This window comes from Afipia felis ATCC 53690 (assembly GCF_000314735.2).
Classification (GTDB): Bacteria; Pseudomonadota; Alphaproteobacteria; order Rhizobiales; family Xanthobacteraceae; genus Afipia; species Afipia felis.
Genome location: NZ_KB375270.1, coordinates 1065124 through 1178106 on the forward strand (window position 1 = coordinate 1065124; position 112983 = coordinate 1178106).

Sequence of the window (112983 nt, forward strand, 5' to 3'; positions counted from 1 at the left end):
TCGAGGTCATTGGAACCGCCGCGCTGCAGGCATCCGAGCAGTTTACCAGGCCGAAGCCGCTGATTCTGACCGCGCTCGGCTATATGACGGCGTTCTATTTCCTGTCACTCGTGCTTCGCACGATGCCGGTCGGCATAGCCTACGCCATCTGGTCGGGTCTTGGTGTGGTGCTGATTACCCTCGTCGGGCTGGTCTGGTTCGGCCAGCGACTGGATATTCCCGCCATCCTCGGGTTGGGCCTCATCATCGCCGGCGTTACCGTCATCAATCTGTTTTCGAAGACCGTCGCCCATTAGGAAGGAAAGATATGCCCAACCGCAACATTCTGGTGCTCATCATCGCGGTGCTGGTCGGTGGCATCGCCATCCTCGGCTACAATCTGTACGAGGCCAAGAAGGAGCCGAAGGGCCTGCAGATCAATGTCGGGCCGGATGGCCTGAAGGTGCAGAGCAAGTAGCGCGGGAGATTGCGATGCGAGCCGGACTGATCATCTCGACACTAGCATTCATGACATGGGTGGTGCCCGCCTCCGCGCAGATCGTTTCGCGCGAAAGCGACATCACGAGCATCCGGCTTGGGCAGCGTATTCTGGTCGACGACGGAAGCTGCAAGACCGGTGAGATCAAGCAGATCACCGGCACCAAGCTGACGCCGCAGGGCGTCAGCACCGTCAAGCAATGTGTTTCCCGCCGCGGCGCACGCCCCAACTAGACAGCGCTTACTTCGAAAGGAAGTCTCCGCACTTCTGAATCGTATCCGAACTGCCCCAGGGCATGATCGGCACCGACGAGGTCGAGTTGTTCGGCGAGCCTTCGATCAGCCTGTCCGAATAAACCATGTAGACGAGCACGTTGCGCTTTACGTCACAGCCACGCACGATCTGCATCTTCTTGAAAAACATCGAACGGCGCTGGCGGAACATATCCTCGCCCTGCTCGAACTTCGCCTTGATCCGGATCGGCCCGATCTGGCGGCATGACAGCGAGATGTCCGACACCTGCTCGGCCAATCCGAGCCAGCCCTTGTAACCGCCCTTCTCCGGCACCGTGAAATGACAAGCAACGCCCTCAACGTCGGGATCATCGAGACCGTACGTCGCGAGCTTGTCATCGGGGCTTAGGAATTTGAATACGGTCGAGCGGCGGAAGATCAAATCTGGCTCATCGGCCGCCTGGGCAGTCGAAACAAGGCTCAGGAACAAAGCGGCCGCACACGCGAGACCACACCAGCGGGAACTTGATTTGAACATCTTGGCCTTTCGGACTGGACACCCCCGCACGACCGCAGGGTAGCTGGATCGGAGGTAAGCTGATTTTCTCGGAAAGGAACGCCATTGTGACCCAAAATCCGGGTTTATTAATCGGATGTCAGGCTCAGCCGGGTAGCCTCCCGCCTATCCGGCCCAATCTATGAACCTGTCGGGCCATTCGAGACACTGAATTCAGGCACCAGGCAGCCAACAGCGGGAATGGGCGTGAATAACCAATTACCTCTCCTGAACACCAAACGAACCCTGCAGACACTCGGCCCGATGATCGCGATGCGGCGGATCGCGCTGGCTTCGACGATGGCGCTGGTTGCTTTGCCCTCGGCCGCGAACGCGCAATTCTTCTGGGACAATGCCGGATTCGATACCGATCAGGTTATTCAGGCGCCGATGCAGCCCGAACAGCCGCGCGTAAAGCACGTGCGCAAGGCGCAGAAGCCCGCCGTCATCAAGGAAACGACGAAGCCGAAAGGCCCGGTTTTTATCTCGATCTCGATCGAGGAGCAGCGGCTCAAGGTTTACGATTCAAATGGCCTCTACGCGGAAACGCCGATTTCTACCGGCATGCGCGGCCATTCCACGCCGATGGGCGTGTTCAGCGTGATCGGCAAGGAAAAGTTTCACCGCTCCAACATCTACAGCGGCGCCCCGATGCCCTACATGCAGCGCATCACATGGTCGGGCATCGCCCTGCATGCCGGCGTGCTGCCGGGCTATCCCGCCTCGCACGGCTGCATCCGCATGCCGACGAATTTCGCGACCCGGATGTATGGCTGGACGCGGATGGGCGCGCGCGTCGTCATCGCGCCGGGCGAATTGTCGCCGGTCGATTTCTCTCACCCGCTCCTGTTCACCCGCAGGCCCGAGGTGACTGCGTCGGTCGACAAGACAACCACCGGCAACGCCCTGCCGGACCTGAAACCGATCCTCAATCTGGAGAGCAGCCTGCAGCCGACCGGCGCGGTACCGATCCGTACGGCGGATGCGAGCGGCACCGTCCCGCTCTCAACCTCCGGGACTGCAGTCGAGCCCGCCAAGGAGCAGGAAGCCAAGTCTCAATCAGCTACACCCTCCGCAGACGCCAAGCCGGTCAAGCGCACCGGCCATATCGCCGCATTCATCAGCCGCAAGGAAGGCAAGATCTTCGTGCGGCAAAATTTCGCGCCGCTGTTCGAGGCACCGGTGACGATCGCCGATGGCGGCCCTCTCGGCACGCATGTTTTCACCGTCCGTGCGGCAAACGACGATCCCAAGGCCTTCCAGTGGTCGGTGGTATCGCTGCCGCCGCGCCAGCTTTCCGCCGCCGCTCCTCAGGCGCGCAAGCATCCGCACGGTGAACGCGCCACGGTCGAGGTGGCGTTGCCCTCACCTTCGGCGGCGCTGGACCGCATCACCATTCCCGGCGATGCCATGCAAAAAATCGCGGAAGCCGCGATGCCTGGCGATTCCCTGATCGTGTCCGATCTCGGTCTGGGCGGCGAAACCGGCCTCGGCACCGACTTCATCGTGCCGCTGCGTTAACTGCTATCCCCAGCCGCGATTTCTCGCATGGCGCAATTGCGGCTAGACCGCTAGGCTCCCCTCAGAATGCGGCCAAGGCCGCGTATCCGGGAGTGTGCCATGCGTCTTAAATCCGGCGTTGCGGCCGTAACTGCCGCGCTCTCCATGTTAGCGGTCGGCACCGCATGGTCGCAGACCGCTCCACCTCGCCGGACCGCTCCGGCTCCATCAGCAACCGCAGCGCCTCCTCCACCTTCGGCGAAACCCGCCTGCGCCAATCCCAATGCGCTCGGCGTCAGCCGTGTCGTCGCCATCGACACCACCGGCGGCCCCGGTTTCGGTTTCGAGCATTTCAAACAGCTCGATTTTCTGCGCGAAAAGGAAGTGGTGCTGACCTTCGATGACGGCCCGTGGCCGGTGAACACGCCGGCCGTCATCAAGGCGCTCGACGATGAATGCACCAAAGCGATCTTCTTTCCGATCGGCAAGCATGCGACCTGGCATCCCGAAATCCTGAAGTCGGTCGCAGCGCACGGTCACACCATCGGCTCACACACCTGGTCGCATGCCAACCTCAACAACAAGAAACTGACCGACGACCAACGCAAGGCCGAAATCGAGAAAGGCATCAGCGCCGTGAAATGGGCGCTCGGCGAACCTCCTGCACCTTTCATCCGTTTCCCTGCCCTTCAGCATCCGCCTTCGATGGTGGCCTATATGGGCGAACGCAACATCGCAATGTGGTCGTGCGACGCCGACTCCTTCGACTTCAAGGCGAGTAATCCAAAGAAGATCATCGACACCGTGATGGGCAAGCTCGACAAGCTCGGCAAGGGCATCATCCTGATGCACGATTTCCAGAAGCACACGGCTGAAGCCCTGCCGGAACTGCTCAAGCGCCTGAAGGAAGGCGGGTACAAAGTCGTGCAGGTCAAGGCCAAGACCAAGTTGCAGTCGATTGCGCAATATGACGAGGAAGTCGTAAAAGGCCTCAAGCAACCCACGGTCAATTCGCGGCCAGTGTCGAGCGTCGTCGAAACCATTTCCGAATAGCGAGTCTGTCTTGCCGATCGAAGCCTACGTCATTGTCTCCGCCGACGGCATGCTGGCGGACTCCACCGGCGTCATGCCGGACACGTTGAAATTCCCGGCGGATCAAACTTTCTTCGAGAACGCACTCGACGATGCCGACCTGATCGTCCACGGCCGCCATTCGCATGAGGAACAAAAGCGTTCGAACGAGCGGACACGGCTCATTCTGACCAACGCCATTCCTGCTCTCGCACCTGACCCCGCGCATCCGCATTCGACGCTGTGGAATCCGAAAGGCGCTACGTTCGAGGAAGCCTGCGCGGCGGCCGGCGTCGCATCATCCGCGAAGATCGCCATCATCGGCGGCCCGCACGTCTATGCCTTCTTTCTCGATCGCTACGATGCGTTCTGGCTATCGCAAGCGCATAACGTCCGTCTGCCGAACGGGCTCGGCGTGTTGCCGGGCGTACCGGCCCGAACGCCGCAGGATATCCTCGCTGCTGCGGGCCTGCATGCGGCGGAGACACGCGTTCTCGATGCGGACAAGCACGTCGACCTGACGGCTTGGCGGCGCTAAAGGGGCTTCAGATGTCCGTGTAGGACAACGGAGGCTGCTGCGCGATGAGTTCGCGCGGCCGGCCTGCGATCATCAGCAGTGCGCCGATCAGGGAGAGATTCTGAAGTGCCTCGAACAGGCTCGCCGCCCGCTCGTTGGCAGCCGCATTCCAGAAATCGTTGAAGTAGCAAATCGTGACCGCAAGAAGCAGAGCAAGCAGCACCGCAAAGACACGCGCGCCCAGATTTGTTGCAATCGCCAGCGCGCCCACGATCTCGATGACCCCGCCGAAAATGACAATCACCTGCGCGATCGGCATCCCCGTGAAAGCTTCAACCTGCGAGGTATAGTCCGTCAACTGCGCGGGGACGGCAAAGTGTGTGCTCACCGCCTGCGCCGCAGTCTGGAGATCGAGAAACTTGTTGATGCCCGAAGCCAGAAACAGGGCCGCAAACAGAATTCGTCCGATGACGTAAAGCGCCGGCATGACTGAACCCCATAGTCCGAGCGAACAGTTCAACACACGAAGTCACAACGCCGTCATACAAGATGGCCCCGAGGGCCATCCTCATCATGTCAGCCGATGCCGGGCCAGCATACCGGATGGCGCGAACAGCGCCATCCCTTGCCGCCCGCCTGCAATATCTTAAAGCAGGTTCGGCTGGTTCATGCGCTCCTGCGCCTCCACCACCGCCACGGCGGTCATGTTCAAGATGCCGCGCGCCGTTACGGACGGCGTCAGGATATGCGCAGGCTTCGCAGGACCGATCAGGATTGGCCCGACCGGCAGCGCACCGGAGAGTACCTTGATCATCTGGAAGGCGATGTTCGCCGCATCCAGGTTCGGCATGATCATGATGTTGGCCGAGCCTTCGACGCGTGAATGCGGAAGCACCAGCTTGCGGGTCACTTCCGACAGCGCGCTGTCGCCTTGCATTTCGCCATCCGCCTCGATCTCGGGATGCGAGTTCGCCAACAGTTCGGTGGCACGACGCATCTTGCGCGCCGATTCCGAGTCATGGCTGCCGAAATCGGAGTGCGACAGGAACGCGACACGCGGCTTGATGCCGAAGCGCTGCACATGCACTGCTGCAAGCGCGGCGATCTCCGCCAGTTCTTCCGCCGTGGGGTTCGGACGAATCTGCGTATCGGCGATGAAGTACGAGCCTTGATTGGTGATCAACAACGCCAGCGCCGAATAATCCGTCAGTTCGGGGCGGATGCCGATGATTTCGCGAACCCGGCGCAGATGGCTCAGATAGCGGCCATCGACGCCGCACAGCATCGCGTCCGCCTCGCCGCGCTGAACCGCCAACGCTGCGATCACGGTGGAGTTGGTGCGCACCAGCGTGCGCGCCGCGTCTGGCGTGATGCCGTGACGGCCGGCGATGTCGACGTAGCTCTGGACGTAGGAGCGATAGCGCGGATCGTCTTCCGGATTGATGAGTTCGAAATCCTCACCCGGCTTGATCGAGAATCCAGCGCGCTTCAAACGCGTCGTCACCACAGTGGGACGCCCGACGAGGATCGGACGCGCGATCTTTTCCTCGATTACGGCCTGCGCGGCGCGCAGCACGCGTTCGTCCTCGCCTTCGGCGTAGATCACGCGCATCGGCTCCTTGCGGGCCTTGGCGAACACGGGCTTCATGATGAGGCCGGAGCGGAACGCAAAGCGGCCGAGCTGCTCCGCATAGGCGTCGAAGTCGGTGATCGGCCGCGTCGCCACGCCAGACTCCATTGCCGCCTTGGCGACAGCCGGTGCGACGCGCAGAATGATGCGAGGATCGAACGCGCCCGGGATCAGCGAGCCCGGTCCAAAACCGGTGGACTCCGAACCATCGAAGCCGCGCGTCACCACATCCGACGGCGGATCACGGGCAAGCTGCGCCAGTGCATCGACCGCCGCGCGCTTCATCTCTTCGTTGATCGCGGTCGCGCCGACATCGAGCGCGCCGCGGAAGATGAAGGGGAAGCACAGGACGTTGTTGACCTGGTTCGGGAAGTCCGAACGGCCGGTGCAGATCATGGCATCGGGGCGCGCCTCGCGGGCCACATCCGGCATGATTTCCGGCGTCGGGTTTGCAAGCGCCATGATGAGCGGGCCTTCCGCCATCGTCTTCAGCATTTCCGGCGTCAGCACATTCGGGCCGGACAGACCGAGGAACACGTCCGCGCCGACAATCGACTCGCCCAGCGTGCGCTTGTCCGTCTTCTGCGCGTAGATGGACTTCCATTTGTCCATCAGCGTATTGCGGCCCTCATAGACGAGGCCGTCGATGTCGTTGACCCAGATGTTCTCGCGCTTGGCGCCCATCGAGACGAGCAGGTTGAGACAGGCGAGCGCCGCCGCGCCCGCGCCCGCGGTCACGATCTTGATGTCTTCGAGCCTCTTGCCATTCAGCACCAGCGCGTTGCGGATGGCGGCGCAGACGATGATCGCGGTGCCATGCTGATCGTCATGGAAAACCGGGATCTTCATCTTGGCCTTGAGTTGCTCCTCGATCTCGAAGCACTCGGGAGCCTTGATGTCCTCGAGATTAATGCCGCCGAAGGTCGGCTCCAATGCGGCCACCGTGTCCACGACGTGCGGGACCGTGTGCGCATCGATCTCGATGTCGAACACGTCGATGCCGGCGAACTTCTTGAACAGAACCGCCTTGCCTTCCATCACCGGCTTGGACGCCAGCGGGCCGATGTTGCCAAGGCCGAGGACCGCGGTGCCGTTGGTGACGACGGCGACGAGATTGGAGCGAATCGTGAGCGACGCCGCCTGCGCGGGATCGGCGGCGATCGTCTCGCAAGCCGCCGCAACGCCGGGCGTGTAGGCCAGAGCCAGGTCGCGCTGGTTGCCGAGTGGCTTGGTCGCCTGAATTTCAAACTTACCGGGACGCGGCAGGCGATGGTAGGCCAACGCTGCATTACGCAATTCGTCCGACGAATTTCCCATTTCTGAAGCCAATGCTTTCCGCCGATGTGGTCTCGGCGCTCCCTCGATCAGTTTTGTGGAAGGTTGAGCCTGATGTGCAGTTCGCGCAACTGTTTGGTGGTGACGTCCGACGGCGCGCCCATCAGCAAGTCTTCTGCGCGCTGGTTCATCGGGAACAGCGAGATTTCGCGCAGGTTGTTGGTGCCGCACAACAGCATGACGATACGATCCACGCCGGCGGCCATACCGCCGTGCGGGGGAGCACCATACTGGAAGGCGCGGTACATGCCGCCGAAGCGCTCGACGACGGTCTCTTCGCCATAGCCCGCGATCTCGAACGCCTTCACCATCGCCTGGGGCTTGTGGTTACGGATGCCACCCGAGGCGATCTCGTATCCGTTGCAGGCGATGTCGTACTGGAATGCCTTGATGGTGAGCGGGTCTTGCGTCTGCAAGGCTTCAAGGCCGCCCTGCGGCATCGAGAACGGATTGTGAGAGAAGTCGACTTTCTTCTCTTCCTCATTGTACTCGTACATCGGGAAGTCGACGATCCAGGCCAGCTCGAACCGGTCTTTGTCGATCAGATTCAATTCCTCGCCGAGCCTGGTGCGGGCGAGACCTGCGAACTTCCAGAACTTCTGCGGATCACCGGCAACGAAGAAGGCCGCATCGCCCTCCTTCAAACCGAGTTGCTCGCGGATCGCAGCGGTCCGTTCGGGGCCGATGTTGTTGGCGAGCGGGCCCGCGCCTTCGCCGCCCTCGCGCCACATAATGTAGCCGAGACCCGGCTGGCCCTCGCCCTGTGCCCACGAGTTCATGCGGTCGCAAAACGCGCGGCTGCCGCCTGCGGGACCGGGGATCGCCCAGACCTCATTGCCTGCCTGCTCCAGCATGCGGGCGAACACTTTGAAGCCGGAGCCGCGGAAGTGCTCCGACACGTCCTGCATGATGAGCGGATTGCGCAGGTCCGGCTTGTCGGTGCCGTATTTGCGCAAGCTTTCGGCGAACGGAATACGCGGCCAGTTCTTCGTCACCGGCTTGCCGTTGGCAAAGTCCTCGAACACGCCGGTGATGACCGGCTCCATCGCAGCAAAAACATCCTCTTGCGTGACGAAGCTCATCTCGAGATCGAGCTGATAGAATTCGCCCGGCAGGCGGTCGGCTCGCGGGTCCTCGTCGCGGAAGCAAGGCGCGATCTGAAAGTAACGATCGAAGCCCGACATCATCAGGAGCTGCTTATACTGCTGCGGCGCCTGCGGGAGCGCGTAGAACTTCCCGGCATGGATGCGGGACGGCACCAGGAAGTCGCGCGCACCTTCCGGCGAGGATGCAGTCAGGATCGGCGTCTGGAATTCGAAGAAGCCCTCCTTCTTCATCCGTGCCCGCATGGAATCAATGATTTGACCGCGGGTCATGATGTTCTGGTGGAGCTTCTCGCGGCGCAGATCGAGGAAGCGATATTTCAGCCTGACCTCTTCCGGGTATTCCAGATCGCCGAACACCGGCAGCGGCAACTCAGCGGCTTCGCCCAGCACTTCGATGTCGGCGATGAATACCTCAACGCTGCCGGTCGGCAGGTCGGGATTGTCGGTGCCCTCGGGGCGACGGCGAACCTTGCCTTCGATCTTCACCACCCACTCGGAACGCAACTTTTCCGCCTGCTTGAACGCCTTGGAATCCGGATCGATGACGCATTGCGTCATGCCGTAATGGTCGCGCAGGTCGATAAACAGCAGACCGCCGTGATCGCGGATGCGATGGCACCAGCCCGACAGGCGAACGTTGGAGTCGATGTCGCTCTCGCGGAGCGCGCCGCAGGTATGGGACCGGTAGCGATGCATGGAAATCCTGAAAAAGGCTTCTGACGGAGAATCGGAAAAGCGCGGGCGAGCCGCGTGTGGCAGGGTTTACCCGAGCCGGGTTCACCGGGCAACCGACGGATCACCGAAAGCGGGGGCAAATCGGCCTAAAAGGCCAGTAAAAACAACACAAAATATCACCACCTGAAAACCCGGCCAAGCTCCAGCCCCGAACGCCTGCCGGTACCTCGCGGGGGCAGACCGGCCCCTCCCAGCGGGCAGCGGATGCCGGAAACAGCACGCCGCCTTGGCCAGCCCGCCCCGAAGCGCCACGCGACGCCCCAGCCGAGCCGTTGCGGGGGGCACGATGTCCGGCTGGCGCCGATCGTCCTGCCGCGGCAGTTTCAGGAATGATCGTACGATGAGTTTCGAAACTTTCCGCCATCGCCTGCTGCGTGCACCGCAGAATTGAATGTGGAGACGCTGCTTGATCCCTCGCAGAACAACATCTCGACGCACATGCAACATTCACGCCCGGTTGACGAGGCCGTCTCAGATTGCTTGAAAAACAGATCAAAATTCGGCCGGCCGCCCAAACCGGGCGCGACATCCGGCCCGGGAACGTTTATGCAGCACACATGGAATTAATTACCACCACCGAGCAACTGGCCGCTGCCTGTACGCGGCTCGCCAAACATCCGTTCGTCACCGTCGACACCGAGTTTCTTCGCGAGACGACATACTACCCCCTGCTCTGCGTCGTGCAGCTCGCCAGTTCCGACGAAGGCGTGGTGGTGGACGCGCTCGCCGAGGGCATCGACCTGAAACCTTTCTTCGACCTCATGGCCGACGAGAAGGTTTTGAAGGTTTTCCATGCCGCGCGGCAGGACATCGAGATCATCTGGCATTTGGCCGGGATCGTCCCGCATCCGGTGTTCGATACGCAAATCGCCGCGATGGTGCTCGGTTATGGCGACAGCATCGCCTACGACCAACTCGTCAGCCGCATCACCGGCCACAAGATCGACAAGACCCACCGCTTCACCGATTGGTCGCGTCGCCCACTGACGAAGGAACAGAGTGCCTACGCGCTCGCCGACGTCACTCATCTGCGCGACGTCTTCATCGCGCTCGATGCCGACCTCAAGAAGCGCAAGCGAGCCGACTGGGTCAGCGAGGAGATGGAAGTCCTCACCTCACCCTCCACCTACAACGCGCCGCCAGAGCGCGCGTGGGAGCGCCTCAAGACCCGCGTACGCAAGCCGCGCGAACTGGCCGTGCTGATCGAGGTCGCCGCGTGGCGCGAACGCGAGGCGCAGACCCGCGATGTGCCGCGTTCACGCGTGCTCAAAGACGACGCCATTGGCGATATCGCCACCCATGCGCCGACGACGCTGGAAAAGCTCGCGCACCTGCGCTCGCTGCCGAAGGGCTTTGACCGCTCGCGCTGGGGGCAGGACATTGTCGAAGCGATCAGGCGCGGCGTCGACCGCGATCCCGCGACGCTGCCCAAGCTCGACAAGCCACGTGGTAACAATAATGGTGCGGCCACCGTCGAACTTTTAAAAGTGCTGCTGCGGATGACTTCCGAGAAGCATGCCGTGGCAAGCAAGGTGATCGCGACGGTGGACGATCTCGAACAGATCGCCGCAGACGACGAAGCTGATGTTGCCGCCCTGCACGGCTGGCGGCGGGAATTGTTCGGCGAATCCGCGCTCGCGCTCAAGCACGGCAAGCTTGCGCTCGCGATCGAAAAAGGCCGGGTGATCAGCGCCGAGCGCAAATAGTCCCGTATTATAGACTCGCGTTAAAGATACGACGCCAGCGTGTTCTGCACCGACTGCTGGGTCTTGTAGCTTGCCAGCACGCGGTTGGTGACGGTGTCCGAGACACCCAGCACGGTTTTCTCCTCTGCGCTCATGTTGTTGTAGGTCTGCATCAGGCCCAGCGCACCGGTCGAGCTTGAATTATTGCTGCTGTTCGCGCTCGGAAACAGCGCGTTGTACATCGACGTTCGCGTGCGCTGATTGAGTTCCTGCTTCGCCGCATAGATTTCATCGCTGGAGAAAGACGAATCCGGATTGAGCACGATGGTCGCAAGCGTCCGGTTGTCGAAATTGGTGAAATCGACGTGCTGCCCAGACTGCGCCGAATTGAACACAAGCGTGCTGCCGCTATCCCTGGCCTTGCCGATCTGATCGTCGAGCATTGCGCGGGCATTGGCCGCCACCTGCGAAGTCGTCGCATCGGAGCCGAGTTGGGTGATGCCGCTGCTCGGCGCATTGAGCAACGCCGCGACCGGATCGTTCGTATCGCCTGTATTAGGCGCCTTTCCGAAACTGGCCTTGGCCGCCGCCAGTCCGTTCGTCACGGCGAGCTTCTGCGCTTTCCACGTCGTGCTCGCCTTCTCGCCGTCGCTGGCCTGATCGAGATAATCGGACGCTGCCTGATAGAGGCTCGCATAGTCCCCGGTGTGACGGGCAACAACAACGCGGGGCGCCATCGCGTTGTTGAAACGGGCCTGTAACTCACTCGTCGCGGCGCTGCTTTCGTCCGACGTGAAAAGACCGCTGGTGTTGGAGGCTACCGCAGACAGCGTTGCACGGCTTTGCGAGCTGAGATCAACGGCAACCTTGCCATCGAGCATCGCCGACGAAATGCCGAGCGATTTATACTGGGAATCGAACCAGGCGCGCGCATTCGTAGCCAGCGTGGCTGGCGTCACATCCGCCGCGGTGTCGCCCGTTGCAGCGGCCGTATCCTGCATGCTGGCAAGATAATTCTTCGCGGCATCCGACAAGGTCACGTTCGTCGAGGCGAATGGCGACGAATCAGATGCCTGCTCATCCAGAACCTGCGCGAGGCTCGGTTGCGTCGCCGTCGCATATCCCTGCGATGCGGAGTTGAGCAGCGATGGCGAATAGGCACCGATGGTGGTCATGGCAGGCTCCGGGAAGCCGTTGTGGCTCACGGAAAGCGGTGCAGGAGTCGTGCCACGTCCACGACTGGAGATTCAGGAGAATTTCGGAGATATTGAGTGCGCACAGGTGCAGAAGCGACCGGGTCCGGCAAAATCTGCCGGTCCTTTTCAGCGCACTTCGAGCGTTCCGCTGCGCCCCACAAGCCGCGCGAGCTGCTTGAAACGGTTCGCGATGCGATCCCCGGCCAGGCTGGCCAGCCGCCGATCGAACGACAGAACGAGTTTGCGCTCCCGGGCCCTGAAATGCGTCGCGGGCAATACGCCCGGATGCGCCGCCGAAACCAGATGCCCGACGCGCAACATCTGCCCGACGACCCGCGCCCGCTCGATCATCGCCGGGGACAGAAGTACGCTTAGTCCGGTACGCGGCTGGTTCTTTTCACCAATGCCCGCATAGCGGAAATAAACCGCAAGCGCGAGGAACACGCGCTCCTCGTGGCTCGCCGCACCGAAATTGCCGTTGGCGATGACATGCAGCGTCTCGTCGCCACGATAATCGGGATGCGCGCGCCAGCCGAGATCGGACAGAAAACACGCGGCATGACGAAGCCGCCTCTCCTCTGGGCTTTCCTTGACCTTCGCGATCCTGACAAAACGGTCGGTCCAGTCGATCAGATCGTCGGCATGGCGCGGCGCACGTGAACGCAGATTGTTCATATGCCGCGCGGTCGAAAGCAGGCCGTCGTCCCGGCGGACGTGCTCGGGCAGCATCTCGAACAAAAGGCCTTCGCGGACGCCGAAGCTTGAGAACGTGATCGTCGAGGGCTGCGCCGTCAGGATGATGTATTCGAGCACGAGCGCCGCATAAGCGAGCAGCGGGCGACGGGCTTCCGTCACCGTCTCGACGTCGGCGAGCATGTTGTTCGATACAAGCTTGCGCAGGCGGCGGGCGAAATCGAGCGCGCTCGCAGCCGTCAGCGTGTAACCGTGCATCACCCGCAGCGGATAACCGCTCTGGAGAATGTGGATACGCGCGAGCGCGCGCCATGTGCCGCCGACTGCATAGAAGGTGCGTCCCTTGCCTTCCAGCAACTGCGGCACGTCGGCAAGTTTGGTGCGTACGATCCGCACAGCCTTTTTGATCGATTTTTGCGAAGAGTCCTGCAGCGCAAGCCCGCCGAGCGGCAGCGTCACACCCGCACTCACGCGATGGCCGCGTACGTCGATCAGTTCCAGCGAACCGCCGCCGAGGTCGCCGACGATGCCGTCCGGCTTGTGCACGCCCGACACCACGCCGAGCGCGGACAGCTTGGCCTCGCGACCACCCGAGAGAACTTCGATCTCGACGCCGCAGATGCGTTCCGCCTTGGCGATGAAATCCGGGCCGTTGGTTGCATCGCGACAGGCGGCAGTGGCGATGGCATAAACGCGCCCCACCTTCATCAGCTTGATGAGAGCATGAAACCGCCGCAGTGCGACCAGCGCCTTCGCAACTTCGCTTTCGCCGAGCAGGCCCGTCGTCTGCACAGCGCGCCCGAGCCCGCAGAGAACCTTCTCGTTGAAGATCGGCGCGAGGCTGCGCGTCAATTCCTCATAGACGACGAGACGCACCGAGTTCGAGCCGATGTCGATGACGCCGACCGTTTTCTCTTTCGACCTGCGATGCTTCGACAAGTGCGGCCGCAACGCGTGCGACCGCACGGCAGAGCCAGCCGTATCAGCGCTTCGAGCGGCGCGTGAGCCTGCGCGGCGATGATTCTTTGAGGGATTTTCCACGGCCGGACAGACTCGGATTCGTCATGAAGTATTTATGCACGTTGAAAGGTTCCTCACCCTTCCCGGCCTTCATACGCGTTGACGATCCATCCGGCAACAACTGCCAGCTCTGCTCATTGTCCTCCAGGTTCGCCACCATGATCTGGTCGAGAACCTGCGAATGGACGGTAGGATTCTGCAGCGGGCACAACACTTCCACACGGCGATCGAGATTGCGCGGCATCATATCGGCGGACGAAATATACACAGCCGCCTTCACGCTGGGCAGGCCGTGACCCATTCCGAAACAATAGATGCGGCCGTGTTCCAGGAAGCGACCGATGATCGACTTGACCCGGATGTTCTCCGACAACCCCGGCATACCCGGGCGCAGGCAGCAAATGCCTCGCACCACGAGGTCAATCGAAACGCCTGCCTGGGAGGCTGCATAAAGCGCATCGATAATGTCGGGATCGACCAGCGCATTCATCTTCATCCAGATCGCCGCAGGCTTGCCGTGGCGCGCGAAGTTCGCCTCCGCCTCGATATGTTCGAGAATCCGCTTGCGCAGCGTCAGCGGCGACACCGCCATCTTCTCGATATCGACAGGTTCGGCATAGCCGGTGATGAAATTGAAAACCCGCGCGGCGTCGCGCGCGATCACCGGATCGGACGTGAAGTACGACAGGTCGGTATAGATGCGCGCCGTCACGGGGTGATAGTTGCCAGTGCCGGTGTGGACATAGGTGGTGAGCCCACCGCCCTCGCGTCGCACGACGAAGGACAGTTTCGCGTGGGTCTTGAGTTCAAGGAAGCCGTAGACGACCTGCACGCCCGCGCGCTCGAGATTGCGCGCCCAGCGAATGTTGGCCTCCTCATCGAAGCGCGCCTTCAGTTCAACCAGCGCGGTGACGGACTTGCCCGCCTCCGCCGCTTCCGCGAGCGCCCGCACGATCGGTGAATCGCGCGAGGTACGATAAAGCGTCTGCTTGATCGCCACGACGTCCGGGTCGCGCGCCGCCTGCTGCAGGAACTGCACGACGATGTCGAACGACTCGTAAGGATGATGGACGATCAGATCCTTCTGCCGGATCGCCGCGAAAATATCGCCACCATGGTCACGGACGCGCTCGGGATGACGCGGCACATAGGGCGTGAATTCGAGGTCGGGCCGGTCGACGCGCGTGAGCTGCGATAGCTCGTTCATCGCCAGCACGCCGTCCACCAGCAGCACGTCGTCGTCGGGCGTGGACAGCGCGCGCTGCACGAAGGCGCGCAGGTCTTCCGGCATCGCCGCTTCCATCTCAAGGCGGATCACCGAGCCGCGGCGGCGGCGTTTCAGAGCCGTCTCGAACAGGCGGACAAGGTCCTCGGCCTCTTCCTCGATTTCGAGTTCGGAGTCGCGGATGATGCGGAACGCGCCTCGGCCGCTGACGGTGTAGCCCGGGAACAAGCGGCCAATGAACAGGCTCGTCACCTGCTCGATCGTGATCATGCGCACCACGCCATCGTCACCGGACGGCAGGCGGATGAAACGGTCGATCTTCACTGGCAGGCGGATCAGTGCGTTCATCGCCTTGCCGTCCGACTTGCGGACAAGGTGCAGCGCGATGGTGAAGCCGAGGTTGGAAAGAAACGGAAACGGATGCGCCGGATCGATCGCGAGCGGCGTCAGCAGCGGGAAGATGTGATGGAGGAAATGCTCCTCGATCCACTTGGTCTCTGATTTGGTGACATCGCGCCCTTCCACCAGCACGATTCCGGCATCCACCAATATCTTGTGCAGGTCGCGCCAGATCGCCTGCTGATCGGTGGCGAGCGTGGAGACAGTCTTGTTGATGAGGTGCAGTTGTTCCGTCGGCGTGAGGCCATCGGGGCTGCGCTCGGCGACGCCTTCCCGGATCTGCGCTTTCAGGCCCGCGACGCGGACCATGAAGAACTCGTCCAGATTGTTGGCGGAAATCGACAGAAACCGAACCCGCTCCAGTACCGGATGATCGGTATTGACCGCCTCTTCCAGCACCCGGCGATTGAAGTGAAGCCAGGACAATTCCCGGTTGATGAAACGCTCGGGGCTCTCGGCAACATCCGAACGCACAGGCTCAATCGTATTTTCGCTTTTAATTACAGATGCTTCAACCGCGTCCATGATCTAACCTGTTAAGACTCAGAGCGACTCTCGTCCATCATCGGCAAAGCACATGACCATTCAATGACAGGATCGTTCCGCCCGTCAATTGGACGCAGCAACCGGTCGATACCCTTGAAAATCAGGGTATTTGACGTTTGTCAGCGAAGACTTAAGGCGCTGGCAGCAGCTTCAAAACGGCAATGAGCCCTGCCCGCGAAACAGCGCCGACGCGAGCGCGCGGGTGACAGGACGGCGCTGCCGCAGCGCCTCCGCATCGAGCATTTCGACAGCCTGACGGGCAGCCACGAACGACCGCTCGATATGGGTGGCGAGATAGCCCACCACCCCCTCGTCGACCGTCATCTGCCGGTCGGCACAGAACTTCACCAGCAAAGCCCGCAGCAACTGATCGTCCGGGGGTTCGACGCTTACCACCGGAATGGCCCGTAACCGCGATCCCGCATCGCGCAATTCGACCTCGAACGACGCCGGCGCCGTCCGCGCCGTCATCAGCACGAACGCATTGGTCTCCCGCGCGAGATTGAGGAGATGGAAAATCGCGCGCTCATCGAAGCTGCCCGGCTCCAGATGCTCCACCACCAGCGCGCCGGTCGCGAGCGAGGCCGGAACCTCCCCCGGTGTCAGCGCATGCGCTGCGATGATCCGCGCGCCGGAGATCGACGCCCAGATCGCCGCGAGATGGCTCTTGCCGCAGCCTTCCGGCCCGACCAGCATCATCACGCGGTTCGACCAGTCCGGCCAACGCTCCACCAGCGCAAGCGCCTGCGCGTTGCTCGGCCCTTCGAGATAATCGTCGCGCGACAGACTTTCCGCATGCGGCAGTTCGAGCGCAAGTTGGCGAGGTGGCGTGCGGGCCATCGGCGTACTCACATTGCCTCCGGCGTGACATGATGAACCCAGGCGATGAAATAAAGCGCGACAGACCATAGCGTCAGCACGGTCACCGCCGCCATCAGGATCGCGTCATAGGGCGAGGCATTGAACCCGAACCCGAGCGAGGCCAGCACCAGCGCCGCGAAGCCCACCTGCGCCACCGTGTTCAGCTTCGAAGCCATCAGCGGTTTCACCGGCATCGGGTTGTCCATTATCCACGACACGATCATCGCACCCACGATCATGAAATCCCGCGAGACCACCAGAATGACGATCCAGCGCGGGATCGCTCCTGTAATCCCCAGCGCGACATAAATCGAGACCAGAAGTGCCTTGTCGGCGATCGGATCGAGCAGCGCGCCGAGTTCGGTCGTCATGTTAAAGCGCTTGGCGAGAAACCCGTCCACGGCATCGCTCAGGCCGGCCACCGCGAACAGGACGAAGGCCACCGTCATCTGCGAGGACGCGATCGCCCACACCACCAGCGGAACGAGGATGATACGGCCGAGCGTAATGAAATTGGGGATATTCAAGCCATAAATCCCGTTTGGCGGCTTCAGTTGTGCGGAGCCAGGCCAGCGGTGATGCGCTTCGGCTCCCATCCCTCTAATAATCTACCCTTGCTGCGGATGCGAGCCATTGCACGGCTTGGGAATCCGACGTAACCACCGCCCAGGTTTCGGGAAAATGGCATGAGCGACAAACAATCCAGCCTCACTTATTCGTCCTCCGGCGTGGATATCGACGCCGGTAACCGGCTGGTCGACCTCATCAAGCCGATGGTGCGCGCGACTGCCCGCTCCGGCGCTGATGCCGAGATCGGCGGCTTCGGTGGCCTCTTTGACCTCAAGGGCGCGGGTTTCCGCGACCCGGTGCTGGTCGCAGCCACCGACGGGGTCGGAACCAAGCTGAAGATCGCGATCGAGACCGGTATCCACGACGGTATCGGGATCGACCTTGTCGCCATGTCGGTCAACGACCTCGTGGTCCAGGGTGCAGAGCCCTTGTTCTTTCTGGACTATTTCGCCTGCGGCAAGCTCGACCCCAACTCAGCCGCCACCATCGTGGCAGGTATCGCAGAAGGTTGCCGGGAGTCCGGCTGCGCCCTGATCGGCGGCGAGACCGCCGAAATGCCCGGCCTCTACCAGAAGGACGATTACGATCTCGCGGGTTTTGCCGTCGGTGCGGCCGAGCGCGGCACGTTGCTGCCGCGCAAAGACATCGCAGCGGGCGATGCCCTGATTGGGTTGGCGTCCTCCGGCGTCCACTCCAACGGCTTCTCGCTGGTCCGCAAGGTGGTGGAACGCGCAGGCCTTGGCTTCAACGATCCGGCCCCATTCGCACCGGTCATGAAACTCGGCGGCGCGCTGCTCACACCCACCAAGCTCTATGTCAAATCCTGCCTGAAGGCGATCCGCGAGACCGGCGGCATCAAGGCGCTGGCCCATATCACCGGCGGCGGATTCACCGACAACATCCCGCGCGTGTTGCCGAAGGCCCTTGGCGTCCGCGTCGACCTCGCCGCCGTTCCGGTCCTGCCGGTGTTCAAATGGCTCGCCACGGAAGGCAACATCGCGGAACTCGAGATGCTGCGCACCTTCAACTGCGGCATCGGCATGGTTGTGGTGGTCGAGCGCGACAAAGCCGTCGACGTCATGAAGGTGCTGTCCGACAATGGCGAGCGGGCCGTGATGCTCGGCGAAGTCACCGAGGCCGGTCCCGAGCGTGTCGTCTATGACGGCCACCTCGACCTCGCTCCGTGACGAACACCATGACCAAGCGCCGCGTCGCCATTCTGATTTCCGGCCGGGGCTCCAACATGGCGGCCCTGATCCAGGCGGCCAATGCTCCCGACTTTCCCGCCGAGATCGTGCTGGTGATGTCGAACATTGCAGGCGCGGGCGGGCTGGAAAGTGCGCGCGCAGCCGGCATCGAGACGGCAACTATCGAGAGCAAACCATTCGGGCGTGATCGCGAGGCCTTCGAGCGCGCGATGCAGGACGAACTGCTCAAACACAAGATCGATCTTGTCTGCCTCGCGGGATTCCTGCGCCTGCTGACGCCATGGTTCGTCCAGCAATGGGACGGACGGATGATCAACATCCACCCTGCTCTGCTGCCGTCCTATCGCGGCCTTCACACCCATGAGCGCGCACTCGCGGACGGTGTGAAAATCCACGGCGCGACCGTGCATTTCGTCATCCCCGATGTCGATGCCGGGCCGATCATCGTGCAGGGCGCGGTTACTGTTCACGACAACGACACCGCGGAGACGCTCGGCGCGCGCGTGCTGCAGGTCGAGCATCGCATCTATCCGCAGGCGCTGCGGATGGTCGCGAGTGGACAGGCGTCGATTCACGGCGGGGTCTGCAAGAGCACTACCGCGACGGCCAGCGAGAAAACGCTGATTTCGCCCTCGTTCTAACGGCAGTTGCACTGTGGCGCGTCGACCACAAGCCGGGTCAATAGATTCCGGCCGATAGGCGGCGCGTTGAGGCCGTGCCCGGTTCCATGCGATCATCATTGCGATATATCGCATCCTGGTCCCGGCAGCCGCATGATCGCACCGCCCCTCGCAGCAAAACGCACCGCTTCCGCATCGACGTTGTCCCGTGCCGCCGCGATCGGCGCATTTACGGCCGCAACGTTTCCCTGCGCCGCTTACGCGCAGTTCGCGCCACCCACACCTCTCTACACGACCAGTTCGGCCGGCGCGGCGCAGCTCGATCTCGGCAGTAACTTCCTGCAACGGCTCGGGCGCGCAGCCGCGACCGGCTATGCCGCGCGCGACAACAGCGCAGGCGGCGGCGCATCGACTGATTTCGCGGCGCCCGTCTATCGAAGCTGGTTCGAGGGTTACGGCACATCCGCGCGCACCGACGCGCAACCGGGTTTTGTCGGCGACAAGCGCTCGACCGCAGGCGGGGTCGCCGGCATCGGCATGACCGTGGCGCCGGGCTTCAACCTCGGCATCGCGGTCGATCAGAGCCACACCAACGTCGACGTGCCGCTCGCCTTGCAATCGGCAAAGCTCGACCTCACCCAGCTCGGCGTCAACGGCTCTTATGTCAGTGGGCCGTGGACGGTCGCCTTCGCCGTGGTTCACGGGTTTGCGTCGATCGATGCGAAGCGCGCGACATTCAGCGGACCTGCACTTTCAAGCTATCGCGGTGCCATCGACGGCGCGCTTGGCGAGCTGAGCTACTATCAGGCACTCGGCCAAAGCCGCATCGTGCCGAAAGTCGCGATCGAATACGTCGTCGCCCGTACCAACGCCTTCAGCGAAACCGGCGGCTTCGAGCCGGTGAGCGTCGCGGAGTCCAACGCGCAACGCGCACGCTTTATGCTCGGCGCTGAAGCGGGCCATTACTGGATTGTCGGAAGTCAGATCATCGACGTGTCGGGCTACGGCAAATTCGTCGACAACTTCTCGCAGTCGATGCCGCCGTATCTCGTCAGCCTCGGCGCCAACAGCATCCTCATGCAGGGCGTTCGTGAAAGCCAGTATGGCGCAGACGCCGGCGCCGGCCTGTCATGGAGCATGAACAGGACGGCGCGGCTTTATGCCAATTACGACGGAAAATTCCGCGACGGCTTCCACTCCCACCAGGGCACGGTGGGCCTCGAGTTTAAGTGGTAGCAGCCTCCGCCGGCACGCCGTGCTCTTTCATCGCACGGCTGCGCCACATCGATCCAACGACCAGAACGATCGCGACACCGAGAAGACCAAGGACGAGCTCGCCAAGGTTAGTGGCGGCCTGCATATGGCTCGGCAGACTGAAAATCGTAGAGGTCGGATCGATATTGAGGGAGATCTGACCGTCGAGCACGCGCTGGAGGAACGGGTGCACGCCCGGATCCGTTGCGATAACTTCGCCAGCCACCCAGCCGAGTAGCGCCGCACCAAGCCAGACGAGCGCAGGAACGCGATCGAGCAGCGCCATGATCAGCGCCGCGCCGGCGATGATCATTGGAATGCTGATCAGAAGGCCTAGCACCAGAAGGACCACGCTGCCGTTCGCAGCAGCAGCCACCGCGATCACGTTGTCGAGGCTCATGATGATGTCGGCAACGGCGACGATCTTGACGGCGGCCCACAGATGCTGTGCCGCCTGCACGTTGTCCTCGTCAGCCTTCTCAGGCACCAGCAGCTTTGCCGCGATCACGAGGAGCGCAATGCCGCCGACAAGCTTGAGATAAGGCAGCGCCAGCAGCGACGCGACGATGAAGGTGAAGATGATGCGCAGGAAGACCGCGACGCCCGCGCCGAGGACCATGCCCCACATGCGCTGACGCGGTTCCAGGCTGCGGCAGGCCAGCGCAATGACAAGCGCGTTGTCGCCGGAGAGCAGGATGTTGATCCAGATAATCTTGGTCAGCGCGACCCAGAACTGCGGATGCTGTAGTTCCGAATAAAAGCTGTTGAAGAAATTGCCGATCGTCGCCGTATCAAAAATATCCAACATCGTCTCTTAACTTCGCCTCCCCGTGCGTACCACCCCTCGGTACCGCAAATGGTGAGTCTTGTCTGGGAGGCGATTTGTCGCAAACTTTTGTGACGATTTGTCGCAAAGCCGGGCTGGTCAGCCCGGCTTTGAACATAATGCAGCAATCAAACTAAGCGTCGAGGATTTGAGGAACTACCGCTCTCCGATCGGAAGCGGCACGCCGCTCAGATCGTCGCAGGCGCTCCTTCGGTCTGCGCTTCCGAAGCCATCTCCTGCAGCTTGCGACGACGCCAGATCGTGCCAAGCGTGAGCACGACGATCACACCGAGACCCGCGAAGATCAGTTCATCGACCTCGCCATCAAAGCGCAGGTGCTCGACGAAGCCGAACAGCGGCGACGTCGTATCGATGTTGAGGCTGATGTCGCCGTTGAGCATCGCGTGCAGACGCGGCGCGACCGCCGGATCTGTTGCGATCACCGCTCCACCGATCCAGCCGAGCAAAACCGCACCGAGCCAGACGAGAATCGGCAGACGATCAAGGATGGCCATGATGAGGGCCGCGCCGGCGATAATCATCGGAATGCTGACGGCAAGACCGACGATCAGCAGTGCAAGCTGACCATTCGCAGCGGCGGCCACCGCGATGACGTTGTCGAGACTCATGATGATGTCGGCGATCACGACGATGCGCACGGCGTGCCAGAGGTTGGCGCCCTCCGCGACATGCCCCTCGCCGTCATCCGGAACCAGAAGCTTGGCCGCGATTATGACAAGCGCCAGTCCGCCCACCAGCTTGAGGAACGGAAGCGTCATCAACTGCGCGACGATGCCGGTGAACAGGATGAGCAGAACGACCGCGATACCCGCGCCGATCACCATGCCCAGACGGCGTTCCTTCGGCGGCAAGCCACGGCAAGCCAGGGCGATAACGAGCGCGTTGTCGCCTGACAGCAGGATGTTGATCCAGATGATCTTGCTCAGGCCGACCCAGAACTGAGGTTGGACAACCTCAGTCTTCATCTGGGCAAGCGTATCGACAATAGAAAACGCGCCGACTGCTTGAATTATGCTCACCGTGCTTCCCCCAACTGGTTATTATGCCGCAGGCTATTTTGCCGCAGGTGGCATATTCGATACCAGTATTTTCGTAGGGGCGCACCGTACCGCGTCAAATTGACGCGTGATAACTCCGATTCTTAGCCGACGATTTCGTTGCCGGAGAAAAACTGAGCAATCTCAATGGCTGCTGTCTCCGCAGCATCCGATCCGTGGACCGAGTTTTCGCCGATCGACTTGGCATGGACCTTGCGGATCGTGCCGTCAGCCGCCTTCGACGGATCAGTCGCGCCCATGACGTCGCGGTATTTGGCGATGGCGCCCTCGCCTTCCAGAACCTGCACCACGACCGGGCCGGAGGTCATGAAATCGACGAGCTCGCCGAAGAATGGGCGGGCCTTGTGGACGGCATAGAACGTTTCGGCCTGGGCGCGGGTCATGAGAATCCGCTTCTGGGCAATGATGCGCAGACCGGCCTTTTCGATGATGGCGTTCACGGCGCCCGTCAGGTTGCGCTCGGTCGCGTCGGGCTTGATGATCGAAAACGTACGCTCGGTCGCCATGAGACTTAATCCTTGATGGATGGAATGGAAATTGTGCGGGGCTTATAGCGGCGCCCCTGCAACGCGGCAAGCATCGGTATCGTAGGACCAGAGCCTTTCCGATGAGCGGGATTCCAACCTTAACATTACGCCGATTTCATCAAAATGAACCCATTCTGAAGGGGCTATCCGCACGCCATTCACGTTGAGTGACATAGAGTTTTGACTGACCTGAAGGTGCGTTCCCCGCGTCAGAGCATCAAGACTTCAGTGACGCGCGGCATCCGCGCCATGGCAAGGAGAAACGATCATGTTACGCAAATTCGGCCTCGGACTGGTTGCCGCTTCTGCACTCATCATCGGCATGGCCGGTATGGCATCCGAAGCATCCGCGCGCGGTGGACATGGCGGCGGCGGACATGGTGGTGGTGGCCACTGGCATGGCGGTGGCGGAGGCCATTGGCATGGCGGTGGCGGCTGGCACGGTGGCGGCTGGGGTTATCGCGGATGGGGCGGCCCGCGCTTCTATGGCGGCCCCTATTATTACGGCGGTTATGGCGGCTGCTACGTCCGTCGCCTCGTTCCCACTCCGTGGGGTCCACGCTGGCGGCTTATCAATCGCTGCTATTAACAAACGCAACTGATTTTCGAAAAAGCCCGGCTTTGCCGGGCTTTTTTGTGCGCCCGTGCCCGAGAGGCCTGGGTTCCTTTCGATTCGTTCCCTCCAAATTGATTCAATATTTACCGAATACTCACCATCACTTTCGAACGCCTGAAACATTTCTTGGCTCTCACCATTGGTGAGATACGATCAATTTGAATGAAATGGTGGCGATGGTGAGCGTCATGGCAAACCTTTCGGCAAGACCTTCTCCTCATGGGAGCGTCGAAATCGATCACCGCACCAGCCTCGCGGTTTGCGAAGGCATCGGCGAGCGGTTGCGCGATCAGATGAAGCCGGCCGCGACGCTGCCCCACCATCTTCAGGAGCTCATGAACCGCTTCCGGGAGGTCGAGGATGCCCCCTCGATCATCCCTGATGCGGGCATGGCTCGGCAGCGCTAGCCCTTTCTCGTTTTCTGCCTTCTGACGGCTTGCGCTCGCATCTCATTCCGGGGAGAACCCCGGCATGCTTTCCATCTACGACATCTCGATCCGCATCGCCGGACGTGTGCTCATTGAAGACAGTACGGTGCAGATCGTGCCGGGCGCGCGCGTCGGCTTCGTCGGCCGCAACGGCGTCGGCAAATCCACCCTGTTCCGCGCAATTCGCGGCGACCTCGCGCTGGAAAGCGGGTCGATTTCGATCCCGCCGCGCTGGCGGATCGGCAGCCTCGCGCAGGAAGCGCCCGACGGCCCCGAAAGCCTGATCAACGTGGTGTTGAAAGCTGACGTCGAACGCCACGCCTTGTTGGAGGAAGCCGAGACCGCGCTGGATCCGGCACGCATCGCCGACATCCAGACCCGCCTCGTCGATATCGACGCCCATTCCGCGCCCGCCCGTGCGGCGGCGATCCTGAGCGGCCTCGGCTTTTCCGCAGCCGATCAGCTGCGCCCCTGTCAGGAATTTTCCGGCGGTTGGCGGATGCGCGTTGCGCTCGCGGCCACGCTGTTCGCCGCGCCCGACCTGCTGCTGCTCGACGAGCCGACCAACTATCTCGATCTCGAAGGCACGCTCTGGCTCGAGGATCATCTCGCGCACTATCCGCGCACGGTCATCGTCATCAGCCACGACCGCGATCTGCTCGACACCTCCGTCGATCAGATCCTGCATCTCGATCACGGCAGGCTCACGCTCTACAAAGGCAGCTATTCATCGTTCGAGGAGCAACGCGCCACGCGCGAGATGCTCGACGCCAAGCACGCCAAGCGGCAGGCCGACGAACGCAAGCGCCTGCAGGATTTCGTCGACCGCTTCAAGGCGAAGGCCTCGAAAGCGAAACAGGCGCAGTCGCGCGTCAAGATGCTGGAGCGGATGAAGCCTGTCACTGCGCTGGTGACGCAGGATGTGCGCGAGATCAAGTTTCCCGAACCGGAGAAGCTGTTGTCGCCGCCGATCATCGCGGTCGACGATGTCAGCGTCGGCTACGAGCCCAGCAAGCCGGTCCTGCGGCGCGTCACGTTACGCATCGACAATGACGACCGTATTGCCCTGCTCGGCGCCAACGGCAACGGCAAATCCACGCTGGTGAAACTGCTCGCGGGCAAGCTGCCGCCGTTCTCTGGCGAGATCGTCAGCGCCGCCAATCTCTCGGTCGGCTATTTTGCCCAGCACCAGACCGATGAACTTGATCTCGAAGGCTCGCCCTACGACCATCTGCGGCGGCTAATGCCGGATGCGACGGAGACGAAGGTGCGCGCCCGCGTCGGCGCGATCGGCTTTTCCGGCAAGGCCGGCGACACCACGGTGAGGAACCTCTCCGGTGGAGAGAAGGCGCGCCTGCTGCTCGGACTTGCGACCTTCGCCGCGCCGAACATGATCATCCTCGACGAGCCGACCAACCATCTCGACATCGACAGCCGCGCGGCGCTCGCGGAGGCAATCAACGAATTTCCCGGTGCGATCATCATGGTCTCCCATGATCGGTATCTGATCGAGGCCTGCGCCGATCAATTGTGGGTGGTCGCGGACCGCACCGTGAAACCCTATGACGGCGATCTCGACGAATATCGCCGTTCCGTCCTCAGCGCGCGCGACACCAGCGCTCCGGCGCAGCCCCGCATCTCCCGCGAGACCGAGAAGCCGGCACGGAACAGAGTGGAAAAGAATTCCCTGAGACAGAAAATCGCGGGCGCGGAAGCCGAAATCGAACGCATCGGCGGCATCATCGCCAAGATCGACGCGGCGCTCGCGTTGCCCGACATCTTCCAGCGCGATCCGAAACAGGCCACTCAACTCACCAAGGCGCGCGCGGCTGCCGAAGCCGCGCTCCAGAAAGCCGAGGAAGAATGGCTCGAGGCCAGCGCTTCCTTTGAAAGCGCTGACTGATTCACGCGCACATCAGTGCTTGCGTTTGGAATGCTTGGCCGGTTTTTTCGATGGTGGCGGGGCCTGAACGGCGTCGATGGCCGTGAGGCGGCCCGAGGTGAACGTGTAAATTCCGGGCCGCGGACCTTGCGTATAGGTCAGCACCGTCTGACGCTCGCCACGCTCGTTCGTCGCGATGTTGACGTTGTTCGGTGTGCCAGCGGCACGGGCCACGTCGCATTCGGTATGGCCGAGCGCAACCGTACCGACGGGCTGCTGCGGCGGAGCAGATGCATCAGGCGGCGCGCCAGCCTGCTGCGCGTTAGCGTCAGCTGGAAGACCAGCCGGCGCCATGCCAGGGCATGCACCTTCCGCGGTGATGAGGTCATCCGGAGAAACCGGCTTGTCGGTATGCAACGGTGGCGTCTCAAGCGACAGCGATTTGGTGCCGAAGATTCGGCCGGGCCGCTGAAACCATTCCTGGTCTTTAAGTGAGTAGTCACTCAGCGTTCCACCACAACCGCTCATCATCGGCGCGATGATGAGTGCAGCCAGCGCTGCTTTCATCACGGATCGAGACACAGAACTCTTCAATTCAATCAATCGCAAAACTGGAACCCCCGCGTTCCGTTTCATTTCGATGACAGCAGATCATCTGTGACGGCAAACACCCGTCCCCTCGGGCGCTTGCATCATCACTTTGCGGCACGATGGTGGCTAACCGCAAGCATCAAAAAGGAAAGATCGCTCTATCCTTAACCGCCGCCGCGTAAATCCTTGCGCTGCCAGCGGCCTCGCTCGTCTGCCTGCCAGTAGGTCTGTTCGAATCCCCTCGCCTTGCAATCCATCCACGCCGTGCGCGCCGCAGCAAGCGCTTCATCGTCATCGCCGTTGAAGATGAGAACGATGCGCTGATACGCGGAACAGTCCGCAGGCACCGATGCGCCATCGACGAGAAAGCAAACCGATGCGCCGTTGGGATTGGCGTCGTTCACCGTCAGCACCACCGGCTGGTTGCCGGCATCCGCTTCGCGCCATGTAGCGTGCGGCAGGAACGAATCGTCGCGGTACGTCCACAGATGCGAGTCGAGCATTTCGGCGCGCTCTTCGGAGCCTGCCTGCACGACGACGCGCCAGCCGCGCTCGAGCGATTTCTCGAGCAGCGGCGGAAGCACGTTTTCCAGCCTCATATCCTGCAGGTGATAGAACAGGACTTCCGTCATCGTCACCGGACTCCGGCGCTGGATCGCAAACGTTAGCGCTTGGCCTCGTAATGTTCGGCGACGAGGTGATCGAGCAGCCGCACACCATAACCCGAGCCCCAGCTCGTGTTGATGTCGCTCGACGGCGCGCCCATGCCGGTGCCCGCGATATCGAGATGCGCCCACGGCACATCATCGACAAACCGCTGCAGCAGTTGGGCCGCGGTGATCGAGCCGCCCCAGCGTCCGGCCGCGTTCTTCATGTCGGCGAACTTGGAATCGATCTGCTTGTCGTATTCGGGACCGAGCGGCATGCGCCAGACGCGCTCGCCGGTGGCATCGCCGGATTTCGACAGGCGCTCCGACAACTGATCGTTGTTGGAGAACAGGCCCGCATATTCGGTGCCGAGCGCAACCATGATCGCACCGGTCAGCGTCGCGAGATCGACCATGAACTTCGGCTTGTACTTCTGCGCGACGTACCAGAGCACGTCGGCGAGCACGAGGCGGCCTTCCGCGTCAGTGTTGATGATCTCGATGGTCTGCCCCGACATTGTCTTGACGATGTCGCCAGGGCGCTGCGCGTTGCCGTCCGGCATGTTCTCGACAAGACCGATCGCGCCGACGACATTGACCTTCGCCTTGCGCGCGGCGAGCGCATGCATCAGGCCGACCACGCAGGCCGCGCCCGCCATGTCACCCTTCATGTCTTCCATGCTGCCGGCCGGCTTTATCGAGATGCCGCCAGTATCGAAGCACACGCCCTTACCCACGAACGCGACGGGCTTGTCGGATTTATTGGCCGCGCCGTTCCAGCGCATCACCACCATGCGACCTTCATGGTACGAGCCCTGCGAGACGCCGAGCAGCGCCCCCATGCCGAGCTTGGTCATCGCCTTGACGTCAAGAATATCGACCTGAACACCGAGCTTGCGCAACTGCGCGGCGCGGCGCGCGAATTCGGCGGGAAACAGCACGTTCGGCGGCTCGTTGACGAGTTCGCGCGCGAGCAGAACGCCGTCGACGATGTTGGCGTCGCGCGTAAACGCCTTGCGCGCAGCCGCAACGTCCGCGACCGCAACAGATACCTGTGCGGCGAGCGCCTTGTCCTTGTCCTTTGTCTTGGTCTTGTAGCGATCGAATTTGTAGCCGCGCAGACGTGCGCCCGCAGCAATGCTCGCAGCCTGATGCGGCTTCATCGGACCGCCCGGCAGTTCGGCAACAATCATGACCGCGGTCACGCTCGATCCGAGCTTGCCGGTCACAGCGCCGCCGAGCTTGATGAAGTCCTCTTCCTTCACCGAACCGGCCTTGCCGGTACCGGAGACGATCAAGCGCGCGGCCTTCAGGCCCTGCGGCGCGAGGATGTCGAGCGCCGAGCCGCTTTTGCCCTTGAAATCGGACGCCGCCGCGGCGCGCTTGATGGTCTCCTCCGCGCCCGCAAGCAATTTGCGGCTCGCCGGACCGAACTTCATCGATTCATCGGTGAATACGACGAGGACGCCCTTCGGCGCGGTAGAAAACGGGACAAAGCCGACCTTGACGGCGTCGGTCATGGGGAATCCTCCAAACTTGAACGTGCGGCTGGATGCTGCGGCGGGAGCGCTCACTATATGCGCCTCCGCCCCGGCCCTGCAAAGTGCCGGGCGAGAGCCGCTTCATCACGATTGCGGACGCAGATACCCCGAATCGTGACGCGAAAGTCACGCAAACAGGTTTTGTTAACCACTCTGCCTGCGCTGCCTTAGGTCAGCCATTTTATCGGCAGATCAACAGGATAGTTGAGTTATAATAAACTTCGAACGATACCGGCCCGAGGGGGATTTCGGCCTCACGGCCAGATCCGGACCGGCATCGTGCGGAGACACTGGGGATACTGCTGTTCGATGGCGTCGATTGTTATCGCCTGCGCAGGGCCGGCCACCACGCCGGACCCGGCCTTTGGTCGTCGCGCAATCCTCGCGCGACAGGCCTGCGTGCTGACGCAGCGCTGCGCAAATGAGCGATCAGCCACATGCTGACCACCACCCTCGCCCGCTATTTCGCCAAGCGTTTCATCATCGCCTCGCTCGCGGTGTTCCTCGGCATTTTCCTGCTGCTGGTTCTGGTCGACTACATCGAAATGGTGCGCCGGACCTCAAGCATCGCGACCGCGTCCGCCTTTATGGTCGCGGAAACTTCGCTGTTTCGCGTGCCGCAATTGCTGGAGCGGCTGATGCCGTTCTGCATTCTGATCGGCGCGATGTCCTGCTATCTCGCGCTATCGCGAAGCCTCGAACTGGTGGTGGCACGCGCCGCCGGGATTTCGGCGTGGCAGTTCATTACCCCTGCCCTGGTCGCCGCCCTCGTGATGGGCGTGCTGGCGACAGTTGTTTACAATCCGATTTCGGCCGCGATGCAGGAACGCAGCAAGGAGATGGAGGCGCAGCTCTTCTCCAACGGCGGCGTTCAGGACGTCGCTCAGTCCTGGGTCAATCAGGTCACCTCGGAAGGCCAGTCCATCATCAGCGCGGCGCTGAGCCAGAATCAGGGCACCCGTCTGTCGGGCGTGACGGTCTTCCGCTTCAACCCGGACGGCAGCTTCCGGGACCGAATCGAAGCCCGTGAAGCCAATCTTGAGCCCGGTGAATGGCGGCTTGGCGGTGCTCGAATCTATTCCATGACGGCCGCGCCGGCGTCTCAGGAGAATCTTCCGCTGAAGACCAATCTGACGCCCGCCCAGGTGCGGAACAGTTTCGCCACCCCCGAAACTGTGTCATTTTGGCAACTTCCCGAGTACATCCGGTCTTCGGCAAGCTCCGGTCTGGCCACAGCGGGTTACCGCTTGCAGTACCAGAAGCTGCTCGCAAGGCCGTTTTTGCTGGCCTCGATGGTGCTCGTCGCGGCCGCTGTCAGCCTGCGGTTCTTCCGCTTCGGCGGCGTGCAAAAGATGGTTTTAAGTGGCGTGGCAGCGGGCTTTCTGCTCTATGTCCTGTCGAAAGTAACCGAGGATTTAAGCAAGGCCGAGTTGATGCATCCGCTCGCTGCCGCATGGCTCCCTGTCTGTGTGGGCGGCCTGACCGGCTTTTTGGCCTTGCTGCATCAGGAGGACGGGTAGTGGCTGGTTTTGCCGCCCTCCATCGACGGACGCCTGAGTTCAGGCGGCGCATGAGGCTGCGCCGCTATCGCTTCGCTATGTCCGCCGTTCTGATGCTCGGCGCGGGCTCGCTTGCCCTGCCCGGTTCCGCCACGGCCGCCACCAACAATTTCGTCTACAACAAGCGTCCCCCGGTGCCGAAACCGCCGAAGGACAAGAATGCCAATAACGGGCAGATGCTCGTGAAGGCGCTCGAGATCAATTACGACTACAACAACAACCGCGTCGCCGCCGTCGGCAACGTGCAGATCTACTACAACGGCTCGACCCTCGAGGCCGACAAGGTCATCTACGATCAGAAGACCAAACGCCTTCACGCCGAAGGCAACGTCCGTCTCACCGAGGCCGACGGCAAGGTGGTGAACGCCAACCTGCTCGACCTTTCCGACGACTATCGCGACGGCTTCGTCGATTCGCTGCGTCTCAATACGCCGGACGAAACGCGCATGTCGGCGGCGCGCGCTGACCGCAGCAACGGCGATATCACCATCTTCCAGAGTGGCACCTATACCGCCTGCGCCGCCTGCCGCGATCATCCCGAACGTCCACCGCTATGGCAGGTGAAGGCCGCGCGCATCATCCACAACAAGACCGAGCAGATGCTCTACTTCGAAGATGCGAAGGTGGAGTTCTTCGGTCAGCCGCTCGCCTATCTGCCGTATTTCTCGACGCCCGACCCGACCGTGAAGCGCAAAACCGGCTTCCTGATGCCGTGGGCAGGCTACAACTCGTTCACCGGCTACGGCGCCGAGATTCCGTTCTACTGGGCGATCGCGCCGAACTACGACATGACCATTTCGCCACGCATCATGTCGCGGCAGGGCGTGCTCGGTCAGATCGATTTCCGCCAGCGTCTCGTCAACGGTGCGTATGAAATCCGCGCCTATGGCATCCATCAGCAAGATCCGGACGCCTATGCCGGGCAGGTTGGCGACCGCAACTGGCGCGCTGGCCTCGATTCGAACGGTCAGTTCGCGCTGAACGACAAATGGGTCGCGGGCTGGACCGCGGTGATGGCGACCGACAATCGCTTCTTCAGCGATTACAAGCTCGGCCCCTACAAGAACCCGCTGGGCTCGTTCCTGCTGACGCCGACCGAAGGCGTCTCGCAGGTGTACCTCACCGGCGTCGGCAACCGCAGCTACTTCGATATCCGCTCGCTCTATTATTACGGCTTCAACGCAGCCGACGTGCAGAAGCAGATTCCGATCGTCGCGCCGGTCATCGACTACAACAACGTCCTGAACCAGAACGTGCTGGGCGGCGAATTCAGCTACAAGGGCAATTTCGTCAACCTAACGCGCGGTCAGGCGAACTTTGATGCGATCTCTGCGACTTCGCAGGCTGTCGGCAATACAACCTGCCTCAGCGCCGATCCGTCTGCAAAAACGCCTGCGAACTGTCTGCTGCGCGGCGTACCTGGCGACTACACCCGCTTGTCGGGTGAGGCACAGTGGCGTCGGTCCTTTACCGACTCGTGGGGTCAGATTTTCACGCCGTTCGTGTCGCTGCGCGGCGATTTGATCCACGCCAATGTGGCCAACGATCCCACAAACAGCGTTGGAAACTTCATCACTCCGGGCGATCATCAAGAAGCCCGCCTGATGCCGGCGATCGGCCTCGAATATCGCTACCCGTTCATCAACGTGCAGCCGTGGGGTACCACGACGATCGAACCGATCGCGCAGGTCATCCTCCGCCCGAACGAGCAGAAGGCTGGTCAGCTGCCGAACGAAGACGCACAGAGCCTGACTTTCGACGACACCAATCTGTTCAGCGTCAACAAATTCTCCGGCTGGGACCGCGTCGAAGGCGGCGGCCGTGCCAACGTCGGCGTACAGGCGACGACGCAGTTCGACCGCGGCGGCACCATCAACGTGTTGTTCGGCCAGTCCTACCAGCTCTACGGCCTGAATTCGTACGCGGTACAGAGCCTGACGAACACCGGCCTCGATTCCGGCCTCGACAAAGCTGCCTCGGACTACGTCGGCCGTGTCGCCTACGCGCCCAACAAGATCTTCAGCCTGACGACACGCTTCCGGCTCGACGAAGCGACCATGGACGTGAAGCGGTTCGAAGCCGAGGGACGCGCCAATTTCGATCGCTGGTCGGTGAGCCTGCTGTACGGCAAGTACGCGGCGCAGCCCGAACTCGGCTTCCTGACCGAGCGTCAGGGCTTGCTCGGCACCGGCTCATTCAAGCTCGCCGCCAACTGGCAGGTCTCGGGCGGACTGCGCTACGACATCGCCAACGACAAGGTGAACCAGTACATCGTCGGCGCCGGATACGTGGACGATTGCTTCCTGCTCGCCGTCAATTACGTGACCGACTACAATTACACCACGATCGGCAGCCTCACCCCTGTTACCGATCACCGGGTCATGTTCCAGCTCAGCCTGCGCACCATCGGCGGAACTTCGATTTCGCAGAATGTCTCCTCGTACACCCAGTGACATAATTGTGGTCGATTGCACCTCTACGGTGCATTTTTCGACCCGTGGTGAAACCGACAGCAATGTGATGATGAACGCGACATTCCTCTCTGTTTTTACCCGCCGCCTCGTTCTCCCGATCGTAACCTTGCTGACGCTTTTCGCGGCGATGCCCTCCGCACGCGCGCAGGCTGTGGTCGTGATGGTCAATGGCGCACCAATCACGACCTACGATATCGAGCAGCGCTCCAAGCTCGTCGCCCTGACCACGCACAAGACGGCCCCCCGTCAGGAAGTCATCCAGCAGCTGATCGATGATCGTCTCAAGATCATCGAAGCGAAGAAGTTCGGCATCAACCTGACCTCGTCGGACATCGATTCCTCTTTCGCCTCCATGGGGCAGCGGATGGGAATGTCCCCGGATCAACTGGCCAAGGTTCTCACTGCGCAGGGCGTGCGGCCCGAAACCATGAAGCTGCGCCTACAGGCCGACATGGCCTGGGGTGCGCTCGTGCGTGGCCGCTACAAGCAGAGCCTGATGGTCGGCGAGCGTGACGTGCGCGCGGCGGCCGGCGGTGATACCTCCCCGCAGGAAACCGAAAGCTACGAATATCATTTGCGCCCGGTCGTAATCTTCGTGCCGCGCGGATCGTCCCCAGCGGTCGTCGAGCAGCGCAAGAAGGAAGCCGAACTCATTCGCTCCCGCGTGCAGAGCTGTGCGGAAGCCTCCACCACATTCAAATCGCTGCGTCAGGCCACCATCCGCGACACCATCGTCAAGACCTCGGCTGACCTGCCTGCGAATTTGCGCCAGCTTCTCGACAAGACTCCCGTCGGCCAGATGACCCCGCCGGAAGTGACCCGTCAGGGCATCGAGATGGTTGCGTTGTGCGACCGCAAGGTGACCACGGCGGACACGCCTGCCAAGCGCGAAGCGCGTGACAAGCTATTCGCTCAGAAATATGAAGCGAAGTCGAAGTCCTATCTGGCCGACCTTCGCAAGGGTGCGATGATCGAGTACAAGCAGAAATAAGGCAGATGCATCACGCCCCGCTCGCTCTCACGATCGGTGAACCCTCCGGGATCGGGCCTGACATCACGATTGCCGCGTGGCTGAAGCGCAGCGCTGAAAATCTTCCTCCGTTCTATCTGATCGGCGATGCCGACCTGATCCGCCGCCGGGCCGCCTTGCTTGGGGAGCAGATCGAAATTGCCGAAACATCGCCGCAGGACGCCGCCGGGATTTTCGCGCGAGCCCTGCCCGTCGCGCCAACCGGCCACACCGCGACCGGCACGCCGGGTAGGCCCGACGCCACCAGCGCATGGGCTGCGATTGCCTCGATCGAACAGGCCGTCGCAGACGTGAAGGCGGGCGTCGCTTCCGCCGTCGTCACCAATCCCATTGCCAAGAGCGTCCTCTATGAGGCGGGCTTCAAGCATCCCGGCCACACCGAATTCCTGGCGGAGCTTGCCACGGCGCATGGCAAGACGCCCAAGCCCGTGATGATGATCTGGTCAGAGACGCTCGCGGTCGTGCCCGTCACGATCCATCTGCCACTGCGCGAGGCGATTGCGGGCCTCACGACTGATTTGATTCTCGAAACCGCGCGTATCGTCGCCGCTGACATGAAGTACCGGCTCGGACTGCACGCCCCCCGCCTCGCCATTGCCGGACTCAATCCGCACGCGGGCGAAGGCGGCTCGCTCGGCAAGGAAGACGACGCCATCGTCGCGCCTGCCGTCACGCAATTACAGCGCGAAGGCATCGACGCACGCGGCCCGCTGCCCGCCGACACCATGTTCCATGAAGCCGCGCGCAAGACCTACGACTGCGCGATCTGCATGTATCATGATCAGGCGCTGATCCCGGTGAAGACGTTGGCCTTCGACAGCGGCGTCAACGTCACGCTCGGGCTGCCGTTCATTCGCACCTCGCCGGACCACGGCACCGCGTTCGACATCGCGGGCAGCGGGCGCGCCAACCCGTCGAGCCTGATCGCCGCGCTGCGCCTCGCCGCCCGCATGGCGCGCACGAACGCCGCATCATGAGCCAGATCGACGATCTGCCTCCGCTGCGCGAGGTCATCCGCAAATACGATCTCGCCCCGCGCAAGTCGCTCGGCCAGAATTTCCTGTTCGACCTCAACCTCACCGCGCGGATCGCGCGTGCCGCGGGGCCGCTCGACGACGCTACCGTTATCGAGATCGGTCCCGGCCCCGGCGGGCTGACACGGGCATTGCTCGCGACCGGCGCGAAGCGCGTGATCGCGGTCGAGCGCGACGACCGTGCCATTCCGGCGCTGGAGGAAATCGCGCAGCATTACCCTAGCCGTCTCGAGATTGTGCATGACGACGCCATCGATTTTGACCCGACTGCGGTTCTCAATGGAGAGCGCGCCAAAATCGTCGCCAACCTGCCCTACAACATCGCGACCCTGTTGCTGACCGGCTGGCTCACCACTGAGCCCTGGCCGCCGTGGTTCGATATGATGGTGCTAATGTTCCAGCGCGAAGTGGCCGAACGTATTGTCGCGCAAGAGGACGACGACGCCTATGGCCGCCTCGGCGTGCTCGCCAACTGGCGCGCCGAAACGAAAATCCTGTTCGACATCGCGCCTGGCGCATTCGTGCCGCCACCGAAGGTGACATCGTCCGTCGTGCGTCTTGTGCCGCGACAGGCTCCTGCCCCATGCCCGCGTCGCGCATTGGAACAGGTCGCCGCCGCCGCTTTCAATCAGCGCCGCAAGATGCTGCGCCAGAGCTTGAAGCCGCTCGGCGTCGATCCGGCGCTGCTCACCGAAGCCGCCGGCGTCGATCCGACACGGCGCGCGGAGACGGTGCCGATCTCCGGATTCGTGGCGATGGCCAATCGCCTGTCCGAACTCAAGCAGTCTGGCTGAAGACGCATCATGGCTTTGATGCATCGCCAATCGCTTGTTCAATTCGCAGCGCCGGTCTGCGAGACGGTTGCAGACGTGCCCACACCGCAAGGCGGCGAGGTGCTGCTACGCGTGGCGAAATGCGGCCTCTGTCATTCCGACCTGCATTTGCAGGACGGCTTCTTCGACGCGGGCGACAATCAGCGGATCGACATCACGCGTGGCATCAAGCTGCCCTTCACGCTCGGCCATGAAATCGTCGGCACCGTCGAGACGACCGGCCCCGATGCTCCGCGCGATATCGTTGGACAACAATGCGTCGTCTTTCCATGGATCGGCTGCGGCACCTGTCGCGACTGCATCAACGGCGACGAAAATCTCTGCGCTCGCAACCGCTATCTCGGCGTGGCGATCGACGGCGGCTTTGCAAGCCATGTCCTCGTGCCCGACAGCCGTTACCTTCTCCCTTATGAGCCGCTGCCGGCAGGCTTTGCTGCCGCGTTGATGTGTTCCGGTCTCACCGCCTATGGCGCGTTGAAGCGCGCTCTTGCGCATCCACGCCGTCGCAATCTCCTGCTGGTCGGCATGGGCGGCGTCGGGCTGATGGGACTCGCAATCGCACGCCCGATGGCTATCGACACTGTCGCCGTCGCTGATCTCAGCGAGGCCGCACGCGCCGCTGCGCTCGATGCAGGCGCCGCGACGGCTTACGATCCTGCGGCGCGGGAGACGGCCCGCCGCATGCTGAAAGACAGCGGTGGCGGTTTCGACGTCATCATCGACTTCGCGGGCAGCGAATCCTCGATGGCATTCGCGATGGGCGCGCTCGCGCGCGGCGGCAAGATCATCGTGTCTGGCCTGATGGGTGGTGCCTTCAACATGCCTGTGGTGAGCTGGGTTCACAGGCGCATGAGCATCGAAGGCTTCATGACCGGCACGCTCAACGAAGCGCGCGAACTGCTCGACCTCGCCCGCACGAGCCGCATCGCGCCGGTACCGATGCATGAAGCGCCGATGCGCGACGCGGCGCACTGGATGGAGCAATTGCGCAAGGGCGGCGTGACCGGACGGATCATCCTTACCAACGACGCGTGAAGCGGACGTCACGCATCTACAGTAAAACGCACGTCCCGCATCTCGCATGAACGGCTCAGCTGTGATCCGCCCGAGAAGCATGATCGAGAGCGTTCTGCGCAGGTTCCCAGCGCCCCAATTTCGTCCCGGGCGGTTCGCATTTGCGGCCCATTGCGGCCCTTCTCGTTGACGACGATCCCTTTAACGCATCTGCGCACGACGCCACGATCCGACGTGGGGGGAACCATGACAAACCGGACTTTCAAGCTCGCGGCAGCCGCCCTGAGCGTTTTCATCGGCGGCCTGACGCCGTCTCTCGCACAACAACCGCCGGCGGCTTCCACACCGCAGGCCGCTGCTACAGCCGACGCCTGTCAGGCGTCACCCAAAGGCGTCGCGCCGCAAGGCAAGCATTGGTACTACCACACGGACCGCAGCGCTGGCCGCAAGTGCTGGTATCTCGGCGAGGTTGGAATGAAGACGACGACATCGGCCGCGGCAAAACACAAACCTGCACCGCCTGCCGAGGCCGACGCCGCGCCGTCGCCACAACAGAACGCCTCTGACACGCCGACCAGAACTGAACCGGCCGCAAAGGGTACGCCTCTGGCCGCGTCCGCTACGGAGACCGCAACTGATCCGGGAGCGGAGAGCAACACGACAGCACAGCCGGCACCCGACGCCATCGCCGCTGTGCCTGCCGCAACGCCGCTGCTCACTGAACGCTGGCCTGCCGCCGATGCCTTCCGTCCGAGCCAGACAACCACAGGTCAGTCGACGCCGCTTGCGAACGCACAGCCTGCGACGTCCGAAACGCCAGCAGCCGCACCCACACCGTCGGAAGCAACTCCGGGAGCAGCGACGCCAGCAAACACCCCGGCGGCCAGCCAGCCAGCTGACCTCACGCCTTGGCGCGTGATCTTCGGCGTCTCGTTTCTCGTCCTGGCGCTGATCGCGATCCTTGCGCTCGTCACCTTCCGATATTTCTGGCGCACAGACGACAAAGCCCGCAATGTCCCCGGGCGGCTTCGCAACATCTGGGGCGATGACAAAGACGAGACGGCAGCCGCGCCGTCCTACGCAGAAATGATAGCGCCATCCCGTCGAACACCTGCGCGCACACCACAGGATCTCGACGAAATCGAACAACTCCTGCGTCGCGCCGCGCGCGAGCCAAATCCGGAAAACGTTATTTCTCTAGCTGATCCTGCAACCCGCGCACGAACGCCGATAGCCCCGTCTGCCGCTCGCGCTTCAGCCGTTCGGCACGCAGGATCGTTTCGACCTCGCTGAATGCCTGATCAAGTTCGTTGTTGAGCACGACGTAGTCGTATTCGGCCCAATGACTGAGCTCGTGAGCCGCGCGGTCCATGCGGCCACGGATTACCTCGTGAGTATCCTGCGCACGGGTGTGGAGTCGTTTTTCCAGATCCTGCGCCGACGGCGGCAGGATAAACACGCTGACCACGTCCGCCCGCGCCTTCTCGCGCAATTGCTGCGTACCTTGCCAGTCAATGTCGAACAGCACATCCTCACCGGCGGCCAGCGCCTTCTCCACCGCATGGCGCGGCGTGCCGTAATGATTGTCGAACACAGGCGCATGTTCGAGCAATTCGTCGGCACGCACCATCTGATCGAAGCGCGCCTTGTCGATGAAATAATAATGCTCGCCCTCGACCTCGCCCGGCCGCTTCGCGCGCGTGGTCACTGACACCGACATCCGCAGGCCCGGCGTCTTTTCAATCAGCATGCGCGACAGCGTGGACTTGCCCGCACCGGACGGTGACGACAACACGAACATCAGGCCACGCCGCTCTCCGGCGAGCGCATTGCGAACCATCGCCTTCACTCCAGATTCTGAACCTGTTCGCGGAACTGCTCGACGATGTTCTTCATCTCGAGGCCGATATTGGTCAATTCAATATCGTTCGACTTCGAACAGGTGGTGTTCACTTCCCGGTTGAACTCCTGCGACAGGAAATCGAGTCGCCGACCGACCGGGCCGCCCTTCGACAACAGTTCGCGCGCCTGCGCGACATGAGATCCGATCCTGTCGAGTTCTTCGCGGATGTCGGCCTTGGTCGCGATCAGCAGCGCCTCCTGAGAAAGCCGGTCGGAATCGAAACGATCCGATGCATCGAGCAGCGTTGCGATTTGCTCGGCGAGGCGCGCCTTGATCGCTTCGGGCTTGCGACCCGGCGCGGCTTCGGCTTTTGCCGCAAGAATCTCAATGTCATTGACGCGCTGGGAGAGAATTTCGCCGAGCGAGGCGCCTTCGCGCACGCGCATTTCGACAAGACCCTGCAACGCCGTTTCGAACGCAGCTCCCGCGGCAGCCTTCGCGGCGGCAATTTCGCTCTCGTCGCTTTCCGGCTCGACGATATCGATCACACCCTTCACCGCGAGCAGGCCATCAACAGTCGGCGGCATCGCGCCCGCTTTCAGCGCGAGTTCGCGGGCGACCTCGAGCACCGAAGCGAGAATGTCCTCGTTGATCCGCGCGACCGATGCAGATCCTGCACGCTTGACGGAGAGATTGGCGTAGACTGTGCCGCGCGACAAAGCCTCTCCGGCCCGCTTGCGCACGATGCTTTCCAGATCGTCCCACCCCTGCGGCAAGCGCACCCGCAGATCCAGACCCTTGGCGTTGACCGACTTCAATTCCCATTCGAACGTATAAAGTCCGCTGGTGCCGTGGCTTCGCGAAAAGCCGGTCATGCTCGACAACGCCATTGTCGAAAAACTCCGTTCAGATCAGGTGGATTCGTTGGGCGTGAACCGCCGCGACCATACCCTGAATTGGGTCATGGTGCAGACCGTTTTGACGCCCATCCCTTGAGATTTTTCGGGAATTTAGCGCGTGGCGGAAGGCGCGTCCGCCGCGGCGTGGGCTGACGGCGGAGCCGGCTTGGTATGAGATGCAGGCTTGCGGCCCTGCGGCATCGCCGAGATCACACCCGCCCATGCATCGTTCGCCTTGGGCGCAGCCGACTGCTTGCCGTGAGACGCTTTCGGTGAGGCCTTCGGCGTAGCACGCTTGGCGGGCGCCGCCGGCTGCGCGGCAGGAGGCTCAGCGGTTGCGCCTGACGGGACCGCGACCGGAGGCGGTACGTCGTCCGGTTCAGCCGCGTCGTTCTGCTGCCGCTCGATCGAGCGCAGTTTCGCAACCGCCTTCTGATGCTCGTTGTAGCTCTCGGTGAACGTATGCCCGCCGGTACCGTCAGCGACGAAATAGAGATCACGCGTGCGTGCGGGGTTCGCGGTCGCCTCCAGCGAGGCGCGGCCCGGATTGGCGATCGGTCCCGGCGGCAGTCCTTCGATGACGTAGGTGTTGTACGGCGTCGGCTGCTGGATTTCGCTGCGCTTGATCGGTCGTCCGAGCGTGCCCTTGCCACCGACAAGGCCGTAGATGATCGTCGGGTCGGACTGCAGCTTGATCTTCTGGCGCAGCCGGTTGACGAATACTGAGGCGACGCGACTGCGCTCGTCGGCGCGGCCGGTTTCCTTCTCAACGATAGAAGCCAGCGTCACGAGTTGTTCCGGCGAGCGCAGCGGCAGATCGGGATTGCGATGCTCCCATACCTCCCCGAGCAGCCGCTTCTGCGCCTGCTGCATGCGCTGGATCACCTGCTCGCGCTGCGTGCCGCGCGGAAACTTGTAGGTGTCCGGCAGCAACGTACCTTCGCGCGGCACCTCGCGCAGCGAGCCCGTGAAGATGTCGTTGTCCTGCAGCCGCTGAACGATCTGCTCCGACGTCAGCCCTTCCGGAATGGTGAAGGCATGCTGCACCACCTTGCCCTCGACAATGGTGTCGATGACGTCGGACAGACTCGCGTTTTTCCGAAACAGGAATTCACCCGACTTCAGCGAGGTGCGCGCGTTGAGTGCCAGCACACCGCCGATGAAGCTCCACCGGTCCGCCTTGGTGACGCCCTCGCGCAGCAGAAGATCGCCGATATCGGTCATACCCGCGCGCGGCGGAATATTGACGACCTTGTCCTCGGTCAACGGCCCTTTCGCCGACAGCATCTGCTTGCCGTAGACGTAGAGCCCGCCTGCGCCGAGAATCAGCACCAGTAGGATTGTGATGATGGCGTTGCCTGCGACCACGAGCGGATTGCGCGCACTGTCGGAGCGCTTCGGAGGCGGAACCTGCTGCGGCTCAAGTGCCGCACGCGGACTGCGCGGTTCGATGGGTGGCCTTTGACTCATGTCCGAAATCCGAATCCGTTCTGGCCCGATCTCTCGCACAGACTTGGGCTCGCAATATGACCGAAACTTCCCCGGCGGTGAAGCCGAGGGATCAGTTCACGACCCGTTTCATGATCAACGATGCATTGGTACCGCCAAAGCCGAACGAGTTCGACAAGACGACATTGATCTCGCGCGACTTGGCCTTGTGCGGCACAAGATCGATGGCCGTCTCGATCGACGGATTGTCCAGATTCAGCGTCGGAGGCGCGATACTGTCGCGCAGCGCCAGCACGCAGAAGATCGCCTCCACCGCTCCCGCGGCCCCGAGCAGATGACCGATCGAGGATTTGGTCGACGACATCGACACCTTCGAAGCCGTATTGCCGAGCAACTTCTGCACCGCCCCCAGTTCGATCTCGTCCCCGAGCGGCGTCGAGGTGCCGTGGGAGTTGATGTAGTCGATATCGGAGGCCAGGAGGCCCGCGCGCTTCATCGCCGCACTCATGCAGCGATAGGCGCCGTCGCCGTCGGAAGCCGGTGCGGTGATATGATAGGCATCGCCGGACAGACCATAGCCGACGATTTCGGCGTAGATTTTCGCGCCGCGCTTCTTGGCGTGCTCGTATTCCTCGAGCACGACAATGCCCGCGCCCTCGCCCATCACGAACCCGTCGCGATCGACATCATAGGGGCGCGACGCGGCGGTCGGCTTGTCGTTGAATTTCGTAGACATCGCGCGCAGCGCGCAGAAGCCCGCCATCGCCAGACGATTGACCGGCGATTCCGCACCGCCCGCGACCATTACATCGGCATCGCCGAGCGCGATCAGGCGTGACGCATCGCCGATCGCGTGCGCGCCGGTCGAACAAGCAGTGACGACCGAATGGTTCGGTCCCTTGAGGCCGTGCTGGATTGAGACGTAACCGGACGCCAGATTGATAAGGCGTCCCGGAATGAAGAAGGGCGAGACCTTACGCGGGCCGCGCTCGTGCAGCAGCACTGCCGTCTCGCCGATACCCTCGATGCCGCCGATGCCGGAGCCGATCAGCGTGCCGGTCGCGCAGCGTTCTTCTTCGGTGGACGGATGCCAGCCGGCATCGTTGAGTGCCTCGGATGCGGCCGCCATCGCGAAGACGATGAAGTCGTCGACCTTGCGCTGCTCCTTCGGCTCCATCCACAGATCGGGATTGAAGGTGCCGTTGGTGCCGTCGCCGCGCGGCACGATGCAGGCAATCTGACTAGTCAGGTCGGACACATCGAAATGCTCGATCTTCCGTGCGCCGCTTTCGCCGTTGAGGATACGTTTCCAGGTCGGCTCCACGCCGCCGCCCAGCGGCGAAACCATGCCGAGGCCGGTGACGACCACTCGCCTCATGTCAGATGCTCCGATGTGCCAAACAGAAAGACGGCGGGCCGTTGCGCACAACAACCCGCCGACATCAGCTACCGCAGAAGGAGCTTAGCTCTTCGCGTTCTTTTCAAGGAACTTGGTGGCGTCGCCAACCGTGAGGATGGTCTCCGCCGCGTCGTCCGGAATCTCGCAACCGAATTCTTCTTCGAAAGCCATCACCAGTTCGACCGTGTCGAGGCTGTCGGCGCCGAGATCGTCGATGAAGCTCGCCGAGTCCACCACTTTCTCCGGTTCGACACCGAGGTGCTCCACAACGATCTTCTTCACGCGCTCGCCAATCTCACTCATCGTTTTCAACCTCGTGTTTGCTTCGTTTAACCCGATCGTAAAACGATACGAGCCGGTGTTGACCTTCTAAAACTCTATGCCGTCCGCCCAGTTCGATCCACGTACCCGCAGACCGTCAGTCCCCTGCGAACCTCAACAGATGGCGCTCCGGGAATATACAGGGTTTTGATTTCCTGCAACGACGTTCTTCCCTTGCGCGCCCGCTCCAAAACAGTAAGCCGTTTTGCAGCGAATCCCCGCCCCGATCCTGAAGTCTGCCCGGTCGAAAATTTTCCCCCATGCGACCGGAAATCGCGCAACGAGATGACCTTCGAATAGCACAGGTCGGGGGTCTTGGCCAAGCCGGGAGCTCGCGCCAAACCGTCACAAAACGGCTTTAAGCACTCCCTAAGGCACTCAAATCATTGCCATTCCACCATTGACGTGGATAGTCTGGCCGGTGACGTAGGCCGCCTCGTTGGAGGCCAGATAGACGGCTGCGGCCGCGATGTCGTCGGGCGAACCGAGCCGTCCCGCCGGAACCTTGGCGAGGATGCCTTCCTTCTGCTTGTCGTTGAGCGCATCCGTCATCGCAGTCGCAATAAAACCGGGTGCGATGCAGTTCGCCGTCACGTTGCGCCGTGCATATTCCTGGGCAATCGACTTCATCATGCCGATCAAGCCAGCTTTCGATGACACGTAATTGACCTGCCCCGCATTGCCGGTGACACCGACCACGGAGGTGATGCCGATGATGCGGCCGAAGCGCTTGCGCATCATCAATTTGGTCGCCGCACGCGCCAGACGAAACGTCGCAGTGAGATTGACGTCGATCACCTGATCCCAGTCCTCATCGCGTAACTGCACGAACAGGTTGTCCTTGGTGATGCCCGCGTTGGCGACCAGGATATCGAGTTGCCCCATAGCTTTCTCGGACGCAGGCACCAGTGCCTCGACCTCATCCTTGTCGGACAGATTGCACGGCAGGACGTGAACACGCTCCTTCAATTCACCGGCAAGCGCATCGAGCACTTCGCGCCGGGTACCCGAGATCGCGACCGTTGCACCCTGCTTGTGCAGCGCCTTGGCAATTGCGTTTCCGATGCCGCCGGTCGCGCCGGTGACGAGCGCGGTCTTGCCTGTCAAATCGAACATTCGAATTCTCCCTGAAATCACCCTCGCGCAGCGGCGATCGCATCCTTCGCGGCAGCAATGTCGCCGGGACCGCCGACCGCCACGCCGACGGCACCGTCTGCAATGCGCTTCACGAGGCCCGTAAGCACCTTGCCGGAACCGATCTCGAGAAAATGCGTGACGCCATGAGCAGCCATATAAGCCACGCTTTCGCGCCAGCGCACCGTGCCGGTGACCTGCTCCACCAGCCGCTTCCGGATTTCATCCGGATCGGTGATCGGCGCGGCCAGCACGTTGGAGACGACCGGCACCACCGGCTTGTTGACCGTAACCTTCGCAAGCGCTTCGGCCATCGCGTCGGCCGCCGGCTGCATCAGGCGGCAATGGAACGGCGCGGACACCTGCAACAGCATGGCGCGCTTGGCACCCTTCGCCTTAGCGATTTCCACCGCGCGCTCGACCGCAGCCTTATCGCCCGACACCACGACCTGACCGCCGCCATTGTCGTTGGCGGCCTGACAGACCTGCCCCTGCGCGGCTTCGTTCGCCACCGCCACAGCGGTCTCGTAATCAAGCCCGAGCAACGCCGCCATCGCGCCGACGCCGACCGGCGTCGCCTTCTGCATCGCGGTGCCGCGAATCCGCAACAGCCGCGCCGTATCCGCAATCGAGAGGCTCCCCGCCGCCGCCAGCGCCGAATACTCGCCCAGCGAATGGCCAGCAACGAACGCAGCATCACGCGCGAGATCGATGCCTGCCTCCGTCTCCAGCACCCGCAGGGTCGCCAGCGACATCGCCATCAACGCGGGCTGGGTGTTCTCGGTGAGCTGGAGCGCCTCCGCGGGGCCCTCCCAGATGACGGTGCTGAGTTTTTCGCCAAGTGCCGAATCGACCTCGTCGAACACCGCGCGCGCGGCCGGGAAAGCTTCGGCGAGCGCTTTGCCCATGCCGACGGCCTGTGAACCCTGTCCCGGAAATGTAAATGCTGCCGTCATGAATGGCCTCCCCAAGTCGGGTGGTAAGACACCGCCAAGCCATAAGATGTCAAGCTGACGACACGGAACGGCTGACAAATCCCCGTTTTTGGGGTCCGTTTCTGTCAAAGAAGCCCTTAAATGCCTCGATTTTCGAGCCAAAACCGGCTCAAATCACCTTGCCAATGGCCGCAAATCGCCTATAAAGCGCGCATCCGTGGATCCCGGCCGGGAGCTGAACGGACGGTCTCAGCAATCTTCATTTCTGAAAACGAAATTGGGTTGATGCGACAGGGCCAGTTGGTCCGTCGTCCCGTGCTTCCGCCTTCTGAGCAATATCGAGGTCCTTTCCGAAGGTCTCGAAGGGCTTGCCGCCAGGAACCGCGCTAACACTGGAAAGGACTCCCATGCCTCTTTACGAGCATGTTTTCCTCGCGCGCCAAGACGCGAGCGCCCAACAGGTCGAAGAATTCACCACCCAGATCACCGGCGTGATCGAAGGTCTCGGCGGCAAGGTTGCCAAGACCGAAAACTGGGGCGTGCGTTCGCTCACCTACCGCATGAACAAGAACCGCAAGGCTCACTTCGTGCTGCTGAACATCGATGGCCCGGCTGCGATCGTTTCCGAGATCGAGCGTCAGGAGCGCATCAACGAAGACATCATCCGTTATCTGACCGTGCGTGTCGACGAGCTCGAGGAAGGCCCTTCCGCAATGATGCGCAAGGCCGACCGCGATCGCGAACGCGACGACCGTGGCGGCGGCTTTGGCGGCCGTGGTGGCGACCGCGATGGCGGTTTCCGCTCCGAGCGCGGCCCGCGCCGTTCGCGTGACGACGAAGCAACCGCATCGGTAGAGGAGTAAGACACATGGCTGACGCTGGTGCACGCCGCCCGTTCTTCCGCCGTCGCAAGACCTGCCCGTTCACGGGTCCGAACGCGCCGAAGATCGACTTCAAGGATTCCAAGCTGCTGATGCGTTACGTGTCCGAGCGCGGCAAGATCGTGCCGAGCCGCATCACTGCCGTGTCGGCAAAGAAGCAGCGTGAACTCGCCCGCGCCATCAAGCGCTCGCGGTTCCTGGGCCTGCTGCCTTACGTGATCCGCTAAGGCGAACGATTCCGCTCCTCATCCCACGGGATGAGGAGCAAACTCCGCGCTTCACAAGAAGCGATTTTTCATAACACGGCAGCGACAGCGGTCGTGGATGGTTGGGGCAAACGGCCTCTAACCGCTCGAAGGGGGCGGGACAGCTGATGATGGCAACGATTTTCATTGCACTGGCGGCCGCGCTTGCGTCGGCCACGATGTTCGCCTCGATTGCGTCGGGCGCGGTGCTGTCGCTTGCGCTGTTCTATCTCGCACCACTGCCGTTGATGGTGGTCGCGCTCGGCTGGGGATCGCGGATCGCGGCCATCGGCGGCGTGGCCGCGGTGCTCGGCCTCGGTGCCATCTTCGGGCCGATGTACATGCTGGCCTATGGCGTCATGGTCGCCCTGCCCGCACTTTGGCTCGGCCATCTCGCGCTGCTCGCACGTGCTTCCGATAACGACGCATCTCCGTCCACACTCGACTGGTACCCAGTCGGCCGCATCCTCGTCTGGACCGCAGGTTTCGCGAGTCTCACCACCGCCGGCGCGCTTCTTACTCTTGGTACCGACGTCGATACGATCACCGCGGTGATGCGCAAAAGCCTGACGCATCTGTCCACCGTCGCAAACCAGAGCGGGACCGCCAATAATGCGACCCCCGACCCCGTCATCGAGGCGCTGGTGTCGATCGCACCTGGCGCGGCGGCACTGGTGGCGATGCTGACCCTGACGCTCAATCTGTGGCTCGCCGCCAAGATCGCGCAGACTTCCCAGCTTCTGAAGCGTCCATGGCCGGATCTGCGCACCACCGAGATGCCGCAGCCGGTGCTCGCTGCGCTCGCCATCGCGCTCGTATTCAGCTTCTTCGGCGGGCTGACCGCGCTGGTCGCCAAGATCGTCAGCGCCTCGCTGCTGCTCGCCTATGGCATGACCGGCTTTGCGGTCCTGCACACCGTGACCCAGGCCATGGCCGGGCGCTCCTTCATGCTGAGCGGGATCTACGCCCTTACCCTCTTCATCGGCTGGCCGCTTGCGGGCGCCGTCGTACTCGGCCTCGCCGACGCGGCCTTCGGCATCCGCCGACGCTACTGGCGAAAGCAGGACGGCCTGCCCGACCCCAACTGAACTTCAACCTTCACCTCAAGAGATTCCTCTATCAGCCTTTCCAAGGAGAACATCATGGAAGTCATTCTGCTCGAACGCGTCGCCAAGCTTGGCCAAATGGGCGACATCGTGAACGTCAAAAACGGCTACGCCCGCAACTTCCTGCTCAAGCGCCACAAGGCGCTGCGCGCGACCGCGGACAACCGCGCAAAGTATGAAGGCATGAAGGCTGACCTCGAGGCGAAGAACATCGCCGCCAAGGGTGAAGCCTCCAAGGTCGCCGAGAAGATCGAGGGCCGCAACGTCATCGTCATCCGCCAGGCGTCCGAGAGCGGCCAGCTCTTTGGTTCGGTTTCGGTGCGCGACATCATGGCGGCGCTGGCAGCCGACGGCGTTTCGCTCAGCCGCCAGCAGGTTCTGCTCGAGCATCCGATCAAGACTATCGGCCAGCACAAGATCACGATCGCCGTTCACCCCGAGGTCGAGATTCATGTGACCGCCACCGTGGCCCGCAGCGAGGCGGAAGCCGAGCGTATCAACCGTGGCGAAGACATCAGCACCCGTCAGGAAGATCAGGATGCGGCAGCGGAAGCGATCGCTGCGGCCGGCGAGTTCTTCGATCCGGAAGCGCAGGACCACGGCGAGGAAGCGGCTCCGAACGAGCAGTAAGCTTCATTCCACCGCAATCGCGATCAATCCGGCCCGGAAACGGGCCGGATTTTTTATGTGGTTTGAAAAAGGACCGGCGTGTAGCACGCCAAAAAAAGGGCTGCGGATGCAGCATCCACAGCCCTTCTGATGCAAACGGCTTTCGCCTGAAGCGTTTATTGCGGTGCCTTGTCCGGCGCAGGCGCGGCCGGAGCCTCCGCAGGCTTCGAGTCCGGCTTTGCTTCCGTTTTGGGCTCGATGTTGAAGACCGGCATGTTGGAGGACGCAGGCTTGTCCTCCTCCGGCTTCTTCACGGGCGCGTTGTCGGACGCGGCAGGTTTGGCGTCGGGCTGCGCTACCGGCTCGGCCGGTTTCTCCGGTGCGGCGGCAGGCTTACTGCTCTCGGCGGGTGCCTCCGGCTTCGGCTCGTCGGACTTCGGCCTGGACGTATCTTTCGGCTCATCCTTTGCCGGAGCATTCTTCGGCTTGCGCTTGTCAATCTTTGGTTTTTTGACGTCGGCCTCGGACGCGCCTTCTTCCTTCGGCTTGGCCACATGACCGCGCACGGGCCTCTCGGCTCCGATATGCCGCTCCTGCCTGTCCTCCGGCTCGCGACGCTTCGGCAACGTCCGGGATTCTCGTCCCTCGCGCGTGAGGTCGTCGCCCGCCCGCCTGTTCGCCGCACCGTTCGACAGGACGTAGGCGCTCATCGCGCCCGCCATGTCGACGCTGGTCGTATAATGCTGGCGCAGGAAGCCCGGGAGCGATCCGGGAGCGACGCTCTTCAGCAGCCCGTGCGGGCTCTTGTGACAGACGGCACACGTCGCGGCGAAGATTTGGGCCGGGGTCTTACCGGCCTCCAGATTCTGCGCCGCTGCCGGACCGGCAGCGCTCATCCAAAGCACCGCCGCCGCCAGACTAAGCGTTCGCCTCGACATCGTGATCTCCAGAAACTGCTCGACCGGCAACGGCCCTGCCGGGAGTTCAAATGATCGTAAGACAAGTCCTTAGCGGATAATCCGCGGAATGGAAACGCTGAGAATGCAACACTCTAAGTAAGATTGCAGCGACAGGGCATAGCCTCTCCTGCCCGCTATTCGGGCTTGAAGGCGAGGCCAAGAGGAGTGAAACTTCGGACCGTGGGGCTCGTTTAACAGGAATAGCACATTACCTCAGGCCGCCGCCCATGAGCTTTTTGCTGAAATCCGTTCTCCGCCGGTTTTTCCGCTACGGTTCAATCACTTTCATCACCGCGGACGGACAGTCTTTTACCTGTGGCGACGGGACCGGCACCCCGGTCACGGTCCGTTTTACCACCCCCTCGGCTCAACGCCGGTTGCTGCTCGACCCCGAGATGGCCTTCGGCGAAATCTACATGGATGGCGAACTCGTGATCGAACAGGGTTCGATCACCGACGTCCTCGCCGTGGCTCTCGCCCAGCCCTATGACCTGCCCGGCTGGGCCAAACTCCATCATCTGCAACGCTTTCTGGTCCGCCGCTGGCACCAGTTCAATCCGATGGGGCTGGCGAAGCGTCGCATCCAGAGCCACTACGATCTCGACAGCCGGATCTACTCGCTCTTCCTCGACTCCGACCGCCAATATAGTTGCGCCTATTTCGAGCGGCCGGACATGTCGCTCGAGGAAGCCCAACTCGCGAAGCGACGGCACGTCACCGCCAAACTGCTGGTGAAGCCCGACCAGCGTGTGCTCGACATCGGCTCCGGCTGGGGCGGGCTTGGCCTTTACATCGCGGAGATCGCGGGCGGTCTCGTCACCGGCGTCACGCTTTCGAACGAGCAGTTCGAGATGTCGAACCAGCGCGCCAAGGCGAAGGGACTGTCGCAACGCGCGAAATTCCTGCTTGAAGACTACCGCAAGGTGCCCGGCCCGTTCGACCGGATCGTGTCAGTAGGCATGTTCGAGCATGTCGGCATCGATCACTACCAGACCTACTTCAACCGCTGCGCCGAGCTGCTCAAGGACGATGGTGTGATGGTGCTGCATGCCATCGGCCGTTCCGAGGGACCCGACATTACCAACCCCTGGATCGCGAAGTATATTTTCCCCGGCGGCTATATTCCTGCTCTATCGGAAGTGCTGCCGACGATCGAGCGGGCCGGTCTTCTGGTCGACGACATCGAAATCCTCCGCCTGCACTATGCCGAGACGCTGAAGGCCTGGCATGAACGGTTTCTCGCTCGGGCGGAGGAAGCCGCCAGAATTTATGATGAGCGTTTCGTACGGATGTGGCGCTTCTACCTCGCCTGCTCGGAGATGAGTTTCCGCAAGCAGAACATGATGGTGTTCCAGATTCAGCTCAGCAAACGGCAGGGCGTGGTTCCCATCACACGCGACTACATCGCGCGAGAGGAACAGCGGCTGCGAGAATTGGAAACCGCACACACGCAGCCCCTGCAACAGGCCGGGGAATAACAAAAGATCAACACGAATCGTTGTCTTTATGCTGCGTGACGATCAGGTTGTGGGTGGCGTGTGTATAAGCTGACATCCTGCTTTGAACACTGACAGCCGGGGTGCTTGATGAGCGCCCGCCTTTTCCGATTTGAAAGCGCATCTGAACGTCATGGCCGTTTCCGACTCGAACATCGTCAAGCTCGCGCCCGAAGCCGGCGCACAGGCCTACCGTACCGCGCCCCACAACATCGAGGCGGAACAGAGTCTGCTCGGCGCGATCCTCGTGAACAACGATGCGTTCTACCGCGTCTCGGACTTTCTCGAACCGAAACACTTCTTCGAACCGATCCATCAGGAGATTTTCGAGACGGCGGCAAGCCTGATCCGCGCGGGCAAGGTCGCGACACCGGTGACGCTGAAAACCTTCCTGCCCGCCGATATCGATCTCGGCGGTATCACGGTCAGCCAGTATCTCGCCCGCCTCGCTGCGGAAGCCACCACCATCATCAACGCCCAGGATTATGGGCGGACGATCTACGACCTCTCGCAGCGCCGCGACCTGATCCGCATCGGCGAGGACATGGTCAATGTCGCCTACGACGCGCCGGTCGATTTCGCCCCGCGCGCGCAGATCGAGGATGCCGAGCGACGCCTCTACGAACTTGCGGAGCAAGGCCAGTATGACGGAGGCTTCCAGAAATTCGGACAGGCGCTGACAGTCGCCATCGACATGGCCGCGGCAGCCTATGCGCGCGATGGCAATCTCTCCGGTCTTGCCTCCGGCCTGCGCGACATGGACAGCAAGATGGGCGGGCTGCAACCCTCCGACCTCATCATTCTTGCCGGACGTCCGGCGATGGGAAAGACCGCGCTCGCCACCAACATCGCTTACAACGTCGCACGTTCTTACCAGGGCGAACTACAGCCTGACGGCACAACGAAAACCGTCAATGGCGGCGTGATCGGCTTCTTCTCGCTGGAAATGTCGGCCGAGCAGCTCGCCACCCGTATTCTGTCCGAACGCACCGGCATCTCGTCGAGTTTGATCCGCCGCGGCGGCATCACTGAAAGAGATTTCGAGAAAATCCGCGATCATGCCATCGAAATGCAGCACCTGCCCTTCCATGTCGACGACACCGGCGGCCTGTCGATCGCGCAATTGATGGCGCGCGCGCGGCGGCTGAAGCGGCAGAAGGGTCTCGACCTTCTCATCATCGACTACATCCAGCTCCTGTCGGGTTCGGGCAAGCGCTCCGACAACCGCGTGCAGGAAATCACCGAGATCACCACCAGCCTGAAGGCGCTGGCGAAGGAACTGAACGTCCCGATCATCGCGCTGTCGCAGTTGTCGCGTCAGGTCGAAGCCCGCGACGACAAGCGCCCGCAACTCGCCGACCTTCGCGAATCCGGCTCGATCGAGCAGGACGCCGACGTGGTGCTGTTCGTGTTCCGCGAGGAATACTACCTGCAAAGCAAGGAGCCGAAGGTCGGCACGCCGGAACATGAAAAGTGGCAACTGGACATGTCGCTGGTCCACGGCAAGGCCGAGGTCATCATCGGCAAGCAGCGTCACGGACCTACCGGCACCATCAAGCTGGCGTTCGAATCCAACGTGACCCGTTTCGCAGATCTCGCCGAAGACGATCACCTGCCGGCGCACATTTGATCTTTGGCACGGGAAGCGTGATATGAGAGGCTGATCTCAGCCTCCAGCCGCGTCCTTTCATGACACCTTTTCCCGATACCTCGGTCCAGATCGATTCCCACACGCTGCAGGGAGCAACCGGCGTGCTGACCGTCGATCTCGACGCGCTCGCCACCAACTGGAAGGCATTGGAAAGCCGTGCCGTGCCTGCGGAGTGCTCCGCCGTGGTCAAGGCCGACGCGTATGGCTGCGGGATCGTGCCCGTGACGCGCAAGCTCGCCAGCATCGGCTGCAAGACGTTCTTCGTCGCAACTCTCGACGAGGCGAAGCTCGCGCGCGAGGCTGCGCCGAAGGCCGCAATCTACGTGCTGGACGGATTCTTCGCCAATTGCGGAGACGATTTTGCGAAGATCGATTGTCGGCCGGTGATCGGTGATCTCAATGAGCTTGCGGAATGGGATGCATTCCGCCGCACCCGCGGCTGGACCGGCCTTGCCGCGCTCCATGTCGACACCGGCATGAACCGCCTCGGTCTGACCGTGGACGAGGCGCGCGGACTAACGCCGCGCATCCGGCAGGCCGATCACGGCATCGCACTGGTGATGAGCCATCTCGCCTGCGCCGAAGACATGACCAACGCGATGAACGGGCGACAACTCGCAGCCTTCCGGTCCGTCGCGTCCGAATTCAGCGGCGTCACCGCCTCGCTAACGAATTCGTCCGGCATCTTTCTCGGCTCCCATTTCCACATGGACATGGTGAGACCAGGTGCGGCGCTGTATGGCGTCAACCCAACACCGGAAGCCGACAACCCGATGCAGCCGGTGGTGGGCCTCAAGGTCCGCATCGCCCAGATTCGCAACGTGCCCAAAGGCGAGACAGTCGGCTACGGCGCGTTGTGGCACGCCAAGCGCCCGACAAGGCTCGCCATCGTCAGCACCGGATACGCCGACGGCTATTTCCGTGCTGCAAGCGGCATCGAAGGCACTCGCAGCGCACAGGCCGTCGTGGCGGGACAGCGTTGCCCGATCGTGGGACGTATCTCGATGGACCTGATGGCGATCGACATCACCGACCTGCCGCACGGCACGGTCCGCCGCGGCCACTTCATCACTCTGATCGGTGACGGAGTGACCGTCGACGAACTCGGGCACCATTTCGGTACCATCGGCTATGAGGTGCTGACCAGCCTCGGCCGCCGCTACGCGCGCGACTATCGGGGCAATGTCATCCCCGACTCCAAGACGACCCCAGAGAGGGCGGCTTCGGAAAATACAATTTCGGAAAAGTCCCCTACCTAAGGCAAACGCGGCCGGCGACGGGTTGACTTTTTAACCCGAATAAGAACAAAGATAGAACATATTTGTTCGCGGGTGCCCGATGGCCAAACACGCCCCCTCTTTCGTCTGCCAAAACTGCGGCTCGGCCTACAACAAATGGCAGGGTAAATGCGAAGGCTGCGGCGAGTGGAACACGCTCTCCGAAGAGGATTCGATTGCGGCCACCGCGATGCCCGCGAGCAGCCGCCCCAAGCGCAAGGGCCGCCTGTTCACATTGGAATCGCTGACGGGTGAGTCCCAACAAGCCCCGCGCTTGCCTTCCGGAATGGCGGAACTCGATCGCGTCACTGGCGGCGGTTTCGTGCGCGGCTCGGTCCTCTTGGTCGGCGGCGATCCCGGCATCGGCAAATCGACGCTGCTCACGCAGGCCACCAGCCTGCTCGCGCGCGCCGGCCATCGCGCCGTCTACATCTCCGGCGAGGAAGCCGTCGCACAGGTTCGGTTGCGCGCCGCGCGACTCGGTCTGGCTGACGCGGCGGTTCAACTCGCGGCAGAGACTTCGGTTGAAGATATCATTGCAACCCTTTCGGAAGGCACACCTCCCCGACTCGTCGTCATCGACTCCATCCAGACGATGTGGACCGACACGGTGGAATCCGCACCCGGCACGGTGACGCAGGTCCGCGCGTCCGCGCAGGCCCTCATTCGCTTCGCCAAGAAATCCGGTGCGGCCCTCATTCTTGTTGGCCACGTCACCAAGGACGGCCAGATCGCGGGACCGCGCGTCGTCGAGCACATGGTCGATGCCGTGCTGTCGTTCGAGGGCGAAGGCTCCCAGCAGTTTCGCATCCTGCGCTCCGTGAAGAACCGTTTCGGTCCGACCGACGAGATCGGCGTCTTCGAGATGACCGGGCTTGGTCTGCGCGAGGTCACGAACCCATCCGAACTGTTTCTCTCCGAACGCGATCTCGGCAGCCCGGGAACGGCCGTGTTCGCCGGCATCGAGGGCACACGCCCGGTGCTGGTGGAATTGCAGGCGCTTGTCGCGCCGACCTCGCTCGGCACGCCCCGCCGCGCCGTCGTCGGCTGGGACCCGAGCAGGCTGTCGATGGTGCTGGCCGTGCTGGAAGCCCATTGCGGCATCAAGCTTTCGGGGCACGACGTCTACCTCAACGTCGCCGGCGGTTTGCGCATTCAGGAACCCGCCGCTGACCTTGCCGCCGCCGCCGCGCTCGTCTCCTCGCTTGCGAATGCCCCGCTGCCGGTCGACGCCGTCTATTTCGGAGAAATCTCGCTGTCCGGCGCGGTACGGCCAGTCGCGCAATCTTCCGCGCGGCTGAAGGAAGCAGCCAAGCTCGGTTTCGCTCGTGCGGTGCTGCCGGACACCGCGCGTGGCGATGCAGGCACGGGCGATGTCGGGCTGAGCCTGAACAGCGTCAATTCTCTGACCTCGCTGGTGGCGGAAATCGCGGCGCGCAGCGAGAAGCGTTTACGGCCCGCCGCTCAGGGATAGACCAACAGGTAAAATTTGAAATATCGACCGCCGAACGGCGCCACACAGATGGTTTGAAAAGCCACAGGCGGGGAAAAATTCACCTCAAGTTCCCGATTTGACACCTCTACGGGTCCGCATCGCGTGACGCCTGAAAATTGGCTGGTTATACAACGCCCGCATGGCTTGCGGGCCACGCCGCTACGCCGTCTGCTGAAATCCGGCGAGCCCTACGATTCGGGGTCGCCGCCATAACCGGAACAGCCTTTCCGATGCCGATTACACTGCTCGATATCATCGTCCTCGCCGTCCTTCTGCTCTCCGGCCTGCTTGCGATGATCCGCGGTTTCGTGCGCGAGGTGCTGTCGATCACGGCCTGGGGCGCGGCAGCGCTTACGACCCTTTATGCCTATCAAAAGCTGCTTCCGACCGCGAAGACCTACATCGCCAGCGACACGCTCGCGACCATCGCCGTCGTCGCCGGCATCTTCATCGTCACGCTGATCGTGGTGTCGATCGTCACGGTGCGCATCTCCGACATGATCCTGGATTCGCGAATCGGTGCGTTGGATCGCACCCTCGGCTTCCTGTTCGGCCTCGCCCGTGGCCTGCTGATCATGGTCGTCGCCTTCCTGTTTTTTGCATGGCTGGTCCCCGAGAAGCAGCAGCCTGACTGGGTTCGCGGCGCAAAATCACGTGTTGTGCTGCAAGGAACCGGCGATTGGCTGATGTCGCTCTTGCCGGACGACCCTGAAAACACCATCTTAAAACGGTTCAAGAAAACCAAGCCGGAAGACGAGCCGGCCGATTCCGCTCCGGACAACCGGACGGAAAACCCGTCGGACCCCGGCGGCTATGCCAAGTCGGAGCGTGACGGCATGAAGTCGCTGATCGATGGCAAAGCAGCAGGACGTTAACTGTAGGCTATGATGCTTGGGAATCGGGCGGTGGTTTCAGCTAGATATCGTCTCAATGTCGCGGAGGCTTGGTGAAACGATGAGCAACTTCTCCGGTAGTGCAGCCGCCACGGGCGAACGCGACCAGCGCGATATCGATCTGCACGGCGAAGGCGATACGCTACGGGAAGAATGCGGCGTCTTCGGAATCTACGGTCACCCTGAAGCCGCTGCCATCACCGCCCTCGGACTTCACGCTCTCCAGCATCGTGGTCAGGAAGCAGCCGGCATCGTCTCCTTCGACGGCAGCCGCTTCCATTCCGAACGCCGTCTCGGCCTCGTCGGCGATACTTTCTCCCGCGGCGATGTCATCGCCCGCCTGCCCGGCGACAACGCCGTCGGCCATGTCCGCTATTCCACCACCGGCGAAACCATTCTGCGCAATGTGCAGCCGCTGTTCGCCGAGCTCAACGCCGGCGGTTTCGCCATCGCGCATAACGGCAACCTCACCAATGGCCTGTCGTTGCGCCGCGAACTGGTTCGCCAGGGCGCCATGATGCAATCGACCACCGACACCGAGGTGGTCCTTCACCTCGTCGCCCATTCCAAGCGTACCCGCTTCATCGAGCGCTACATCGAAGCGTTGCGTGCCATCGAAGGCGCCTACGCGCTGGTGGCGCTCACCAACAAGAAGCTGATCGGCGCGCGCGATCCGCTCGGTATCCGTCCGCTGGTGCTCGGCGAACTCGACGGCTGCCCGATCCTCGCCTCTGAGACCTGCGCGCTCGACATCATTGGCGCGAAATATGTCCGCGACATCGAGCCCGGTGAAGTCATCGTGTTCGACGAAAAGGGCACCGAGATTCATAAACCTTTCCCGCCGCAGCCACCGCGCCCCTGCATCTTCGAATACATCTATTTCGCCCGCCCGGATTCCATTGTCGGCGGGCGCTCCGTTTACGAAGTGCGCAAGGGCTTCGGCGCGCAGCTCGCCCGTGAAAGCCACGTCGATGTGGACGTGGTCGTGCCTGTGCCGGATTCCGGTGTGCCCGCCGCCATCGGCTACAGCCAAGAATCGGGTGTACCGTTCGAACTCGGCATCATCCGCAACCATTATGTCGGCCGCACCTTCATCCAGCCGACGCAGAGCGTACGCGAACTCGGTGTGCGCATGAAACATGCGCCTAACCGCGCCGCGATCGAAGGCAAGCGCATCATCCTGATCGATGACTCGCTGGTACGCGGTACCACCTCCAGGAAAATCGTGCGCATGATGCGCGATGCAGGCGCCAAGGAAGTGCATTTCCGCCTCGCCTCGCCACCGATCGTGCATCCGGACTATTACGGTATCGACCTGCCGGATCGCGGCGGCCTGCTCGCAGCGACGCACTCGCTGGAAGAAATGCGCGACATCATTGGCGCGGATTCACTTGCCTTCCTGTCGATCGATGGCATGTACCGCGCAGTCGGCGAGCCGGGTCGTGACCCGGCCAATCCGAAATTCTCGGATCATTGCTTCACCGGCGATTATCCGACTCTCCTCACCGACCAGACTCAGGTCGAGCAGCCGCAGCATCAGCTCTCGCTGCTGGCGGAAGCAAGCTAAGCGCATTGAATTGGAATCCCGGAGAGCGACCGGTTCGGCTTAAAGCCGTCGCATCATGAATTGCGCATCCGCACCATAGCTGTGCAGCTTCTCGGCAGGCGGACCATCCGGCACCGCCGCAAATCCCTGCCGTTGCCAGAACCCAGCCGAACCATTGACCGCAATCAGCGACAACGACGGCAGGCGCTCAAGACGCGCCTGCTCAACCAGCGACACCACCATTTCGGCGGCGGCGCCGCTGCCCCGCACGTCCGACAACAGCGCGATGTCATGGAGATAATAGGTCGAGGGTCGGGCCGGCAATTCGCCGAGCAGCGCGTTCAGCGCTGGCGGTGCGCGATCGACCCACGGATGGCTGACGACATAAGCCGCGACCTTCCCGTTCTGTACGAGAACCCGGCAGCCTTGCGGATAGAGCCGCAATCGTTCCGCGAAGACCGCTTCATCCTCCGGAAAAGCGGGATGGATAAGCGCGGCCAGCGCGTTGACGGCGGGCAGATCGGCAGGCTGCATCGGCCGCCATAAAGGGCGTTCGGGGATCATGTCCGCCTTCTAGCATACCCATCGCCTTCGCCCCCACCCCTCCGCGTCACGCCGGACTTGTCCCGGCCACCGGCGTCTGTAAAACCTCTGCAACGAAAATAGCCCTGCACCCCGCGGGCTTCGATCCCGACAGGCGCTCGATGACCAAACCCCTCGCTTCCCGTATCGCTCTCGTCACCGGCGCGTCCCGCGGCATCGGCCACGCGACGGCGCGAGCCTTGGCCCGTGCCGGTGCGCATGTCATCGCCGTGGCGAGGACCCAGGGCGGCCTGGAAGAACTCGACGACGAAATCCGCAGCGAGGGCGGCAGCACGACGCTGGTGCCGCTGGACGTCACTGATTACGACGGCGTGGCGCGGCTCGGGGCGGCATTGAACGAACGCCACGGCAAGCTCGACATCCTGATTGGCAATGCCGGCGTCGCGGGTCCGTCCTCGCCGCTCGGTCATATTGACCTCAAGCCGTGGATGGACGCGATCGGCGTCAACCTCACCGCGAACTTCCAGTTGATCCGCTGTATGGAGCCACTGCTGATCCATTCGGACGCAGGGCGCGCGGTGTTCGTCACATCCGGCACCGCCTCCAAGGCCAGCGCCTATCGCGGGCCCTATGCCGCCTCTAAGGCGGGGCTGGAAGCGCTCGCGCGGGTGTGGGCGCACGAGACGGCGACCAGCACGATCCGCGTCAATCTGTTCAATCCGGGACCGATCCGCACCCGCATGCGCGCCTCCGTCATGCCGGGCGAAGACCCGATGATCCTCGACACGCCCGAGCAGGCCGCCGAATACATCCTGCCGATGTGCATGCCGGACTGGAACGAGACGGGCAAAGTCTACGACTACCGCACCCGCTCGCTGATGAGTTTCCGGTCACCGGTCTGACCCGCAGAGTTTTCAGAAACTTACGACTTCCGCTTCGCTTTGTGCGCGAAAGGATTGGCCTTCTCGCGCAGAGTGATGCGCACTGGAGTGCCCGGCAGGTCGAATGCCTCGCGCAGGGTGTTCGTGAGATAGCGCAAATAGGATTGCGGCACCGCATCGGCGCGCGAGCAGAACACCACAAAGCTCGGCGGCCGCGCCTTGGTCTGCGTCACGTAATTCAGCTTCAGCCTGCGCCCCGAAACGGCGGGCGGCGGATTGTTTCTGGTGGCCTGCTCGAACCAGCGGTTGAGCGCGCTGGTCGGGATCCGCTTATTCCAGGTGGCGTAGGCCTTCTCGATCGCACCGATCAGGCGGTCGATGCCCTCGCCCATCAGGCCCGACACCGCCACCACTGGCGCACCGCGCACCTGCGGCAGCAGATGGTCGGCGCTTTCGCGCAGCTTGCCGATTGCGCTCGGCGCGCGCTCCATCAAATCCCATTTATTAACGGCGAGCACGAGGGCGCGGCCTTCGCGCTCGACGAGATCAGCGAGCCGCAGATCCTGCTCCTCGAAGCGGTTCTGCGCGTCCATCACCAGCACCACGACCTCAGCGAAGCGTACGGCGCGCAGCGCATCCGAAACGGACAGCTTCTCCAGCTTGTCGTCGATGCGCGAACGGCGGCGAAGCCCCGCTGTGTCGAACACCCGCAGCTTGCGCCCCTTCCATTCGACATCCACCGCGATGGAGTCGCGCGTGGTGCCGGCTTCCGGGCTTGTCAGCAGCCGCTCCTCGCCGAGGAGATGATTGATGAGTGTCGATTTGCCCGCATTGGGACGACCGAGCACAGCGACGCGGATCGGGCGCGTAGGATCAATATCGTCCTCATCACCGATGTCGTCTTCATCCGCCTCATCATCGACGGGCTCCGGCATCAAATCTTTCAAGGCATCGTAAAGATCGCTCAGACCCTCGCCATGCTCGGCGGAAATGCCGATCGGCTCGCCTAGGCCAAGTGCATAGGATTCCGCGATGCCGCTCTCGCCGTGCTTGCCCTCGCTCTTGTTCGCGAGTAGCAGCACCGGCTTGTTGGCGCGGCGCGCGAAGTCGGCAAAAGCGCGGTCGTTCGGCGTGAGGCCCGCGCGCGCGTCGATCACAAACATCAGCGCATCGGCGGCGGCAATCGCCGTCTCCGTCTGCTCCTGCATCCGTGCGGTCAGCGAGCCACGCGGCCCTGAATCGAGGCCTGCGGTATCGATGATGGTGAATTCGAGATCACCAAGACGGCCGAGCCCTTCGCGACGATCACGCGTAACGCCGGGCTGGTCATCGACAAGCGCGAGCTTCTGCCCGACCAGCCGGTTGAACAACGTCGATTTGCCGACGTTGGGGCGGCCGATGATCGCAATGGTGAAGGACATGATCGATCCCGCCCGCCCTTTACGCGGTCATATGCCGGATGCCGCGTGCGGCGGATTTAATGCGAGAAGCTGCCGCTCGGCAACGGTGCAGGGAATGAGGACAATGGTTGCTCCTGAGCCGGAGCGGCAGCCGGTTGCTGCTGTTGTTGCGGCGGCGGAGCCGCGGCAGGTGCTTCGTCCGGCGGCGGCGCGGTGATGCTCCTCCGCTTGGCGGTGTGCACCCGTTTCTTGGGCTTCGGTTCAGGGGACGCTTCGGCGGCGACCGGCGCTCCGTTGTGCTGCGCTGCCCCGGCAGGCGCACCGCCGGGAGCGACAGGAGCCGTCGCAGCAAGATCGTCCTGCGGTGCCCCCTTGTAAAGCTCCTTCGGCACGCCCTGTTCGACGCCCGGCACGCCTTCCGGAAACACCGGCTTGCGGGCGCCCGGCAATGGCTTCTTCTGATCGAGGAAGTTCAGCATATCGGTGGGATCGAAACTGTTCATCGCGCCGCCACAACCCGACAGCACGCAGGCGGTGGCCACCAGCATGGCACCGGTGACTGCGCGGGAAAGGGAGCGTCTGGGCGAACGGACCGGCATGGGCTTAGCTTTTCGCGGCCGGAGGCAGCAGCGCGAGCAAGGCTTCCGCCCGTCTGCGCAGCGTCGCCGGGCTTTGCGGATCGTCGCCGATCATGTCGAGCCAGCGGCGCGCAGCGTCGTTGTTCTTGGCCCGCCAGGCCGACAGTGCCAGCAATTCGCGCGCGGAGTGACGGAACGTGTGAGTGCCGGACGCTTCGTCCGACAGGCGCTTCTCGATATCGTCATAAGGCGCGGTGTCGAGCATCAGGCTCGCCGCACGCAAGCGCGCGATTTCGCGGATGGATGCTGTGGTGTTGCTGTCATTGGCAATCGCATCGAAAGCGGCGACACCTTTTTTGGAATCCTGCTTGGCTGCTTCCGCCGCCGCATGCAGTCGCGCCAGAGCGCTATAACCCTGCGCATTGCTGCTCGCGATCTTGTCGAAAGCCGCCTGCGCCTGCGCGGGATCGGTCAGCGCCACCGCAGCCTCGAAGGCTTTTCCGGCTGCTTCCGCCTTCTGATTCTCGAAATATTGGTAGGCGCGCCAACCGCCGACGCCGACGACGATCAGGACGATGAGCGCGATGAAATGCAGCGAATAGCGGTCCCACAGCTTCTTAAGCTGTTCGCGACGCAGATCCTCGTCAATTTCATTAAATAGTTCAGACACTTAAGAAAACCCCGCCGATCGTCGCGACGCTCTATGGCGCCAGTCCCCTGCGATGATGCAAGCCGATACAGTAACGCTGTGGCGGCCACAAGGCAAAGCGAGGCGGATCAAAGCGTTAACCGCCGTCTCCGACGCCCAGAACCGATAAAGGCCAGAAAATGGCTATTTGGCGACCTTTGGCTTCAGGTTGTAGACGTGCTCGGGGCCCGGAAACGCGCGGGAGCGAACCTCGCTGGCGTAGTCCTGAATCGCCTTCTCGATGCCCGGCCCGAGGTCGCCATAGCGCTTCACGAACTTCGGCGCCCACGGCGACAGGCCGAGCATGTCCTCCAGCACCAGCACCTGACCGTCGCAAGCCGCGCTCGCGCCGATGCCGATGGTCGGCGCCGCGACATTCTCGGTGATCTTGCGGCCGAGCGGTTCGGCCACGGCCTCGACGACGATCGAGAACGCGCCCGCCTCGGACACTGCCTTGGCGTCTTCCAGAATCATCGCCGAGTCGGCTTCATCGCGCCCGCGCGCCCGGAACGAGCCGAGCGTGTTGATCGACTGGGGCGTGAGGCCGACATGGCCCATCACCGGAATGCCGCGGTTGACGAGAAATTCGATGGTCTCCGCCATCCGCTGCCCGCCTTCAACCTTGATGCCGCCGCAGCCGGTTTCCTTCAGCACGCGCGCGGCGGAATGAAATGCCTGCTCCTTCGAGGCCTCATAGGAGCCGAACGGCATGTCGACCACCACCATCGCCTGTTTCGAGCCGCGCATCACCGCATGGCCCTGCAGGATCATCATCTCGAGCGTGACCGGCACGGTCGTCTCGAAACCATGCATCACGTTGCCGAGTGAATCGCCGACGAGAATGATGTCGCAATATTTATCGACCAGCGCAGCGGTGTGCGCGTGATACGAGGTCAGCATCACGACCGGCTCGCCGCCCTTGCGCGCGAAAATCTCGGGCGCAGTTTTGCGCTTGGCTGCGGTTTGAACAGACATGGTCAGACTCCAACGACAGGAACGCCAATCACCAGCGGGTGGAAGGCAAATGCGAGCGCAAGATAGGCTACAACCCCGACCGCGACCGCGATGAGATCGTTGCCGATGCCGCCGACCGGAATCGGCGGAGCGCCGCTGTCAGTGCGATGCTTCAGCGAAATGCGGTCATACACCGCCCACGCCAGCACCGAGCCGAACAGGATGATTGAGCCGAGATCGCCGTTCGCGAGCAGATGCGCGAGCGCCCACAGCTTCACGCCTGCCAGCATCGGGTGCTTCAGCTTCACGAAGATGCGACCGCGGATATAGGACGCCACGACCAAAATGACCGCAGGCAGCATCAAGGCCAGGGTCAGATGGCGCATCGCCTTGGGCGGGTACCAGATATCGACCCATTCCGTGGCGCGATAGACGCTGAATCCCTTGGCCGCGAGCGCGATACCGATGATCGCCACGACGCTGTAGACTGCCTTGTAGCCACCCTCGCCGAGCCGCGCGACCAGCGAGGCACGCAAATCACGGCGTGTCGTCAGCACGTGCACGCCCAGAAAAAGCACAAGCCCCAAAATCAGAAGCGCAAAACCCATGAGAGCACCCCATCGGATCGATGGCGTCGGGTAGCATTTTTATGGTGCAACGCGCAATGCACCTGACGGCCGCGCCCTCACAGCCCGGCATGCAGGCGTATCTCGATTTGAAACGCCTAGTCGCCCTTGCCGGCCTTCTTCACATCCTTGACGCTCATGAAGGTGATGCCGGGCGAGCGTTCGCGGGTGTAGCCGAGATAGAATTCGTTCTTGGCGAGAAACACCAGATCGCCGTCGACATCCTCAGCGATGCTGGAGCCGTTGGCGTTGACGAAGGTGTCGAATGTCTTGCGGTCTTCCGCCGTGAACCAGCGCGCCAACTGGAATTCGCTGATCTCGAAATCGACCGGCAGCGAATATTCTGCATCTAGTCGCGCCTTCAGCACGTCGAGCTGCAACTGGCCGACGACGCCGACCATCGCGGGCGAACCGTCGCGCGGGCGAAACACCTGCACGACGCCCTCTTCCGACATCTGCTGTAAGGCTTCCTTCAGCTTCTTGGCCTTCATCGCATCGCCGAGGCGGACGCGGCGCAGGATTTCCGGCGCAAATGATGGAACGCCGACGAACTGGATGTCCTCGCCTTCCGTCAGCGTATCGCCGATCCGCAACGTGCCGTGGTTCGGAATACCGACCACGTCGCCCGCGAACGCTTCGTCGGCGATGGCGCGGTCCTGCGCGAAGAAGAACTGCGGCGCCGACAGCGTCATATTCTTGCCGGTCCGCACCAGTTTCGACTTCATGCCGCGCGTCAGCTTGCCCGAGCACAGCCGTGCGAAGGCGATGCGGTCGCGGTGGTTCGGATCCATGTTCGCCTGGATCTTGAAGACGAACGCACTCATCTTCGGCTCCGAGGCCTCGACCTTGCGTGTATTCGATTCCTGCGCACGCGGCGGCGGCGCATAGCGCCCGAGCCCTTCGAGCAGATCGCCAACGCCAAAATTGCGCAGCGCCGAGCCGAAGAACACCGGCGTGAGATGGCCTTCGCGGAACGACTCCAGATCGAACGGCTTACAGGCTTCGGTCACCAGCGCGAGTTCTTCGCTGATCGCATCAGCATCGAGGTTGGGGTTGCGTCCGGCAAGCTCCCTGATCTCGATCTGCTCGGCCTCCCCTGTCTTCGCGCCGCCGCCTTCCAGCAGGCGCACGCCGCCGGTTGCGATGTCGTAGGTGCCGAGGAAGTCGCGACCACGGCCCACCGGCCATGTCATCGGCGTGGTGTCGAGCGCGAGCGTTTTCTCGATCTCGTCCAGCAGATCGAACGGATCGCGACTCTCGCGATCCATCTTGTTGATGAAGGTGATGATCGGAATGTCGCGCAGACGGCAGACCTCGAACAATTTCCGCGTACGGTCCTCGATGCCCTTGGCGGCGTCGATCACCATCACCGCGGAGTCGACGGCGGTGAGCGTGCGGTAAGTGTCCTCGGAGAAATCCTCGTGGCCCGGCGTATCGAGCAGATTGAAAACGAGATTGTCGAATTCGAACGTCATCACCGAGGTGACGACGGAAATGCCGCGATCGCGCTCGATCTTCATCCAGTCGGAGCGCGTGGAACGCCGCTCGCCCTTGGCCTTGACCTGCCCGGCAAGATTGATCGCGCCGCCGAACAGCAGCAGCTTTTCGGTCAGCGTGGTCTTGCCCGCGTCAGGGTGGGAGATGATCGCGAAAGTGCGTCGGCGCTCGACTTCATGGGCAAGCGGAGACGCAGAATCGGCGGCAATGGCAGTGTCGGTCATGATCGCGAGCATGTGGCAGGGAAATGCCTCAGGATCAAGGAAAACCGCCCCCGGCATGGGCTGCCCTTGCGCAAGCCGCCTTCAATTCCCTAAATATAGCCCTTGGCGGGGACGACCCCGCTTCGCGGCTCCGGGAACTCACCCGCCCGCCAAATCCCATCATTTTTGCGGGGACGACCCTGCCTGCCGAAGGAGCGCGTCATGGCGTGGGTTGTTCTGTTTTTCGCTGGGCTGATGGAAATCTGCTGGGCTATCGGGCTCAAATATACCGAGGGATTCACCCGGCTGGTCCCCTCGGTCCTGACGCTCGCCGCGATGACGATCAGCGTCATCCTGCTCGCGATCGCGCTGAAAACCCTGCCGGTCGGAACCGGCTATGCGGTCTGGACCGGAATCGGCGCCGTCGGCACCGCCATCCTCGGCATCGTGCTGTTCGGCGATCCGGCGACGGCCGGACGGCTCGCCTGCATCGGGCTTATCGTTGCCGGGATCGTCGGATTGAAACTCGCGACCTGAAGTCCTCATCATTGCGAGAGCCGCGAAGCAATCCAGAGTCAGCTTGACGGGACTGGATTGCTTCGTCGGCTTTGCCTCGTCGCAATGACTGCAATTTAAAGCGAGCGTTTGAAGTAGTGCGCGATCTCGCCGACGATGCCGCGGCGGAAGGTCAGCACGCAGATGATAAACACCGCGCCCTGCATCACCATCACCCATTGACCGAAGGATGCGAGATACTGCTGCATCGCGACGATGATGAACGCGCCGACGATGGGGCCAAAGGATGTCCCGAGGCCGCCGACCAGCGTCATCAGCACCACTTCACCTGACATCGTCCAGTGTACGTCTGTGAGCGACGCGTTCTGGGTGACGAACATCTTCATCGAGCCCGCAAGACCGGCCAGCGTTCCCGACAGGATGAACGCCATCAGCTTGTACTGGTCGACCTTGTAGCCGAGTGAAATCGCACGCGGTTCGTTTTCGCGGATCGATTTCAGCACTTCGCCGAAGGGCGAGTTGACGATGCGGTGGATCAGGAGGAATGCCAGCAAAAACACGCTGAGAATGAAATAGTAAAGCGTGTTGGTGTTCGACAGGTCGATAAAGCCGAACAGCGTGCCCTGCGGAATCCCCTGAATGCCGTCCTCACCTCCGGTGAACGGCGCGCGCAGATAAATGAAGAACATCAATTGCGACAGCGCCAGCGTGATCATGGCGAAGTAGATGCCCTGCCGCCGGATCGCGATCGCGCCGGTGATGACGCTCAACACGGCGGCCGCGAATACGCCGATCAGGATGCCGACCACTGGCGGCACACCCCAGGACTTCAAGGTATAAGCCGTAAAGTAGCTCGCGGTGCCGAGAAACATCGAGTGGCCGAACGACAGAAGGCCGCTATAGCCGATCAGCAGGTTGAAGGCACAGGCGAACAGCGAAAAGCACAACGCCTGCATCACGAAATAGGGATAGATCCCGGTCAGCGGCACGGCGGCCAGCAACACCGCCATGATGATGAAGCCAACGATCTCGTCCGCCATTGAGCGGTTCTTGGTGGGGGTCGCGTTTTCGGTGATGGTCGCCATGTCAGTTCGCCCGTCCCGTCAGGCCTGAGGGCCTTACCAGCAAAACCAGCACCATCAGCACGAAAACCACGGTGTTGGATGCTTCCGGATAAAAATACTTCGTCAGCCCTTCGATCACGCCCAGCGCGAAGCCAGTGATGACCGAACCCATGATCGAGCCCATGCCGCCGATCACCACCACCGCGAACACAACGATGATGAGGTCCGCTCCCATCAGCGGTCCGACCTGATTGATCGGCGCCGACAGTACGCCTGCGAGCGCGGCAAGACCGACGCCGAGCCCATAGGTCAAGGTGATCATCAGCGGCACGTTGATGCCGAAAGCCCGCACCAGCGTCGGGTTCTCGGTCGCGGCGCGCAGGTAAGCCCCGAGCCTCGTGCGCTCGATCAGGTACCATGTCGCCAGGCAGACGATCAGCGAAACCACGACGACCCAGCCGCGATAGATCGGCAGGTACATGAAGCCGAGATTGACGCCGCCGCGCAGTTCGGATGGCATCGCGTAAGGCATGCCGGACGAGCCGAAATAATTCTGGAAGATACCCTGGATCACCAGCGCAAGGCCGAAGGTCAGCAGCAGGCCGTAAAGCGGATCGAGTCCCTGGAGCCAGCGTAGCAGCGTACGCTCCAGCAACATTCCGAACGCGCCCACGATCAGCGGCGCAAGCAGCAGCGCCCACCAGTAATTCAGGCCGCCATATTGCAGCAGGAAATACGCGGTGAACGCGCCCATCATGTAGAGCGCGCCATGGGCGAAATTGATGATGTTGAGCATGCCGAAGATGACGGCAAGGCCGAGACTCAAGAGCGCGTAGAACGAGCCGTTGATCAGTCCGACAAGAAGCTGTCCGTAAAGCGCCTGCATGTCACACGCCGAGATATTGGTGAAGTTTCTGCATATTGGCTTCCAGCTCGCCGCTCGCGAACGTGTCGATCACATGTCCATGCTCGACGACGTAGAAGCGATCGGCGAGGTCCGCCGCGAACCTGAAGTTCTGCTCGACCAGCAAAATCGTAAAACCGTCCGCCTTCAGCCGCGAGATCGTGCGCCCGATCTGCTGGATGATGACCGGGGCAAGGCCTTCGGTCGGCTCGTCCAGCATCAGGAAGCGCGCGCCGGTGCGCAGGATGCGTGCGATCGCGAGCATCTGCTGTTCGCCGCCGGACAGTTTGGTGCCCTGGCTGGTGAGCCGTTCCTTCAGGTTCGGAAACAGGTCGAAAATCCGTTCCACCGGCATGCCGCCCGGACGGATCGTCGGCGGCAGCAGCAGGTTTTCCTTCACGTCGAGGCTCGAGAAGATGCCGCGCTCCTCGGGGCAGAAGGCGACGCCGAGGCGCGCGATCCGGTCCGATGACAGGTTGATCGTTTCCTTGCCCTCGAACATGACCGAGCCCCGGCGCTTGCCGATGATGCCCATGATCGATTTCAGCGTGGTCGATTTGCCCGCACCGTTGCGGCCGAGCAGCGTCACCACCTCGCCGGGCTGGACGTGAAAGTCCATGCCGTGAAGAATATGGGACTCGCCGTACCAGGCCTGCAGTCCCTTGATGTCGAGCACCGGCACCGTTGCTGCCTCAGGCATGCCCGGCTCCCAGATAGGCTTCCCGCACCCGCTCGTCCTGGGTCAGCGTCGTGTAATCGCCCTCGGCCAGAATATGTCCGCGCGTCAGCACCGTGATCTTGTTCGACAAGTTCGACACCACGTTGAGATTATGCTCCACCATCAGGATGGTATGGTTGGCGGCGATGCGTTGGATGAGCGCCGCGATCTTGTCGATGTCCTCATGGCCCATGCCGGCCATCGGCTCGTCGAGCAGCATCATCTCCGGCTCAAGCGCCAGCGTCGTCGCGATCTCCAGCGCACGCTTGCGCCCATAAGGCATTTCGGCTGCGCGGATGTCGGCAAAGGCCGACAGTCCGACATCGTCCAGGAGCGCCCTCGCCCGTTCGTTGAAGCGGTTGAGGACCGATTTCGACCGCCAGAAGTCGAACGACTCGCCGTGCTCGCGCTGCAGAGCGACGCGCACATTTTCCAACGCCGTCAGATTGGGAAACACCGCCGATATCTGAAACGAACGCACCAGGCCGAGCCGCGCGACATCCGCGGGCTTGGTCACGGTGATGTCCTTTCCGTTGTAAAGAATGGTCCCTTTCGACGGCTGCAGGAATTTCGTCAGGAGGTTGAAAACCGTGGTCTTGCCGGCGCCGTTCGGGCCGATCAACGCATGGATGGTATTGCGCCTGACCTTCAGGCTGACATTGTTGACCGCAGTAAAGCCCGCGAACTCCTTCGTCAGGCCGATGGTCTCGAGAATATACTCAGGCTCTGCCAATCAAAATCCCCGTCTTCGCACCGCAATAAGCACCGGCACATCCCGACTGCCAGAAGCCTCCGGTCCCAAAATTATGGAGCGGATTCCGCGTTCCGCGCAACGAGACCTTTGGACATTGAAGTGCAGTGCACAACTTCTCAAGTTTAAAAAAGCGGCTTAGGAACTGCTCAACTCAATTTCTGTCTTGCGTTTGTCAATATCGGGAACATGATGGACCTTTATCGGAGTTGATTTTCGGAGGCTGCACCATGTCGGCCAAACGAGATATCTCGCCCGACGATACCGACCCGTTTACAGGCACCTCGATCGAAGTCATCCGCGCCATTCGGCAGCGTGACCTGCTGAACAAATGGCTCAGCCTTTATAGCCCTCTCCAGCGCGCGCCCCCCTTCGAAGAATTTCATCTCGAATGCGCCGAGGGCGAGCGCGCATCATTCGTTCTCTACACCGTGAAGCTGGAGAACGGCCGCCCCCGCATCATGATCGACAGCGTCGGCACCCGCCTCGCGCAGGCTTACGGTACAGCCGGCGGCGGACATGAACTCGGGGACTATGTCGGCCCCAAACTCGCGCCGGTCATCATGCCGATCTATGAGGAATGCATCCGGCGCGAACTTCCGGTCTACACCGTGTCGAGGGTGCAGGATCGCGAAAAACGGACGGTGGATTGGGAGCGGCTGCTGCTGCCGTTCAGCGACGGCAAACGCGTCACCCGCATCATTGCCTCGTTCGAGACGATCAGCCTCGAGGGACATTTCGACATCAATCGGATTATGCGCGAGCGGCTTCCCATCGACGTCGTCCGCGCCGTGATCGACAAGAAACTCTACTTCGCGCGTCCCTCTCGCATCGAAACGCGCGACAAGATCGAGTTCGAATAAACCTGCGCCAGCCGGCAACCCGCCTCAGCGGGAAGCTTTGCCGCGCGCCGCTTTGCCGCCCAGTGCCTTTTCATAAACGTCCGGCTTGAAGCCGATCAGCAGATGCTTGCCGTCGTCGAGCACCGGCCGCTTGATCATCGAAGGCTGCGCCATCATCAATGCAATGGCCTTGCGCTCGGTCAGCCCCTCCTTGTCGGCATCCGGCAATTTCCTGAACGTGGTGCCGGCCCGATTGAGAACGGTTTCCCAGCCTTCAGCCTTGCACCACTTCTCAAGGTCGGCCTTGTTCACACCCGCTTTCTTGTAGTCGTGAAAGTCATAGGCGACGCCGGCCTTGTCGAGCCAGGCGAACGCCTTCTTCATCGTGTCGCAGTTCTTGATGCCGTAGATCGTGATGGTCACATGCGCACCTGTCGGGTCGGGATCGTGGCGCCTTTTCTAAGGCGCGCCGCGAAAAGTGCAAATCCCGCAAGAGCGGCTTTCAAAGCGCCAGCGACTGTTGCGCCGGGTCATCCCCATCGAGCTTCACGCCTTCGAGCCGCAGCATCCGAACCTTCGACGCCGCCCCGCCGGGCGCGGAAAATCCACCGACCTTGCCCCCTGCGGCCAGCACGCGGTGGCACGGAATGATGAGCGGGATCGGATTTTTGGCCATGGCCTGACCGACATCGCGCGCAATGCGAGGGTCCGAGCCGATTTCCTTTGCCAGCGCGCCATAGGTCGTCGTTTGTCCCCATCGAAGCCGGCGGGTCGCATCATAGATGCGCCGGAACAATTCATCCTGACTGGCGAGATCGAGTTCGAGATTCGAAAAATCGGCTTCCGCTCCTTCGAAGTAATGACGCACCGTCTCGACCACATCGGCAATGGTCGAAGTTGGCTCCGCTGGTGCTGCACCCGGCGTTCTTTTCAGCAGGAGGCGGCGCGCCTCATCCGCATTCCGCGTGGGCAACTGAAAGCGCGCGATGCCATCCTCGTTCCACGCGATGCCGCAGAACCCGGCGCTCGTTTCAAAAATGAAATAGCGATCGCTGCTCATGGTGATGCCTTTGCTCTCTCCATAAGATGGAATGTCCCGGCTGCAGAACCACCCGATTTCCGGCACCAGCCTATCTAGGAACGCTCTCGCCGCGTAAAAGTACGCCACCAGCCCGACCGCAGGAATAGCCATGCGCACGCCGACATCCGTCAAAGCGGCTGAAGAGCTTGGAAGGGTCAGGCTCTCCCGATCGTTTTTCATGCGCGACTTCCTTTACAGCGAAGTCGCCAGCATTCACGGGTTTGCCAATCTTCCGACCGATCCCGGCCTCGCCATCGCGGCCGGGCGTGGCCTCTGCGAAAACCTGCTCGAACCACTGCAGGACACATTCGGCCGCATCGCCATCCGCTCGGCCTATCGGTCGCCCGAAGTCAACGGCTTCTGCAACGCACACGACCTCAACTGCGCATCCAACGAGGCCAATCGCGGACGCCATATCTGGGATCAGCGCAGCGACGACGGCGGCATGGGCGCGATGGCGACGATCGTGGTGCCCTGGCTGGTCGATCGGCTTGCCGAAGGCACGACCTGGCAATCGATGGCATGGTGGATTCACGACCACCTGCCCTACAGCACCCTTCAGTTTTTCCCGAAGCTCGCCGCCTTCAACATCGGCTGGCACGAATGTCCGAGGCGCCACATCTCAAGCTACGCGGCGCCCCGTGGTGTTCTGACAAAACCCGGCATGGCCAACCATGACGGCAATCACGCGGACCAGTATCCCGGCTTCCCCGCGCCCGTGCTTTACTTGCCGTCGTCGATGTAGACGATGATGGCCGCGTTCGCGATCAGGATGGAATCCTTGCCTTCGTAAGGCACTTCCAGACCGCCCTGCACCGCTTTCACGGTGATCTTGCCGTAAGGCAGTTCCTGCGCCACAGCCGTGGTGTCCACGCCACTCGGGTCCGGCACGGCAACCGTGACATCAACGAACATGTCGTCGCGCGTTTTACCGACCAGCGGGAAGAAGCTCAGGCTGGAGTGACGAAGCGCATCGGACACTGCGCGCCGCGCCGCCTTGGTGCCGTCCTTGCCATGAACATCCACGCCCATGCCCATTTCGGTGATGCAACGTACCTTTGCCATTACTTGTCTTGCTCCTTACTGAATTCCGTCAGGCTGCTTCATAGCGCATGCCAAGCGGCGCGTCATGTCTCGTGCGCTGATCCCGTGTCGCGGCCCCGGCCCGCAAGATGGGCCGCCGACCGCCATGCATGATATGAAATACGCTCAAGCGTTCGCGCGGCGTCGATCTTCGCAAAAGCGTCTGCGGCTGCGGATTTTCCCGTTGCGACAGCAGCAAGCGTGGCCGCACGATAGTCATGCTGCATGCCTTCAAGCTCCCGCGCAGCACCCTCAGTCTCCCTGAGCACTGCTTCAATCTCCGCCGAAACGTTCCAGCCGATAGGCCCGGCATGATCGCTGAAAGCCTCCTCTTCGGTGATCGAGGCGCCGATGGCTTCCGCACCACGTGTGGCCTTCTCACACAACGCGGCAGCCTGAGGATCTCGACTGGCCGGCTCGGGGAATCCGGTCTGGATGATTTCCACGAGGCGCGCGGCGTGATCGAGCGCATGCAGCGTGCTGGCCATGCGCTGGCGCTCTGCGTCCGTCTCGGGCGGTTCGTGCAGTTCGGAAAGAAAGTCGCGCACCTCCTCAAGTGCTGCGGCGGCCGCAGCACCCTCCCGCTGGGCATCAACAGCCCTGCCCGAAAGCAAAGCGGAAATCGAAGCCGTCATTTTTTTGAGTGCGTCCGCTACGATCCGGCGCGCAGCCTCAATCGCAATGACCGGATTGTCGAGAGCGCTCGGATCGAGCACGCGCTCGACAGTGGTTTCCTTCGACGGCAACATCCGCTCCACAACGCGGGTGAACCATTGCGTCGCAGGAAGGAGCACGGCTACGCCGATGACGTTGTAGGCCGTATGATAGGCCGCAAGAACCGTCGTGCCGTCGACCGACGACGCCAGGCTTTTCATTAGCGGTGCTGTGAACGGAAAGGCGACGATCGCGATCAGCGCGGCGATGACCTTGAACAACACATAGGCCAGCGCCAGACGCTTCGCCGTCGTGCTCGCACCGATGGCGGCCAGCGCCGAACTCGTCGCCGTTCCGATGTTTTGCCCGATGATGAGAGCAGCGCCTTGCTCAAGGCTCACAGCTCCGGCGTAAAAGCTCGCGAGCGTTACGGCAATGGCGGCGGTCGAAGACTGCATCACCGCCGTCATCGCAAGGCCCACAACAATCAAGGTGAGGAGCCCGATCGATCCGGTGCCCCAGCCGACGCCGGGCGCACCAAGCACCGCAGGCAGATCGGACGGATGCAGGCTCTCTGCGAGGCCGCCCATGCCCTGTTGGAGGGTAGTGAGGCCGTAGAGAACGAGCGCAAAACCTGCAATCGAACCACCTGCCGCCGCGACCCGTCCGCTCGCCAGCAGTTTTGTCAGCGCGCCGATGAAAATCATCGGCAGTGCATAAGTCGACAATGACACACGCACGCCGATCAGCGCGATGAGCCAGCCGGTGCCAGTCGTGCCGATATTCGCGCCGAACACCAGGCCAAGCCCCTGCGGGAATGTCATGAGTCCGGCACTGACAAGTCCGATGGTCGTCATCGTCACTGCACTTGATGACTGCACCAGCAGAGTGACGACGGCTCCCCAAAAGGCGCCCGACAGCGGAGTGGATGCGGCCTTACCCAGCGCCGTGCGCAGCGCCGACCCGGCCAGCGCCTTCAGACCGTCCGTCATGACGGTCATGCCCAGCAGAAACAACCCGACGCCACCCAGAATGGCAATTACGGTCGACATGCTTCACACCCGTGCGACCGCTGGCAGACGAGGAGACTACTCCCACTCGATGGTGCCGGGCGGCTTCGAGGTCACATCATAAACGACGCGGTTGACACCTTTGACTTCGTTGATGATGCGGGTCGCGGTTTCGCCGAGAAATTTCATGTCAAACGGATAGAAGTCCGCCGTCATGCCGTCTGTCGATGTTACCGCCCGCAGGCCGACGACGAATTCATACGTCCGCCCGTCACCCATTACGCCCACGGTCTTCACCGGCAGCAACACCGCGAACGCCTGCCAGATGGTGTCGTAAAGTCCGGCACGGCGAATTTCCTCGATGTAGATCGCATCCGCCTGCCGCAGGATGTCGAGCTTCTCCGGCGTGATCTCGCCGGGGCAACGGATCGCAAGCCCCGGCCCCGGAAACGGATGACGCCCGACGAACACATCCGGCAGACCGAGTTCGCGGCCCAGCGCGCGCACTTCGTCCTTGAACAGTTCGCGCAGCGGCTCGACCAGCTTCATCTTCATGCGCGCGGGCAGACCGCCGACATTGTGATGCGACTTGATCGTGACGGAAGGACCGCCGGTGAACGACACGCTTTCGATCACGTCGGGATAGAGCGTGCCCTGCGCGAGGAAATCCGCGCCGCCGATCTTCTTCGCTTCCTCATCGAACACATCGATGAACAGCTTGCCGATGATCTTGCGCTTCTGCTCGGGATCGGTGACGCCCGCGAGTTCACCGAGGAACGTCTTGGAAGCGTCAACATGCACCAGCGGGATGTTGTAGTGATGCCGGAACAGATCGACGACCGTTTCGGCCTCCGCCATACGCAGCAGACCGTGATCGACGAACACGCAGGTGAGCTGATCACCGATCGCTTCATGGATCAGCACCGCAGCCACCGCTGAATCGACGCCACCGGACAGACCGCAGATCACGCGGCCTTTGCCGACCTGCGCGCGGATTTTTTCAATTGCTTCCTCGCGGAAGGCGCGCATGGTCCAGTCGCCTTTCAGGCCCGCGACCTTGCGCACGAAATTCTTGATCAGCTTGGCGCCATCCGGCGTATGCACCACCTCGGGGTGAAATTGCATCGCGTAGAATTTGCGCTTGTCGTCCGCAATGATGGAGATCGGCGAGCCCGGCGCTTTCGCCACGCCGCGAAAACCTTCCGGCAATTTCGTCACGCGGTCGCCGTGGCTCATCCAGACGTCGTGCTTCTCGCCCTTCTTCCACACACCGTCGAACAGCGCACAATCGTCCGTGATCTCGATCGCGGCGCGGCCGAACTCGCGGTGATGCCCCGCCTCCACCGTGCCGCCGAGTTGCTGGGCCATGGTCTGCTCGCCGTAGCAGATGCCGAGCACCGGCACGCCCGCCGTCAGAATCGACATCGGCGCGGACGGTGCATTGTCGTCGAGCACCGAGGCCGGACCGCCGGACAGGATCACCGCCTTCGGCTTCATCGCCTGGAAGGCTTCCTCGGCTTTCTGGAACGGTACGATCTCGGAATAGACGCCGTCCTCGCGGACGCGGCGGGCGATCAATTGCGTGACCTGAGAGCCGAAATCGACGATCAGAATCTTCTCGTGCGCGGCCGCCACATCAGGCGTCGCGGCACCGGTCTGGCTGTGTGCTGTCATGGCTGGGAGATACGCGAGGGGGGGCGGAGTCGCAACCCCGGAACGCCCGTAAAACCGGCCTTATCGGCAGGTTTTGGCGGCAAAGCCACCCCGCCTGCGTCGTTACCCGGCCTTGCGCAGGATCGAGACGAAAAACCCGTCGGTCCCGGTGCGCAGCGGGGTCATCAGCAGCCCCTGAGGCGACTGGCGCACAGCCTTGCCGAACTCCGATGCACGGTCCCCGAGCGCCCCGATGACCTCGGCGGGAGGGACCACGACAAATTCGCTGTGGCGGGCCGTAAAGGCCTCGATCTGGCCGCTGTTCTCCTGCGGCAGCACCGAGCAGGTGATGTAGGCGATCCGCCCGCCGGGCTTCACGAGGGCCGCAGCGCGTTCCAGCACCTCCACCTGATCCTTGAGCCGAACCTCCAGCGCGCCGGGCCGCATCCGCCACTTGGCGTCCGGATTGCGCCGCCACGTGCCCGTGCCGGTGCATGGCGCATCCACCACCACGAGATCGGCCGTCGCCTTGATGCCGGACAGCGGGTTTTCCGCGCCTTTCGGCGCGCGGATGTCGGCGTTGTGAATCCCCGCGCGCGACAGCCGCTCATGGATCGGCGCAAGCTGGCGCTTGTCGCGGTCGGTCGCAATCAGGCGGCCCTTGCCCTGCATCATCGCCGCCAGCGCCAGCGTCTTGCCGCCCGCGCCCGCGCACAGATCAATGACCTGCTCGCCCGGCTTGGCCTGCGTCAGCAGAGCCGCGAGCTGCGATCCTTCATCCTGAACTTCAACGCCGCCCTTGATAAAAATCTCCTCGGCGTGAACGCCGGGATTGCGCGCATCCGCCCCGAGCACAATGCGCAATCCGAGCGGCGACCATGGCGTCGGCTGTGCACCCAGATGCGACAGCGCGGCCAGCGCCTTTTCCGGTTTTGCGCGCAGCGTGTTGACGCGCAGATCGAGCGGTGCGCGGCTCGCCATCGCGGCCGCTTCCTTCACGCGATCGTCGCCAAAAGCCTCCGCCAGATGCGGATCGAGCCAAGCGGGATAATCGCCCGCGATCTCCGGCGCGGCATCGTCGAGCGTGCGGGAGTTGAGCGCGCTCCGCTCGGCATCCGACAACGGCACGGGCGCGAAACGCTCACCATTGCACAGCGCCGCGATGGCATCGGTGTCCAGCCTGCGCTCCAGCCTCAACGCGCCAAGCAGGCGCGCGCGCGAACTATCGTCATCGAGAAGATAGGCGCTCGACGAGCGGCGGCGCAGCGCGTCGAACACAAGACCCGCGATCGCGGCACGGTCGCCGGACCCCGCGAAACGATGCGCCGTGCCCCACTCCTTCAGCGCGGTTTGCGCCGGGGAGCGGTTGGCATCGATGGCGTCGAGAACTTCAATGGCAGCGGACAGCCGTGCAGCAGGTGTCATGACTATCCTTCAGTCGTTATGTGAGCGTCGGAAACAGGATGCGTAGTGCGAAGTACACCCACATCGCCAGCAATACCAGCGCGCCGGCGATAAAGAGCGAACCTCGCGATCCCTCGCCCGCGCTCCGTATCAGAATGCCCGCATGCAGCGCCTGCACCACCAGAAACACCCATGCCAGCAGAACCATCACCAGATCGGCCTGCCGCAGCGGCAGCGCAAGCGCCACAACGACGTAGAACAAGGTATGAAGGTGGTAGTTGAACGAACCTTCCGCAGGACCGCCTGCGAGTGAAAGACGCTGTCCATGCCAGAACAGCACCCCGAATGTCAGGGCCACAAGAACGAAAACCGGCAACAAAATGCCCTGGTACATCATAACGGCATCTCCAAACATCAAAGTATGGATCGCCCGCGCGCACCCAGATCATGGATGCGTCGCGGGCTTGCCGTAATAACTACGCTCCGCCGGGATAGTTCGGGCTCTCGCGCGTAATCGTCACATCGTGGACGTGGCTTTCGCGCAATCCCGCGCCGGTGATGCGGACAAATTCCGCCTTGGCGTGGAAGTCCTTCAGCGTCCGCGCGCCGACATATCCCATCGCAGCGCGCAGGCCACCGGCCAACTGATGCAGAACGGCGGCGACCGGTCCCTTGTACGGTACCTGCCCCTCTATGCCTTCCGGCACCAGCTTGAGCGTGTCCTTGATGTCCTGCTGGAAATAACGGTCGGCCGAGCCGCGCGACATCGCCCCGACCGAACCCATGCCGCGATAAGCCTTGTAGGAACGGCCTTGCCACAGGAACACTTCGCCCGGCGTCTCGTCGGTACCGGCGAGCAGCGAGCCGACCATCGCGACGTCCGCGCCTGCGGCCAGCGCCTTGGCGAGATCGCCGGAGAACTTGATGCCGCCATCAGCGATCACCGGGATGTTCGCCTTCTTCGCCGCCTCGACCGAATCCATGATCGCGGTGAGCTGCGGCACGCCGACGCCCGCGACGATACGCGTGGTGCAGATCGAGCCCGGGCCAATGCCGACCTTGATCGCGTCCGCACCGGAATCAATCAGCGCCTGGGTGCCTTCCTTGGTCGCGACGTTGCCCGCCACGACCTGTACCGCATTCGATAGCCGCTTGATGCGGTTGACCGCATCGAGCACGCGCTGCGAATGACCGTGTGCGGTATCGACCACAACGACGTCGACGCCCGCGTCGATCAGCCGTTCGGTGCGCTCGAAACCGCCATCGCCGACCGTGGTCGCGGCAGCAACGCGCAAGCGCCCCTGCTCGTCCTTGGAAGCGAGCGGATAGGCCACCGCCTTCTCCATATCCTTCACGGTGATGAGGCCGACGCAACGGTACTGGTCATCGACAACGAGAAGTTTCTCGATCCGGTTCTGGTGCAGCAGCTTCTTGGCTTCGGTCTGATTGACGCCGCCTTCACGCACGGTGACGAGGTTCTGGTGCGTCATCAATTCGGAAACCTTCTGGTCCGGATTGGTGGCGAAGCGCACGTCGCGGTTGGTGAGAATGCCGACGAGCTTGCCGGGCTGACCGTTGCCGCCGCCGGTGACCACCGGAATGCCGGAGAAGCCGTGATCCTTCATCATCGCCAGTGCATCGGCGAGCCGCGCATCGGGCGCGATGGTAAGCGGATTGACCACCATGCCGGATTCGAACTTTTTCACCTGCCGCACCTGTGCAGCCTGATCCTCGGGGCTGCCGAAATTGCGGTGAATGACACCGATGCCGCCCGACTGCGCCATCGCGATCGCCATGCGGGCCTCGGTCACCGTATCCATGGCGGAGGCCATGATCGGAATGTTGAGGGGAACAGCGCGGGTGAGATGGGTGCGCAGATCGGCGTCGGAGGGCATCACTTCCGAGAGGCCGGGCTTCAACAACACGTCGTCGAAGGTGAACGCTTCCCGGATTGCCTGATCGATGGACGCCATTGCCAACTCCCTCCAGCGGCCTCGCCGCGATAACATCTCAGGATGTACGACGATCCGGCGGCGCTTTGGCACCGCACGGGAATCGTGGCCCATCAATGGGATTGGCGGTGGTCGATAGCATGGCGACCCCGCATTTCAAAGCCTTTCTCGTGATTTTGACAGGCTTTTAGGCGATGGCAGCCATACCGCCGGAAAGGCCGTGCGCGGGAACGGCTGCGGTCACAGCGAGTTGACCGGCCGGACCGCCCTCACCTGCGGCACAGGCTACTTTCTCCATCAGCCGGGCTTTGCCGATCCTCCCGCCATTGCTACCAACCTGCAGATGCAGAAAGAACGCCTGATTCCGCTGATCGTCGCCTGCGCCCTGTTCATGGAGAACATGGACTCCACGGTCATTGCGACGTCGCTGCCCGCCATCGCGACCGACATCGGTACCAATCCGCTGGCGCTGAAAGTCGCGATTACCTCCTATCTGCTGTCGCTGGCGGTGTTCATCCCCGGCAGCGGCTGGATGGCGGACAGGTTCGGCGCGCGCAACGTGTTCGCATCCGCCATCGCCGTTTTCATGCTTGGCTCGATCGGGTGTGCGCTCTCGGGCTCGCTCACTGACTTCGTCTTCGCTCGCATCCTTCAGGGCATGGGCGGCGCGATGATGATGCCGGTCGGCCGCCTGGTGCTGTTGCGGACCATCGACAAGAGCGCGCTGGTCAACGCGATGGCATGGGTCACCGTACCCGCTTTGCTCGGCCCGGTGATCGGTCCGCCGCTCGGCGGCTTCATCACCACCTATTTTTCGTGGCACTGGATTTTCCTCATCAACATCCCGATCGGATTTCTCGGCATCTATCTCGCCATCCGTTTCATCGACCCGATCCGAAGCATCAATCCCGAACGGTTCGACCTCGTCGGCCTGCTGCTGGCGGGGCTTGCGGTGGCCGGATTGGCCTTCGGGCTGTCGGTGGCCGGACTCAATCTTCTGCCGTGGCAACTCGTCGTCGGCCTGATCGCGGGCGGTATCGTCTCGGGCCTGTTCTATATCCGGCACGCGCGCAGAACCGCCTCGCCCGTGCTCGACTTCTCGCTGCTGCAACTGCCGACCTTGCGCGCGAGTCTTGGAGGCGGCTTCCTGTTCCGCATGGGCATCGGCGCGTTGCCGTTCCTGTTGCCATTGCTCATGCAACTCGGATTCGGCCTATCGCCGTTCCAGTCCGGCATGGTGACGTTCGCCTCCGCCATCGGCGCGATGGGCATGAAGACGTTCGCCGCGCGCATCATCCGCACGTTCGGTTTCAGACCGGTCATCCTGTTCAACGTGTTCGTCGCATCCGCCTCGCTCGCCGCCTGCGCGCTGTTCACGCCGGCCACGCCGCTGCTGCTCATCATGATCATCCTGATCGTCGGCGGCTTCTTCCGCTCGCTGCAGTTCACCGCGATCAACACATTGGCTTATGCGGAGGTCGAACCGCCGCAGATGAGCCGCGCCACCACGCTCGCGAGCGTCAACCAGCAACTGGCGATTTCGGCGGGCGTCGCCGTCGGCGCATTCGCGGTGGAAGCCACGGTGCGCTTCCGGCAAGCAGCAGAACTCAGCGCGGCCGACTTTTGGCCTGCTTTTGTCGTCGTCTCGCTGATCTCGTTGTCGTCGTTCTGGTCGTTCTATCGCCTGCCCACCAATGCCGGTTATCAGATCTCCGGTCAGAAGGTCGAGGCGATGGAAGGCCCGAAGGCGGCCGATACCGCCGCCAACGAGACCACCGCCGAGGTGCGCGACCAGCGGCTTGGCTAAGCCTGCGCGCCGCCGCGAAAACCTATCGCGAGCACATAACGCTCAGACGAGTCCTGACGGCTCGCCGCAGGCTTGACGTGACGCACGGTCGCAAAATTGCGTTTCAGCTCCGCCTGCAACGTGGCATCCGCCCCGCTCTGAAAGACCTTCGCCAGAAACACGCCGCCGGGATTGAGCACTTCGGCCGCGAACGCAGCCGCGCTTTCGACGAGACCAACAATGCGCAACTGGTCGGTCTTGCGGTGGCCCGTGGTGTTGGCGGCCATGTCCGACATCACGATGTCAGCGCCGCCGCCGAGCATCGCGCGCAATTTTTCCGGCGCATCGTCGGCGAGGAAATCGAGTTGCGCGAAGGCGACGCCTGGAATTTCGCCCATCTCCAGAAGATCGATGGCGATGACCTTGCCCTTGCCCGCCTCGGCGCCGACGCGTTTGGCCGCGATCTGGCTCCAGCCTCCCGGCGCGGCACCGAGATCGACCACCGCCTGCCCCTGCTTCAGAAAGCGGTACTTGTCGTCCATCTCGAGCAGCTTGAAGGCTGCACGCGAGCGATAACCTTCCCGCTTGGCCTGCGCGACATAAGGATCGTTGAGCTGGCGCTCCAGCCACAGCTTGGATGACAGCTTGCGCTTGCCGCCGCTTTTTACCGTGACGTGCAGCCGCCCCGTCGTGTCTTTCGCCATGATACGCCTTGGATGTTCGCTTTCAGACCTTACACGGTCTGGATATAGCCGTCTTCGCGCATCATTTCGACCAGCATGCCTTCGCGCAGGCCGCGGTCGGCTACCCGCAACCGCGGCATGGGAAACGCCGCCTGGATAGCGTCGAGAATGGCGCAGCCTGCAAGCACGAGATCGGCGCGCTCGGTGCCGATGCAGGCATTGTCCGCGCGCTGGCGGTACGTCATGGTCAAGAGCTTTTCGACCGCAGAACTGATGTCATGACGGCTCATCCAGAGCCCGTCGACCCTGCGGCGGTCGTAACGCACAAGGCCGAGATGAACGCCCGCGACCGTGGTCACGGTGCCGGAGGTACCCAGCAGGTGCATGCCGTCGAGATCGCCGTTATGCGCGGCCGCGAATGGCGCGAGATGCGTGGCGACCTCGTTGACCATCGCCGCGTATGACTCGCGCGTGACGTCGATGCCACCGAAATGTTCCGCCAGCGTCACGACGCCAAGCGGCAACGACACCCATGGCCCCTTCACCGGCGGCGCATCGAGCTGCCCTTTCGGACGCATCAGCTTCACCACTTCGGTCGAGCCACCGCCGATGTCGAACAGGATCGCGCCGCGCGCATGCTCATCGAGCAGCGGCGAACACCCGATTGCGGCAAATGTCGATTCCGTTTCACGGTCGACGATCTCAAGTTCGATTCCGGTTTCCGACCTGATGCGCGACAGGAACGCATCGGAATTCTCCGCCGCGCGGCAGGCCTCGGTCGCGATGGTGCGCCGACGCAGCGCGCCGCGCGCGTCCATTTTGTCCCGGCAGACCGACAACGCGCCGACAGCGCGCTCAATCGCGGCATCGCTGATGCGGCCGGTGGACACGATGCCCTCGCCGAGCCGGATGATGCGGGAGAACGAATCCACGACGCGAAAGCCGTCGCCTATCGGGCGCGCGATCAACAATCTGCAGTTGTTGGTGCCAAGATCGATCGCGGCATAAGCAGGCGCGCCGGCGGCACGGCTTGCTTGCGCCTCGTCTACCAGCAGGTCCGCCTCCCGCTTCACGGCGGGGCGCAACTGCGCATGCTCCGTCATGCAAATCCAAATCTGCGCCGAGGCGGCGCGAAATACCTGTTCGTTACCAAATGTATCAGCGCAGGCGTCGCGTGCAACCCATCCTGTTCCCGCATCGCCGAAATGCTTAGGAACAGAGCCAGCTTTCACGACTGCGCGAGCCGTGATATCGCAACGCAAAACATAAAGCACCCGCGAACGATCGAATTAATGCGAATCTATATCGATGCCGATGCCTGTCCCGTGAAGGACGAAATCTACCGTGTCGCCGCGCGCCATCGCTGGCCCGTCAGCGTCGTCGCGGGAAATTTCATTCGCGTGCCGGACGATCCGATGATCGAACGCGTTGCCGCCGGCGCCGGCATGGATGCCGCCGACGACTGGATCGCCGCGCGCGCAACGAAAGACGATATCGTCATCACCGCCGACATCCCGCTCGCCGACCGTTGCGTCAAGGCGGGCGCGTCCGTCATCGCACCGAACGGCAAGCCGTTTACGGAGGAGTCGATCGGCATGACGCTGGCCGTCCGCAACCTGATGACGGATCTGCGCGCCAGCGGCGAAATCACCGGCGGCCCGCGCGGCTTCTCGCCGAAGGATCGCTCGGCTTTTCTTTCGGCACTCGATCAGGCCATCCGCCGCATCCAGCGCGCGCAAACAGCAGACTGAAACACATGGCCCCCCTCATCCAGCTCAAGGATATCGCCCTCACCTTCGGCGGCACGCCGCTTCTGACAGGCGTGGAGCTTGCCGTCGAAGCGGGCGACCGCGTCTGCCTGATCGGCCGCAACGGCTCGGGCAAATCCACGCTGCTCAAGATCGTCGCGGGACTGATCGAGCCGGACCGCGGCACACGTTTCGTGCAACCCGGCGCAACGGTCCGCTACCTGCCGCAAGAGCCGGATTTCTCCGGCGCAGCGACGACACTGGCTTATGTCGAAGCCGGATTGAACCCCGGCGACGATTCTTATCAGGCGCGTTACCTGCTCGAGCAACTCGGGCTCACCGGCAATGAAGACCCGGCAAACCTTTCCGGCGGCGAAGCGCGGCGTACGGCGCTGGCCCGCGTTCTGGCACCTTCGCCCGATATCCTGCTGCTGGATGAGCCGACCAACCACCTCGACCTCACCACCATCGAATGGCTGGAAGGCGAACTCGCCTCGCGCCGCAGCGCGCTTGTCATCATCAGCCACGACCGCCGCTTCCTCGCCAACCTGTCGCGCGCGACCGTCTGGCTCGACCGCGGCGAGACGCGCCGCATCGAAAAGGGCTTCGACGCCTTCGAGGCGTGGCGCGACGACGTGCTGGCGGAAGAAGAACGCGAGCAGCACAAGCTCGACCGCAAGATCGTCATGGAGGAACACTGGCTGCGCTACGGCGTCTCCGGCCGTCGCAAGCGCAACGTCAAACGTCTCGGCAACCTGCATGCGCTGCGCCAGCAGCGGCGCGATTATCGCGGCGCGACGGGCAAGGCCACGCTTGCGGCCGCCGAATCCGATGCATCGGGCAAGCTCGTGATCGAGGCGAAGCACATCGCGAAGTCGTTCGGCGAGCGCGCCATCGTCAGCGATTTCTCCACCCGCATCGCGCGCGGCGATCGGCTCGGCATCGTCGGCCCCAACGGCGCAGGTAAGACGACGCTCATCAATCTTCTCACGGGCACCGAGCCGCCGGATTCCGGCACCGTCCGTCTCGGCGCCAACCTTGAGATGGCGACGCTCGACCAGCACCGTGAAAGCCTCGATCCGAAAACGACGCTGTCCGATGCGCTCACCGGGGGACGCGGCGACAGCATCATGGTCGGCGGCAAGCCGAAGCACGTCGTCGGCTACATGAAGGACTTCCTGTTCAGCCAGGAACAGATACGCACGCCGCTCGAAGCGCTCTCCGGCGGCGAACGCGGCCGCCTGATGCTGGCGCGTGCGCTCGCGAAGCCCTCGAACCTTCTGGTGCTCGACGAGCCGACCAACGATCTCGATCTCGAAACGCTGGACGTGCTGGAAGACATGCTCGGCGATTACGAAGGCACGGTCGTGCTCATCAGCCACGACCGCGATTTTCTCGACCGCGTTGTGACCTCAGTGATTGCACCTGAAGGTCAGGGCCGCTGGATCGAATATGCCGGCGGCTACAGCGACATGCTGGCGCAACGCGGCAGCGACCTGAAAGAGAAAGCGGTTAAAGGCACACCTGCTCCGGCAAAGGCCGCGAAGGAATCCTCTCCTTCTTCTGCCGCGCCTGCTCCAAAACGCCGCCTCAGTTTCAAGGACAAGCACGCGCTGGAGACGCTGCCGAAAACGATGGCGAAGCTGCAAGCCGAGATTGCCAAGCTGCAGACCCAGTTGGACGATCCGACACTCTACACGCGCGACCGCAAGGCTTTCGATGCTGCTTCTGCGGCCATGGCCAAGGCTCATGCCGATCTGACGACGGCCGAGGAGCAATGGCTGGAATTGGAAATCCTGCGCGAGGAAATCGAAAGCTAAACCGGATCAGGCCTCGTCCCCGAGAGCGGGCCGCAACGCGAGGATCAGCGGCACGATAACCAACGCCGTCGCGGCCGCTGCGAGAACGCCGATAGTCCGGCTCGAATGGTCCGCGATCAGGCCGTAGATAATCGGCGCAAAGCCGCTGCACGCGCTCACGGCCGTGTAGAACATCGCGAAGGCGTGCCCGGTGTTCCCCTTGGGGGCAAGAGCGGGCACGCTGCCATACAGAATGGACGACGTTCCGTTCAGCACGATCCCCAGAAACGGCAGCAACACCAGCATGGGAACGAGCGGCACGAACAGCGTTGCTACAATCAGCAACGCTGTGGCGGTCTCTGTCGCGATGACACCACCAACGACACCAAAGCGCTGCGCAACCCAGTTGCAGGTCGCCTTACCGAAGGCGCCACCGACGAAGACCAGCGCCAGAGCAACGCCGACAATGGTCAGCGATCCGCCCTCGCCATGAACAAGAAAAGGAAGAAACAGCAGATAACCCATGCGGACCGCGGTATCGAGCCCGCCGATGCACATCAGGAGATTGAAGCCGGATCGCTCCCGCCCGTGTCCGGCAACAGCCTGCGGCATGGCATGGTTCACCGAGCGCGACGGCAACAACAGCAAAAGTGCGATCGCAACAGCGATGCCCAGCAGCGCCGACAATCCGACGACGGAGCGCCACGCCAGCACCGGCAACAACACAGCGACGAGCGCGGGCAACGTCGCCTTCCCGAGGTCGCCCGCGAAGTTGTAGATTCCGAGCGGCCCGCGGGCATCCTTCTGATAGCTGTCGGTGACAAGCAGCGACGCGCGCGGATGCTGGATGCTCGATCCTATGCCCGCAACCAGCAGGCCCACGCATAATCCCGGCAAGCCAAGCGGCAACACGGCGATCATAAAGCCGAGCGCCGCGACGAGTGTCGCTCCGGCCAGCGCCACCCTCGGTGTGAGATGCGCGGCCAGCTTGTTGCCCGGCACCTGAAAGCCGCTCATCATCCCGTAATAAAGCGCGCGCACCGTGGCCAGACCGGCGTAGGACAGACCGAATTCGGCCTGCCACACCGGCAACAACGCATAGAGCTGGTCGGTGTAGCCATCATGCAGCATGTGCGCGAGGCATGCCGAGAACAGGTTTCGGCGCTTTTGAGGAAGTTCGAGCTGAGGTGCAGGCGGGGCTGAATCGTCCAGGCTGGTCGTCGACATGCGCGCAGATTCCTTTGCGCTCATACTAGACCAGCAATCCTTTTATGACAGTCCTGTGACATCTCGGCATACCCGCGCCAAATGCATAAGTACGATACTTTCCTGCCTTTGCTGATTTCCGGTGCTGCAACTGCAGCAGCCCTCACGATTCACGTCCGGCCCGATCCTCCGAAGCGTTCAGCGTATCTCGCGAAGCTCCAGACTGAGCGCGTCGCGAAAGGCCTTGATCGGAAGTGCCAGACGACCGGCCGGTGGACGATGGACGACCCATGCCCTTACAGCAGGCTCGAAGTCCTGCACCTTGACGATTTTCAGCTTGCCGCGAAATGGACTTCGCTTCAAAGCGGCAGGCGTTGCCAATCCAATGCCCATGCCGCGCGCGACAAGCGACAACCGAAGCTCGGGGTCGAGCGCCTCCACGGCAATCTGAAACGGCAGATGCGCCGCATCAAAGCGCCGCTTGAGTGCCCGGCGAAATCCGCAGCCATCATGATTGATGACCCATGGCAAACGCGACAGGTCCGGCAGGCCGATGGTCTTCGATATCTTCAACTCGCGAGCGACCACGAAAATGACAGCATGCGTTCCGAGATCGTCGCATGCCAGTTCTTCCGGGGGCGCGACCCCATCAGGCAAACAGATGGCAGCAGCGTCGAGTTCGTTGCGGCCAACCCGCTCCGTCTGGTCCGACGACCAGCCGGAAATGACCCGCAGAGTGAGCGAAGGAAACTGCGCACGCAGCATGTCGAGCGGCACGCTCAATCCCGCCTCTGATAGATAGGGCGTAATGCCCAAGCGGAATTCACCACGCACGACACCATCGGTCGCCACGCCGGACTTCAGATCATCCAGTGTCCGAAGCACCAGCCGCCCCTGCTCGTAGGCTTCGCGCCCGGCGGCAGTCGGCTTCAGCGGCTTCGACTGACGGTCGAGCAACTCCACGCCGAGAACCGTCTCGAGGTTCTGCACACGTCGTGTGACCCCTGGCTGGGTGAGGTTAAGACGCGCGGAAGCCCCGACGATCGAGCCTGTTTCAACCACGGCGATGAAGGCGGCGAGATCGTTGGTATTCATGCTACTTTCGCATATTGATTATCATGACAATTCAATTGTTGCATATTGTAGCGAGCAGTTAAAGAGGCCTCCTTCGTCGATGTGAGACCTCCCTCATGACATTGCTTCAGACTGCTGCACCGCCCGAGCCCTGCCGATCCGTGCCCCGTTCCTTCATTCGGCTGGGGGCCCTTGCAACGGGCGTCATCGTCACCAACCTCTCAGCGCCGCAAATTCTGGTCGGATTGATCGGCCCTTCCCTCCACATGAGCACCACGCAAGCCAGCATGGTCAGCACGCTGACGCTCCTCGGCTATGCGGCTGGATTGTTTCTGCTGGTCCCCCTCAGCGACATTTTTGAAAACCGGCGCCTGATCACGCTGACGCTTTGCTGCACGGTCGCCGCTGCCGCCTGCACCGCTCTGGCACCGACACCGGTGCTTCTGCTGCTCTCCGTGTTCGTGCTTGGCGCTTTCTGTTCCGCGATCCAGATGCTGGTGCCTCTCATAGCCGCCATGACACATCCGGCCGAACGCGGCCGTGTCATCGGAGATGTGATGGGCGGGCTGATGGTCGGGATCATGCTCTCCCGCCCACTCGCAAGCTTCATCGCGGATATCTGGGACTGGCGCGGCTTTTATGCGGCGTCCGCCATCGCAATTGCGCTTCTCGCCACTGCACTCACGCGCCGGCTTCCATCGCTGCAACCGAGAGCAGACATTACCTACCCGCGCCTGCTGGGATCGTTCTGGACGCTGTGGCGTGACGAACCAGTTTTGCGGGTGCGTTCATGGACCGCCGCCCTCGCGATGGCGTCGTTCTCTGCCTACTGGGCTGCGGTTGCGTTGCGGCTTTCGGCCGCTCCGTTCAACCTCAGCCCGCGAGGTCTTGCCATCTTCGCGCTGGTCGGCGCGGCCGGTGCAATCGCGACACCGCTTGCGGGGCGGATGGGAGACCGTGGCTGGACGCGATGGGGGCTGTGCGTCTCGCATATTCTTATCATCGCTGCGCTGGGCCTGTGCGCGTGGGCCGAGTTCGCCTCCTCGCGAACGATGGCTCTCGCAATCCAGGGCTTTGGCGCCATCCTTCTCGATATCGGTTTCACCGGTGACCAGATCCTTGGCCGCCGCGCCGTCAATCTCCTGCAGCCCGAAGCGCGAGGCCGCATCAACGGACTCTATGTCGGTCTCTTCTTCATCGGCGGTGGCATCGGAGCAGCTGCTGCGGGCTTCGCATGGACGTACGGAGGATGGGGCGCAGTCTGCCTGATTGCGGGCAGCTTTGGATTTATTGCCCTGATGACAGATGCGATGACTTCGACCGGAACGTCATAGCCGCAAAAAACAACCGCGCCTCGATTGTCATCGAAGCGCGGTTGCCAAGATCAAAACCGACCCTGTGGCGGATCAGGTTACTTGGTCAGCGGGCAGCCGCTTTCCTTCGCGGTCGGATACGCCTTATCGCCCGGTACGGTAGCGACCACATTATAATAATCCCACGGCTTCTTGCTTTCCGAAGGCTTCTTGACCTCGAACAGATAGAGGTCGGTTACCATGCGGCCGTTGGCCAGAACCTTGCCGTGCGCGGTGAAAGCATCATCCACCGGCATTTCCTTCAGCTTCTTGGTGACGGCCTCGGTATCCTTGGTGCCGGCAGCCTTCACTGCCTTCAGATACGACGTCACCGCCGAATAGGTACCAGCCTGAACCATGTTGGGCATGCGGCCGGTCTTCTTGAAGAAGCGGTTGCCGAAGTCGCGCGACCTGTCGTCACGATCCCAGTAATAGCTCTCGGTTAGCTGCAGGCCCTGCGCGGCCTGGAGGCCGAGGCCATGCACTTCGGCCAGCGTGAACAGCAGCGCGGCAAGCTTCTGGCCACCCTGAACGATGCCGAATTCCGACGCCTGCTTGATGGCGTTCGAGGTATCGAGACCGGCGTTGGCAAGGCCGATGACCTTCGCCTTCGAGCTCTGCGCCTGCAGCAGGAAGGACGAGAAGTCCGACGTGTTCAGCGGGTGACGCACCGCGCCGAGCACCTTGCCACCCTTCTCCTTCACGATCGCGGCGGTGTCCTGTTCCAGCGAATAGCCGAACTGATAATCGGCGGTCAGGAAGAACCAGGTGTTGCCGCCTGCTTCCGTCAAGGCACCGCCGGTGCCGACGGCAAGAGCGTGGGTGTCATAGGCCCAGTGGAAACCGTAAGGCGAGCACAGATCGCCAGTGATGCGCGACGATCCCGCGCCGACCACCATGTCGATCTTCTTTTCCTGCTTCGCCAGTTCCTGCACGGCGAGCGCCACCGACGAGGTCGTCAGTTCGGTAATCATGTCGACGTGCTCGACGTCGAACCAGCGGCGCGCAATGCTGACGCCGAGGTCGGGCTTGTTCTGGTGGTCCGCGTCAACCAGCTCGATCTTCTGGCCGAGCACGGAGCCGCCGAAATCCTCGATCGCCATGCGCGCGGCTTCGACGGACCACTTGCCGCCGAAGTCGGCATAGACGCCGGACTGGTCGTTCAGAACGCCAATCTTGACGCCCTCGGCGGCGAACGCCGGCCCCGCCGCACCAAGAAGAGCCAGAGCCGAGATTGCCGACAGATATTTGGACTTCATGTTTCACTCCCGATTATCGTTATTTTGCAACGCGAAATAGATGAACGAGACGGTGGTTCCACGACAGCCTAGCGGTTTTATGCGACACCGCCATAGTTCTATCGTTCGAAATTCTTAACGGCCCAATCGCCCCAGCACGCCCCGGCCCGCCGCCACCCCGGTCGCAAAAGATGCCTGAAGGAGGTACCCGCCGGTCGGGGCTTCCCAGTCCAGCATCTCACCCGCCATGAAGACATCGGGCCGCCGGCGCAGGCCGAAATCGGGGTTGATATCCGCAAAGGAGACGCCGCCCGCGGTCGAAATCGCCCGCGCCAGCGAAGCGGCTCCTTCGATCCGGACCGGAAGCGCGCGGACCAGATCGGCAAGCTCGTCCGGCGTCATAGCGGCAAGCCTCGTGTCGCGATGAAATGCGGCTTCATGCAGAAGCCCGATCGCGGGCGGCGGCAGGGTCAGCGCCTTGCGCAGAAACGTCGCGATGGACTGCTTGCCGCTCGGCCGGGACAAGCGTGTGGCAATATCTGGCGAAGCGAGATCGGGACGCAGATCGATGGTGAGGATGGCGTGCCCTCTTGCGGCGACGCCCTCGCGCAACACAGCCGAGAGCGCATAGATGCCACCACCCTCGATGCCGTCCTTCGTGACGACCATTTCGCCGCGCGATGTATGCCCGTCGAAACCGAGCACCACATTCTTGAGCGGCTGGCCTTCGAAGCGCTCGCGAAACGAGTCGCTCCACGCGACATGGAAACCGCAATTGGCCGGCTTCAGATCGCTAACCGCGATGCCTTGCGACGAGAGAAGGTCCTGCCAGCTTCCGTCCGATCCCAGCCTCGGCCAGCTCGCGCCACCGAGCGCGAGGATCGTCGCACGCGGTGCGATGACATGCGGCCCCTGCGGCGTCTCAAAACGCAGGGCACCGTTCTCGTCCCATCCGAGCCACCGATGCCGCAGCGCCAATCGCACGCCGAGGTTATCCAGCCGCGCCAGCCATGCGCGCAGCAATGGCGACGCCTTGAACGCCTTGGGAAAGACCCGTCCGCTCGAGCCGATGAAGGTGTCCTGCCCGAGCCCGTGCGCCCATTCGCGCAGCGCCTGCGGCGGAAACGCTTCGATCGCCTTACGCAGAAGCGGCGGCGCGTCGCCATAGCGCGTGAGGAAAATGTCGAGCGGCTCGCTGTGGGTGAGATTGAGCCCGCCGCGCCCGGCCATCAGGAATTTGCGCGCGACCGACGGCATCCGGTCATAGATAATGACCGACGCGCCCGCAGCCGCGACCGTTTCGGCCGCGATCAGACCGGCCGGACCGGCTCCGATAATGGCGACATCCGGCGCGCTCACGACATCAAACTGCTTTATCCCTTCGACTGCTGCCTGAGATGCGCGATGATGCCGGAAAAGTCCACCATGCCATGACCGGCGTCCGAGAAAGCCTGATAGAGCGCCTGCGCATGCGCGCCGAGCGGCGTGGCCGCCCCGGTTGCATGAGCGGCCTCCTGCGACAACCGCAGATCCTTCAGCATCAGCGCCGTCGCGAAACCCGGCTTGTAGTCATTATTGGCCGGTGATGCTGGCACCGGACCCGGTACCGGACAATAACTCGTCAGCGACCAGCACTGTCCCGAGGAGGTCGAGGCGACATCGAACAACGCCTGATGCGTCAGCCCGAGCTTCTCGCCGAGCGTGAACGCCTCGCACACGCCGATCATCGAGATGCCGAGGATCATGTTGTTGCAGATCTTCGCCGCCTGCCCCGCGCCAGCTTCACCGCAATGGATGATCTTGGCGCCCATCTTTTCGAGGACCGGCTTCGCCGCGGCGAACGCCTTGGAGTCGCCGCCCGCCATGAAAGTGAGTGTCGCGTTCTTCGCGCCGTTGGTGCCGCCGGACACCGGCGCATCGATCGAGCGCAGGCCCGCTGTGGCCGCGAGTTCATGCGCCTCTCCCGCGCTCGCGACATCGATGGTCGAGCAGTCGACGATCAGGGTGCCCTGCGCAAGCAAGGGTACGATCTCGCTCCAGACATCGAGCACATGCCGGCCTGCCGGCAGCATGGTGATAACGGTCTCGGCTTCCTGCACCGCATCCGCAACACTGGAGGCGATGGCGATCCCGTCCTTCGCTGCCGCCTGTTTGGAGGATTCGGCCAGATCGAAGCCGCGAACGGCAAATCCCGCCTTCACCAGATTGGCGGCCATCGGGCCGCCCATGTTGCCGAGACCGATAAAAGCAATCCGCGTCATGACCAACTCCGTCTGGTGACCGTAAAAACAATTTAGCGTCCGAACGGAGCGGTCGCGATATTCAACCTAAGAACGAGAGGCGCAGCGTCCCCTTTATCGGGACACCTTTTCTCGCACGGATTTCGCGGCGGGACGTTTGGCACGTGGCTCTCTTCCAGAGAGTGCCTTCTTCCGCCCAGCCTTCAAAATATCCACTGCCAGTTCCTTGTCACTGGCTGCACGGGCCAGCAAAAGGCTTCCCACCATGGTCGCGATGGTGCCGATCGCCTGCTCGCGCGCCATTCCGGGCGCACAACCGGTTTGCGAGGCCACGACATCGATCGCCGCCTCAAGCTTTTCAGTGAAAATGCGCCGCGTTTTTGTGTTGGAACGGGCAAGCTCGGCACCCAGCGCCGGTAACACACAACCGCTCGCGACATCATCGATGTGCTCGCGTGTCAGATAGCCGTTGACGATGGCGGCCAGCCCCTCGCCTGCAGGCGCTTTCTCCGCTCGCGCCTTCCAGCGCTGTGCGATGCCGTCCAGTGCATGACGGAAGGATTCCTCGATCAGCGCATCGCGCGACTTGAAATGCGCGTAGAAGCCGCCGTGAGTAAGACCCGCCTCCTCCATCAGGTCCGCGATGGCGATGCCACCGGAACCGCTTTCCTTCAGGCGCGTGACAGCCCCCTCAAGAATCTTTTCATGGGTCGCAGCTTTGTGATCCCGTGCGTAGCGCATCGCCTGTCCTTTATATGTCACACATCATATAATACAAAATAGACCATCGCGCAAAGCGATTGCGATTTGCTTTCCGTGATATGATCGGTGCCATATGACAATCTCTTTCCTCTTCTCTGCTTCCCAGGACACACCATGATTTCCAACTGGCTTTCGGCGCGCCTCGCCTCCCGCGACATCCATTACGGATGGGCCGTCGTGGCCGCGACGTTCCTGACCACACTCTCGAGCGCCGCCTCGATCAGTGCGCCCGGCGTGTTCATTGTGCCACTGGAGCAGGAATTCCACTGGAGCAACGCCGAAATCTCCAGCGCGCTGTCGATCCGCCTGTTGCTGTACGGGCTGGTGGCGCCGTTCGCCGCTGCCTTCATCAACCGCTATGGCATGCGCAACGTCGTGGTCTGCGCGATGACGACGATCATCGCGGGTCTCGTACTCTCGCTGTTCATGACGGAAGTCTGGCAGCTGATCCTGCTGTGGGGCTTCGTCGTCGGCCTCGGCACGGGCATGACCGCATTGGTGCTCGGCGCGACAGTCGCCGCGCGCTGGTTCGTCGCGCGACGCGGGCTCGTCGTCGGCCTGTTCGCCGCGAGCACGGCCACCGGCCAGCTTGTGTTCCTGCCGGTGATGGCGAAGCTCACCGAACTCTATAGCTGGCGCGCCGCCACCCTTGCGCTGTGCGCGCTGATGGCGCTTGCCGCTGTCATGGTGTTGCTGGTCGTGCGCGACCGGCCGTCCGATCTCGCGCTGCGCCCGTTCGGCGACGACGGCACCACGCCTGTGGCTCCGCCCGCGCCTGCGAATGCGCCGATCACCTCCGCCGCTCTCGGCGCGCTGAAGGAGGCTTCAACAAGCCGCGTCTTCTGGGTGCTGTTCTTCACCTTCTATATTTGCGGCGCCAGCACCAACGGTTTGATTCAGACGCACTTCATCACGCTGTGCGCCGACTACGCCATTCCCGCGACCGGGGCAGCGACGCTGCTGGCGATGATGGGCATCTTCGATTTCGTCGGCACCATCATGTCCGGTTGGCTGTCGGACCGTTACGACAACCGGTGGCTGCTGTTCTGGTATTACGGCCTGCGCGGACTCTCGCTGGTGATGCTGCCGTTCACCGATTTCACCTTTTATGGCCTGTCGGTATTCGCACTATTCTATGGCCTCGACTGGGTCGCCACCGTGCCCCCGACCGTTCGCCTCTCGGCCTCGACCTTCGGAGCGGAGCGCACCAATCTGGTGTTCGGCTGGATTTTCGCCGGTCACCAGATCGGCGCGGCCTCGGTGGCGCTGGGCGCCGGATTGTCGCGAACCTACCTCGCAAGCTATTTACCCGCGTTCTTCACAGCCGGGCTCCTGTGCCTGATTGCCTCGCTGGCCGTCCTGTCGATCCGTCGTGACAAACGCCCCGCAGTCGCCTAGGTCTGTACCGACAGATTTCTCCGGCAAGGCAGGACGATGCGACGGATTGTTGTTACGGGTATGGGCGCTGTATCCCCGCTGGGATGCGGCGTGGAGGCCAATTGGTCGCGGCTGATCGCCGGAAAATCGGGTATCCGACGCCTATCCGAGGAGGCTTCCGCCGATCTGCCCTGCAAGGTGGCAGGTCTCGTCCCGGACATGGCCCAGGATCCGGAAGCAGGGTTTGACCCGAGTCGTGCCGCTCCCGTCAAAGACCAGAAGAAGATGGACCGCTTCATCCTGTTCGCGCTGCTTGCGGCGGAGGAAGCGGTGGCGCAGGCGAACTGGCATCCGGCTGCGGAAAAGGACAAAGAGCGCACTGCCACCATCATCGGATCCGGCGTCGGCGGCTTCCCTGCCATCGCGGATTCCGTGCGGCTCGCGGATTCACGCGGCGTGCGGCGGCTGTCGCCTTTCACCGTCCCCTCCTTTCTCGTCAATCTCGCCGCCGGTCAGGTGTCGATCAAGCACGGCTTCAAGGGCGCGCTCGGTGCGCCGGTCACGGCCTGTGCAGCGGGCGTGCAGGCGATCGGCGATGCCGCGCGGATCATTCGTGCGGGCGAAGCCGACATCGCACTGGCAGGCGGCGCGGAAGCCTGCGTCGAGCGCACCGCGCTCGGCGGCTTTGCGGCGGCCCGTGCGCTCTCTTCCGGGTTCAACGACACGCGGGAGCGCGCATCGCGTCCGTTCGACAAGGCGCGCGATGGGTTCGTGATGGGCGAAGGCGCAGGTCTTCTCGTGATCGAGGAACTGGAGCATGCGCTCGCACGCGGCGCCAAGCCAATCGCCGAGCTCATCGGCTACGGCACCAGTGCGGATGCCTATCACATGACGTCGGGGCCCGAAGACGGCGACGGCGCGCGCCGCGCGGTCGTGCAGGCGCTGCAGCAGGCTGGTCTTGAGCCGTCGCAGATCCAGTATCTCAACGCGCATGCCACTTCGACGCCTGTCGGCGATCTCGGCGAACTCGCCGCGATCAAATCGGTGTTCGGCACAAACAACGGTGTCGCGGTGAGTTCGACAAAATCCGCGACCGGCCATCTGCTCGGCGCCGCCGGCGGTCTCGAGGCAATCTACTCGGTGCTGTCGTTACGCGAGCAGCTTGCGCCCGCGACGCTGAATCTCGACGATCCCGACGATGCCGCGGAAGGCGTCGATCTCATCCGCGGGCAGGCCCGCAAGATGAAGATCGATCACGTGTTGTCGAACGGGTTCGGCTTCGGCGGCGTCAACGCCAGCGTGATCTTCCGCAAAATCTGAGAGCTCGCAGGCCGCATGCCATCCAGCATGCGGCGCGATATCCCGATTTATTCGGCGGCTTCCGACACCGCGTCCGGCGGTTCGGAGCGGTCGCTGTCGGATGGCGTGCCACGCCCGAACTGCGACATCCAGTTCGATAGCTGATCGAGATAGAGATAGATCACCGGCGTGGTGAACAGCGTCAGCACCTGACTGACAAGCAGGCCGCCGACCATCGCATAGCCGAGTGGCTGACGGATTTCCGAACCGGTACCCTGCCCAAGCATCAACGGCACGCCGCCGAGCAACGCCGCCATCGTCGTCATCATGATCGGGCGAAAGCGCAGCAGCGCCGCTTTGTGGATTGCTTCTTCCGGCGACAGATGCTCGTCGCGCTCGGCCACGATCGCGAAGTCCACCAGCATGATGCCGTTCTTCTTCACGATACCGATCAGAAGCACGATACCGATCAGCGCGATGAGGCTGAAGTCGTAACCGAATAGCATCAGCGTCGCGAGCGCGCCGACGCCTGCCGACGGCAGCGTGGAGAGAATCGTGATCGGGTGGATGTAGCTCTCGTAGAGGATGCCGAGGATCAGATACACCACCACAAGCGCGGCGAAAATCAGAAGCGGTATGGTGCCGAGCGACTGCTGGAAGGCCTGCGCGGTGCCCTGGAAGCTGCCGTTCAACGTCGCAGGCGCGCCGATCTCATCCATCGCCTTCTGCACGGCATCGGTCGCCTGCCCCAGCGCTACGCCCTGCGCGAGGTTGAAGCTGATGGTGATCGCCGGGAACTGGCCCTGGTGGCTGATCGACAGCGGCCGCACCGGAACGGTGGTCCAGTGCACGAAGGCCGAGAGCGGCACCTGATCGCCCGTGGTCGGTGATTTGACGTAAATCTTCTGCAGGCTGTCGAGGTCGCCCTGCATCTCCGGCAGGATTTCCATCACCACGTGATAGCTGTTGAGCTGGGTGAAATATTGCGCGATCTGGCGCTGACCGAACGCATCGTACAGCGTGTCGTCGATCAGTTGCGGCGAGATGCCGTAACGCGACGCCGTATCGCGGTCGATGGTCAACGTCAGCGTGGTGCCCTCGGTCTGCTGGTCGGTCGCGACGTCGCGCAGTTGCGGCAACGTCTGCATCTTGGACAGGATTTTCGGCGCCCACTCGTTCAGTTCGGCAAGGTTCGCGTCCTGCAACGTGTACTCGAATTGCGTGCGGGTGGCGCGGCCGCCGAGGCGTACGTCCTGCGCCGCCTGCAGATACAGTTTCGCGCCTTCCACCTTGTCCGCCTTGGCGCGGATACGGGCAATGATCTGCGGCGCAAGCGCCGTTCTCTCGTCACGCGGCTTCAGCGTAATATAAAGACGGCCCGTGTTGAGCGAGCTGCCGCCACCACCGATGGCCATCGCAACGCTGTAGACGTCCGGATCGTCCATGACGATCTTGCCGAGCTCTTCCTGCTTGCGCATCATTTCCGCGAAGGACACATCCTGCGCCGCCTGCGAGGCGCCGGTCAGCAGTCCGTTGTCCTGCTGTGGAAAAAAGCCTTTCGGGATCGCGATGAACAGGATGACCGAAAGCGCCAGCGTCGCGAAGAACACCATCAGCGTGGTGAAGCGCCAGCGCATCACGAGGTTCAGGCCGCGTTCGTACCAGCGCAGCATGCCGTCGAACATGCGCTCGCTCCATTGGTAGAACCTGCCGTGCTGCTGATGCTCCTGATGCGGTTGCAGGAAGCGGGACGCCATCATCGGCGTCAGCGTCAACGACACGATCATGGAGACGAAGATCGTCATCGCCAGCGTCACCGCGAATTCGCGGAACAGGCGGCCGATGATGCCACCCATCAGCAGCAGCGGGATCAGCACCGCGACCAGCGAAACGCTGATCGACACGATGGTGAACCCGATTTCGCTGGCACCCTTCAGCGCCGCCCGGAACGGATCTTCCCCCTGCTCCACATAACGCGAGATGTTTTCCAGCATCACGATGGCGTCGTCGACGACGAAGCCGACCGCGATGGTGAGCGCCATCAACGATAGATTGTCGAGCGTATAGCCCGCCATCCACATCAGCGCACAGGCGCCGAGCAGCGCCAGCGGCACCGTGACGCTGGGAATGACTGTCGCCCAAAAGCTGCGCAGGAAGACGAAGATCACCATCACCACGAGGCCGATGGTCAGGAGCAACGTGAACTGCACGTCCTCGACCGCGGCACGAATGGTCGTGGTGCGGTCGCTCATGATCTTGACCTTGACCGCCGGCGGAATGGCCTTCTCCAGCCGCGGCAACTGCGCCTTGATCTTGTCGACCGTCTCGATGACGTTGGCGCCGGGCTGCTTGAAGACGACGAGGAACACGCCGCGCTTGCCGTTCGCCCACGCCGCCTGCTTCATGTCCTCGGGACCGGCGACCGCCTGCCCGATGTCGCGGACCCGCAACGGACCGCCGTTGCGATAGGCGATGATGACGTCGTTCCAGTCTTTCGAAGCAGGCAACTGGTCGTTGGCATAGATCGTATAGCTGCGGGTCTTGCCGTCGATGTTGCCCTTCGGGCTATCCACCGTCGTCAGAGCGAGCTGGGTGCGGACATCTTCCAGACCGAGGCCTTTCGCCACCAGCTTGGCGGGATCGATCTGTATACGGATCGCGGGCTTCTGCTGACCGCCGATCAGCACCTGCGCGACGCCGGTGATCTGGCTGAGTTGCTGGGCGAGCTGACTGTCGATGGCGTCGTTGACCTCGATCAGTGGCATGGTGTCGGACGTCGCCGACAAAATCATGATCGGTGCGTCCGCCGGATTGACCTTGCGGTAGGTCGGCGGGGTCGGCAGATTTTTTGGCAACTGACCGCCGGCGGCGTTGATCGCCGCCTGCACGTCGTTCGCCGCACCGTCGATATTGCGATTGAGATCGAACTGGATGGTCACGGCCGTCGAGCCGAGCGAACTCGTCGAGGTCAACTGAGCCACACCCGGAATCTGCGCGAACTGCCGCTCCAGAGGCTGAGCGACGGAGGACGCCATCGTCTCGGGACTCGCGCCCGGCAGACTCGCCGAAACCTGGATGGTCGGGAAGTCGACCTGCGGCAGCGGCGCGATCGGCAGCGACGGATACGCCACCAGACCGACGAACAGCACGCCCACCATCAGCAACGAGGTTGCGATCGGGTAACGAATGAATGGAGCCGAAACGCCGCCGTAGGCCATGATCAATCAGCTTTCGGTTCGTCGTTGTTGCCGGAGCCCGCGACCTTCGTGGTCAGAAGCGATCCTTCCTGAACGCGATATTGGCCGCGTGTCACCACCCGCTCACCAATCGTGAGTCCGCTGTCGATCAGGCTTTTTCCGTTGCCGGTTTCCCTGACCTTGACCGGCCGCGCCATGGCCTTGTTGCCATCGGCCACGACGAAGGCAAACAGGCCGTTCGGGCCATGCTGCACGGCGTCTTCGGGAACGACGGTTGCATCCTTCACCGTCTCGATCAGAAGCCGCGTGGAGACGGACAGTCCCGGCCACAGCGCATGGTTCTTGTTGTCGAACGTCGCTTTCAGCCGGATGGTTCCGCTGGTGGAATCCACCTGATTGTTCATAAGCGCAAGCACGCCTTCCGAAAGCTGCTTCCGTCCATCCGTCGTAAAGGCGATGACCTTGAGCGGTCCCCGCTTCATCGCCGCCGCGATCGCAGGCAGTTGCTGCTCGGGCGCGGTGAATATCACCGAAATAGGTTCGACCTGCGCGATGGAAACGATCGCCGTCTGGGCGGCCGCCGTCACGATATTGCCGACATCGACCATGCGGATCCCGGTGACGCCCGCGATCGGCGCGCGGATGCTGGCATAGTCGAGCTGCGTCTGCGCATTGTCGATCGCGGCCTGGTCGCCTGCGATCTGCGCGGTCAGTTGCAGGACATTGGCGTTCTGCGTATCCACCGTCTGGCGGGTTGCGAACTCGCCGAGCCTGGTCGAGCGCGCGAGATCGAGCTTGGCGTTGTTGAGATTCGCCTCGTCCTGCACCTTCTTCGCCTTGGCCGCATCGAGTGTCGCCTGGAACGGGCGCGGGTCGATCTGAGCCAGCAGGTCGCCTTCCTTGACGAACTGCCCTTCCTTGAAAACGATCTGGGTGATCTCACCGTCGACGCGCGTGCGCACCTGCACGGTGTTGAAACCCTGCACGGTTCCAAGACCCGACAGATAGACCGGGAAATCCGCCTTCTCGACCGGCGCGATCGTCACCGGAACCGCGGGCGGCGGCCCTGCCTTCGGCTTGTGCGAGCCAAAGCCCCGCCAGACGGCAACACCCGCGCCGACAGCCACCAGCGCGATCAACAAAAAACCCCAGCGAGGCATTCCAGACTTCGTCATTCCGTCTCTCGTGAACCCGATCCGCAGATATGTTTGGTATTATTTAGTATGCCAGCACTTAATGTGATAGCATGCGAATAAATTATTCGTCAGGCTGCCAATCTCTTGCCACGGCAACCATCACAGTCCAGCGCCCATGTCACTCGATCTCAAACGGCAGTTAATCACGCAGCTCGTCGAATCTTCCCGGCTGCTGCGCAACTATATCGAGCATCGCGCCAAAAGCCGCGGGACGACGCGCGCCCAGTGGATCGTGCTCTTTCGATTGCGTCAGCAGGAAGGGTTGTCGCAGGTCGATCTCGCGGAAGTGATGGAATTGCAGCCTATATCGCTGGTGCGATTGCTGGATCGCCTTGTCGATCAAGGTCTTCTTGAACGTCGGCCCCACCCCACCGACCGCCGCGCCAATCAACTATATTTGACCGAAACGGGGCGCCGTCTCGTCGGCGATCTCGACAGCCTACGCGATTCTATCGCCACGGAAGCGCTGCGCGGCACGTCCGCCGCCTCGCTCCAGACTGCGCTCGACGTGCTTCAGCAGGTTAAGGATAACGTCAAGAACAACGCGGAGACCGCTGCCGACGCGACCCCGCCTGCCCCGCCTCCGACCCGGCGAATACGACGATAGATCGCACGTGCCCGGTCCGGCCGCTTCGGCCGATCAGCGCGCTTTTGGGCGACGGGGAATGTAGATGCAGGCCGCATAGATGACGATCGGCGTGACCAGCATCAGCCACGACAATCCATCCCAGATGCCATCTCCGACGAGCGCCGCCACAAGGCCGACGATACTCATCACGCCGATGAGCAACGGCACCGCGAAAATCTGCCCCAGCGTACGATGCTTGGGAAAAAGGCGCCGTCCACTCATGGCGTTTGCGGCTCCAGCGCCGAGACACTCGCGACGGACCGTTCGAGGCTGACGCCCGATTTGCGCCGCCGCAGCCAAAGATAAAGTCCTGTCACCAGAAGCACGATCGTGATGACATCGAGGATCGCCCAGATGATCTTCAGCGGCATGCCGCCGTAATCGCCGAAATGCAGCGGCTGCGACAGCAGCAGCGTCGCCACGTACCAGGGCATTTCGCGGCTGTCAGTCATCGCGCCGGTCTGCGCATCGATCAGCGCAGGCTTCAGCAGCCGCGATGTCAAAGGTGTGTCGCCGCGCATGAACACGGCATAGTGGCTCTTGCTGCTGAAGATCGTGCCCGGAAACGCGACGAACGACGGTTTCATGTCGGGCTCTGCTTTCATCGCGACCTTTACCGCCTCGTTGATCGAGGCCGGATGCGCGACGACGGGACGATCCTTGTATTGCGCCGTCATCGCCGCAAGCTGATCGAACTGCCAGTATTTGATGACGAGATCGGCCCAGGTGTTGATCACGCCGGTGAAGCCGACGACCAGCGTCCACATCACGAGCAGGATGCCGGCGAGATTGTGCACGTCGAGCCAGCGCACCACCCGCTTCCGCTCGCGCCGATAGGTACCGAAATCAAGCTTCCGCATCGACGGCGCGTAGACCACGATGCCGGAAATGATCGCCACGCAGAACAGGATGCCCATGAAGCCGAGGAACAGCTTGCCCGGCAGCCCTGCGAACATGTCGGTGTGCAGCTTCAGCATGATGTAGGTGAATCGGCCGGTGACATCCGGTGCATCGAGATAGGCCGCGGTGTGAGCATCCACGCGCGCGAGCGTATTCTTGGACGGATCGGAATCGATCGTCTTGCCGACACTCACCATCAGCGCGTTCGGGTCGTCCCGGTCCCAGATCAGGAAGTGCGGCACCATGTCCGGCTTCTGCGCCCGCACCGCCGCCATCACGTCGTCGAGATTGGCGAGCGGCGTTCCCGCAGGAACATCCGCCGCCTTGACCTGCGAATGCAGGACGTCATCGATCTGCTCGTGGAAGATCAGCGGCAGGCCCGTCACGCACAACAGCAGCATGAACACGGTGCAAATGATGCTCGACCATTTGTGCACCCATCCCCATCGTCGAAGTGACTTGCTCGCCGCCAATTCCGTCTCCTTTAGTGCCAGCTATACCTGAGCGTTCCCAGAACGGTACGCGACGTTCCAAGTCCGCAGTAAGCCGTGCCGGTCAGACACGACGCGACATAGTAGCGATCTCCCAGGTTCTTCCCGGTGATCTCCGTGCTCCAGCCCTTCATGTTCGGACTCAGGTAGGCCAGATCGTAACTGATGGCCGCATCAACCAATGTGTAGTCCGGGATGGCGAACGTGTTCATCAGGTCGCCATAACTTTTGCCGACATAGCGAACGCCCGCGCCCAGACCGAGGCCCGCCAGCGGTCCATCGAACCAGGTATATTTCGCCCAGAGCGATGCCTGATCGATCGGCACGCCGTTCACATACTTTCCTGTAGCGCCGGACAGACTCGAAGCGTTCTTCGCCTCCGTATGTGAGTAACCCGCGATGATTTCGAGTTCTCGGGTGACGTTGCCGCGCGCTTCCAATTCCACGCCCCGCGAGCGGACCGCATCGGTTTGTACGTTGTAGAAAGGATTGACGGGATCCGCCGTCAGCACGTTGTTCTGCCGGATGTCGAAATACGCCGCGGTCAGCATGAGGTTGCTGCCGAGAGGCTTGAATTTCACACCGACCTCCCAGCCCTCGCCTGTCGTCGGCTTGAACGACTGGCCGGTCCGACTCGCATTGGCGTTCGGAACGAACGACGTTGAATAGTTGGCGTAAGGCGACAGGCCGAAGTCGAACAGATAATTCAGACCGATACGGCCCGTCTGCGCTGAGTCACTACGAGTGTAGGTACCTGCTGGCGGGAACGAAGCCCCCGAAGTCACTTGGGTATCAACCCAATCCTGACGACCGGTCATCGATAGTGTCCAGCGGTCGAGCTTGATCTGATCCTGCGCATACAGACCGGCCTGATCGAGCTTATTGTCCAGCAACATAACTTGCTGCGCCGGGCCCGGGATGGCCCCATAGACCGGATTGTAGGCATCGATAGGCAGGATACCCGCGCTTCGGTAATTCGAACTTCCCGTTTGATGCATGTAATCGAGGCCTACGAGAACCTTGTGCGTCAGCCAGCCTGTCTGAAAATCCGCTTGAAGCTGATTATCGAGAGTAAAATTCTGCGCTTTCGAATTCACATAGTTATAACTGCGGTTCACCTCCGTGCTGCTACCTGGGACCATCCCCTCCGAGCGTACGCTCTGCAGATCGTTGGTGACTTCCATGTAACGCAGGTTCTGCCGGAACTGGAGGTTGTTGTCGAAGCGATGCGCGAATTCGTAACCGATCGAGCTTTGCTCGAGCTTGTAGCCGTCGAGGCCAGGCTCGCCGATGTAGCGGCTGTAAGGAATGCGCCCGTTCGGATTGTAGAGAAACGATACATCAGCGGGCACGTATTGCTGATAGCCCTTGTTATCGATCTTCTGATACTGCGACAGCATCGTGAAGCTGGTGTCACTCGTCGGCCGCCATGTGAAGCTCGGCGCGATGAACAGCTTGTTGTCCTGCACGAAGTCGGTCGGCGTATCGGCCAGCCGACCCAGACCCACGATGCGATACAGGAACTCGCCGTTCTTATCGACCGGTCCGCCGATATCGAACGCGCCCTGCTTGTAGTTGAAGTTGCCGAAAGTCGTTTCGAAATCGTAATGCGTCGTCTCGGTCGGCCGCTTGCTGATCATGTTGATGAAACCACCGGGATCGGTCTGTCCGTAAAGGCCGGACGACGGCCCCTTCAATACTTCCAGACGTTCGAGGCCGTAAGGTTCGATCTTCGGCATCGCGAACAGAACGCCGTCGCGAGGCATTCGCAAACCATCCAGATATTGTGGAGCATCGAAGCCGCGAATCTTGAAGCCATCGAAGAACGCGTTGGCGCCGTAACTCTGGAGCGCAACGCCCGGCGTGTATTGCAGCGCCTCTTGCACGGTCTGCGCGCCCTGATCCCTGATCTGATCTTTGGTTACGACCGAGATCGATTGCGGCGTCGTCAGGATCGGCGAGTCGGTCTTGGTGCCGGTCGCACTACGACTGGCTGAATATCCCTGCACCGGACCGTTCGCGCGTTCGACGAAGCCGCGCCCATTTGCGGGGCTCGCCTGCGCCGCCTGCTCCGCACCTCGATTGCGTGCGACGTTGCGCGAGGCGTTACGTGCTCGCGATGAAGGACGCACAGCAGCGCGTCGTTTCACCTGAGGCTTCGGTGCATCCACCGTTACGGCGGGGAGGTTTGCTTGCGGTACTTGCGCCGTCTGTGCATGAACTGTCGAAGGACCGTTGATCATCAGCGCGAGATAGCTGACCGCGCTCATACAGATCGCGCGCGTGAAAACCTTCGACTTGCCGTTCATTTCGTGCCCCACAATTTATTCCGCCATCAGCGGATGTCTTCGTCCTCCTATCACGCAGAATCGCGCTGACACGTTTTTGGAAATTAGAAGGCATCGAAAGGCAGCACTGCTGCTGCGCATGTGACTTTCATGCCGCGCTACAATTCGGCACTCTAGAATTTGAAAAATTCTAATTCGCGCGAACGCGACAAACAGTCGGCATCGAACCGCGTCATGAAATTCTGTGCCGACACTTTTGATCGGTTCACGAGCGTGAACACTTTCGGTAGAGGCCGCTGAATTAGAGTCTGGTGACAGCAGCCTCAGACAGAGACTGCGTGACTCATCAACTGAATCCTTTGACCGTGCCAGAGCGGGACAAGAACTAAAAAATGATCGCCTGCGGAACCTCGCCGAAATGTCGCAGTTATAAGTTCCCGTTAGAAGTGATCCCTCATCCGTCAATCGTCAGGAGGCCAAATTGCAAAAACGACTCCGAATATTGGCAATCGCGGTGACCCTCACTGCCGCGGCCGCAATAACAAACGGTCCCGCTCGCGCTTCCATGATCGGCCAGCCCCTGGGGCTTGGGCTCAACATGGATGTCATGCCACCCGTCGAAGACGCTCAGTTCGTCTGGGGCGGACGCCGCTACTGCTGGTATTGGGACGGCTGGCGCGGACCCGGCTGGTACTGGTGCGGCTATGAATGGCGCCGAGGCTTCGGTTGGGGCGGACCTTCCGGCTGGCGTGGCTGGCACCGCCCGCCGCATCGCCGGCCTGGGGTTCATCGTCCTGGACGGCCGCCTTCAGGAGTGCATCGCCCCGGACGACCTCCTTCGGGAGCCCATCGTCCCGGTGGAAACAGACCGGGCGTGGGCAGGCCGGGCGGCGGACGGCCGGGAGCCAGCAGGCCCGGAGGTGGTCGCCCCGGTGGTAGTGCTGGTGGGCGTCCTGGTGGTGGCGGCGGCGGCGGTGGACGGCCGTCACGATAAGGCTGCTATCCCAGCCACACGATATAAAGCGCGCCTCCGGGCGCGCTTTTCATGTACCGCTTCGCGGGGCAAACAACACCCATGACGGCGCTCGCTTGAGCCGCCATCATCCTGTCGCCGCTCAAACCGCCTGTCCTATGGGCCGACGAAGTGCGGTTCGATGCCGTACTCGCCGACTGTAAAAATCGCGGCGATCAGCAAGTCGCGATGCACGTCCGCCGCGCCTAGCACGAGCAGAGACAACAGACCCAAAGCGATGATGATTAAGGTTGGTGAGGCAGAACCGTCATTCGGTTCTCGCCCAACAGCGTGTTTGTCCAATGTCCACATGACATGTCCCACTTTTAATCGCGGGAAGTTCGTCTGCCACCGACCGGCGAGATCAAAACCGACTTCTCGGCGTAACCCAGGCATCTGCGGCCCTATGCCGGACTTTGCCTACATCCCCACCGATATACCTCTGGCGGCTCCGATTCCAGCCAAATGCCGCCTGTCGGCGCTTTGGTCGCAGTTATGAGGCTTTGGAGTCCGTTGCCCTCTGCAGCCAGACCGAGCAGGCCCAAACGCAAAGGCCGCTAAAGGCGAGCGCCACTCCCACCCATCCTGTCGAGGGAAGACCAAAGCCCGCAGCCAGCGCCATTCCGGCAAGCCACGGGCCGAGCGCGTTCGCGGTGTTGAAGGCCGCGTGATTGAGCGTCGCTGCCAGAGTCTGGGCGTCCCTGGCGACATCCATCAGCCGCGTTTGCAGGACGGGCCCCATACCGCCGCTGCTGCCGATCAGGAAGACGGCCGGAATGAGTGTCCAGATCGAGGCCGTCGCCCACGGATAGATCGCCATGACCGCGATACACCAGACAAGAATGAAACCGGCGGCGCGCAGCACGGCCTTCCCCGCGGCCCAGCCGCAGAACAGGTTTCCGACCGTGAATCCCAATCCGAATGCGCCGAGCGCAAGCGGGATCATCGACGGCGAGGCATGCGTCACCTCCAGAATCGTCGAGGCGAGATAGGTGTAGACCGCAAACATGCCGCCGAAGCCGATCGCCCCGATGCCGAGCGTCAGCCAGACCTGCGGCCGTCGCAGCGCGCCAAGCTCGCGCAAGGGCGAAGCCTCGTGATGCACCTTGCCGTGCGGCGTGAACAGCCGCAGCAGCAGCATCGTGAGCGCGGCCAGCCCGGCAACAAGCGCGAAGCTCCAGCGCCAGCCGACGAGTTGACCGAGCATGTTTGCCAACGGCACGCCGAACATGGTCGCCACCGTGAGGCCCGCGAAGACGTAGGAAATGGCCTGGCTTCTCCTCTCCCGAGGGACCAGCGTCGCAGCCACCAACGCGGCGACGCCGATATAGGCTCCGTGCGGCAAACCGGCGATGAAGCGGGACGCGACAAGCCATCCATAGCTCGGCGCCAGAGCCGACAGCCCGTTGCCGATGCCGAAGACCATCATCAGGACCATCAAAAGCGTCCTGCGCGGAACACGCGCCGCCGCGACGGCAAGCACCGGCGCACCGACAACCACGCCGACCGCATAGGCGCTGATGACGTGCCCGGCAGCGACTTCATCAATCCCCAGAGACTGGGAATAATAAGGCAGCAGGCTCATCGTCGCGAACTCGGTCGTGCCGATACCGAAACAGCCAAGCGCCAGCGCAAGGATCGCCAATACGGGGTGATAGGCTCGAACCGCGTTCGATTGAGCCGAGCCGACCATCGCGTCCATGTCTAAAGCCTCCGCCCTCCGGAACGCCCGGATTCGGAGCGCAGGACGACCTCGTGATTCAGGGTGCTTGGGATATGCCGCCGGTCACAGGTCAGAACAGGCAGCGCTTCGTGATGCGGGGGATATGTGCGAAGTCGCAGCCGCAGGCAAGCGGCGAGGCGAAAATTCACAAAATGTTCAAGGATTTAGAGTGGCTGGGGAACCTGGATTCGAACCAAGACAAACAGAGTCAGAGTCTGTTGTGCTACCGTTACACCATTCCCCACCTAAGCCGATGAAATTACAAAACTAAATACAAAGCTTTGCAATCTCGGCTGTGATCTTTGCAAATCACTGAAAGATGGGCACTCTTTATGTCCATCTCCGTTTTCTGTCTACCCCTCTCTCTGTCCTTGAGGTCAAGTCGATCAGGCACCCCGCCGCCATTGAAACGGACGCAAAACGTGCAAGACCAGCGCCGGTGTCCAGGAAAACAACGTTTCCCTACCTCGACCGGCCAAACCGCCCCCTATCCCTTAACAATTTCTGCAATATGGCAGGCGCATAGTTGGCTGGAAAAACAGCTTCCGAAGCCGGCTCTTATGTTGAATCCGCCCATCCCCCAGATCGCCGCCCTTGGCCGTGTCGTCTCCGTGCGCGGCTCGCAAGCCCGCATTGGCGTGGTGGCGAGTCCCGAGGTAACGCCCACCACCCTGCGCGCCACCGTCGGCCAGTTCTTCGGCATCCGCAGCGCGAAGGCGACCATCGTCGCGATCATCACCGAGATGTCGCGCGAGAACATCGACATGCGCGACAATCACATCGCGGTCGCCTCGGTGGACCTGCTTGGTGAAATCTCGCACGAGGGCCGCTTCCAGCGCGGCGTCACGTCCTATCCGACCATCGGCGATGCCGTCGACATTCTCACGACGAACGAACTGCGCACCATCTACACGCCGACGGGCCGCGATCAGGTCAATATCGGCGCGCTGCAGCAGGACGCGTCCATCGCCGCCTACGTCAACATCGAGGAGATGCTGAGCAAGCATTTTGCGGTGCTGGGCTCCACCGGCGTCGGCAAATCGACCAGCGTCTCGCTGCTGCTCAACGAGATCCTGCTGGCGCGACCGAACCTGCGCGTCTTCCTGCTCGACGTGCACAACGAATACGGCCGCTGCTTCGGCTCGCGCGCGCTCGTGCTGAATCCGCGCAATCTGAAATTGCCATTCTGGCTGTTCAACTTCGAGGAATTTGTCGACGTTCTTTTCGGCGGCCGTCCCGGCGTGCCCGAAGAGATGGAAGTCCTCTCGGAAGTCATCCCGATCGCCAAGGCGACCTATCTGCAATATGGCAATTCCGACCGGCACGGAGGGCTGAAACGGCCCGAGCCGCGTCCCACCGGTTTCACGCCGGACACGCCGGTGCCCTATCGCCTGGTCGACCTGATCTCGCTGATCGACGAGCGCATGGGCAAACTGGAAAATCGCTCCTCGCGCATCACCTATCACAAGCTGATCCAGCGCATCGAAGTTGTGCGCAACGACGCGCGCTACAGCTTTATGTTCGAGAACGCCAATGTCGGCGGCGACAGCATGGCCGAGGTCATCAGTCACCTGTTCCGCCTGCCCGCCAACGGCAAGCCGATGACGGTCATGCAGCTTGCGGGCTTCCCTGCCGACGTCGTGGATTCGGTCGTCTCAGTGCTGTGTCGCATGGCGTTCGACTTCGGCCTGTGGAGCGACGGTGCTTCACCGCTCCTGTTCGTCTGCGAGGAAGCACACCGCTATGCGTCCGCCGACCGCACCATCGGTTTCGGTCCGACCCGCAAGGCGGTCTCACGCATCGCGAAGGAAGGCCGCAAATACGGCGTCTATCTCGGGCTCATCACCCAGCGCCCGGCCGAACTTGACGCCACCATTCTTTCCCAGTGCAACACGCTATTCGCGATGCGGCTCGCCAACGAGCGCGATCAGGGGCTGCTGCGCTCCGCTGTCTCGGATGCCGCCGCCAATCTTCTGTCCTTTGTGCCGTCGCTCGGCACTCGCGAGGTGCTGGCATTCGGTGAAGGCGTCGCGCTGCCGACGCGGCTGCGCTTCAAGGAAGTGCCTGCGCATCAACTGCCGCGCAGCGAAGCGACGATCGCGACCACGCCGGTCTCCGATCATGGGCACGACATTCATTTCGTCAGCTCCGTCGTCGACCGCTGGCGCGGCTCCACCACGCACCGCGATGCGCCGAACGATCCGCTTGTCTCGGATCGCTTCGCCGACCGGGTCGGAGATCGTCCGCTACAGCGGCTGGTCGATTCGCCGATGCTGCAGCCGACCTCGCCGCTCGGCCTCGAATCCGATCGCTATTCGCTGCTGAAGAAGCCGCTGCGGTAACGCGCTCATGATGGAATGGTCTGAAATCCTGTTACGGCTCGGCGTTGCAACGCTGGCCTGTGGCGCGATCGGCCTCAATCGCGATCTGCATGGCAAGCCGATCGGATTACGCACGCTCGGCCTCGTCGGTCTTGCAACGGCTGTCGTCGTGATCTTCGCCATGCCGCAAGGGCCTGATCCGGCGCACATGACGGATGCCGTCAGCCGCGTCGTTCAAGGCATCCTCACCGGCATCGGCTTCCTCGGCGCGGGCGTCATCGTCCACGCCGAAGCGCAGCACAAGGTGCGCGGCCTCACCAGCGCAGCCTGTGTCTGGTTCGCCGCCTGCATCGGCGTGATCTGCGGCGCTGGCCAATGGCGGCTCGTCGCCGTCGGGCTGGCGATCGCATTTCTGCTCTTGATATTCGGCGGGCCGCTGGAGCGTCTGCTTCGACGTCTGGTCACGCCGGGCGACCCGGCCTGACCTCTCCACTTATCGCGCCAGCGGTCAGTCCTCGGTCGGGCCACACCAGCCCGGCAGATAGACCGCGTCCTTACTCTTGGCGAGCGAGAGGGCCTTTTCCATCGCCTTTTCGAAATCCTTGTCGACCACCTTGCGCGACATCCGCCGTCGCAGGAAATCCGCCCAAAGGAATTCGCTGAACGGCGTGGTGTCCTTGGCGAAACCTCCCGCGCGCCGTAATTCGCCGGCGAGACTGCGGAACGGATCGTCTTTCAGTTTGCCAACATCCTTCGGCAAGTCTTTGTAAGAGCGACGTTCTCCGTCCGCGTCGTAGGGATAGACCCAACGGTGATTGTCGAGCACGACCCAGAACGCCTTGGGATCGACCATGGTCAGATCGGAGATCACGCTGACCAGCACATCCTTCTCGCCTTCTTCATGAAGGGCACGCGCCAGGTGATGGTGATCGATCACATAATTCAGCTTGTCGGGACCGACCACGACGGGAATCTGGTGCCTGCCGAGCAGCTTCGCCTGCTTCTTCGAGCCATGCTCGCGCCAGCGCTTCTGCTTTTCCTTCACCTCGCGCATTCCGACCGTCATCTGGGTCGGGCGCAACGACATGATCGGCACCGGCTGCAGCAACGGCTCGCGTTTGATGGCCATCTTCACTCTCCTTCGGTCCGCCGTTCGCAGGCGATGGAGCGCAATGTTGCCAGTTCATCCATTTTATGAGGAGCGAGCGCGGATCACTTGTGCGGCATTGGACAATCGGGTGAGAGGCCGCGACGCCTTGTCCCGGTGCCGGTGCAGACCTATCCTGAATGACAGAAGCAACCGAGACTCGAAGTCGAGATTCAAAGCCGAGATTCAAAGACATGGCGCGCCCGCCTGACTTTCCCGACAGTGACGACCGCGTGGTGAAGTTCAGTCCGCGTCCGGCCAAGCCCGCGCCCGCCCCCCGATCTCCCGCACCGGAACCGGTCGACTATCGTCAGCGGATGTGGGCGAATCTTGCCGCGACGGCACTTGCCGTCGTTCTGATCGTGGTCGGGGTCTGGCTCGTCACCAGCCTCAATCACATGCGGCAGACGCAGGACTGCATCATGATGGGCCTGCGAAACTGCGGTGAAATCGACACCACGCCGCACAGCTAAAGGGGCGAAAACGTCCCCAAGCGCAACCCAGAGTTTGCCTCGCTGCCATTGAACTCGACGCCCCGCTCCGTTATACGGGCAGTTGCTTCGGGCGTGCCGACGGGGGTGTGGCGGCTGGCCCGTTCCCATCTTACGCCGGCTGGCGTTTACCAAGAAAAATCAAAGGCTTACTGAATGTCCTCAACGTTCGATCAGGTCGCCACTATTATCGCCGAAACCTGCGATATTCCGCGCGACACCATCACGCCGGAAAGCCACGCGATCGATGATCTCGGTATCGACAGCCTCGACTTCCTCGATATCGCCTTCGCCATCGACAAGGCGTTCGGCATCAAGCTGCCGCTGGAAAAGTGGACGCAGGAGGTCAACGACGGCAAGGCGACGACGGAACAGTATTTCGTCCTGAAGAACCTCAGCGCGCGCATCGACGAGTTGGTCGCCGCCAAGGGCGCCTGACGCGCACGCCCATGCGCCTCGAATATTTCCAGATGGTCGATCGCATCGCCGATCTCAATGTCGGCGAGCGACGTATCACCGTCTCCGCACAGGTACCGCAGCAAAGCTCGGTCTTCGAGGGCCACTTCCCCGGCTATCCGCTGATGCCCGGCGTGCTGCTGATCGAGACCATGGCGCAGACCTCGGGCTGGCTGCTGATCGCATTGTTGAACTTCGAACGCATGCCGTTCCTTGCCTCCGTCAAGGAAGCCAAGATGCGCGACTTCATCAAGCCGGGCGAACCCCTTACCGTGGATGCCCACGTCGTTCACGACGGGTCCGGCTTCGCCGTCACAGCGGCCAAGATCAGCGTCGACGGCAAGCTGAAGTGCAATGCGGAACTCACCTTCCGCCACACACCGTTTCCCAACGCAGATTTGCGCGGCCATATGGAACAGATGGCCCGGCAGATCGGATTTCCCGGACAGGCCACGTCATGAGCAACTCGTCTTCGGCTCGCGAAGTCTGGATCACCGGCATCGGCCTCGCCTCCTCGCTGGGCGAAGGCCTCGACCAGCACTGGGACGCGCTGCAGGCGCGTCGGGTCAATGTCGACGAGACGACCTTTGCCCCCTATCCGGTGCATCCGATCGTCAAACTGAATTACGACGCGCAGATTCCGAAGAAGGGCGACCAGCGCCAGATGGAAGCCTGGCAGCGGATCGGTACCTACGCGGCCGGTCTCGCACTCGAGAGCGCGGGCCTCAAGGGCAACACGGACATTCTCTCGCGCATGGACATGATCGTTGCCGCAGGCGGCGGCGAGCGTGACCTCGCCGTCGATGCCGCAGTCATCAACGATCAGGCCCAGGGCAACGCTGCGCCCGGCACGCTGAACGAGCGGCTGATGAGCGATCTGCGCCCGACGCTGTTCCTCGCACAACTCTCCAACCTGCTCGCGGGCAACATCTCGATCGTGCACGGCGTTACCGGTTCTTCCCGTACTTTCATGGGCGAGGAAGCCGCTGGCACCGACGCCTTCCGTATCGCGCTTGCGCGTATCGTCTCCGGCCAAAGCGATGTCGCGCTGGTCGGCGCCGCGCATAATGGCGAGCGCAAAGATCTGCTGATGCTCTACGAGTTCGGCAACTTCGCGCTGAAGGACAAATTCGCTCCGGTCTGGGCGCGCGACGCTGCTCATTCGGGCTTCGCGCTCGGCTCCGGGGGCGCCTTCCTCGTCATCGAATCGAAAGAGCACGCGCAGGCGCGCGGCGCGAAACCGTTCGCGCGGCTCACCCACGTCGTCTCGGATCACGCCCGCCGCTCGACGCCGGGCAACATCACGGCCGTGCTCGACGGCCTGTGGTCGAAGCTCGGCGCGAACACGGATGCGCCGATCCTGACGGCTGCGACCGGCGCAGCTCCCGCGACCGACGAAGAACGCGCGTTCCTGAAGAAGCATGCAAGCGCGCCGGTGCGCGCGCTCGGCACGTCGTTCGGCCATCTCGTCGAGGTGCAATTCCCGCTCGGGCTCGCGCTGGCAGCGCTGTCTCTGTCCAAGGGGAAATTGTTCGCAGCCAACGATACGACCGGCATCGAGGTTGAAACCACCGCCTCCCCCTCCCAGATTGTCGTGGTCAACACCGGACACTGGCGGGGCGAAGGCATGGCGCTGGTCGAATCTGTTCCGGCATAAGATCGGAGAACCCGCATGAGCGCAGCGAAAGACAAGTTCGGCCGCCCTACTGTTGTCGTCACCGGCATGGGCGTCGTCACCTCGCTCGGCGCGGGCAAGGTCGAAAACTGGAAGAAGCTCACGGCGGGCGAATCCGGTATCCGCACCATCACCCGCTTCCCGATCGACGGCATGCGCACCACGATGGCGGGCACCGTCGATTTCATTCCGGTCGAGCCGTTCGTCTCCACTACGCTCTCCGACAAGCTCGCCGACCTCGCCACCGAAGAAGCGATCTCGCAGGCTTCCATCGGAGCCAAAGGCGACTTCCCCGGCCCGCTGTTTCTCGCGGTCGCTCCCGTCGAGGTCGAATGGATGGCGCGCCTTGAAGCTGCGCGTGCGACCGGCGCGACGTCCGGCATCGACTACGACGCCATGCTCAAGGTCAGCGGCGGCGGCAAGTTCGCAGACTTCCACCAGCGTTTCCTGTTTGGCTCTGTCGCCGATCATCTGGTCGACCGGTTCGGCACCAAGGGCTCGCCGATTTCACTCTCCACGGCGTGTGCATCGGGCGCGACCGCGATCCAGCTCGGCGTCGAGGCGATCCGGCGCGGCGAAGCCGACGCGGCGCTGTGCGTTGCGACTGACGGCTCGGTCAATCCCGAAGCGCTGATCCGCTTCTCGCTGCTTTCGGCCCTATCCACCAACAACGACCGGCCGGAGACGGCCGTCCGCCCCTTCGCCAAGAACCGCGACGGCTTCGTGATGGCGGAAGGCGCAGGCGCGCTGGTGCTGGAAAGCTACGAGGCCGCGACCGCGCGCGGCGCGACAATTCTCGGCGTACTGGCCGGATGCGGCGAACTGGCCGATTCCTTCCACCGCACCCGCTCGAGCCCGGACGGCAAGCCGATCATCGGCTGCGTGCGCAAGGCGCTCGACGATGCGGGCATGAACGTCGAACAGATCGACTACATCAATGCCCACGGCACTGGCACGCCGGAAAACGACAAGATGGAGTATCTCGGCATCTCCACTGTGTTCGGCGAACGCGCGACACAGATACCGGTCTCGTCCAACAAATCGATGGTCGGGCATACGCTGTCGGCCGCCGGCGCGGTCGAGGCGGTGTTCTCGCTGCTGACGCTCGAGCACCAGCGCATTCCGCCGACGATCAATTACGACATTCCCGATCCCGCGATCCCGTTCGACGTGGTGCCGAACACGGCTCGCGACGCCAAGGTGACGGCGGTGATGTCGAATTCGTTCGGCTTCGG

107 protein-coding genes and 1 tRNA gene (2 of these 108 cut by a window edge) are annotated in these 112983 nt (G+C 62.4%); 49 read left to right on the forward strand and 59 right to left on the reverse strand.

Annotated elements, in window-relative coordinates; genetic code table 11:
- The 3 genes in view from HMPREF9697_RS05060 to HMPREF9697_RS05065 are tightly spaced (at most 14 nt apart) and all read left to right on the forward strand, a layout consistent with a single transcriptional unit that may run on beyond the window.
- A protein-coding gene (locus tag HMPREF9697_RS05060) for a DMT family transporter (protein WP_172583915.1) crosses the window boundary here: on the forward strand, positions 1-296 show its 3' portion. Its footprint begins 37 nt before the window's first position; the window shows 296 of its 333 coding nt (coding positions 38-333); its start codon lies off the left edge, out of view; it ends in the stop codon at positions 294-296.
- Positions 297-307: 11 nt separating this feature from the next.
- Positions 308-457, forward strand: coding sequence for a hypothetical protein (locus tag HMPREF9697_RS21180; protein WP_002716087.1), 150 nt, complete (start codon positions 308-310; stop codon positions 455-457).
- Positions 458-471: 14 nt separating this feature from the next.
- Positions 472-711 (forward strand): DUF6719 family protein, encoded by a 240-nt coding sequence (locus HMPREF9697_RS05065; protein WP_002716088.1) that lies wholly within the window; start codon positions 472-474, stop codon positions 709-711.
- 7 nt (positions 712-718) lie between these two features.
- On the opposite strand, the gene HMPREF9697_RS05070 is transcribed toward HMPREF9697_RS05065, so the two are convergent.
- Positions 719-1249 carry a CreA family protein gene (locus tag HMPREF9697_RS05070; protein ID WP_002716089.1) on the reverse strand — a complete coding sequence of 177 codons (531 nt, stop codon included), beginning with the start codon at positions 1247-1249 and terminating at the stop codon, positions 719-721.
- 219 nt (positions 1250-1468) lie between these two features.
- On the opposite strand from HMPREF9697_RS05070, the gene HMPREF9697_RS05075 reads away from it, so the two are divergent.
- The 3 genes from HMPREF9697_RS05075 (at position 1469) to HMPREF9697_RS05085 (ending at position 4376) form a co-directional block, all read left to right on the forward strand.
- Complete coding sequence (locus HMPREF9697_RS05075) at positions 1469-2788, forward strand: L,D-transpeptidase (RefSeq protein WP_002716090.1); 1320 nt, start codon at positions 1469-1471, stop codon at positions 2786-2788.
- A 99-nt stretch (positions 2789-2887) separates the two neighbouring features.
- Positions 2888-3820 carry a polysaccharide deacetylase family protein gene (locus tag HMPREF9697_RS05080; protein WP_002716091.1) on the forward strand — a complete coding sequence of 311 codons (933 nt, stop codon included), beginning with the start codon at positions 2888-2890 and terminating at the stop codon, positions 3818-3820.
- 10 nt (positions 3821-3830) lie between these two features.
- Positions 3831-4376 carry a dihydrofolate reductase family protein gene (locus tag HMPREF9697_RS05085; protein ID WP_002716092.1) on the forward strand — a complete coding sequence of 182 codons (546 nt, stop codon included), beginning with the start codon at positions 3831-3833 and terminating at the stop codon, positions 4374-4376.
- Positions 4377-4383: 7 nt separating this feature from the next.
- Here the strand turns inward: HMPREF9697_RS05085 and HMPREF9697_RS05090 are convergent, their stop codons facing one another.
- The 3 genes from HMPREF9697_RS05090 to aspS all read right to left on the reverse strand — a co-directional run bounded on the left by HMPREF9697_RS05090 (position 4384) and on the right by aspS (position 9122).
- Complete coding sequence (locus HMPREF9697_RS05090; protein ID WP_002716093.1) at positions 4384-4842, reverse strand: DoxX family protein; 459 nt, start codon at positions 4840-4842, stop codon at positions 4384-4386.
- Between the two features lie 159 nt (positions 4843-5001).
- On the reverse strand, positions 5002-7302 hold the full coding sequence (locus tag HMPREF9697_RS05095; RefSeq protein WP_002716094.1) for an NADP-dependent malic enzyme: 2301 nt from the start codon (positions 7300-7302) through the stop codon (positions 5002-5004).
- Positions 7303-7349: 47 nt separating this feature from the next.
- Positions 7350-9122: an aspartate--tRNA ligase gene (gene aspS, locus HMPREF9697_RS05100; RefSeq protein ID WP_002716095.1), complete on the reverse strand. Its 1773-nt coding sequence runs from the start codon at positions 9120-9122 to the stop codon at positions 7350-7352.
- A 596-nt stretch (positions 9123-9718) separates the two neighbouring features.
- On the opposite strand from aspS, the gene rnd reads away from it, so the two are divergent.
- Positions 9719-10867: a ribonuclease D gene (gene rnd, locus HMPREF9697_RS05105; protein ID WP_040307814.1), complete on the forward strand. Its 1149-nt coding sequence runs from the start codon at positions 9719-9721 to the stop codon at positions 10865-10867.
- A gap of 20 nt (positions 10868-10887) precedes the next feature.
- Here the strand turns inward: rnd and HMPREF9697_RS05110 are convergent, their stop codons facing one another.
- The 5 genes from HMPREF9697_RS05110 to HMPREF9697_RS05130 form a co-directional block, all read right to left on the reverse strand.
- Positions 10888-12021 carry a hypothetical protein gene (locus HMPREF9697_RS05110; protein WP_002716097.1) on the reverse strand — a complete coding sequence of 378 codons (1134 nt, stop codon included), beginning with the start codon at positions 12019-12021 and terminating at the stop codon, positions 10888-10890.
- 147 nt (positions 12022-12168) lie between these two features.
- Positions 12169-13701: an exopolyphosphatase gene (gene ppx / locus HMPREF9697_RS05115; RefSeq protein ID WP_002716098.1), complete on the reverse strand. Its 1533-nt coding sequence runs from the start codon at positions 13699-13701 to the stop codon at positions 12169-12171.
- A 16-nt stretch (positions 13702-13717) separates the two neighbouring features.
- Positions 13718-15904, reverse strand: coding sequence for an RNA degradosome polyphosphate kinase (locus tag HMPREF9697_RS05120; protein ID WP_002716099.1), 2187 nt, complete (start codon positions 15902-15904; stop codon positions 13718-13720).
- Between the two features lie 171 nt (positions 15905-16075).
- A complete protein-coding gene (locus tag HMPREF9697_RS05125; RefSeq protein WP_040307815.1) occupies positions 16076-16765 on the reverse strand; it encodes a P-loop NTPase family protein in 690 nt (229 codons plus the stop codon).
- Positions 16766-16773: 8 nt separating this feature from the next.
- Positions 16774-17313 (reverse strand): CDP-alcohol phosphatidyltransferase family protein, encoded by a 540-nt coding sequence (locus HMPREF9697_RS05130; RefSeq protein ID WP_040308139.1) that lies wholly within the window; start codon positions 17311-17313, stop codon positions 16774-16776.
- Positions 17314-17472: 159 nt separating this feature from the next.
- On the opposite strand from HMPREF9697_RS05130, the gene purM reads away from it, so the two are divergent.
- The 3 genes from purM to HMPREF9697_RS05145 all read left to right on the forward strand — a co-directional run bounded on the left by purM (position 17473) and on the right by HMPREF9697_RS05145 (position 20420).
- Positions 17473-18543: a phosphoribosylformylglycinamidine cyclo-ligase gene (purM, locus tag HMPREF9697_RS05135; RefSeq protein ID WP_002716102.1), complete on the forward strand. Its 1071-nt coding sequence runs from the start codon at positions 17473-17475 to the stop codon at positions 18541-18543.
- An 8-nt stretch (positions 18544-18551) separates the two neighbouring features.
- Positions 18552-19205 (forward strand): phosphoribosylglycinamide formyltransferase, encoded by a 654-nt coding sequence (gene purN, locus HMPREF9697_RS05140; protein WP_002716103.1) that lies wholly within the window; start codon positions 18552-18554, stop codon positions 19203-19205.
- A gap of 132 nt (positions 19206-19337) precedes the next feature.
- A complete protein-coding gene (locus HMPREF9697_RS05145; RefSeq protein WP_002716104.1) occupies positions 19338-20420 on the forward strand; it encodes an autotransporter outer membrane beta-barrel domain-containing protein in 1083 nt (360 codons plus the stop codon).
- Here the strand turns inward: HMPREF9697_RS05145 and HMPREF9697_RS05150 are convergent.
- The 3 genes from HMPREF9697_RS05150 to ndk form a co-directional block, all read right to left on the reverse strand.
- Positions 20410-21246, reverse strand: coding sequence for a YjbE family putative metal transport protein (locus HMPREF9697_RS05150; RefSeq protein WP_002716105.1), 837 nt, complete (start codon positions 21244-21246; stop codon positions 20410-20412). The two genes, HMPREF9697_RS05145 and HMPREF9697_RS05150, sit on opposite strands and share 11 nt — an antisense overlap.
- A gap of 206 nt (positions 21247-21452) precedes the next feature.
- Positions 21453-22250 (reverse strand): TerC family protein, encoded by a 798-nt coding sequence (locus HMPREF9697_RS05155; protein WP_051053902.1) that lies wholly within the window; start codon positions 22248-22250, stop codon positions 21453-21455.
- Between the two features lie 176 nt (positions 22251-22426).
- The gene (gene ndk / locus HMPREF9697_RS05160) at positions 22427-22849 is read right to left on the reverse strand and encodes a nucleoside-diphosphate kinase (RefSeq protein ID WP_002716107.1); all 423 of its coding nucleotides are present in this window, start codon (positions 22847-22849) and stop codon (positions 22427-22429) included.
- Positions 22850-23138: 289 nt separating this feature from the next.
- On the opposite strand from ndk, the gene HMPREF9697_RS05165 reads away from it, so the two are divergent.
- The 3 genes from HMPREF9697_RS05165 (at position 23139) to HMPREF9697_RS05175 (ending at position 25817) form a co-directional block, all read left to right on the forward strand.
- Complete coding sequence (locus HMPREF9697_RS05165; RefSeq protein ID WP_002716108.1) at positions 23139-23459, forward strand: hypothetical protein; 321 nt, start codon at positions 23139-23141, stop codon at positions 23457-23459.
- Positions 23460-23674: 215 nt separating this feature from the next.
- Positions 23675-23893: a hypothetical protein gene (locus tag HMPREF9697_RS05170; protein ID WP_244597878.1), complete on the forward strand. Its 219-nt coding sequence runs from the start codon at positions 23675-23677 to the stop codon at positions 23891-23893.
- Positions 23894-23957: 64 nt separating this feature from the next.
- Positions 23958-25817, forward strand: coding sequence for an ABC-F family ATP-binding cassette domain-containing protein (locus tag HMPREF9697_RS05175; protein ID WP_002716110.1), 1860 nt, complete (start codon positions 23958-23960; stop codon positions 25815-25817).
- A 12-nt stretch (positions 25818-25829) separates the two neighbouring features.
- Here HMPREF9697_RS05175 and HMPREF9697_RS05180 read toward each other — a convergent pair whose 3' ends face one another.
- The 3 genes from HMPREF9697_RS05180 to HMPREF9697_RS05190 all read right to left on the reverse strand — a co-directional run bounded on the left by HMPREF9697_RS05180 (position 25830) and on the right by HMPREF9697_RS05190 (position 28554).
- Complete coding sequence (locus tag HMPREF9697_RS05180; protein WP_002716111.1) at positions 25830-26363, reverse strand: hypothetical protein; 534 nt, start codon at positions 26361-26363, stop codon at positions 25830-25832.
- 188 nt (positions 26364-26551) lie between these two features.
- Positions 26552-27019, reverse strand: coding sequence for a DNA polymerase III subunit chi (locus tag HMPREF9697_RS05185; protein ID WP_002716112.1), 468 nt, complete (start codon positions 27017-27019; stop codon positions 26552-26554).
- A gap of 32 nt (positions 27020-27051) precedes the next feature.
- Positions 27052-28554, reverse strand: a complete 1503-nt coding sequence (locus tag HMPREF9697_RS05190) for a leucyl aminopeptidase (RefSeq protein ID WP_002716113.1) — start codon at positions 28552-28554, stop codon at positions 27052-27054.
- A gap of 458 nt (positions 28555-29012) precedes the next feature.
- Here HMPREF9697_RS05190 and lptG point away from each other — a divergent pair, with 458 nt between their 5' ends.
- The 7 genes from lptG to HMPREF9697_RS20335 all read left to right on the forward strand — a co-directional run bounded on the left by lptG (position 29013) and on the right by HMPREF9697_RS20335 (position 37812).
- Positions 29013-30095, forward strand: coding sequence for an LPS export ABC transporter permease LptG (gene lptG, locus HMPREF9697_RS05195; protein WP_002716114.1), 1083 nt, complete (start codon positions 29013-29015; stop codon positions 30093-30095).
- Positions 30096-30145: 50 nt separating this feature from the next.
- The gene (locus HMPREF9697_RS05200) at positions 30146-32587 is read left to right on the forward strand and encodes an LPS-assembly protein LptD (protein WP_002716115.1); all 2442 of its coding nucleotides are present in this window, start codon (positions 30146-30148) and stop codon (positions 32585-32587) included.
- A 67-nt stretch (positions 32588-32654) separates the two neighbouring features.
- A complete protein-coding gene (locus HMPREF9697_RS05205) occupies positions 32655-33599 on the forward strand; it encodes a peptidylprolyl isomerase (protein ID WP_002716116.1) in 945 nt (314 codons plus the stop codon).
- Positions 33600-33604: 5 nt separating this feature from the next.
- Entirely contained in the window at positions 33605-34615 is a 1011-nt protein-coding gene (gene pdxA, locus HMPREF9697_RS05210; RefSeq protein WP_002716117.1) for a 4-hydroxythreonine-4-phosphate dehydrogenase PdxA, read from the forward strand.
- Positions 34612-35466 (forward strand): 16S rRNA (adenine(1518)-N(6)/adenine(1519)-N(6))-dimethyltransferase RsmA, encoded by an 855-nt coding sequence (gene rsmA, locus HMPREF9697_RS05215; protein WP_002716118.1) that lies wholly within the window; start codon positions 34612-34614, stop codon positions 35464-35466. The genes pdxA and rsmA overlap by 4 nt, the downstream gene beginning before the upstream one ends.
- A gap of 9 nt (positions 35467-35475) precedes the next feature.
- A complete protein-coding gene (locus HMPREF9697_RS05220; protein WP_002716119.1) occupies positions 35476-36540 on the forward strand; it encodes an alcohol dehydrogenase catalytic domain-containing protein in 1065 nt (354 codons plus the stop codon).
- Positions 36541-36765: 225 nt separating this feature from the next.
- Positions 36766-37812, forward strand: coding sequence for a hypothetical protein (locus HMPREF9697_RS20335; protein ID WP_002716120.1), 1047 nt, complete (start codon positions 36766-36768; stop codon positions 37810-37812).
- Here HMPREF9697_RS20335 and gmk read toward each other — a convergent pair.
- Both gmk and HMPREF9697_RS05235 read right to left on the reverse strand, forming a co-directional pair.
- Positions 37709-38359: a guanylate kinase gene (gene gmk / locus HMPREF9697_RS05230; RefSeq protein ID WP_002716121.1), complete on the reverse strand. Its 651-nt coding sequence runs from the start codon at positions 38357-38359 to the stop codon at positions 37709-37711. The two genes, HMPREF9697_RS20335 and gmk, sit on opposite strands and share 104 nt — an antisense overlap.
- A 5-nt stretch (positions 38360-38364) precedes the next feature.
- The gene (locus HMPREF9697_RS05235) at positions 38365-39252 is read right to left on the reverse strand and encodes a YicC/YloC family endoribonuclease (protein ID WP_002716122.1); all 888 of its coding nucleotides are present in this window, start codon (positions 39250-39252) and stop codon (positions 38365-38367) included.
- Here HMPREF9697_RS05235 and HMPREF9697_RS21630 point away from each other — a divergent pair.
- A complete protein-coding gene (locus tag HMPREF9697_RS21630; protein WP_283804952.1) occupies positions 39236-39358 on the forward strand; it encodes a hypothetical protein in 123 nt (40 codons plus the stop codon). The two genes, HMPREF9697_RS05235 and HMPREF9697_RS21630, sit on opposite strands and share 17 nt — an antisense overlap.
- Before the next feature lie 14 nt (positions 39359-39372).
- Here the strand turns inward: HMPREF9697_RS21630 and mltG are convergent, their stop codons facing one another.
- From mltG to fabD, 5 genes are all read right to left on the reverse strand, one after another.
- Entirely contained in the window at positions 39373-40731 is a 1359-nt protein-coding gene (gene mltG / locus HMPREF9697_RS05240; RefSeq protein ID WP_002716123.1) for an endolytic transglycosylase MltG, read from the reverse strand.
- Between the two features lie 91 nt (positions 40732-40822).
- Positions 40823-42088: a beta-ketoacyl-ACP synthase II gene (fabF, locus tag HMPREF9697_RS05245; protein ID WP_002716124.1), complete on the reverse strand. Its 1266-nt coding sequence runs from the start codon at positions 42086-42088 to the stop codon at positions 40823-40825.
- Positions 42089-42172: 84 nt separating this feature from the next.
- Positions 42173-42412 carry an acyl carrier protein gene (locus tag HMPREF9697_RS05250; RefSeq protein WP_002716125.1) on the reverse strand — a complete coding sequence of 80 codons (240 nt, stop codon included), beginning with the start codon at positions 42410-42412 and terminating at the stop codon, positions 42173-42175.
- 396 nt (positions 42413-42808) lie between these two features.
- Positions 42809-43546 carry a 3-oxoacyl-[acyl-carrier-protein] reductase gene (gene fabG, locus HMPREF9697_RS05255; RefSeq protein ID WP_002716126.1) on the reverse strand — a complete coding sequence of 246 codons (738 nt, stop codon included), beginning with the start codon at positions 43544-43546 and terminating at the stop codon, positions 42809-42811.
- Positions 43547-43563: 17 nt separating this feature from the next.
- Complete coding sequence (gene fabD, locus HMPREF9697_RS05260) at positions 43564-44520, reverse strand: ACP S-malonyltransferase (protein WP_002716127.1); 957 nt, start codon at positions 44518-44520, stop codon at positions 43564-43566.
- 386 nt (positions 44521-44906) lie between these two features.
- On the opposite strand from fabD, the gene rpsF reads away from it, so the two are divergent.
- The 4 genes from rpsF to rplI all read left to right on the forward strand — a co-directional run bounded on the left by rpsF (position 44907) and on the right by rplI (position 47361).
- Positions 44907-45362 (forward strand): 30S ribosomal protein S6, encoded by a 456-nt coding sequence (gene rpsF, locus HMPREF9697_RS05265; protein WP_002716128.1) that lies wholly within the window; start codon positions 44907-44909, stop codon positions 45360-45362.
- A 5-nt stretch (positions 45363-45367) separates the two neighbouring features.
- Complete coding sequence (rpsR, locus tag HMPREF9697_RS05270) at positions 45368-45607, forward strand: 30S ribosomal protein S18 (protein WP_002716129.1); 240 nt, start codon at positions 45368-45370, stop codon at positions 45605-45607.
- Between the two features lie 146 nt (positions 45608-45753).
- On the forward strand, positions 45754-46713 hold the full coding sequence (locus HMPREF9697_RS05275) for a DUF2232 domain-containing protein (protein WP_002716130.1): 960 nt from the start codon (positions 45754-45756) through the stop codon (positions 46711-46713).
- A gap of 54 nt (positions 46714-46767) precedes the next feature.
- On the forward strand, positions 46768-47361 hold the full coding sequence (rplI, locus tag HMPREF9697_RS05280; protein WP_002716131.1) for a 50S ribosomal protein L9: 594 nt from the start codon (positions 46768-46770) through the stop codon (positions 47359-47361).
- Between the two features lie 155 nt (positions 47362-47516).
- On the opposite strand, the gene HMPREF9697_RS05285 is transcribed toward rplI, so the two are convergent.
- On the reverse strand, positions 47517-48278 hold the full coding sequence (locus tag HMPREF9697_RS05285) for a hypothetical protein (protein WP_002716132.1): 762 nt from the start codon (positions 48276-48278) through the stop codon (positions 47517-47519).
- A gap of 248 nt (positions 48279-48526) precedes the next feature.
- Here HMPREF9697_RS05285 and HMPREF9697_RS05290 point away from each other — a divergent pair, with 248 nt between their 5' ends.
- The 6 genes from HMPREF9697_RS05290 to purF all read left to right on the forward strand — a co-directional run bounded on the left by HMPREF9697_RS05290 (position 48527) and on the right by purF (position 56678).
- Positions 48527-49777 (forward strand): cyclopropane fatty acid synthase, encoded by a 1251-nt coding sequence (locus tag HMPREF9697_RS05290; protein WP_002716133.1) that lies wholly within the window; start codon positions 48527-48529, stop codon positions 49775-49777.
- A 151-nt stretch (positions 49778-49928) separates the two neighbouring features.
- A complete protein-coding gene (locus HMPREF9697_RS05295) occupies positions 49929-51425 on the forward strand; it encodes a replicative DNA helicase (RefSeq protein WP_002716134.1) in 1497 nt (498 codons plus the stop codon).
- A 59-nt stretch (positions 51426-51484) separates the two neighbouring features.
- Complete coding sequence (gene alr, locus HMPREF9697_RS05300) at positions 51485-52705, forward strand: alanine racemase (protein WP_002716135.1); 1221 nt, start codon at positions 51485-51487, stop codon at positions 52703-52705.
- Positions 52706-52784: 79 nt separating this feature from the next.
- The gene (gene radA / locus HMPREF9697_RS05305; protein WP_002716136.1) at positions 52785-54197 is read left to right on the forward strand and encodes a DNA repair protein RadA; all 1413 of its coding nucleotides are present in this window, start codon (positions 52785-52787) and stop codon (positions 54195-54197) included.
- A 251-nt stretch (positions 54198-54448) separates the two neighbouring features.
- Positions 54449-55093 carry a CvpA family protein gene (locus HMPREF9697_RS05310; protein ID WP_002716137.1) on the forward strand — a complete coding sequence of 215 codons (645 nt, stop codon included), beginning with the start codon at positions 54449-54451 and terminating at the stop codon, positions 55091-55093.
- Between the two features lie 79 nt (positions 55094-55172).
- The gene (purF, locus tag HMPREF9697_RS05315) at positions 55173-56678 is read left to right on the forward strand and encodes an amidophosphoribosyltransferase (protein ID WP_002716138.1); all 1506 of its coding nucleotides are present in this window, start codon (positions 55173-55175) and stop codon (positions 56676-56678) included.
- A gap of 39 nt (positions 56679-56717) precedes the next feature.
- On the opposite strand, the gene HMPREF9697_RS05320 is transcribed toward purF, so the two are convergent.
- A complete protein-coding gene (locus HMPREF9697_RS05320; protein ID WP_002716139.1) occupies positions 56718-57221 on the reverse strand; it encodes a GNAT family N-acetyltransferase in 504 nt (167 codons plus the stop codon).
- Positions 57222-57361: 140 nt separating this feature from the next.
- On the opposite strand from HMPREF9697_RS05320, the gene HMPREF9697_RS05325 reads away from it, so the two are divergent.
- The gene (locus HMPREF9697_RS05325; protein WP_002716140.1) at positions 57362-58102 is read left to right on the forward strand and encodes an SDR family NAD(P)-dependent oxidoreductase; all 741 of its coding nucleotides are present in this window, start codon (positions 57362-57364) and stop codon (positions 58100-58102) included.
- A gap of 20 nt (positions 58103-58122) precedes the next feature.
- On the opposite strand, the gene der is transcribed toward HMPREF9697_RS05325, so the two are convergent.
- The 6 genes from der to HMPREF9697_RS05355 form a co-directional block, all read right to left on the reverse strand.
- The gene (gene der / locus HMPREF9697_RS05330; RefSeq protein WP_002716141.1) at positions 58123-59502 is read right to left on the reverse strand and encodes a ribosome biogenesis GTPase Der; all 1380 of its coding nucleotides are present in this window, start codon (positions 59500-59502) and stop codon (positions 58123-58125) included.
- Between the two features lie 56 nt (positions 59503-59558).
- The gene (locus HMPREF9697_RS05335) at positions 59559-60029 is read right to left on the reverse strand and encodes a hypothetical protein (protein ID WP_002716142.1); all 471 of its coding nucleotides are present in this window, start codon (positions 60027-60029) and stop codon (positions 59559-59561) included.
- A gap of 55 nt (positions 60030-60084) precedes the next feature.
- Positions 60085-60729, reverse strand: coding sequence for a tetratricopeptide repeat protein (locus HMPREF9697_RS05340; protein ID WP_002716143.1), 645 nt, complete (start codon positions 60727-60729; stop codon positions 60085-60087).
- Positions 60730-60891: 162 nt separating this feature from the next.
- Positions 60892-61722: a 3-methyl-2-oxobutanoate hydroxymethyltransferase gene (panB, locus tag HMPREF9697_RS05345; protein WP_002716144.1), complete on the reverse strand. Its 831-nt coding sequence runs from the start codon at positions 61720-61722 to the stop codon at positions 60892-60894.
- Positions 61723-61724: 2 nt separating this feature from the next.
- Positions 61725-62309 carry an NnrU family protein gene (locus HMPREF9697_RS05350; protein WP_002716145.1) on the reverse strand — a complete coding sequence of 195 codons (585 nt, stop codon included), beginning with the start codon at positions 62307-62309 and terminating at the stop codon, positions 61725-61727.
- A gap of 116 nt (positions 62310-62425) precedes the next feature.
- Positions 62426-64048 carry a peptide chain release factor 3 gene (locus tag HMPREF9697_RS05355; RefSeq protein WP_040308142.1) on the reverse strand — a complete coding sequence of 541 codons (1623 nt, stop codon included), beginning with the start codon at positions 64046-64048 and terminating at the stop codon, positions 62426-62428.
- Positions 64049-64249: 201 nt separating this feature from the next.
- Here HMPREF9697_RS05355 and sugE point away from each other — a divergent pair, with 201 nt between their 5' ends.
- Complete coding sequence (gene sugE, locus HMPREF9697_RS05360; RefSeq protein ID WP_002716147.1) at positions 64250-64564, forward strand: quaternary ammonium compound efflux SMR transporter SugE; 315 nt, start codon at positions 64250-64252, stop codon at positions 64562-64564.
- Between the two features lie 95 nt (positions 64565-64659).
- Here sugE and HMPREF9697_RS05365 read toward each other — a convergent pair whose 3' ends face one another.
- Genes HMPREF9697_RS05365 through HMPREF9697_RS05380 form a run of 4 tightly spaced genes read right to left on the reverse strand, consistent with a single transcriptional unit; the run spans position 64660 to position 67962 of the window.
- Positions 64660-65628 (reverse strand): branched-chain amino acid ABC transporter permease, encoded by a 969-nt coding sequence (locus tag HMPREF9697_RS05365; RefSeq protein WP_002716148.1) that lies wholly within the window; start codon positions 65626-65628, stop codon positions 64660-64662.
- Position 65629: 1 nt separating this feature from the next.
- Positions 65630-66493 (reverse strand): branched-chain amino acid ABC transporter permease, encoded by an 864-nt coding sequence (locus HMPREF9697_RS05370; protein WP_002716149.1) that lies wholly within the window; start codon positions 66491-66493, stop codon positions 65630-65632.
- Between the two features lies 1 nt (position 66494).
- Positions 66495-67211, reverse strand: coding sequence for an ABC transporter ATP-binding protein (locus HMPREF9697_RS05375; RefSeq protein ID WP_002716150.1), 717 nt, complete (start codon positions 67209-67211; stop codon positions 66495-66497).
- Positions 67204-67962, reverse strand: a complete 759-nt coding sequence (locus tag HMPREF9697_RS05380) for an ABC transporter ATP-binding protein (protein ID WP_002716151.1) — start codon at positions 67960-67962, stop codon at positions 67204-67206. The genes HMPREF9697_RS05375 and HMPREF9697_RS05380 overlap by 8 nt, the downstream gene beginning before the upstream one ends.
- A gap of 248 nt (positions 67963-68210) precedes the next feature.
- Here HMPREF9697_RS05380 and HMPREF9697_RS05385 point away from each other — a divergent pair, with 248 nt between their 5' ends.
- Positions 68211-68843 (forward strand): PAS domain-containing protein, encoded by a 633-nt coding sequence (locus HMPREF9697_RS05385; RefSeq protein ID WP_002716152.1) that lies wholly within the window; start codon positions 68211-68213, stop codon positions 68841-68843.
- Between the two features lie 24 nt (positions 68844-68867).
- Here the strand turns inward: HMPREF9697_RS05385 and HMPREF9697_RS05390 are convergent, their stop codons facing one another.
- Together HMPREF9697_RS05390 and HMPREF9697_RS05395 are read right to left on the reverse strand one after the other, a co-directional pair.
- Positions 68868-69245, reverse strand: coding sequence for an ArsC family reductase (locus HMPREF9697_RS05390; RefSeq protein ID WP_002716153.1), 378 nt, complete (start codon positions 69243-69245; stop codon positions 68868-68870).
- A gap of 79 nt (positions 69246-69324) precedes the next feature.
- Positions 69325-69882, reverse strand: a complete 558-nt coding sequence (locus HMPREF9697_RS05395; RefSeq protein WP_002716154.1) for a methylated-DNA--[protein]-cysteine S-methyltransferase — start codon at positions 69880-69882, stop codon at positions 69325-69327.
- 130 nt (positions 69883-70012) lie between these two features.
- On the opposite strand from HMPREF9697_RS05395, the gene HMPREF9697_RS05400 reads away from it, so the two are divergent.
- Entirely contained in the window at positions 70013-70648 is a 636-nt protein-coding gene (locus HMPREF9697_RS05400; RefSeq protein WP_002716155.1) for a hypothetical protein, read from the forward strand.
- Here HMPREF9697_RS05400 and HMPREF9697_RS05405 read toward each other — a convergent pair.
- From HMPREF9697_RS05405 to guaB, 6 genes are all read right to left on the reverse strand, one after another.
- Complete coding sequence (locus HMPREF9697_RS05405; protein WP_002716156.1) at positions 70627-70968, reverse strand: Lin0512 family protein; 342 nt, start codon at positions 70966-70968, stop codon at positions 70627-70629. The genes HMPREF9697_RS05400 and HMPREF9697_RS05405 overlap by 22 nt on opposite strands.
- Positions 70969-71030: 62 nt before the next feature.
- Positions 71031-72692, reverse strand: a complete 1662-nt coding sequence (locus tag HMPREF9697_RS05410) for a Na/Pi cotransporter family protein (protein ID WP_002716157.1) — start codon at positions 72690-72692, stop codon at positions 71031-71033.
- 36 nt (positions 72693-72728) lie between these two features.
- Positions 72729-74324, reverse strand: a complete 1596-nt coding sequence (guaA, locus tag HMPREF9697_RS05415; RefSeq protein WP_002716158.1) for a glutamine-hydrolyzing GMP synthase — start codon at positions 74322-74324, stop codon at positions 72729-72731.
- 102 nt (positions 74325-74426) lie between these two features.
- Complete coding sequence (locus tag HMPREF9697_RS05420) at positions 74427-75728, reverse strand: RsmB/NOP family class I SAM-dependent RNA methyltransferase (RefSeq protein WP_002716159.1); 1302 nt, start codon at positions 75726-75728, stop codon at positions 74427-74429.
- Positions 75729-75744: 16 nt separating this feature from the next.
- Entirely contained in the window at positions 75745-76104 is a 360-nt protein-coding gene (locus tag HMPREF9697_RS05425; protein WP_002716160.1) for an MAPEG family protein, read from the reverse strand.
- A gap of 79 nt (positions 76105-76183) precedes the next feature.
- A complete protein-coding gene (gene guaB / locus HMPREF9697_RS05430) occupies positions 76184-77680 on the reverse strand; it encodes an IMP dehydrogenase (protein WP_002716161.1) in 1497 nt (498 codons plus the stop codon).
- A 322-nt stretch (positions 77681-78002) separates the two neighbouring features.
- Here guaB and HMPREF9697_RS05435 point away from each other — a divergent pair, with 322 nt between their 5' ends.
- Positions 78003-79466: an MFS transporter gene (locus tag HMPREF9697_RS05435; RefSeq protein WP_040308143.1), complete on the forward strand. Its 1464-nt coding sequence runs from the start codon at positions 78003-78005 to the stop codon at positions 79464-79466.
- On the opposite strand, the gene HMPREF9697_RS05440 is transcribed toward HMPREF9697_RS05435, so the two are convergent.
- On the reverse strand, positions 79463-80149 hold the full coding sequence (locus HMPREF9697_RS05440; protein WP_002716163.1) for an RlmE family RNA methyltransferase: 687 nt from the start codon (positions 80147-80149) through the stop codon (positions 79463-79465). The genes HMPREF9697_RS05435 and HMPREF9697_RS05440 overlap by 4 nt on opposite strands.
- Before the next feature lie 29 nt (positions 80150-80178).
- A complete protein-coding gene (locus HMPREF9697_RS05445) occupies positions 80179-81231 on the reverse strand; it encodes a Ppx/GppA phosphatase family protein (RefSeq protein WP_002716164.1) in 1053 nt (350 codons plus the stop codon).
- A 189-nt stretch (positions 81232-81420) separates the two neighbouring features.
- Between HMPREF9697_RS05445 and HMPREF9697_RS05450 the strand changes: the two genes are divergently transcribed.
- Together HMPREF9697_RS05450 and HMPREF9697_RS05455 are read left to right on the forward strand one after the other, a co-directional pair.
- A complete protein-coding gene (locus tag HMPREF9697_RS05450; protein WP_002716165.1) occupies positions 81421-81879 on the forward strand; it encodes a YaiI/YqxD family protein in 459 nt (152 codons plus the stop codon).
- Between the two features lie 5 nt (positions 81880-81884).
- Positions 81885-83696, forward strand: coding sequence for an ABC-F family ATP-binding cassette domain-containing protein (locus tag HMPREF9697_RS05455; RefSeq protein ID WP_002716166.1), 1812 nt, complete (start codon positions 81885-81887; stop codon positions 83694-83696).
- Between the two features lie 6 nt (positions 83697-83702).
- Here HMPREF9697_RS05455 and HMPREF9697_RS05460 read toward each other — a convergent pair whose 3' ends face one another.
- Together HMPREF9697_RS05460 and HMPREF9697_RS05465 are read right to left on the reverse strand one after the other, a co-directional pair.
- Entirely contained in the window at positions 83703-84902 is a 1200-nt protein-coding gene (locus HMPREF9697_RS05460) for an MFS transporter (protein WP_002716167.1), read from the reverse strand.
- Positions 84903-85079: 177 nt separating this feature from the next.
- A complete protein-coding gene (locus HMPREF9697_RS05465; protein ID WP_002716168.1) occupies positions 85080-85976 on the reverse strand; it encodes a LysR family transcriptional regulator in 897 nt (298 codons plus the stop codon).
- Between the two features lie 95 nt (positions 85977-86071).
- Between HMPREF9697_RS05465 and HMPREF9697_RS05470 the strand changes: the two genes are divergently transcribed.
- Positions 86072-87289: an MFS transporter gene (locus tag HMPREF9697_RS05470; RefSeq protein ID WP_002716169.1), complete on the forward strand. Its 1218-nt coding sequence runs from the start codon at positions 86072-86074 to the stop codon at positions 87287-87289.
- Positions 87290-87366: 77 nt separating this feature from the next.
- Here the strand turns inward: HMPREF9697_RS05470 and HMPREF9697_RS05475 are convergent, their stop codons facing one another.
- The 4 genes from HMPREF9697_RS05475 to HMPREF9697_RS05490 form a co-directional block, all read right to left on the reverse strand.
- Entirely contained in the window at positions 87367-88566 is a 1200-nt protein-coding gene (locus HMPREF9697_RS05475; RefSeq protein ID WP_002716170.1) for an ABC transporter substrate-binding protein, read from the reverse strand.
- A 114-nt stretch (positions 88567-88680) separates the two neighbouring features.
- Positions 88681-89904: a TIGR03862 family flavoprotein gene (locus HMPREF9697_RS05480; protein ID WP_002716171.1), complete on the reverse strand. Its 1224-nt coding sequence runs from the start codon at positions 89902-89904 to the stop codon at positions 88681-88683.
- Between the two features lie 14 nt (positions 89905-89918).
- Positions 89919-90806: a 3-hydroxyisobutyrate dehydrogenase gene (mmsB, locus tag HMPREF9697_RS05485; RefSeq protein ID WP_002716172.1), complete on the reverse strand. Its 888-nt coding sequence runs from the start codon at positions 90804-90806 to the stop codon at positions 89919-89921.
- Positions 90807-90899: 93 nt separating this feature from the next.
- On the reverse strand, positions 90900-91526 hold the full coding sequence (locus tag HMPREF9697_RS05490) for a TetR/AcrR family transcriptional regulator (RefSeq protein WP_002716173.1): 627 nt from the start codon (positions 91524-91526) through the stop codon (positions 90900-90902).
- A gap of 135 nt (positions 91527-91661) precedes the next feature.
- Here HMPREF9697_RS05490 and HMPREF9697_RS05495 point away from each other — a divergent pair, with 135 nt between their 5' ends.
- Both HMPREF9697_RS05495 and fabF (HMPREF9697_RS05500) read left to right on the forward strand, forming a co-directional pair.
- Positions 91662-92945: an MFS transporter gene (locus HMPREF9697_RS05495; protein WP_002716174.1), complete on the forward strand. Its 1284-nt coding sequence runs from the start codon at positions 91662-91664 to the stop codon at positions 92943-92945.
- A gap of 36 nt (positions 92946-92981) precedes the next feature.
- On the forward strand, positions 92982-94244 hold the full coding sequence (gene fabF, locus HMPREF9697_RS05500) for a beta-ketoacyl-ACP synthase II (RefSeq protein WP_002716175.1): 1263 nt from the start codon (positions 92982-92984) through the stop codon (positions 94242-94244).
- 47 nt (positions 94245-94291) lie between these two features.
- Here the strand turns inward: fabF (HMPREF9697_RS05500) and HMPREF9697_RS05505 are convergent, their stop codons facing one another.
- The gene (locus tag HMPREF9697_RS05505) at positions 94292-97441 is read right to left on the reverse strand and encodes a multidrug efflux RND transporter permease subunit (RefSeq protein WP_002716176.1); all 3150 of its coding nucleotides are present in this window, start codon (positions 97439-97441) and stop codon (positions 94292-94294) included.
- Between the two features lie 2 nt (positions 97442-97443).
- Complete coding sequence (locus HMPREF9697_RS05510) at positions 97444-98595, reverse strand: efflux RND transporter periplasmic adaptor subunit (RefSeq protein ID WP_002716177.1); 1152 nt, start codon at positions 98593-98595, stop codon at positions 97444-97446.
- A 136-nt stretch (positions 98596-98731) separates the two neighbouring features.
- Between HMPREF9697_RS05510 and HMPREF9697_RS05515 the strand changes: the two genes are divergently transcribed.
- The gene (locus HMPREF9697_RS05515) at positions 98732-99223 is read left to right on the forward strand and encodes a MarR family winged helix-turn-helix transcriptional regulator (RefSeq protein ID WP_002716178.1); all 492 of its coding nucleotides are present in this window, start codon (positions 98732-98734) and stop codon (positions 99221-99223) included.
- 33 nt (positions 99224-99256) lie between these two features.
- Here the strand turns inward: HMPREF9697_RS05515 and HMPREF9697_RS05520 are convergent, their stop codons facing one another.
- The 6 genes from HMPREF9697_RS05520 to HMPREF9697_RS05550 all read right to left on the reverse strand — a co-directional run bounded on the left by HMPREF9697_RS05520 (position 99257) and on the right by HMPREF9697_RS05550 (position 105902).
- Entirely contained in the window at positions 99257-99466 is a 210-nt protein-coding gene (locus HMPREF9697_RS05520; protein WP_002716179.1) for a hypothetical protein, read from the reverse strand.
- Entirely contained in the window at positions 99463-100617 is a 1155-nt protein-coding gene (locus HMPREF9697_RS05525; RefSeq protein ID WP_002716180.1) for a PepSY-associated TM helix domain-containing protein, read from the reverse strand. The genes HMPREF9697_RS05520 and HMPREF9697_RS05525 overlap by 4 nt, the downstream gene beginning before the upstream one ends.
- A gap of 11 nt (positions 100618-100628) precedes the next feature.
- The gene (locus tag HMPREF9697_RS05530; protein ID WP_002716181.1) at positions 100629-102944 is read right to left on the reverse strand and encodes a TonB-dependent siderophore receptor; all 2316 of its coding nucleotides are present in this window, start codon (positions 102942-102944) and stop codon (positions 100629-100631) included.
- Positions 102945-104052: 1108 nt separating this feature from the next.
- On the reverse strand, positions 104053-104247 hold the full coding sequence (locus HMPREF9697_RS05540; RefSeq protein WP_002716183.1) for a hypothetical protein: 195 nt from the start codon (positions 104245-104247) through the stop codon (positions 104053-104055).
- Positions 104248-104428: 181 nt separating this feature from the next.
- Entirely contained in the window at positions 104429-105637 is a 1209-nt protein-coding gene (locus HMPREF9697_RS05545) for an MFS transporter (protein WP_002716184.1), read from the reverse strand.
- 191 nt (positions 105638-105828) lie between these two features.
- Positions 105829-105902: transfer RNA gene (locus tag HMPREF9697_RS05550), tRNA-Gln, on the reverse strand.
- A gap of 316 nt (positions 105903-106218) precedes the next feature.
- On the opposite strand from HMPREF9697_RS05550, the gene HMPREF9697_RS05555 reads away from it, so the two are divergent.
- Both HMPREF9697_RS05555 and HMPREF9697_RS05560 read left to right on the forward strand, forming a co-directional pair.
- Positions 106219-108000, forward strand: coding sequence for an ATP-binding protein (locus HMPREF9697_RS05555; RefSeq protein WP_002716185.1), 1782 nt, complete (start codon positions 106219-106221; stop codon positions 107998-108000).
- A gap of 7 nt (positions 108001-108007) precedes the next feature.
- Entirely contained in the window at positions 108008-108463 is a 456-nt protein-coding gene (locus HMPREF9697_RS05560) for an MgtC/SapB family protein (RefSeq protein ID WP_002716186.1), read from the forward strand.
- A gap of 24 nt (positions 108464-108487) precedes the next feature.
- Here the strand turns inward: HMPREF9697_RS05560 and HMPREF9697_RS05565 are convergent, their stop codons facing one another.
- Positions 108488-109108, reverse strand: a complete 621-nt coding sequence (locus tag HMPREF9697_RS05565) for a ParB-like protein (RefSeq protein ID WP_002716187.1) — start codon at positions 109106-109108, stop codon at positions 108488-108490.
- Positions 109109-109320: 212 nt separating this feature from the next.
- Between HMPREF9697_RS05565 and HMPREF9697_RS05570 the strand changes: the two genes are divergently transcribed.
- From HMPREF9697_RS05570 to HMPREF9697_RS05590, 5 genes are all read left to right on the forward strand, one after another.
- On the forward strand, positions 109321-109599 hold the full coding sequence (locus HMPREF9697_RS05570; RefSeq protein ID WP_002716188.1) for a hypothetical protein: 279 nt from the start codon (positions 109321-109323) through the stop codon (positions 109597-109599).
- 174 nt (positions 109600-109773) lie between these two features.
- Complete coding sequence (locus tag HMPREF9697_RS05575; protein ID WP_002711294.1) at positions 109774-110055, forward strand: acyl carrier protein; 282 nt, start codon at positions 109774-109776, stop codon at positions 110053-110055.
- A gap of 11 nt (positions 110056-110066) precedes the next feature.
- On the forward strand, positions 110067-110534 hold the full coding sequence (locus HMPREF9697_RS05580) for a 3-hydroxyacyl-ACP dehydratase FabZ family protein (RefSeq protein WP_002716189.1): 468 nt from the start codon (positions 110067-110069) through the stop codon (positions 110532-110534).
- Positions 110531-111730 (forward strand): beta-ketoacyl-ACP synthase, encoded by a 1200-nt coding sequence (locus HMPREF9697_RS05585; protein ID WP_002716190.1) that lies wholly within the window; start codon positions 110531-110533, stop codon positions 111728-111730. The genes HMPREF9697_RS05580 and HMPREF9697_RS05585 overlap by 4 nt, the downstream gene beginning before the upstream one ends.
- 15 nt (positions 111731-111745) lie before the next feature.
- On the forward strand, positions 111746-112983 hold the 5' portion of the coding sequence (locus tag HMPREF9697_RS05590; RefSeq protein ID WP_002716191.1) for a beta-ketoacyl-ACP synthase. Its footprint extends 43 nt past the window's final position; 1238 of the gene's 1281 nt are visible here — the first part of the coding sequence; it begins with the start codon at positions 111746-111748; its stop codon lies beyond the right edge, outside the window.

Excerpts from the sequence above, each read along its gene's own strand:
- HMPREF9697_RS21180 (WP_002716087.1), top strand. The coding sequence starts at position 308 with ATGCCCAACCGCAACATTCTGGTGCTCATCATCGCGGTGCTGGTCGGT.
- HMPREF9697_RS05065 (WP_002716088.1), top strand. The coding sequence starts at position 472 with ATGCGAGCCGGACTGATCATCTCGACACTAGCATTCATGACATGGGTG.
- HMPREF9697_RS05070 (WP_002716089.1), bottom strand. The coding sequence starts at position 1,249 with ATGTTCAAATCAAGTTCCCGCTGGTGTGGTCTCGCGTGTGCGGCCGCT.
- HMPREF9697_RS05075 (WP_002716090.1), top strand. The coding sequence starts at position 1,469 with ATGGGCGTGAATAACCAATTACCTCTCCTGAACACCAAACGAACCCTG.
- HMPREF9697_RS05080 (WP_002716091.1), top strand. The coding sequence starts at position 2,888 with ATGCGTCTTAAATCCGGCGTTGCGGCCGTAACTGCCGCGCTCTCCATG.
- HMPREF9697_RS05090 (WP_002716093.1), bottom strand. The coding sequence starts at position 4,842 with ATGCCGGCGCTTTACGTCATCGGACGAATTCTGTTTGCGGCCCTGTTT.
- HMPREF9697_RS05095 (WP_002716094.1), bottom strand. The coding sequence starts at position 7,302 with ATGGGAAATTCGTCGGACGAATTGCGTAATGCAGCGTTGGCCTACCAT.
- aspS (WP_002716095.1), bottom strand. The coding sequence starts at position 9,122 with ATGCATCGCTACCGGTCCCATACCTGCGGCGCGCTCCGCGAGAGCGAC.
- rnd (WP_040307814.1), top strand. The coding sequence starts at position 9,719 with ATGGAATTAATTACCACCACCGAGCAACTGGCCGCTGCCTGTACGCGG.
- HMPREF9697_RS05110 (WP_002716097.1), bottom strand. The coding sequence starts at position 12,021 with ATGACCACCATCGGTGCCTATTCGCCATCGCTGCTCAACTCCGCATCG.
- HMPREF9697_RS05120 (WP_002716099.1), bottom strand. The coding sequence starts at position 15,904 with ATGGACGCGGTTGAAGCATCTGTAATTAAAAGCGAAAATACGATTGAG.
- HMPREF9697_RS05125 (WP_040307815.1), bottom strand. The coding sequence starts at position 16,765 with ATGGCCCGCACGCCACCTCGCCAACTTGCGCTCGAACTGCCGCATGCG.
- purM (WP_002716102.1), top strand. The coding sequence starts at position 17,473 with ATGAGCGACAAACAATCCAGCCTCACTTATTCGTCCTCCGGCGTGGAT.
- purN (WP_002716103.1), top strand. The coding sequence starts at position 18,552 with ATGACCAAGCGCCGCGTCGCCATTCTGATTTCCGGCCGGGGCTCCAAC.
- HMPREF9697_RS05145 (WP_002716104.1), top strand. The coding sequence starts at position 19,338 with ATGATCGCACCGCCCCTCGCAGCAAAACGCACCGCTTCCGCATCGACG.
- HMPREF9697_RS05150 (WP_002716105.1), bottom strand. The coding sequence starts at position 21,246 with ATGTTGGATATTTTTGATACGGCGACGATCGGCAATTTCTTCAACAGC.
- HMPREF9697_RS05155 (WP_051053902.1), bottom strand. The coding sequence starts at position 22,250 with ATGAAGACTGAGGTTGTCCAACCTCAGTTCTGGGTCGGCCTGAGCAAG.
- ndk (WP_002716107.1), bottom strand. The coding sequence starts at position 22,849 with ATGGCGACCGAGCGTACGTTTTCGATCATCAAGCCCGACGCGACCGAG.
- HMPREF9697_RS05165 (WP_002716108.1), top strand. The coding sequence starts at position 23,139 with ATGTTACGCAAATTCGGCCTCGGACTGGTTGCCGCTTCTGCACTCATC.
- HMPREF9697_RS05170 (WP_244597878.1), top strand. The coding sequence starts at position 23,675 with ATGGCAAACCTTTCGGCAAGACCTTCTCCTCATGGGAGCGTCGAAATC.
- HMPREF9697_RS05175 (WP_002716110.1), top strand. The coding sequence starts at position 23,958 with ATGCTTTCCATCTACGACATCTCGATCCGCATCGCCGGACGTGTGCTC.
- HMPREF9697_RS05180 (WP_002716111.1), bottom strand. The coding sequence starts at position 26,363 with ATGAAAGCAGCGCTGGCTGCACTCATCATCGCGCCGATGATGAGCGGT.
- HMPREF9697_RS05185 (WP_002716112.1), bottom strand. The coding sequence starts at position 27,019 with ATGACGGAAGTCCTGTTCTATCACCTGCAGGATATGAGGCTGGAAAAC.
- HMPREF9697_RS05190 (WP_002716113.1), bottom strand. The coding sequence starts at position 28,554 with ATGACCGACGCCGTCAAGGTCGGCTTTGTCCCGTTTTCTACCGCGCCG.
- lptG (WP_002716114.1), top strand. The coding sequence starts at position 29,013 with ATGCTGACCACCACCCTCGCCCGCTATTTCGCCAAGCGTTTCATCATC.
- HMPREF9697_RS05200 (WP_002716115.1), top strand. The coding sequence starts at position 30,146 with ATGAGGCTGCGCCGCTATCGCTTCGCTATGTCCGCCGTTCTGATGCTC.
- HMPREF9697_RS05205 (WP_002716116.1), top strand. The coding sequence starts at position 32,655 with ATGATGAACGCGACATTCCTCTCTGTTTTTACCCGCCGCCTCGTTCTC.
- pdxA (WP_002716117.1), top strand. The coding sequence starts at position 33,605 with ATGCATCACGCCCCGCTCGCTCTCACGATCGGTGAACCCTCCGGGATC.
- rsmA (WP_002716118.1), top strand. The coding sequence starts at position 34,612 with ATGAGCCAGATCGACGATCTGCCTCCGCTGCGCGAGGTCATCCGCAAA.
- HMPREF9697_RS05220 (WP_002716119.1), top strand. The coding sequence starts at position 35,476 with ATGGCTTTGATGCATCGCCAATCGCTTGTTCAATTCGCAGCGCCGGTC.
- HMPREF9697_RS20335 (WP_002716120.1), top strand. The coding sequence starts at position 36,766 with ATGACAAACCGGACTTTCAAGCTCGCGGCAGCCGCCCTGAGCGTTTTC.
- gmk (WP_002716121.1), bottom strand. The coding sequence starts at position 38,359 with ATGGTTCGCAATGCGCTCGCCGGAGAGCGGCGTGGCCTGATGTTCGTG.
- HMPREF9697_RS21630 (WP_283804952.1), top strand. The coding sequence starts at position 39,236 with ATGCTCGACAACGCCATTGTCGAAAAACTCCGTTCAGATCAGGTGGAT.
- HMPREF9697_RS05235 (WP_002716122.1), bottom strand. The coding sequence starts at position 39,252 with ATGGCGTTGTCGAGCATGACCGGCTTTTCGCGAAGCCACGGCACCAGC.
- mltG (WP_002716123.1), bottom strand. The coding sequence starts at position 40,731 with ATGAGTCAAAGGCCACCCATCGAACCGCGCAGTCCGCGTGCGGCACTT.
- fabF (WP_002716124.1), bottom strand. The coding sequence starts at position 42,088 with ATGAGGCGAGTGGTCGTCACCGGCCTCGGCATGGTTTCGCCGCTGGGC.
- HMPREF9697_RS05250 (WP_002716125.1), bottom strand. The coding sequence starts at position 42,412 with ATGAGTGAGATTGGCGAGCGCGTGAAGAAGATCGTTGTGGAGCACCTC.
- fabG (WP_002716126.1), bottom strand. The coding sequence starts at position 43,546 with ATGTTCGATTTGACAGGCAAGACCGCGCTCGTCACCGGCGCGACCGGC.
- fabD (WP_002716127.1), bottom strand. The coding sequence starts at position 44,520 with ATGACGGCAGCATTTACATTTCCGGGACAGGGTTCACAGGCCGTCGGC.
- rpsF (WP_002716128.1), top strand. The coding sequence starts at position 44,907 with ATGCCTCTTTACGAGCATGTTTTCCTCGCGCGCCAAGACGCGAGCGCC.
- rpsR (WP_002716129.1), top strand. The coding sequence starts at position 45,368 with ATGGCTGACGCTGGTGCACGCCGCCCGTTCTTCCGCCGTCGCAAGACC.
- HMPREF9697_RS05275 (WP_002716130.1), top strand. The coding sequence starts at position 45,754 with ATGATGGCAACGATTTTCATTGCACTGGCGGCCGCGCTTGCGTCGGCC.
- rplI (WP_002716131.1), top strand. The coding sequence starts at position 46,768 with ATGGAAGTCATTCTGCTCGAACGCGTCGCCAAGCTTGGCCAAATGGGC.
- HMPREF9697_RS05285 (WP_002716132.1), bottom strand. The coding sequence starts at position 48,278 with ATGTCGAGGCGAACGCTTAGTCTGGCGGCGGCGGTGCTTTGGATGAGC.
- HMPREF9697_RS05290 (WP_002716133.1), top strand. The coding sequence starts at position 48,527 with ATGAGCTTTTTGCTGAAATCCGTTCTCCGCCGGTTTTTCCGCTACGGT.
- HMPREF9697_RS05295 (WP_002716134.1), top strand. The coding sequence starts at position 49,929 with ATGGCCGTTTCCGACTCGAACATCGTCAAGCTCGCGCCCGAAGCCGGC.
- alr (WP_002716135.1), top strand. The coding sequence starts at position 51,485 with ATGACACCTTTTCCCGATACCTCGGTCCAGATCGATTCCCACACGCTG.
- radA (WP_002716136.1), top strand. The coding sequence starts at position 52,785 with ATGGCCAAACACGCCCCCTCTTTCGTCTGCCAAAACTGCGGCTCGGCC.
- HMPREF9697_RS05310 (WP_002716137.1), top strand. The coding sequence starts at position 54,449 with ATGCCGATTACACTGCTCGATATCATCGTCCTCGCCGTCCTTCTGCTC.
- purF (WP_002716138.1), top strand. The coding sequence starts at position 55,173 with ATGAGCAACTTCTCCGGTAGTGCAGCCGCCACGGGCGAACGCGACCAG.
- HMPREF9697_RS05320 (WP_002716139.1), bottom strand. The coding sequence starts at position 57,221 with ATGATCCCCGAACGCCCTTTATGGCGGCCGATGCAGCCTGCCGATCTG.
- HMPREF9697_RS05325 (WP_002716140.1), top strand. The coding sequence starts at position 57,362 with ATGACCAAACCCCTCGCTTCCCGTATCGCTCTCGTCACCGGCGCGTCC.
- der (WP_002716141.1), bottom strand. The coding sequence starts at position 59,502 with ATGTCCTTCACCATTGCGATCATCGGCCGCCCCAACGTCGGCAAATCG.
- HMPREF9697_RS05335 (WP_002716142.1), bottom strand. The coding sequence starts at position 60,029 with ATGCTGGTGGCCACCGCCTGCGTGCTGTCGGGTTGTGGCGGCGCGATG.
- panB (WP_002716144.1), bottom strand. The coding sequence starts at position 61,722 with ATGTCTGTTCAAACCGCAGCCAAGCGCAAAACTGCGCCCGAGATTTTC.
- HMPREF9697_RS05350 (WP_002716145.1), bottom strand. The coding sequence starts at position 62,309 with ATGGGTTTTGCGCTTCTGATTTTGGGGCTTGTGCTTTTTCTGGGCGTG.
- HMPREF9697_RS05355 (WP_040308142.1), bottom strand. The coding sequence starts at position 64,048 with ATGACCGACACTGCCATTGCCGCCGATTCTGCGTCTCCGCTTGCCCAT.
- sugE (WP_002716147.1), top strand. The coding sequence starts at position 64,250 with ATGGCGTGGGTTGTTCTGTTTTTCGCTGGGCTGATGGAAATCTGCTGG.
- HMPREF9697_RS05365 (WP_002716148.1), bottom strand. The coding sequence starts at position 65,628 with ATGGCGACCATCACCGAAAACGCGACCCCCACCAAGAACCGCTCAATG.
- HMPREF9697_RS05370 (WP_002716149.1), bottom strand. The coding sequence starts at position 66,493 with ATGCAGGCGCTTTACGGACAGCTTCTTGTCGGACTGATCAACGGCTCG.
- HMPREF9697_RS05375 (WP_002716150.1), bottom strand. The coding sequence starts at position 67,211 with ATGCCTGAGGCAGCAACGGTGCCGGTGCTCGACATCAAGGGACTGCAG.
- HMPREF9697_RS05385 (WP_002716152.1), top strand. The coding sequence starts at position 68,211 with ATGTCGGCCAAACGAGATATCTCGCCCGACGATACCGACCCGTTTACA.
- HMPREF9697_RS05395 (WP_002716154.1), bottom strand. The coding sequence starts at position 69,882 with ATGAGCAGCGATCGCTATTTCATTTTTGAAACGAGCGCCGGGTTCTGC.
- HMPREF9697_RS05400 (WP_002716155.1), top strand. The coding sequence starts at position 70,013 with ATGCGCACGCCGACATCCGTCAAAGCGGCTGAAGAGCTTGGAAGGGTC.
- HMPREF9697_RS05405 (WP_002716156.1), bottom strand. The coding sequence starts at position 70,968 with ATGGCAAAGGTACGTTGCATCACCGAAATGGGCATGGGCGTGGATGTT.
- HMPREF9697_RS05410 (WP_002716157.1), bottom strand. The coding sequence starts at position 72,692 with ATGTCGACCGTAATTGCCATTCTGGGTGGCGTCGGGTTGTTTCTGCTG.
- guaA (WP_002716158.1), bottom strand. The coding sequence starts at position 74,324 with ATGACAGCACACAGCCAGACCGGTGCCGCGACGCCTGATGTGGCGGCC.
- HMPREF9697_RS05420 (WP_002716159.1), bottom strand. The coding sequence starts at position 75,728 with ATGACACCTGCTGCACGGCTGTCCGCTGCCATTGAAGTTCTCGACGCC.
- HMPREF9697_RS05425 (WP_002716160.1), bottom strand. The coding sequence starts at position 76,104 with ATGATGTACCAGGGCATTTTGTTGCCGGTTTTCGTTCTTGTGGCCCTG.
- guaB (WP_002716161.1), bottom strand. The coding sequence starts at position 77,680 with ATGGCGTCCATCGATCAGGCAATCCGGGAAGCGTTCACCTTCGACGAC.
- HMPREF9697_RS05435 (WP_040308143.1), top strand. The coding sequence starts at position 78,003 with ATGCAGAAAGAACGCCTGATTCCGCTGATCGTCGCCTGCGCCCTGTTC.
- HMPREF9697_RS05440 (WP_002716163.1), bottom strand. The coding sequence starts at position 80,149 with ATGGCGAAAGACACGACGGGGCGGCTGCACGTCACGGTAAAAAGCGGC.
- HMPREF9697_RS05445 (WP_002716164.1), bottom strand. The coding sequence starts at position 81,231 with ATGACGGAGCATGCGCAGTTGCGCCCCGCCGTGAAGCGGGAGGCGGAC.
- HMPREF9697_RS05450 (WP_002716165.1), top strand. The coding sequence starts at position 81,421 with ATGCGAATCTATATCGATGCCGATGCCTGTCCCGTGAAGGACGAAATC.
- HMPREF9697_RS05455 (WP_002716166.1), top strand. The coding sequence starts at position 81,885 with ATGGCCCCCCTCATCCAGCTCAAGGATATCGCCCTCACCTTCGGCGGC.
- HMPREF9697_RS05460 (WP_002716167.1), bottom strand. The coding sequence starts at position 84,902 with ATGTCGACGACCAGCCTGGACGATTCAGCCCCGCCTGCACCTCAGCTC.
- HMPREF9697_RS05465 (WP_002716168.1), bottom strand. The coding sequence starts at position 85,976 with ATGAATACCAACGATCTCGCCGCCTTCATCGCCGTGGTTGAAACAGGC.
- HMPREF9697_RS05470 (WP_002716169.1), top strand. The coding sequence starts at position 86,072 with ATGACATTGCTTCAGACTGCTGCACCGCCCGAGCCCTGCCGATCCGTG.
- HMPREF9697_RS05475 (WP_002716170.1), bottom strand. The coding sequence starts at position 88,566 with ATGAAGTCCAAATATCTGTCGGCAATCTCGGCTCTGGCTCTTCTTGGT.
- mmsB (WP_002716172.1), bottom strand. The coding sequence starts at position 90,806 with ATGACGCGGATTGCTTTTATCGGTCTCGGCAACATGGGCGGCCCGATG.
- HMPREF9697_RS05490 (WP_002716173.1), bottom strand. The coding sequence starts at position 91,526 with ATGCGCTACGCACGGGATCACAAAGCTGCGACCCATGAAAAGATTCTT.
- HMPREF9697_RS05495 (WP_002716174.1), top strand. The coding sequence starts at position 91,662 with ATGATTTCCAACTGGCTTTCGGCGCGCCTCGCCTCCCGCGACATCCAT.
- fabF (WP_002716175.1), top strand. The coding sequence starts at position 92,982 with ATGCGACGGATTGTTGTTACGGGTATGGGCGCTGTATCCCCGCTGGGA.
- HMPREF9697_RS05505 (WP_002716176.1), bottom strand. The coding sequence starts at position 97,441 with ATGGCCTACGGCGGCGTTTCGGCTCCATTCATTCGTTACCCGATCGCA.
- HMPREF9697_RS05510 (WP_002716177.1), bottom strand. The coding sequence starts at position 98,595 with ATGACGAAGTCTGGAATGCCTCGCTGGGGTTTTTTGTTGATCGCGCTG.
- HMPREF9697_RS05515 (WP_002716178.1), top strand. The coding sequence starts at position 98,732 with ATGTCACTCGATCTCAAACGGCAGTTAATCACGCAGCTCGTCGAATCT.
- HMPREF9697_RS05520 (WP_002716179.1), bottom strand. The coding sequence starts at position 99,466 with ATGAGTGGACGGCGCCTTTTTCCCAAGCATCGTACGCTGGGGCAGATT.
- HMPREF9697_RS05530 (WP_002716181.1), bottom strand. The coding sequence starts at position 102,944 with ATGAACGGCAAGTCGAAGGTTTTCACGCGCGCGATCTGTATGAGCGCG.
- HMPREF9697_RS05540 (WP_002716183.1), bottom strand. The coding sequence starts at position 104,247 with ATGTGGACATTGGACAAACACGCTGTTGGGCGAGAACCGAATGACGGT.
- HMPREF9697_RS05545 (WP_002716184.1), bottom strand. The coding sequence starts at position 105,637 with ATGGACGCGATGGTCGGCTCGGCTCAATCGAACGCGGTTCGAGCCTAT.
- HMPREF9697_RS05555 (WP_002716185.1), top strand. The coding sequence starts at position 106,219 with ATGTTGAATCCGCCCATCCCCCAGATCGCCGCCCTTGGCCGTGTCGTC.
- HMPREF9697_RS05560 (WP_002716186.1), top strand. The coding sequence starts at position 108,008 with ATGATGGAATGGTCTGAAATCCTGTTACGGCTCGGCGTTGCAACGCTG.
- HMPREF9697_RS05565 (WP_002716187.1), bottom strand. The coding sequence starts at position 109,108 with ATGGCCATCAAACGCGAGCCGTTGCTGCAGCCGGTGCCGATCATGTCG.
- HMPREF9697_RS05570 (WP_002716188.1), top strand. The coding sequence starts at position 109,321 with ATGGCGCGCCCGCCTGACTTTCCCGACAGTGACGACCGCGTGGTGAAG.
- HMPREF9697_RS05575 (WP_002711294.1), top strand. The coding sequence starts at position 109,774 with ATGTCCTCAACGTTCGATCAGGTCGCCACTATTATCGCCGAAACCTGC.
- HMPREF9697_RS05580 (WP_002716189.1), top strand. The coding sequence starts at position 110,067 with ATGCGCCTCGAATATTTCCAGATGGTCGATCGCATCGCCGATCTCAAT.
- HMPREF9697_RS05585 (WP_002716190.1), top strand. The coding sequence starts at position 110,531 with ATGAGCAACTCGTCTTCGGCTCGCGAAGTCTGGATCACCGGCATCGGC.